Origin of the sequence: Photobacterium chitinilyticum, assembly GCF_004104355.1 — a bacterium.
Lineage (GTDB): Bacteria > Pseudomonadota > Gammaproteobacteria > Enterobacterales > Vibrionaceae > Photobacterium > Photobacterium chitinilyticum.
The window spans coordinates 57,672-148,290 of record NZ_RJLM01000014.1 but is presented as its reverse complement, the minus strand read 5'-3'; the positions used below and the strand labels follow the sequence as shown (position 1 = coordinate 148,290).

The 90,619-nt window shown below is 47.9% G+C and carries 74 protein-coding genes and 7 tRNA genes (1 of these 81 running past the window's edge); 40 read left to right on the top strand and 41 right to left on the bottom strand.

Annotation, left to right across the window (positions count from 1 at the left end):
- Nucleotides 1–70: 70 nt before the first annotated feature.
- From EDI28_RS21975 to lolB, 6 genes are all read right to left on the bottom strand, one after another.
- Nucleotides 71–147: transfer RNA gene (locus EDI28_RS21975), tRNA-Met, on the bottom strand.
- 303 nt (nucleotides 148–450) lie between these two features.
- On the bottom strand, nucleotides 451–1,542 hold the full coding sequence (gene ychF, locus EDI28_RS21970; protein WP_128786022.1) for a redox-regulated ATPase YchF: 1,092 nt from the start codon (nucleotides 1,540–1,542) through the stop codon (nucleotides 451–453).
- Nucleotides 1,543–1,644: 102 nt separating this feature from the next.
- Complete coding sequence (pth, locus tag EDI28_RS21965) at nucleotides 1,645–2,235, bottom strand: aminoacyl-tRNA hydrolase (protein WP_128786021.1); 591 nt, start codon at nucleotides 2,233–2,235, stop codon at nucleotides 1,645–1,647.
- A gap of 158 nt (nucleotides 2,236–2,393) precedes the next feature.
- Complete coding sequence (locus EDI28_RS21960; RefSeq protein ID WP_128786020.1) at nucleotides 2,394–3,341, bottom strand: ribose-phosphate pyrophosphokinase; 948 nt, start codon at nucleotides 3,339–3,341, stop codon at nucleotides 2,394–2,396.
- Between the two features lie 32 nt (nucleotides 3,342–3,373).
- A complete protein-coding gene (ispE, locus tag EDI28_RS21955) occupies nucleotides 3,374–4,237 on the bottom strand; it encodes a 4-(cytidine 5'-diphospho)-2-C-methyl-D-erythritol kinase (RefSeq protein WP_428431560.1) in 864 nt (287 codons plus the stop codon).
- Nucleotides 4,238–4,254: 17 nt separating this feature from the next.
- The gene (lolB, locus tag EDI28_RS21950) at nucleotides 4,255–4,893 is read right to left on the bottom strand and encodes a lipoprotein insertase outer membrane protein LolB (RefSeq protein ID WP_128786018.1); all 639 of its coding nucleotides are present in this window, start codon (nucleotides 4,891–4,893) and stop codon (nucleotides 4,255–4,257) included.
- A gap of 228 nt (nucleotides 4,894–5,121) precedes the next feature.
- Between lolB and hemA the strand changes: the two genes are divergently transcribed.
- From hemA to EDI28_RS21915, 7 genes are all read left to right on the top strand, one after another.
- Nucleotides 5,122–6,384, top strand: coding sequence for a glutamyl-tRNA reductase (gene hemA, locus EDI28_RS21945; RefSeq protein ID WP_128786017.1), 1,263 nt, complete (start codon nucleotides 5,122–5,124; stop codon nucleotides 6,382–6,384).
- Nucleotides 6,385–6,440: 56 nt separating this feature from the next.
- On the top strand, nucleotides 6,441–7,529 hold the full coding sequence (gene prfA / locus EDI28_RS21940) for a peptide chain release factor 1 (RefSeq protein ID WP_128786016.1): 1,089 nt from the start codon (nucleotides 6,441–6,443) through the stop codon (nucleotides 7,527–7,529).
- Nucleotides 7,529–8,377, top strand: a complete 849-nt coding sequence (prmC, locus tag EDI28_RS21935) for a peptide chain release factor N(5)-glutamine methyltransferase (RefSeq protein ID WP_128786015.1) — start codon at nucleotides 7,529–7,531, stop codon at nucleotides 8,375–8,377. Before prfA ends, prmC begins: the two co-directional genes overlap by 1 nt.
- Nucleotides 8,378–8,391: 14 nt before the next feature.
- Nucleotides 8,392–8,772, top strand: a complete 381-nt coding sequence (locus EDI28_RS21930; protein ID WP_128786014.1) for a SirB2 family protein — start codon at nucleotides 8,392–8,394, stop codon at nucleotides 8,770–8,772.
- Nucleotides 8,773–8,774: 2 nt separating this feature from the next.
- Nucleotides 8,775–9,584, top strand: coding sequence for a SirB1 family protein (locus tag EDI28_RS21925; protein ID WP_128786013.1), 810 nt, complete (start codon nucleotides 8,775–8,777; stop codon nucleotides 9,582–9,584).
- 85 nt (nucleotides 9,585–9,669) lie between these two features.
- Nucleotides 9,670–10,524, top strand: a complete 855-nt coding sequence (gene kdsA, locus EDI28_RS21920) for a 3-deoxy-8-phosphooctulonate synthase (RefSeq protein WP_199287477.1) — start codon at nucleotides 9,670–9,672, stop codon at nucleotides 10,522–10,524.
- Nucleotides 10,525–10,838: 314 nt separating this feature from the next.
- Nucleotides 10,839–12,071 carry an aromatic amino acid transport family protein gene (locus EDI28_RS21915; protein ID WP_128786012.1) on the top strand — a complete coding sequence of 411 codons (1,233 nt, stop codon included), beginning with the start codon at nucleotides 10,839–10,841 and terminating at the stop codon, nucleotides 12,069–12,071.
- Nucleotides 12,072–12,151: 80 nt separating this feature from the next.
- On the opposite strand, the gene EDI28_RS21910 is transcribed toward EDI28_RS21915, so the two are convergent.
- Both EDI28_RS21910 and EDI28_RS21905 read right to left on the bottom strand, forming a co-directional pair.
- On the bottom strand, nucleotides 12,152–14,035 hold the full coding sequence (locus EDI28_RS21910; protein ID WP_128786011.1) for a methyl-accepting chemotaxis protein: 1,884 nt from the start codon (nucleotides 14,033–14,035) through the stop codon (nucleotides 12,152–12,154).
- Between the two features lie 241 nt (nucleotides 14,036–14,276).
- Nucleotides 14,277–16,160: a methyl-accepting chemotaxis protein gene (locus tag EDI28_RS21905; RefSeq protein WP_128786010.1), complete on the bottom strand. Its 1,884-nt coding sequence runs from the start codon at nucleotides 16,158–16,160 to the stop codon at nucleotides 14,277–14,279.
- Nucleotides 16,161–16,387: 227 nt separating this feature from the next.
- Between EDI28_RS21905 and EDI28_RS21900 the strand changes: the two genes are divergently transcribed.
- The 5 genes from EDI28_RS21900 to EDI28_RS21880 all read left to right on the top strand — a co-directional run bounded on the left by EDI28_RS21900 (nucleotide 16,388) and on the right by EDI28_RS21880 (nucleotide 22,061).
- On the top strand, nucleotides 16,388–17,749 hold the full coding sequence (locus EDI28_RS21900) for a Na+/H+ antiporter NhaC family protein (RefSeq protein ID WP_128786009.1): 1,362 nt from the start codon (nucleotides 16,388–16,390) through the stop codon (nucleotides 17,747–17,749).
- A gap of 352 nt (nucleotides 17,750–18,101) precedes the next feature.
- Nucleotides 18,102–19,775: a bifunctional UDP-sugar hydrolase/5'-nucleotidase UshA gene (gene ushA, locus EDI28_RS21895; protein ID WP_128786008.1), complete on the top strand. Its 1,674-nt coding sequence runs from the start codon at nucleotides 18,102–18,104 to the stop codon at nucleotides 19,773–19,775.
- A 163-nt stretch (nucleotides 19,776–19,938) separates the two neighbouring features.
- Complete coding sequence (ybaK, locus tag EDI28_RS21890; protein ID WP_128786007.1) at nucleotides 19,939–20,424, top strand: Cys-tRNA(Pro) deacylase; 486 nt, start codon at nucleotides 19,939–19,941, stop codon at nucleotides 20,422–20,424.
- A 20-nt stretch (nucleotides 20,425–20,444) separates the two neighbouring features.
- Nucleotides 20,445–21,365: a LysR family transcriptional regulator gene (locus tag EDI28_RS21885; protein ID WP_438942812.1), complete on the top strand. Its 921-nt coding sequence runs from the start codon at nucleotides 20,445–20,447 to the stop codon at nucleotides 21,363–21,365.
- A gap of 81 nt (nucleotides 21,366–21,446) precedes the next feature.
- Nucleotides 21,447–22,061: a LysE family translocator gene (locus EDI28_RS21880; protein ID WP_128786006.1), complete on the top strand. Its 615-nt coding sequence runs from the start codon at nucleotides 21,447–21,449 to the stop codon at nucleotides 22,059–22,061.
- A gap of 66 nt (nucleotides 22,062–22,127) precedes the next feature.
- Here the strand turns inward: EDI28_RS21880 and smrA are convergent, their stop codons facing one another.
- Both smrA and EDI28_RS21870 read right to left on the bottom strand, forming a co-directional pair.
- Nucleotides 22,128–22,709, bottom strand: a complete 582-nt coding sequence (gene smrA / locus EDI28_RS21875; protein WP_128786005.1) for a DNA endonuclease SmrA — start codon at nucleotides 22,707–22,709, stop codon at nucleotides 22,128–22,130.
- A gap of 122 nt (nucleotides 22,710–22,831) precedes the next feature.
- Nucleotides 22,832–22,972, bottom strand: a complete 141-nt coding sequence (locus EDI28_RS21870) for a DUF3149 domain-containing protein (RefSeq protein WP_006232775.1) — start codon at nucleotides 22,970–22,972, stop codon at nucleotides 22,832–22,834.
- Nucleotides 22,973–23,329: 357 nt separating this feature from the next.
- Between EDI28_RS21870 and EDI28_RS21865 the strand changes: the two genes are divergently transcribed.
- From EDI28_RS21865 to EDI28_RS21855, 3 genes are all read left to right on the top strand, one after another.
- Nucleotides 23,330–23,406: transfer RNA gene (locus tag EDI28_RS21865), tRNA-Pro, on the top strand.
- Between the two features lie 62 nt (nucleotides 23,407–23,468).
- Nucleotides 23,469–23,545: transfer RNA gene (locus EDI28_RS21860), tRNA-Pro, on the top strand.
- 154 nt (nucleotides 23,546–23,699) lie between these two features.
- Nucleotides 23,700–23,776, top strand: a tRNA-Pro gene (locus EDI28_RS21855).
- Between the two features lie 493 nt (nucleotides 23,777–24,269).
- Here the strand turns inward: EDI28_RS21855 and EDI28_RS21850 are convergent.
- Nucleotides 24,270–25,133, bottom strand: a complete 864-nt coding sequence (locus EDI28_RS21850) for a TraB/GumN family protein (RefSeq protein WP_128786004.1) — start codon at nucleotides 25,131–25,133, stop codon at nucleotides 24,270–24,272.
- A gap of 190 nt (nucleotides 25,134–25,323) precedes the next feature.
- On the bottom strand, nucleotides 25,324–28,230 hold the full coding sequence (locus EDI28_RS21845) for a cation transporter (protein WP_128786003.1): 2,907 nt from the start codon (nucleotides 28,228–28,230) through the stop codon (nucleotides 25,324–25,326).
- A gap of 219 nt (nucleotides 28,231–28,449) precedes the next feature.
- On the opposite strand from EDI28_RS21845, the gene cueR reads away from it, so the two are divergent.
- Complete coding sequence (gene cueR / locus EDI28_RS21840) at nucleotides 28,450–28,845, top strand: Cu(I)-responsive transcriptional regulator (RefSeq protein WP_128786002.1); 396 nt, start codon at nucleotides 28,450–28,452, stop codon at nucleotides 28,843–28,845.
- A gap of 74 nt (nucleotides 28,846–28,919) precedes the next feature.
- On the opposite strand, the gene EDI28_RS21835 is transcribed toward cueR, so the two are convergent.
- From EDI28_RS21835 to tesA, 4 genes are all read right to left on the bottom strand, one after another.
- On the bottom strand, nucleotides 28,920–29,774 hold the full coding sequence (locus EDI28_RS21835; RefSeq protein ID WP_128786001.1) for a co-chaperone YbbN: 855 nt from the start codon (nucleotides 29,772–29,774) through the stop codon (nucleotides 28,920–28,922).
- A gap of 402 nt (nucleotides 29,775–30,176) precedes the next feature.
- Entirely contained in the window at nucleotides 30,177–31,004 is an 828-nt protein-coding gene (locus tag EDI28_RS21830) for an SDR family oxidoreductase (RefSeq protein ID WP_128786000.1), read from the bottom strand.
- A 143-nt stretch (nucleotides 31,005–31,147) separates the two neighbouring features.
- A complete protein-coding gene (locus EDI28_RS21825; protein ID WP_128785999.1) occupies nucleotides 31,148–31,426 on the bottom strand; it encodes a hypothetical protein in 279 nt (92 codons plus the stop codon).
- A gap of 52 nt (nucleotides 31,427–31,478) precedes the next feature.
- Complete coding sequence (gene tesA / locus EDI28_RS21820) at nucleotides 31,479–32,102, bottom strand: multifunctional acyl-CoA thioesterase I/protease I/lysophospholipase L1 (protein ID WP_128785998.1); 624 nt, start codon at nucleotides 32,100–32,102, stop codon at nucleotides 31,479–31,481.
- Between tesA and EDI28_RS21815 the strand changes: the two genes are divergently transcribed.
- Both EDI28_RS21815 and EDI28_RS21810 read left to right on the top strand, forming a co-directional pair.
- Nucleotides 32,101–32,775, top strand: coding sequence for an ABC transporter ATP-binding protein (locus EDI28_RS21815; protein ID WP_128785997.1), 675 nt, complete (start codon nucleotides 32,101–32,103; stop codon nucleotides 32,773–32,775). The two genes, tesA and EDI28_RS21815, sit on opposite strands and share 2 nt — an antisense overlap.
- On the top strand, nucleotides 32,772–35,222 hold the full coding sequence (locus tag EDI28_RS21810) for an ABC transporter permease (RefSeq protein ID WP_128785996.1): 2,451 nt from the start codon (nucleotides 32,772–32,774) through the stop codon (nucleotides 35,220–35,222). Before EDI28_RS21815 ends, EDI28_RS21810 begins: the two co-directional genes overlap by 4 nt.
- Before the next feature lie 59 nt (nucleotides 35,223–35,281).
- Here the strand turns inward: EDI28_RS21810 and EDI28_RS21805 are convergent, their stop codons facing one another.
- On the bottom strand, nucleotides 35,282–36,175 hold the full coding sequence (locus EDI28_RS21805) for a TIGR01777 family oxidoreductase (RefSeq protein WP_128785995.1): 894 nt from the start codon (nucleotides 36,173–36,175) through the stop codon (nucleotides 35,282–35,284).
- Nucleotides 36,176–36,471: 296 nt separating this feature from the next.
- Between EDI28_RS21805 and EDI28_RS21800 the strand changes: the two genes are divergently transcribed.
- The 6 genes from EDI28_RS21800 (at nucleotide 36,472) to EDI28_RS21775 (ending at nucleotide 40,313) form a co-directional block, all read left to right on the top strand.
- A complete protein-coding gene (locus EDI28_RS21800; RefSeq protein ID WP_128785994.1) occupies nucleotides 36,472–37,206 on the top strand; it encodes a DUF1538 domain-containing protein in 735 nt (244 codons plus the stop codon).
- Between the two features lie 11 nt (nucleotides 37,207–37,217).
- Nucleotides 37,218–38,003: a DUF1538 domain-containing protein gene (locus EDI28_RS21795; RefSeq protein ID WP_128785993.1), complete on the top strand. Its 786-nt coding sequence runs from the start codon at nucleotides 37,218–37,220 to the stop codon at nucleotides 38,001–38,003.
- Nucleotides 38,003–38,353 (top strand): P-II family nitrogen regulator, encoded by a 351-nt coding sequence (locus tag EDI28_RS21790; protein WP_128785992.1) that lies wholly within the window; start codon nucleotides 38,003–38,005, stop codon nucleotides 38,351–38,353. Before EDI28_RS21795 ends, EDI28_RS21790 begins: the two co-directional genes overlap by 1 nt.
- On the top strand, nucleotides 38,350–38,754 hold the full coding sequence (locus tag EDI28_RS21785) for a CBS domain-containing protein (protein ID WP_128785991.1): 405 nt from the start codon (nucleotides 38,350–38,352) through the stop codon (nucleotides 38,752–38,754). The genes EDI28_RS21790 and EDI28_RS21785 overlap by 4 nt, the downstream gene beginning before the upstream one ends.
- A gap of 111 nt (nucleotides 38,755–38,865) precedes the next feature.
- On the top strand, nucleotides 38,866–39,414 hold the full coding sequence (gene yfcE, locus EDI28_RS21780; RefSeq protein ID WP_128785990.1) for a phosphodiesterase: 549 nt from the start codon (nucleotides 38,866–38,868) through the stop codon (nucleotides 39,412–39,414).
- 176 nt (nucleotides 39,415–39,590) lie between these two features.
- Nucleotides 39,591–40,313, top strand: a complete 723-nt coding sequence (locus EDI28_RS21775; protein WP_128785989.1) for an SIMPL domain-containing protein — start codon at nucleotides 39,591–39,593, stop codon at nucleotides 40,311–40,313.
- 6 nt (nucleotides 40,314–40,319) lie between these two features.
- Here the strand turns inward: EDI28_RS21775 and EDI28_RS21770 are convergent, their stop codons facing one another.
- The gene (locus EDI28_RS21770) at nucleotides 40,320–41,081 is read right to left on the bottom strand and encodes a sulfite exporter TauE/SafE family protein (RefSeq protein WP_128785988.1); all 762 of its coding nucleotides are present in this window, start codon (nucleotides 41,079–41,081) and stop codon (nucleotides 40,320–40,322) included.
- Nucleotides 41,082–41,382: 301 nt separating this feature from the next.
- On the opposite strand from EDI28_RS21770, the gene focA (EDI28_RS21765) reads away from it, so the two are divergent.
- Nucleotides 41,383–42,228, top strand: a complete 846-nt coding sequence (gene focA / locus EDI28_RS21765) for a formate transporter FocA (protein WP_128785987.1) — start codon at nucleotides 41,383–41,385, stop codon at nucleotides 42,226–42,228.
- A gap of 739 nt (nucleotides 42,229–42,967) precedes the next feature.
- On the opposite strand, the gene pta is transcribed toward focA (EDI28_RS21765), so the two are convergent.
- Both pta and EDI28_RS21750 read right to left on the bottom strand, forming a co-directional pair.
- Complete coding sequence (gene pta / locus EDI28_RS21760) at nucleotides 42,968–45,106, bottom strand: phosphate acetyltransferase (RefSeq protein ID WP_164918609.1); 2,139 nt, start codon at nucleotides 45,104–45,106, stop codon at nucleotides 42,968–42,970.
- Between the two features lie 195 nt (nucleotides 45,107–45,301).
- Nucleotides 45,302–46,498 carry an acetate kinase gene (locus EDI28_RS21750; protein WP_128785984.1) on the bottom strand — a complete coding sequence of 399 codons (1,197 nt, stop codon included), beginning with the start codon at nucleotides 46,496–46,498 and terminating at the stop codon, nucleotides 45,302–45,304.
- Between the two features lie 338 nt (nucleotides 46,499–46,836).
- On the opposite strand from EDI28_RS21750, the gene yfbV reads away from it, so the two are divergent.
- The gene (gene yfbV, locus EDI28_RS21745; RefSeq protein WP_128785983.1) at nucleotides 46,837–47,289 is read left to right on the top strand and encodes a terminus macrodomain insulation protein YfbV; all 453 of its coding nucleotides are present in this window, start codon (nucleotides 46,837–46,839) and stop codon (nucleotides 47,287–47,289) included.
- A gap of 110 nt (nucleotides 47,290–47,399) precedes the next feature.
- Here yfbV and EDI28_RS21740 read toward each other — a convergent pair whose 3' ends face one another.
- From EDI28_RS21740 to EDI28_RS21700, 9 genes are all read right to left on the bottom strand, one after another.
- A complete protein-coding gene (locus tag EDI28_RS21740) occupies nucleotides 47,400–48,194 on the bottom strand; it encodes an ABC transporter ATP-binding protein (RefSeq protein ID WP_128785982.1) in 795 nt (264 codons plus the stop codon).
- Between the two features lie 24 nt (nucleotides 48,195–48,218).
- The gene (locus tag EDI28_RS21735; protein ID WP_128785981.1) at nucleotides 48,219–49,145 is read right to left on the bottom strand and encodes an ABC transporter permease; all 927 of its coding nucleotides are present in this window, start codon (nucleotides 49,143–49,145) and stop codon (nucleotides 48,219–48,221) included.
- 125 nt (nucleotides 49,146–49,270) lie between these two features.
- Nucleotides 49,271–50,239 (bottom strand): ABC transporter substrate-binding protein, encoded by a 969-nt coding sequence (locus EDI28_RS21730; RefSeq protein WP_128786026.1) that lies wholly within the window; start codon nucleotides 50,237–50,239, stop codon nucleotides 49,271–49,273.
- A 432-nt stretch (nucleotides 50,240–50,671) separates the two neighbouring features.
- Nucleotides 50,672–51,637: a ChaN family lipoprotein gene (locus EDI28_RS21725; protein WP_128785980.1), complete on the bottom strand. Its 966-nt coding sequence runs from the start codon at nucleotides 51,635–51,637 to the stop codon at nucleotides 50,672–50,674.
- 222 nt (nucleotides 51,638–51,859) lie between these two features.
- Nucleotides 51,860–52,675: a 23S rRNA (guanine(745)-N(1))-methyltransferase gene (rlmA, locus tag EDI28_RS21720; RefSeq protein WP_128785979.1), complete on the bottom strand. Its 816-nt coding sequence runs from the start codon at nucleotides 52,673–52,675 to the stop codon at nucleotides 51,860–51,862.
- 111 nt (nucleotides 52,676–52,786) lie between these two features.
- Entirely contained in the window at nucleotides 52,787–54,061 is a 1,275-nt protein-coding gene (locus EDI28_RS21715; RefSeq protein ID WP_128785978.1) for a sigma-54-dependent transcriptional regulator, read from the bottom strand.
- Nucleotides 54,048–56,411, bottom strand: coding sequence for an ATP-binding protein (locus EDI28_RS21710; RefSeq protein WP_128785977.1), 2,364 nt, complete (start codon nucleotides 56,409–56,411; stop codon nucleotides 54,048–54,050). Before EDI28_RS21710 ends, EDI28_RS21715 begins: the two co-directional genes overlap by 14 nt.
- On the bottom strand, nucleotides 56,411–57,667 hold the full coding sequence (locus EDI28_RS21705) for an ABC transporter substrate-binding protein (RefSeq protein ID WP_128785976.1): 1,257 nt from the start codon (nucleotides 57,665–57,667) through the stop codon (nucleotides 56,411–56,413). Before EDI28_RS21705 ends, EDI28_RS21710 begins: the two co-directional genes overlap by 1 nt.
- Nucleotides 57,668–58,041: 374 nt before the next feature.
- Nucleotides 58,042–58,542 carry a YfbU family protein gene (locus tag EDI28_RS21700; RefSeq protein ID WP_128785975.1) on the bottom strand — a complete coding sequence of 167 codons (501 nt, stop codon included), beginning with the start codon at nucleotides 58,540–58,542 and terminating at the stop codon, nucleotides 58,042–58,044.
- A gap of 242 nt (nucleotides 58,543–58,784) precedes the next feature.
- Here EDI28_RS21700 and EDI28_RS21695 point away from each other — a divergent pair, with 242 nt between their 5' ends.
- Nucleotides 58,785–59,444 carry an energy-coupling factor ABC transporter permease gene (locus EDI28_RS21695; RefSeq protein ID WP_128785974.1) on the top strand — a complete coding sequence of 220 codons (660 nt, stop codon included), beginning with the start codon at nucleotides 58,785–58,787 and terminating at the stop codon, nucleotides 59,442–59,444.
- Between the two features lie 65 nt (nucleotides 59,445–59,509).
- Here EDI28_RS21695 and EDI28_RS21690 read toward each other — a convergent pair whose 3' ends face one another.
- Entirely contained in the window at nucleotides 59,510–61,264 is a 1,755-nt protein-coding gene (locus EDI28_RS21690; protein WP_128785973.1) for a formate--tetrahydrofolate ligase, read from the bottom strand.
- 249 nt (nucleotides 61,265–61,513) lie between these two features.
- On the bottom strand, nucleotides 61,514–62,986 hold the full coding sequence (gene focA, locus EDI28_RS21685; RefSeq protein WP_128785972.1) for a formate transporter FocA: 1,473 nt from the start codon (nucleotides 62,984–62,986) through the stop codon (nucleotides 61,514–61,516).
- A 220-nt stretch (nucleotides 62,987–63,206) separates the two neighbouring features.
- Here focA (EDI28_RS21685) and EDI28_RS21680 point away from each other — a divergent pair, with 220 nt between their 5' ends.
- Nucleotides 63,207–64,112, top strand: coding sequence for a LysR substrate-binding domain-containing protein (locus EDI28_RS21680; RefSeq protein ID WP_128785971.1), 906 nt, complete (start codon nucleotides 63,207–63,209; stop codon nucleotides 64,110–64,112).
- 559 nt (nucleotides 64,113–64,671) lie between these two features.
- On the top strand, nucleotides 64,672–65,667 hold the full coding sequence (locus EDI28_RS21675) for a hypothetical protein (RefSeq protein ID WP_128785970.1): 996 nt from the start codon (nucleotides 64,672–64,674) through the stop codon (nucleotides 65,665–65,667).
- 90 nt (nucleotides 65,668–65,757) lie between these two features.
- Here the strand turns inward: EDI28_RS21675 and pflA are convergent, their stop codons facing one another.
- The 4 genes from pflA to EDI28_RS21655 form a co-directional block, all read right to left on the bottom strand.
- The gene (gene pflA, locus EDI28_RS21670) at nucleotides 65,758–66,498 is read right to left on the bottom strand and encodes a pyruvate formate lyase 1-activating protein (RefSeq protein WP_128785969.1); all 741 of its coding nucleotides are present in this window, start codon (nucleotides 66,496–66,498) and stop codon (nucleotides 65,758–65,760) included.
- A 311-nt stretch (nucleotides 66,499–66,809) separates the two neighbouring features.
- Nucleotides 66,810–69,086, bottom strand: a complete 2,277-nt coding sequence (gene pflB, locus EDI28_RS21665) for a formate C-acetyltransferase (protein ID WP_128785968.1) — start codon at nucleotides 69,084–69,086, stop codon at nucleotides 66,810–66,812.
- A gap of 211 nt (nucleotides 69,087–69,297) precedes the next feature.
- Nucleotides 69,298–70,812 (bottom strand): DUF3360 family protein, encoded by a 1,515-nt coding sequence (locus EDI28_RS21660; protein WP_128785967.1) that lies wholly within the window; start codon nucleotides 70,810–70,812, stop codon nucleotides 69,298–69,300.
- Between the two features lie 632 nt (nucleotides 70,813–71,444).
- A complete protein-coding gene (locus EDI28_RS21655; RefSeq protein WP_233353491.1) occupies nucleotides 71,445–73,196 on the bottom strand; it encodes a methyl-accepting chemotaxis protein in 1,752 nt (583 codons plus the stop codon).
- An 886-nt stretch (nucleotides 73,197–74,082) separates the two neighbouring features.
- Between EDI28_RS21655 and EDI28_RS21650 the strand changes: the two genes are divergently transcribed.
- The 3 genes from EDI28_RS21650 (at nucleotide 74,083) to EDI28_RS21640 (ending at nucleotide 77,415) form a co-directional block, all read left to right on the top strand.
- On the top strand, nucleotides 74,083–75,438 hold the full coding sequence (locus tag EDI28_RS21650; protein ID WP_128785965.1) for a M20 family metallopeptidase: 1,356 nt from the start codon (nucleotides 74,083–74,085) through the stop codon (nucleotides 75,436–75,438).
- Entirely contained in the window at nucleotides 75,435–76,916 is a 1,482-nt protein-coding gene (locus EDI28_RS21645) for a YfcC family protein (RefSeq protein WP_128785964.1), read from the top strand. Before EDI28_RS21650 ends, EDI28_RS21645 begins: the two co-directional genes overlap by 4 nt.
- Before the next feature lie 190 nt (nucleotides 76,917–77,106).
- Nucleotides 77,107–77,415, top strand: a complete 309-nt coding sequence (locus EDI28_RS21640; protein ID WP_128785963.1) for an ArsR/SmtB family transcription factor — start codon at nucleotides 77,107–77,109, stop codon at nucleotides 77,413–77,415.
- A 29-nt stretch (nucleotides 77,416–77,444) separates the two neighbouring features.
- Here EDI28_RS21640 and EDI28_RS21635 read toward each other — a convergent pair whose 3' ends face one another.
- Nucleotides 77,445–78,956 (bottom strand): ABC transporter substrate-binding protein, encoded by a 1,512-nt coding sequence (locus EDI28_RS21635; RefSeq protein WP_233353490.1) that lies wholly within the window; start codon nucleotides 78,954–78,956, stop codon nucleotides 77,445–77,447.
- A gap of 500 nt (nucleotides 78,957–79,456) precedes the next feature.
- Between EDI28_RS21635 and EDI28_RS21630 the strand changes: the two genes are divergently transcribed.
- The 4 genes from EDI28_RS21630 to EDI28_RS21615 all read left to right on the top strand — a co-directional run bounded on the left by EDI28_RS21630 (nucleotide 79,457) and on the right by EDI28_RS21615 (nucleotide 82,608).
- On the top strand, nucleotides 79,457–80,227 hold the full coding sequence (locus EDI28_RS21630; RefSeq protein WP_128785961.1) for an ABC transporter ATP-binding protein: 771 nt from the start codon (nucleotides 79,457–79,459) through the stop codon (nucleotides 80,225–80,227).
- Between the two features lie 83 nt (nucleotides 80,228–80,310).
- Nucleotides 80,311–81,087 (top strand): ABC transporter substrate-binding protein, encoded by a 777-nt coding sequence (locus EDI28_RS21625; RefSeq protein WP_128785960.1) that lies wholly within the window; start codon nucleotides 80,311–80,313, stop codon nucleotides 81,085–81,087.
- 99 nt (nucleotides 81,088–81,186) lie between these two features.
- On the top strand, nucleotides 81,187–81,927 hold the full coding sequence (locus EDI28_RS21620) for an ABC transporter permease (protein ID WP_128785959.1): 741 nt from the start codon (nucleotides 81,187–81,189) through the stop codon (nucleotides 81,925–81,927).
- 3 nt (nucleotides 81,928–81,930) lie between these two features.
- Nucleotides 81,931–82,608 carry an ABC transporter permease gene (locus EDI28_RS21615; protein WP_128785958.1) on the top strand — a complete coding sequence of 226 codons (678 nt, stop codon included), beginning with the start codon at nucleotides 81,931–81,933 and terminating at the stop codon, nucleotides 82,606–82,608.
- An 88-nt stretch (nucleotides 82,609–82,696) separates the two neighbouring features.
- Here the strand turns inward: EDI28_RS21615 and xthA are convergent, their stop codons facing one another.
- Nucleotides 82,697–83,503: an exodeoxyribonuclease III gene (gene xthA, locus EDI28_RS21610; RefSeq protein ID WP_128785957.1), complete on the bottom strand. Its 807-nt coding sequence runs from the start codon at nucleotides 83,501–83,503 to the stop codon at nucleotides 82,697–82,699.
- A gap of 217 nt (nucleotides 83,504–83,720) precedes the next feature.
- On the opposite strand from xthA, the gene EDI28_RS21605 reads away from it, so the two are divergent.
- The 3 genes from EDI28_RS21605 to EDI28_RS21595 all read left to right on the top strand — a co-directional run bounded on the left by EDI28_RS21605 (nucleotide 83,721) and on the right by EDI28_RS21595 (nucleotide 87,060).
- The gene (locus EDI28_RS21605; protein WP_128785956.1) at nucleotides 83,721–84,635 is read left to right on the top strand and encodes a LysR family transcriptional regulator; all 915 of its coding nucleotides are present in this window, start codon (nucleotides 83,721–83,723) and stop codon (nucleotides 84,633–84,635) included.
- Between the two features lie 232 nt (nucleotides 84,636–84,867).
- Nucleotides 84,868–85,947, top strand: a complete 1,080-nt coding sequence (locus tag EDI28_RS21600; protein ID WP_128785955.1) for an alanine racemase — start codon at nucleotides 84,868–84,870, stop codon at nucleotides 85,945–85,947.
- 150 nt (nucleotides 85,948–86,097) lie between these two features.
- Nucleotides 86,098–87,060 carry a glutathione S-transferase family protein gene (locus EDI28_RS21595; RefSeq protein WP_128785954.1) on the top strand — a complete coding sequence of 321 codons (963 nt, stop codon included), beginning with the start codon at nucleotides 86,098–86,100 and terminating at the stop codon, nucleotides 87,058–87,060.
- 20 nt (nucleotides 87,061–87,080) lie between these two features.
- Here EDI28_RS21595 and EDI28_RS21590 read toward each other — a convergent pair whose 3' ends face one another.
- From EDI28_RS21590 to EDI28_RS21575, 4 genes are all read right to left on the bottom strand, one after another.
- Nucleotides 87,081–88,805: a response regulator gene (locus EDI28_RS21590; RefSeq protein ID WP_128785953.1), complete on the bottom strand. Its 1,725-nt coding sequence runs from the start codon at nucleotides 88,803–88,805 to the stop codon at nucleotides 87,081–87,083.
- Between the two features lie 191 nt (nucleotides 88,806–88,996).
- Nucleotides 88,997–89,080 (bottom strand) — tRNA-Tyr (locus EDI28_RS21585).
- 79 nt (nucleotides 89,081–89,159) lie between these two features.
- A tRNA-Tyr gene (locus tag EDI28_RS21580) sits at nucleotides 89,160–89,244 on the bottom strand.
- A gap of 91 nt (nucleotides 89,245–89,335) precedes the next feature.
- Nucleotides 89,336–89,420 (bottom strand) — tRNA-Tyr (locus EDI28_RS21575).
- Nucleotides 89,421–89,656: 236 nt separating this feature from the next.
- Here EDI28_RS21575 and EDI28_RS21570 point away from each other — a divergent pair.
- Nucleotides 89,657–90,619 carry the 5' portion of an efflux RND transporter periplasmic adaptor subunit gene (locus EDI28_RS21570; RefSeq protein ID WP_128785952.1) on the top strand. Its footprint extends 123 nt past the window's final position, so 963 of the gene's 1,086 nt are visible here — the first part of the coding sequence; its start codon is at nucleotides 89,657–89,659; its stop codon lies off the right edge, out of view.

Sequence of the window (90,619 nt, the reverse complement as noted above, 5' to 3'; positions counted from 1 at the left end):
AAATCTGGTGCGTCTACCAATTCCGCCACTTCCGCATCAAGTGTTTTACATCATCCCGGTAGAGGGAGGATGGTGGCTACGACGGGATTCGAACCTGTGACCCCATCATTATGAGTGATGTGCTCTAACCAACTGAGCTACGTAGCCATTTTAGCTTCCTTCAGCAGGCCTGTTTGACTGGGCGCTGTCTCGGGAACGGGGCGCATTATGCTCATACCAGTTAGAAGCGTCAACAGTTTTTTTTAATATCTTCAGAAAACCCGTGTGTTCGATTGTTATTTGGACGAAATGGGCGAATGCCACACTCCATTGCTATTTTTGAACCGCAAATGACGATAATGAGAGGGTCGTTAGCATTTCTTAAAATTGTCGGGGAGATAAAAAATAAGCCAGCAACAATGCTGGCTTATTTCAAATTGACGCAAATGCTATGAGTGCATTGCGATGATGTTACACGTTGAAGCGGAAGTGAACGACATCACCATCTTTTACGATGTAGTCTTTACCTTCCAGACGCCATTTACCAGCTTCTTTTGCACCGCTTTCACCACGGAACTCGATGAAGTGGTCGTAGCCGACAACTTCGGCACGGATGAAGCCTTTTTCAAAGTCGGTGTGGATCTTACCGGCAGACTGCGGTGCAGTTGCACCAACAGGAATTGTCCATGCACGGACTTCTTTTACACCTGCGGTGAAGTAAGTCTGTAGCGTCAGTAGCTCATAGCCAGAACGGATCACGCGATTCAGACCCGGCTCTTCAATACCCATGTCAGCCAGGAACTCTTCACGGTCTGCGTCGTCAAGCTCTGCAATTTCAGATTCGATAGCGGCACATACTGCAACCACAACTGCATTTTCTTTTGCCGCATGCTCGCGAACCATATCGAGGTATTCGTTATCGTCGAAACCGTCTTCGCTTACATTCGCGATATACATTGTTGGTTTCACAGTAAGGAAGTGCAGGTAATCAATGGCTGCCAGTTCTTCTTTACTTAGATCGACTGAACGAACCATGCCGCCTTCAGTCAGAGTCGGAAGCAGCTTTTCAAGTACGGCTGTTTCGAATTTTGCATCGCTATCACCGCCTTTTGCTTTCTTTGCCTGGCGGAAAATTGCACGTTCACAGGTATCAAGATCGGCTAATGCCAGTTCAAGATTGATAACTTCAATATCTTCCAGCGGGTGGATTTTACCTGATACGTGAACAATGTTGTCATCTTCAAAGCAGCGAACAACGTGGCCGATTGCGTCTGTTTCACGGATATTCGCCAGGAATTTGTTACCCAGGCCTTCACCTTTCGAGGCACCGGCAACCAGGCCCGCGATATCAACGAATTCCATTGTCGTCGGTAGGATACGCTCTGGATTTACGATCTCCGCCAGTGCATCCAAACGAAGATCTGGCACAGGTACAACGCCGGTGTTTGGCTCGATAGTACAGAACGGGAAGTTTGCCGCTTCGATACCCGCTTTTGTTAAGGCGTTGAATAGTGTGGACTTACCTACGTTTGGCAGGCCGACGATTCCGCATTTAAAACCCATGGTTGGAAACCCTTTTGGTGATGATTCGGTGAAACAACTCTGCATATACAATGGCTGCCCACTGCAACGCGCAGAGTAATACTAAATTAGGAGTGACAACAATCATTCAGCCTTGAATGAATGGAGTCGATTTTGCGCCTTATTCAGGCCATCTTTCAGCAGGACATCCATACAGCGAACCGCTTCATCAACCGCTGCATCAATATTGCCCTGCTCTTTGGCCGGCGCCTTGCCCAGTACAAAACCGGACACTTTGTTTTTGTCGCCAGGGTGGCCGATACCGACACGCAGGCGATAGAAATCTTTGTTATTACCCATTTTGCTGATGATATCGCGCAGGCCGTTGTGACCGCCGTGACCACCGCCTTTTTTGAACTTTGCCACGCCCGGTGGTAAGTCCAGCTCATCATGCGCAACTAAGATCTCTTCTGGCTTGATCTGATAGAAATTAGCCAGTGCTGCCACGGATTTGCCGGATAGGTTCATAAACGTGGAAGGGATCAACAAGCGAAGATCATGGCCGTTGGCCTGAATCCGGCCAGTTTGGCCAAAGTATTTCGATTCTTCTCGTAGGCTAATGTTATGAACACGGGCCAGTTCTTCTACCACCCATGCACCCGCATTATGACGGGTATTAGCATACTCGGCACCAGGGTTTGCCAGGCCAACTAATAGACGAATATTGTTACTCACGCTAGTCTCTCAAGTCTTAGGGGCTTAAAACGCGCGCTATGTTATACCAAACCGAGCAAGATTGATATGTCCGGACGAAAAACGCCCCGCATGGTGCGGGGCGTTTGGATGATATCGCTATGCCGAACCGTTCGACAAACCGTTCGTATAGGGAGCTCTTAGTGCTCGAACATCGCAGAGATAGACTCTTCGTTGCTGATGCGACGGATCGCTTCAGCCAGCATGCCTGACAGGGTCAGTACAGATACGCGACCGGTATCGACTATTTCCTGAGTCAATGGGATAGAGTCAGTGACGATCACTTCGTCGATGACTGATTCACGGATGTTCTGAGGTGCGTTACCTGAGAATACTGGGTGAGTTGCGTAAGCAAATACACGCTTGGCGCCACGGTCTTTCAGTGCTTCGGCAGCTTTACACAGCGTACCACCGGTATCGATCATGTCGTCAACAATAATGCAGTCACGGCCTTCAACGTCACCAATCAGGTGCATCACCTGAGAAACGTTAGCGCGAGGACGACGCTTGTCGATGATCGCGATATCAGTGTCATCCAGCAGCTTGGCAATTGCACGTGCACGTACAACGCCGCCGATGTCTGGAGATACAACAACTGGATCTTCTAGTTTCTTCGCCAAAATATCTTCAAGCAGTACAGGGCTGCCGAAAACGTTGTCTACAGGGACATCGAAGAAGCCCTGGATTTGCTCTGCGTGCAGATCAACTGTCAGAACGCGGTCAACGCCAACGTTAGAAAGGAAATCAGCAACAACTTTTGCGGTAATTGGCACACGAGCAGAACGGACGCGGCGGTCTTGGCGAGCATAGCCGAAGTAAGGGATTACAGCGGTAATGCGGCCTGCGGAAGCACGGCGAAGTGCATCGATCATTACAACCAGTTCCATCAGGTTGTCATTGGTTGGCGCACAAGTAGATTGAATGATAAAAACGTCGCTACCACGAACGTTCTCATTAATCTGAACACAGACTTCACCGTCGGAAAAACGGTTAACTGTTGCGTCTCCTAAAGAGATGTAGAGACGGTCAGCAATGCGTTGGGCTAGTTCTGGTGTAGCGTTACCAGCAAACAGCTTCATATCAGGCACGGTGGAAACCTCAGGTTGCGTCCAAGTTGTAGTTACTGACAATCCGTAGAGTGTGCGTTCAAGGCTGTCAAAAGAGGAGATGTGTTGACACCTTTTGCGACGAATCCTTGGAGCCAGTTAGGTAATTTATTCAGTGTTGCAAGGGCATCTTGTTGAGTGCTAAATTCAGCAAACACACAAGCGCCAGTGCCAGTCAGTCTTGACGGCGCGTATTCTAACAGCCACGAAAGCGCCTTATCAACCTCGGGGTGCAGTCTTCTGACGATTTTTTCGCAATCGTTTTCGTAAACCCCCGCCAACAGGGCTCCCAATGTCCGCTTTTCCGTGTCACGAATTAATTCCGGATGGGTGAAAATATCAACAGTTGCAATGCTGACATCCGGTTTGGCAACTAAAAACCACTTCTCTTCTGGCTCTGCCGGCTGGAGTTTTTCCCCGACGCCCTCGGCAAATGCACTGATCCCCCGAACGAAAACCGGTACATCAGCGCCGAGCTTCAGGCCGATTTCGGCCAGTTCATCAACACTGAAATTGATTTGCCAGAGGTAGTTCAGCGCAACCAATGCGGTGGCTGCATCTGATGAACCGCCACCGAGGCCTCCCCCCATCGGCAGAATTTTATCAATATGGATCTCGGCGCCGGCATTTATCCCTGCGATACGGCGCAAGGCATCGGCTGCGCGGTAGATAAGGTTATCTTCGGTAGCTACGCCTTCAATGGCCGGGAACAGGCTGATAATACCGGAGTCGTTGGCAGTGATCGTCAGGGTATCGCTGTGATCCAGAAACTGAAACAGGGTCTGCAGCTCATGATAGCCATCGGGACGGCGGCCGGTGATGTAGAGAAACAAGTTTAGTTTTGCCGGTGCGGGCCAGCGAGTAGTGCGGGTTATCATAGTGTGGCTCATGGTCATTACGGTTGTTTAGCGGTGATTAGCCACTCATTGATAACGAGGGTAATACGTACATCCCCTTGTGACAGTATCATTCTTGTAGGCAGTGCCGGGGTCACCGAGTTGTCATATTCGTTGTAGTCCAGCTGCCAAAGCTGCTGGTCGATTTGCTTCGCCAGATAGGCAACACGGTTGTCGCCGTTTAGCTGATAGGTATCGGCGGCGGTTGGCAGGCCAATCAGCCAGTCACGCATTTGCTCTACCGGCAGATTAATATCGGTAAGTTGCTGAATAAGGCGTGAGGCATTGGTTCCCTGATAGGTTTTTCCATCATGGGAAATCAAGGTCGCACTCACTGGTGTCGCATCGAGTTTGAGCAGGGTTTTACCGAGGAAGTTGGTCAGTAGCAGGTGATCGGCCTGCGGAACGGTGCGCCACAGCAGGTTGGCACCGAAACGTTGTGTGCCTCTGTAACCAAGTCTGCCCTTGGCCTGGTACTGGCTCAATTGCTGGAGCGAAGCCTGATGGGATTCCCAGTCCAATGGAGGAGTGACAGGTGCCTGGCTGGCACAGCCGGAAAGAAGAAAAAGTAGTACAGAGAAACCAAGCAGGCGCTGTTTCGAGTGTAAATACAATCGAACAAATGAAATCGATGGCATAATTTATGATTAACTTGTGGGTTTAGGCAAACAATAGCGAGAATTGGACCATAATACCAACTGCAACAAGGAATTGCTGAGGGGACCTGAGCAATAAATGGTATTTAAATATCAACATTTGATCAGGAATGCCAGATTGATTGCGTTAGTTTTCTTTAATTACGCTGGGGCATCAAGTAAAATCCCGCCCTGGATCTTTTTCACCGGCGAAGTTGGTACACCGTCTCCATGACATTGCTTGCATTAGGAATAAATCATAAAACGGCTTCTGTGGATTTACGTGAGCGTGTTGCGTTTTCCCCGGAAAAGCTGACACAGGCATTGCAGCAGTTAGAAGCTCACCCGGAGGTGACAAGTGGCGTTATCGTCTCGACTTGCAACCGCACCGAGCTCTATTGTGACGTGACCCAGACCGGACCGGGCATCCTGATCGACTGGTTGACCAAGTTTCATCAACTCAGCGCTGAAGAGCTGATGCCGAGCTTGTATTTTCACGAGGAGCAGGCAGCAGTTCGACACTTAATGCGTGTGTCTTGCGGCCTTGATTCTTTAGTACTTGGTGAGCCACAGATCCTGGGGCAGGTAAAGCAATCTTATTCTGATGCCCGTGATTATGAGACCGTTCATGGCATGTTGGAAAAGTTGTTCCACAAGTCATTTACGGTAGCGAAGCGGGTGCGTACCGAGACAGACATTGGTGGCAATGCCGTATCGGTGGCGTTTGCTGCCTGCACTCTTGCCAAGCAAATCTTTGAATCGTTATCAGATGCCACGGTATTATTGGTCGGTGCGGGTGAAACCATCGAGTTGGTCGCTCGCCATTTGGTCGAACAAGGATGCAATAAGCTGATTGTGGCCAATCGGACTAAAGAGCGTGCCGACAATTTGGCCAAGGAATTTGGGGCCGAGGTGATTGGTCTGCCGGACATTCCTGACTATCTGCCCCGGGCAGATATTGTGATTAGTTCGACTGCAAGCCCGTTGCCGATCGTTGGCAAGGGAATGGTCGAGAAAGCGATTAAGGCACGTCGCCATCAGCCAATGCTGCTGGTGGATATAGCCGTTCCGCGAGATATCGAACCGGAAGTCGGCGAACTGAACGATGCTTATTTGTATACGGTCGATGACTTGCACAGCATCGTGGAAAAGAATCGCGAGCAACGCAAGGTTGCAGCGATTCAGGCCGAGGCCATTGTCAGTGAAGAAAGTGCAGCCTTCATGAGCTGGTTGCGTTCGTTGGAAGCTGTTGACAGCATTCGTCAGTATCGCTGCCATGCCGAAGATATCAAAACTGAACTACTAAGCCGTAGCCTTCAGGCTATAGCCAATGGCAGCGATCCAGAAAAAGTGTTGGCTGAATTGAGCAATAAGCTGACCAATAAATTGATTCACGCGCCAACTCGGGCAATGCAGCAGGCTGCTCATAATGGCGAGCCGGAGAAATTGGCCGTCATACGCGAGACTCTGGGATTAGAGTCGTTCAAAAATTAATATGAGGCAGGGCCGATGCGCACTGCCATGACCGGAACACAACAGTTAAGTCAATTATGAAATCTTCAATTTTAGTTAAATTAGAAACGCTGGTTGAGCGTTACGAAGAAGTCCAGCATCTGCTTAGTGATCCTGATGTGATCGGTGATCAGAATAAATTCCGAGCGCTTTCCCGTGAATACTCTCAGCTGGAAGAAGTAACCAAGTGTTTCCAGGCTTATCAGCAAGCGAAAGAGGATCTTGAAGCCGCTGAAGAGATGACGAAAGAAGATGATCCGGAAATGCGTGAAATGGCGCAGGAAGAAGTGAAGGAAACGAAAGCTGAAATCATCCGTCTTGAGGATGAGCTTCAGGTGCTTCTGATCCCGAAAGACCCGAACGATGAGCGCAACTGTTTTATCGAAATCCGAGCCGGAGCTGGTGGTGACGAAGCGGGTATTTTTGCCGGTGACCTGTTCCGCATGTACAGCAAGTATGCAGAGAGCCGTGGCTGGCGTATCGAAGTGATCAATGCGAACAACTCTGAGCAAGGTGGCTATAAAGAAATGGTCGCCAAAGTGAATGGCGAAGGCGTATACGGTGTGCTGAAATTTGAATCAGGCGGTCATCGTGTTCAGCGTGTACCGGCAACGGAATCTCAGGGCCGCGTTCACACTTCGGCTTGTACGGTTGCGGTTCTTCCTGAAGTACCGGAAGCCGAAATCCCAGAAATCAATGCAGGTGATCTGAAAATTGATACCTTCCGGGCCTCGGGCGCGGGCGGTCAGCACGTTAACACCACCGACTCTGCAATCCGTATTACCCACCTGCCAACTGGCATTGTGGTGGAGTGTCAGGACGAGCGTTCCCAGCACAAGAACAAGGCCAAGGCAATGTCAGTACTGGCGGCGCGTATTATTAAAGCTGAAGAGGAACGACGTCATGAAGCAGAAGCAAGTACTCGTCGTAACCTACTAGGGTCGGGTGACCGATCTGACCGAATCCGTACCTACAACTACCCGCAGGGCCGTGTATCTGATCACCGTATCAACCTAACTCTCTATCGTCTGAACGAGGTTATGGAGGGTGATATGGATACCCTGATCCAACCAGTGTTGCAGGAGCACCAGGCTGATCAGCTAGCAGCCATGGCTGAACAGAACTAATGCCATTGAGCATTGAAGTACTGCTGAAGCAGACTGTTCAGCAGCTTATTGATGCGGGCTCCGAAAGCCCGCAACTGGATGCTGCTGTATTGCTGTGTTTTGTGCTGGATAAGCCTCGCAGTTATTTGCTGACCTGGCCGGAAAAAACACTCGACAGTGAGCAAGCTGCTGCTTTCGATGCCGTTTTGTCTCGCCGTCTGGCGGGAGAACCCATTGCGTATATCGTCGGTGAGCGGGAGTTTTGGTCATTGTCACTGAAAGTTGCGCCACATACCCTGATCCCGCGTCCTGACACCGAACGTTTGGTGGAGCTGGCATTGGAAAAAGTGCCTACGGAGCCTTGTTCTGTACTCGATTTGGGCACAGGGACGGGAGCGATAGCCCTGGCGATCGCCTCGGAACGCCCTGAACTGAGTGTAACCGGTATCGACTTGCGTCCGGAAGCTGCTCAGCTGGCGTTGGAAAACAGTCAGAATCTACACATTACTAATACCCGCTTCCTGTCCGGAAGCTGGTACAGTCCGCTGACACCTGACGATCGTTTTGCCGTTGTTGTCAGCAACCCCCCCTACATTGATAAAACTGACCCTCACCTCGAACAGGGCGATGTGCGTTTTGAGCCTAAGAGCGCTTTGGTGGCAGAAGAGAACGGCCTGTCTGATATTCGTATCATCAGCGATCAGAGCCGCTTGTATTTGCAACCGGGCGGCTGGCTGCTGATGGAACATGGCTTTGAACAAGGTGAAGCGGTAAGGGCTATTTTACTGGAACTGGGATATAACCAGGTCTCAACAGCACAGGATTATGCCGGCCTAGATCGGGTAACCATGGGTTGTTGGCAAGGATAGAGAGAGAAAATTATATGTACGCTGCGTTTAAACATCTCCACATGGTGGCAATTGCTCTGAGTGTTTTGCTGTTTGTTGTTCGCTATTGTCTGATGATGGCGAATTCATCGCTGCTCGAGAAAAAATACTTAAAGATCACCCCCCATGTCGTTGATACCATTCTGTTACTAACCGGCATTGCGCTTATTTTCATCACCGGTGTTATTCCGTTTACGGAATCCGGAAACTGGCTGACCCAGAAGCTGAGCTGCGTACTGGCATATATCGCTTTGGGCTTTTTCACGCTGAAATACGGTAAAAACAAAGTATTCAAGACCTTTGCTTTTTTCGGTTCGCTAGGTTGGGTGATGGCGGCTGCAAACATTGCAACGACTAAGTCATCATTTCTGGGGTAATCATGTTACGTTTTACTGATGAAGAATTAGAGCAGATGGCGCTAGTGGAAGGTGCTCTGGAAATGACAGCGGAAATTGATCCAGCGTTTCCAGCCGGCTGGGTCCGGCTACAGCTCAAAAAGCTGGCCCAGGAGGCGGAACACGCCTTGATGGATGAGATGAATCCGCACCTGCGTCTGGAAGGTCTTATCCGTCTGTTTTACCGCGAGTGGGGTTTTCGTGGCGACCAGCAGCAGTATTTTTCTTCGGAAAATGTCTTTCTTGACAAAGTACTGGAACGTAAGAAAGGCATCCCTGTCAGCCTAGGGGCGATATTTCTCTACCTTGCACACCACCTTGAGCTGTCGGTCAGCAGTGTGGGTTTTCCGACCCAGTTTATTCTCAAGGTTAGCTGGTATGACGGCGAGCATCAGTACATCAACCCATTTGACGGTGAGTTCCTGAGCAAGCGGACAATGGGCGCTTGGCTGAAAGGTCATCGTGGCCCGTTTACCGAACTGCGCCAAGAGCATCTGGACGAAGCGGACAATACCGATATTTTGACTCGTTGGCTGACGGTCATGAAAAGTGCCCTGTTACGCGAAGAACACTTTGCCGATGCGCTGCGCTGCAGTGATATGGCGCTGGAGTTTAGCCCTGGCGACCCGCACGAAATTCGGGATCGAGGCTATATTTACCAGCAGCTGGAATGCAGCCATGTTGCGGCGATGGATTATGAGTATTTTATCGAGCAATGTCCGGAAGATCCTGCGGCGGAATTACTGAAGCTACAGGTACAGGCACTCAACGAAGAGCCTCTGACCCTGCATTGATAATGATAGTGGCAATAAATTCGGAGGTAATAGCCGAGTCTCGGCAGTGGTTATTACGTCAATATACAGAATGAGAAGAGAGAATATGATGGAACAGAAAGTTGTTCGAGTTGGTGATATAGATGTTGCCAATGACAAGCCGTTTGTCTTGTTTGGTGGTATGAACGTACTTGAATCTCGCGATATGGCTATGCAGATCTGTGAGAAGTACGTGGAAGTGACCGACAAACTCGGTATTCCTTACGTGTTTAAGGCGTCTTTTGACAAAGCCAACCGCTCTTCCGTTCACTCTTACCGTGGGCCGGGGATGGAAGAAGGCCTGAAGATCTTCCAGGAACTGAAAGATACGTTTGGCGTGAAGATCATTACAGACATTCATGAGCAGTATCAGGCACAGCCTGTTGCTGATGTTGTCGATGTTATTCAGCTTCCCGCTTTCCTTGCTCGCCAGACAGATCTGGTTGAGACAATGGCGAAAACCGGCGCGGTGATCAACGTGAAGAAGCCTCAGTTTATGAGCCCTGGTCAGGTTGGTAATATCGTTGAAAAATTTGCTGAGTGCGGCAACGAGAACATCATTCTTTGCGAACGTGGCGTATTACACGGCTATGATAATCTCGTTGTTGATATGCTGGGCTTCGATGTGATGAAGAAGGCGTCTAAAGGCAGCCCGATCATTTTTGATGTCACCCATGCCCTGCAGTGCCGTGATCCGCAGGGTGCGGCATCAGGTGGCCGTCGTGAACAAACCATTGACCTTGCTCGTTCAGGTATTGCGACAGGGATCGGCGGTCTGTTTATGGAAGCTCATCCGACACCGGATCAGGCGCGCTGCGATGGTCCTTCAGCCTTCCCGCTAGATAAACTTGAGCCGTTCCTGGCTCAGATCAAGCAGCTGGATGATCTGATCAAGAGCTTCGAGCCAATCGAAATCAAATAAGCGATATCACTCCTGATAATGCGCGGCCCAGTAGATATTCCTGCTGGGCCGTTGTTTTTTTGAGCGATTTTGGCGTAGATTAAAAAAATACAATTTGTAAAAATTTAGTGGTTCCATCTATCTATGGTTGTCTGTGTGGTGATATTGATTATCCATTGCGATAATGCTGGTTCATCTACCTGTCTTACGGCTAGAAACAGAGCGAGAAGTTTGCCGTTTGCTTTGTGAGACTTTAATTCTGCATCTGTATACTCCTCACCGAGTAAAATTTTGTAGAAGTAGGGTGTTACGTGTCATTATCTCAAGATATACCTATGAGTCATTCGGAGCCGACGGTTTCTAGCTGGAGCAAACACGATTCAAGCTGGATGCTGAGCTTGTTTGGTACCGCAGTGGGAGCCGGTATTTTGTTCCTGCCGATCAATATCGGTGTCGGGGGTTTCTGGTCATTGGTGATCATGGCCCTGTTGGCCGGGCCGATGACATTTCTTGCCCACCGCGGATTATCTCGCTTCGTACTGTCGTCATCCAAGCCGGATGCAGATTTTACCGATGTGGTAGAAGAACACTTTGGTGTCAGCTCAGGGCGCCTTATTTCCTTGCTGTATTTTCTCTCTATTTTTCCTATCCTGTTGATCTATGGTGTTGGCCTGACCAATACGGTCGATAGCTTTATTGTTAACCAGCTGGGGATGGCTTCTCCACCGCGGATAGTGCTTTCGGGTATTTTGGTATTCGGCATGATTGCTATCATGATGGCTGGCGAAAAAGTGATGCTGAGAGTGTTTGAGGTGATTGTCTACCCGCTCGCGGCCATTCTGGCTGGTTTATCGCTCTATTTGATACCAAACTGGCAGATGCCGGATCTGATGACTTTGCCTGAATGGGGAAGCTTTTCTATCACGCTGTGGCTTGCAGTGCCGGTGACAGTATTTGCTTTTAGCCACGCAGCTGCGATCTCCAGCTTTGCCAATGCTCAGCGCCGCCACTATGGTGGGGATGCCGGGCAAAAATCCGATCAGATCCTTAAACGCACTTCGGTGATGCTTATTTCCTTCGTATTGTTCTTTGTCTTTTCATGTGTACTGAGCCTGAGCCCGGCACAGCTACTGGAAGCCAAAGCGCAGAATGTCTCGGTTCTGTCTTACCTGGCCAATGTTCACAATAGCCCGTTTATCGTTGCGTTAGGCCCATTGATTGCCTTTATTGCGATCTCTTCTTCTTTCCTCGGCCATTTCATGGGGGCACGCGAAAGCCTGAACGGTATGCTGCAGAAGCAGACCAGCCTGGCACCGTCGAAACTGGACAAGCTTGGGATCGTGTTTATGTTCTTTGCTATCTGGTTCGCCGCAGTAATGAACCCGAGTATCCTGGGAATGATGGAAGCGTTGTCCGGTCCCGTAATTGCGATGATCCTGTTCATCATGCCAATGCTGGCGGTATACAAGGTCGATGCGTTGAAAGCGCACCGTGGCAAATTCAGTACAATCTTTATTTTAGTGATGGGACTGCTGGCGGTATCAGCGATTGTGTTTAACCTGATTTAATCAAGCGGTTCATCTATCACCATAAAAAAAGCGCCGATGTTGGTACCAACATCGGCGCTTTTTGTTCGTGCGTTATGCCATTACAGCTTAAAGCGGTTGATTTCCTGCTGCAGTTCATGTGACAGGTGCGATAGCTCGGCAGCTTGTTTTGCGGCCTCATCGGCTTCGACAGCCAGTTCGTTGGATACGTCGCGGATCCCTTCGGTGTTGCGAGTGATTTCAGACGTCACCGAAGACTGCTCCTCGGCCGCAGAAGCAATTTGAGTCGCCATATCACTGATATTGGTTACTGCGCTGTTGATCTGGGACAGGCTGGCAGACGCTGCACTCGCATCATCGACACTGGTTTCGGCCAAGCGACGGCTGTCTTCCATAATGCCCACAGCACGACCGGTAGTCTGCTGCAGGGTTTCGATCATCTGCTGGATTTCCTGTGTCGAGGCATGAGTACGCTGGCTAAGAACGCGTACCTCGTCGGCAACCACGGCAAAACCGCGACCTTGCTCACCGGCACGGGCAGCTTCAATGGCGGCATTCAGTGCCAGCAGGTTGGTCTGCTCGGCAATACCTTGAATCGTCGATAGGATAGTGTTGATGCTCTGGGCATGGGTATTGAGCTCGCCAATCACATCGGTAGCCGTGTCGACTTCGCTGGCAAGGCCTGTAATAGACTGCTGGCTCTGACTAACCTGAACAGAGCCGTGCTCTGATACTTCGACTGTTTCGCTTGAGGTGCGAGCGGTATTGTCCGCATTGCCGGCAATTTCCTGGGTAGCTGCTGCCATCTCGTTGATCGCTGTCGCCACCATGTTGATTTCGTCTTGTTGGTGCTGAATGCGGGTACTACGCTCTTCAGCCTGCGAGGCCGTAATGTGAGCCTGCTGGGTCAGCGAGCTGGATACTTCCTGCAGACGCGAGACCATGCCGTGCATATTACCGACAAAGCGGTTGAAGTTATGAGCCAGTTGGCCAACTTCGTCATCGCTGCGAGGATCAAGACGCTGGGTCAGATCGCCTTCGCCGGTCGCAATTTCTGCCAGAGCCTGGGAAACTCGGCCCAAGTCGCGGAAAAGAAAGCCGACTAACCATGCAACAGCACTTACCACAATCAGGGTAATAATAATTGATGTGATAATAAGTTGGCGCAGAAGGCTGCTATGGCTGGCTTCTTCGGTTGTGCGGTCCATCTCAAGGCCAAGGATCCAGTCAGTGCCCGGAACATTGGCAAAATGGAGTAATTTCTCTTGGCCGTTAATGGTAACCGTTTCAATGCGGTTGGCCTGAATCGCTGATTCAATACGAGCCATATTCAGTTCGCTGCTGTAGCGGTTGATTGGCTGAAGCAGCAGCGATTCGTCAGGGTGGGCAAGGAAGGTATTATCCTGCTTGTTAAGCAGCATGGCGTAGGCGTTTTTGCCGACATCAAGGTTGATAACATCATTGATCAGCTGGTCGATCAATACGTCGGCACCGACGACCCCTACCATTGCTCCGTTTTTCATCACCGGCTCGGCAATCGTTACAAGTAGTGCATTGGTAATTGCATCCTGGTAGGCCGTTGTAATGATTTGGGTACCGGCATTTTGGGCGTCGCGATACCAAGGGCGGGTGCGAGGATCATAGTCGGCACGGTTACGTTCTGGGTGTGAACGATACATCCCTCCCGCAGGTGTACCTAAAAAGATATCGTCAAAGTCGCCGGCCTTACGAGCCTGCTGAAGAAATGGGACGACATTGGCTTCGGTGCTGTAGTCATTGAAAGCACTGGCAATATCACTGCGGATTGATACCCACTCTGAAATGCCTTCGGTTGCTGCTGCGGAAAGGCTGTCGGCACGTGCGTTGATGCCGCTGCGGGTTTGCTCAAAAAGCTGATCGGCAGCTAGCCAGGTCAGGGCTGCCGCCATGACAACCACTGCAGATAAGCTGGCACCTATGAGTTTTTGTTTTAAGGATAATTTCATTTTTATTCAGTCTAAAGGGCAAAAGGTAGGGGATATTAGTTGGCTCGAATTTTATAGATATTTTGACCAACATGCACGAAAAAGTGACATGAGTCATGTTATGGGTAACAGGTTGAATATTAATGTGTTTTTTTTGACGCACAATGGTTGGCGGGGTCAAAAAAATGCCACCGCTGCGTATCGCAGTGATGGCATATTTTTGTTACTAAACTGACTATGAGTGCAATATGGTTAGTATGTTTTATAGCTTAAAGCGCGCTATCTCTTTTTGTAAACTTGCCGAGAGCTCGGAGAGCTGAATTGCCTGCTCGCTGGCGTCACTTGCTTCATGCGCTAGCTGATCAGAGACTTCCCTGACAGCCTCGGTGTTGCGGGTGATCTCAGACGTAACCAGCGACTGCTCTTCGGCCGCCGAGGCTATCTGAGTCGCCATATCACTAATCTGGTTGACCGACTGGGTGATGTGGCTGAGGCTTGTACTGGCAGAGGCTGCATCGGTGACGCTGGTTTCGGCCAACAGCTTGCTGTCATTCATGATCGAGACTGCTTCGGTCGTCGTTTGCTGCAGGGTTTCGATAGTCAGCTGGATTTCCTGAGTCGAGGAATGGGTTCGTTGGCTGAGAATGCGAACCTCGTCGGCAACAACGGCAAAGCCTCGTCCTTGTTCACCGGCACGGGCGGCCTCAATCGCTGCATTGAGCGCCAGTAGGTTGGTCTGCTCGGCGATATCCTGAATCGTGGAAAGAATACTATTAATATTCAGTGCATGTTGATTTAGCGCCTTGATCACATCTGTTGCAGTATCGACTTCATGGGCCAAATTGCTGATCGAGTGCTGGCTCTTGCCTACCTCCTCGGCACCGAGCTGGGCATGGGATACGGTTTGCTCTGATGTCTGGGCTGTACTTTCTGCATTGTTGGCTATTTCCTGGGTGGCGGTGGCCATTTCCGTAATTGCTGTCGCCACCATATTTATTTCGTCTTGCTGTTGCTGAATCCGCTGGCTGCGTTGCTGGGCCTGATCTGCCGTATCATGAGCCTGATCCGCGAGTGAACCGGACATGTGACTCAAGCGGCTGATCATCCCATGCATATTGTCCAAAAAGCGGTTGAAGTTGTTGGCGAGCTGGCCAATTTCGTCATTGCTGTGTGGCTGCAAGCGCTGGGTCAAGTCGCCTTCGCCATTGGCAATATCTGCCAGTGCAATGGAAACCTTGCCTAAATCCCGGAACAGGTAATTCACGAGCATTGATACCGCCACTAGCGCAATCAGAGTGCCTATGATGCCAGTGGCAATTAGGCTTTTCAGTAATTGGTTATGGCTGGCTTCTTCTGTCGCCCGATCCATCTCGACAGCGAAAATCCAGTTGCTGTTATCAATTCCACCGAAATAGATCAGCTTTTCCTGATTGTTTTGTTCAAAAATTTGAATGCTTTGCTCAGTCATTGCCGAGTTAACTTTGCTTGTTGTTAGCTCGGGGGCAAGGTTGGTTAGAGGCTGAAGCGTAAGCTGACTTTTGTGGTAAGCCAAAATATTACCTTGCTGGGTCAGTAGCATCGCGTTGGCATTCTGTCCGACATCATAGCCAGTGATGGTAGCCTGTAAGTAGTCTAGGGTGATATCTGCGCCAATGACCCCAATCTTTTGGCCATTGAGGAGCACTGGAACAGAAAAAGTTAGCATCGCCTTGCCATCAGCAGTGCCTTTATAGGGCGCTGACGTGCTGACTGTTGAAGCGGTTAGCGCTTGTTGGTACCAACCGCGAGTTCTCGCATCAAAGTTGCTTAATGGAGTGGTAAGGTTGCCATCCATAAACAGTTTGCCGTCCAAATCAGCAAAGAACACATCATTGAATTGACCAATTTCTTTGGCTTGTTTCATTACGGTGTGTAGTTGTTCCCGGTTGGATATACGCCCGGTAGACCCTACGATTGTTTTGTGTTCTTCAAGCCAGTAGCCAACGGCGTCGGTAGCAATATTGGTGAGGCTGGTGGCGCGGGAATAAATACCGCTCCGGCTTTGGGAAAAAAGCTCATAGGAGGCTAACCATATTAGCCCCCCGGCAATAATGATAATGGCAGAGAAAACACATCCGAGTAATTTATGTTTTAGTGTTAGTTTCATTGAGGCTGTCTATTTATAGTATAGGGTTCTGTATATAATATCGTTATAGGGTGAAAGTTCCATCAAATTTATTGTGAGTGCATAGTAATTATTTTGCATATAGTTTGCGCTGGGGGATAGTTATGGTATTCAAGCTGATTGTAGATGTTTAGACGTCTAGATGTTGACACCTCCAGGGGGACGTTCTAGTCTAGGGCAAATTCTAAAATAGATGTCCTATAGTCATCATGTCGAACACAACACAACCACTTAATTCAATCAATACTCCGTCAGCACTGGCGTTGCTGCCGCTGGGTATTTTTCTTGCACTATTTATTGGCGTCGGTAGCTACCTGACAATGCAAGGGGTAGATTTTGCTTTCTATCAGTTACCAGCACCTGTTGCGGCCCTACCTGCTGTTATTGTGGCCTTGCTGCTGAGCAAAGAGAAACTCAACAAGGCAATTGAACAATTCCTGCGAGGTGTCGGCCATAGCGATATTATCGCTATGTGTATGATTTACCTGCTAGCTGGCGCATTTGCATCAGTTGCCAAAGCGACCGGTGGTGTTGATGCGACGGTTAACTTTGGTTTGTCGATGTTGCCTGCGAGCATGATTTTGCCGGGGATCTTTGTGATTTCGGCATTCATTGCTACGGCGATGGGTACCTCGATGGGCACTATTGCCGCGGTTGCCCCTGTTGCTCTGGGGATAGCCCAAGCTGCCGGAATGGATGTTGCACTTACTGCGGGGGTTGTACTGAGTGGTGCGATGTTCGGTGACAACCTGTCGATTATTTCGGATACGACGATTGCTTCGACCCGCTCTCAGGGTTGCCAGATGAAAGACAAGTTCCGCGAGAACATCCGTATTGCCCTTCCGGCAGCGATCATTGCCGTCGTATTGTTTATGTTCAGCAGTACACCGACAGAGGTGCCGGCGGCAACAGATGTCGAATGGCTGAAGGTGCTGCCGTATATTACTATCTTGGTACTGGCAGTGTCGGGGCTTAATGTCTTCGTGGTGCTGAGCATTGGTATTCTACTGGCAGGTGGCGTCGGGCTGTTTGCTGCTCCAGAATATAGCCTGTCTTCTTATAGCCAGGATATTTATGCCGGTTTTGGCAATATGCAGGAAATCTTCCTGCTCTCAATGCTTATTGGCGGCATTAGTGAATTGATGCGCCAGCAGGGCGGACTCGCTTATCTGACCCAGTTAATTAGCCGTATTATTCGCGTCTTTAGTAAAGACCATACCCAGGGACAGAATTTACGAGCCAGTGAATTGGGTATTGCCGGCTTGGTGAGCCTGACGAACTGCTGTACGGCGAACAACACCGTGGCGATTATTGTTTCAGGCGGCGTGGCAAAAGAGCTGGCAGTAGAGAATGGCGTTACACCGCGCCGCTCGGCCAGTTTGCTGGATATTTTTTCCTGTGTTGTGCAGGGCGTGTTGCCTTACGGTGCGCAGGCGCTATTGCTAGGTTCGGTGTTTGGCTTGTCGCCACTCGAAGTGGTTAGCCATTCTTACTACTGTTTCTTCCTAGCGATTGCGGCCGTTGTAGCGGTGTTTGTTAAGCATCCCGCTCGCCAACTGGCCAGTGCCTGAGTAACTGGTCACTGAACTTGATAGAGTTGTAAAAAAAGCCCGAAAGTGTATCAAATGCCTCGCAACTGCGAGGCATTTTTTTGCGCGTAATCAGGTGTTAGTGAAAATTCCTTGGCAGTATGGTGATCTGGCCAACAGATTTATGAAATCAACAGAAAACTGATCATTGTTTAATTTAAACTTGCGCTTATTGTAACAATATAAACAGCTACTTATACCTTACCAAGGATGAGTGGTAGCAAGTGGTAATGCCAAGCGAAAGAGTAAAATAGAGTCTTTTGAAATAGTCGCGAAAGGCCGGCTCCCGCATTGCTTGGCATCATAATAATATTTAATGGTTAAGGGGATCCCCATGAAGCAACGCTTATTTGCCAAAACAGCTTTAACAGCTGCAGTACTGGCTACTCTATCTGGTTGTGCGAACCAGGCAGATACTACGGCACCGTCTTGGCAGGCTGACGAAACATATAAACTGACAATTCTTCATACCAATGACCATCACGGTCGTTTCTGGCAGAACAAATACGGTGAGTACGGCATGGCCGCTCGCAAGACACTGCTTGACCAGATCCGTACCGAAGTGGCTGCTCAAGGTGGTACAACGTTGCTTCTGTCAGGTGGTGATATCAATACCGGTGTTCCTGAGTCTGATCTACAAGACGCAGAACCAGATTTCAAAGGCATGAACATGCTAGGTTACGATGCAATGGCATTGGGTAACCATGAATTTGACAACCCGCTAGAAGTATTACGCAAGCAGGAAGAGTGGGCTGAGTTCCCTATGCTATCGGCGAACATCTACGATAAAGAAACGGGCGAGCGCTTGTTCCAGCCGTACCAGATCTTTGAGCAGCAGGGTATCAAGATTGCTGTTATCGGTCTGACAACCGAAGATACGGCTAAGATTGGTAACCCTGAATATATTGGCGGCGTAGATTTCCGTGATCCGAAAGCCGAAGCTAAGAAGCTGATCGCTGAACTAGAAGAGACTGAGAAGCCAGATGTGATCATCGCTGCGACTCACATGGGTCACTATGAAAATGGTAACCGTGGTGTGAACGCGCCGGGTGATGTGGCGCTGGCTCGTTATGTCGACGAAGGCGATCTGGACATGATTGTAGGCGGTCACTCGCAAGAGCCTGTCTGCATGGAAGGTCCGAATATGTACAACAAGAACTTCAAGCCGGGCGATGAGTGTCAGCCCGATCAGCAGAACGGCACCTGGATTGTACAGGCTCACGAGTGGGGCAAGTATGTTGGCCGTGCTGATTTTGAATTTAAAAATGGTGAACTGCAGATGGTCAGCTATGACCTGATCCCGGTAAACCTGAAGAAAAAAGTGAAGCTGGCGGACGGTAGCAAGAAGCGTGTCTTCATTGAAGATGAGATTTCTCAGAACGATGAAGTGAAAACATTCCTTCAGCCTTTCCAGGAGCGCGGCCAGGAACAGTTGAATGTCAAGATTGCTCAGTCAAACGGCAAGCTTGAAGGTGACCGTAATGTCGTGCGTTTCCAGCAGACTAACCTGGGTCGCCTGATTGCAGCTTCTCATATGCAGCGTGCAAAAGCTGACTTTGCAGTGATGAACTCTGGTGGTGTTCGTGATTCTATTGCTGCCGGTGATATCACTTACAAAGACGTTCTGACCGTACAGCCATTTGGCAATATCGTGACTTATACGGATATGAGCGGTGCGGAAGTGATGGATTACCTGAATGTGGTAGCAACCAAGCCTATTGATTCAGGTGCCTTCGCTCAGTTCTACGGTATTTCCATGACTGTTCAGAACGGTAAAGTGAGTAATGTCAAAGTAGGTGGCAAGCCTCTGAGCCTGACTGAAACTTACCGTTTCACCATTCCTAGCTTCAATGCTGCCGGTGGTGACGGCTATCCGAAAGTTGCAGGTCACCCAGGCCATGTAAACACCGGCTTTGTTGATGCTGAAGTGCTTAAAGAGTACCTACAGGCAAACAGCCCGATTGATGTGAACAAGTTTGCGCCTAAGGGTGAGATGGTTTACAAATAACCCTGTCGACAGAAATGCATGTAATTGCATTTCTGTATGACTCTGAGCCTCGGCACTATGCCGGGGCTTTTTTTATGCAGATAGTTTTTTATTGTCGATGGTTTTTTATTGCAGCTCGGTTGGATATATTGATCCTCTATGAGCTAACTTTTCAGAGATAACAATGACGCCAGCAATTAACTTAGCGAAAAAACAGAAAGTCGATTATACCGTTCACCAGTATGACCATGATCCTGCCAATACCAATTTTGGCCTGGAGGCGGCACAGGTCTTGGTGCAGGATCCAAGCCGAGTTTTCAAGACGCTGTTATTTGCATTGAACGGCGATCCCAAGAAGTTGGCTGTCGCGATTGTCCCGGTTGCCGGTATGCTGGATCTCAAGGCAGCAGCCAAAGCTGCGGGGGGCAAAAAGGCTGATATGGCCGATCCTCAAATTGCAGAAAAGACAACTGGATACATTGTAGGGGGCATCAGCCCTTTGGCGCAGAAGAAGCGTTTGCCTACCTACCTTGATGCGTCAGCTGAACAGTTCGACACTATCTGCGTAAGTGCAGGACGACGTGGTCTGGAAATTGAACTGGCGCCGAATGACTTGTTATCGTTGACGCGAGGAAGCTTCGCGCCGATCGCCAAAAATGCCAACGGCTAACCAAATGCAGCTAGGCCTTTATGATCAAGCATATTAATTTAAACCTGCTTCGTACGCTTCAAGTCTTGCTTGATGAGTGCCATGTCAGCAGGACGGCAGCCCGACTTTATATCACCCAGTCGGCGGTTAGCCGCCAGCTTAACCAGTTAAGGGAGTTGTTCAATGATCCCTTGTTGGTAAGGGACGGAAATCGCCTGTTTCCGACCCCAAAGGCTGAGCAGCTTAAGCTAAAATTGGATGGGGTATTGACCGAGTGCCAAGAGCTGTTTGCCTGCGATGAGTTTGAGCCGACAGCCTGGCAGGGAAAAGTTGTTATGTCGTCATCTGATTATGTGGCGCAGTATATTCTGCCTGACATCGTGGAACTGCTTCAGCAGCAGGCTCCCCTGCTCCGCCTTTCTTTCCAGCTATGGTCTCCCGATCGGTTAGCTCAACTGGCAGAGCTGGATATCCAGCTTGTCTCTACGATGCTGCCTCAGATCCCGCCGGGGCTGTGTGGCTGTTCTATCGGAGCGGATTATCCGGTGTGTGTGATGCGTAATGAGCATCCGCTGGCAAACAAAGAGTCTTTGACTCTCGATGAGTTCGTAAATTATAACCATCTGAAAGTCTCGGGCGGAGGAGATAAAGACAGCTTTGTCGATCAACACCTCACAGAGCTCGGACTGACACGGAATATCCAGTTTTCGGTTCCTTTTTTCGGCTCTGCCTTTCACACTGTTTGCCGTACAGACATGCTTATGGTGCTCCCAGAGCATATTGCATTCAATATGAAGCTTATGTTTCCAGTTACTTACATGTCGTTGCCGATACCCGCTCCCGAGCACAAATATTGGCTGCTATGGCACCCAAGGTTTGATAATGATCCCGCCCATTGCTGGTTAAGAGAGCAGGTGCTGGCAGTCATGCGCGGATCTATGTATTCCATCACTATGACTTAAAATCATAGCGGTGATGATTTCTTTTGATTTCAGCTAATAGCTTCTGGCTGTTACCTTGAGTGTCAGTTTAAGGAGTAGATGATGACATTCAGTATTTGGCTTTCGCTATTAATGATCTGTATGCTCGGCGCGATGTCGCCGGGCCCAAGCTTGGCGGTTGTCGCCAAGCATAGTCTGGCCGGGGGAAGGCTGCATGGTGTAGTGACTTCCTGGGCCCATGCCTTCGGTGTCGGAATTTATGCATTGCTGACATTGCTTGGTCTTGCTGTCGTGCTCAGGCAGTCTCCGATGCTGTTTTCGGTGATCACCTACGCAGGGGCTGCTTATCTTGCTTATCTTGGTATGAATGCTCTGCGATCTAAAGGTGGTGTTGCCGCTAAGCTGGCGGCAGGCAAGCAGGTCAACTTAAGAACCGCTGCACGTGACGGCTTGATGATTTCACTGTTAAACCCAAAACTGGCTTTGTTTTTTCTGGCTTTGTTTAGTCAGTTTGTGGCCGTTGGGACAGAGATCACCAGTCGAGCGGTAATAGTGGCAACGCCACTATTAGTTGACGGGCTCTGGTATACGCTGATTGCTTTTGTGCTTTCTAATCCGAAGGTATTGGATAAGTTACGACTCAAGGCTCAGTTGATTGACCGACTATCAGGTATTGTTTTGATTTTGCTGGCATTGCGGGTTGTCATAATGGCGTAGCAAATACAGATAATAAGAAGAGGAGCCTAGGCTCCTCTTTTTTTGTTGCGTGATATGTTCTATCGGTTAGCTTTGTCGCTTCTGGTGCCGTTCACGGTTTTCCAGCTTGCGCTCGGGACTTTTCTTGATCATGACATACAAGGCTCCATTCCCTCCGTGTTGGCGTAAGGCGGAATGAAAACACATGACATCGGCAATTTGTTCCAGCCAGGTGGCAACATAGCTTTTCATGAGAGCGGGAGGATTTGATCGCTCGCCCTTGCCATGAACAATAATCACTGTACGTATATCCATACGCTGGCACTGCTTGAGAAAGTGCAGTACTTCGTCGCGGGCTTGTTTTAGTGTCTTGCGGTGTAAATCAAGCCGAGCCTGAATTTCATATTTACCAAGGCGGAGCTTACGGAAAACACCTTCCTGAACGCCATCACGTTTAAATTCAATCATGTCGTCAGGCTTGAGCATGGTTGCGTGATCGAGTGATAGGTATTCTGGATCGCTGTCCGATAGAGTTTGCGCAGCAAGTCGACGGGCGAGATGAGCGTCAGTAACCTGATGCTTGTGAGCGGTTTCTATTTGGTCTTGCTTGATTGGCGAAACATCGGCCATCATCTCACGAAAGAGATCGAGTTCATCGGAATCTGACATGGTGGTACGGAATTTGATTACGGTGAGATCATTATACTCTTTTCACTTAATGACCAAAAGAAATCCAGGGTCAAGACCGACACTTTGACCCTGGTGCAAGCAAATTACTTTGCTAATTGGCTCTAGTGAGGAGAAGGTGCCGACAGCACTTTGTAGACAAAGTAGCCACCGAAAAATAACATTAATCCCAAGGTTATGAAGATCACGATCATTGAAGACAGTCCGACGGCATTGCCAAATAGAAGATCTAGCCAAAAATCCATGTTAACTCCTTTAAGTCGTGGGATAATGGCTTAAAGATAACTAATGAAACGAAAATGTTATGATGATCTGGATCAATGGTAGGCGCATTGTTTAACAACTGTTCTAAAGGTGAGTCTGAGATCACTTAACTGTTAGTTTTTTCTTAGTTTTGATGCTTAGATGAGCAAACGAATTCAGAACAGAAAAAAATGCGGCTTAATACTTGCGTAAATTTAACTGGCGAGTATTATAAGCGGCCTCAGCAGTGATACTGCTGGTGATTCGTCAGTGAATGGCGCAGCTTGGTAAGCATCCTAATTTTAGGAATAGCGGACCAGAGGGCGACCCTACACAGGGTATACTGAGAATCAGAATGTCGGTGAATAGCGCAGCTTGGTAGCGCATCTGGTTTGGGACCAGAGGGTCGGGGGTTCGAATCCCTCTTCACCGACCACTYTTCAATCTGTTGGGCATTGCCGGGCAGAATCATCGGATACGATGTYAAACATATAAAGTCGGTGAATAGCGCAGCTTGGTAGCGCATCTGGTTTGGGACCAGAGGGTCGGGGGTTCGAATCCCTCTTCACCGACCACTTTTCAATCTGTTGGGCATTGCCGGGCAGAATCATCGGATACGATGTTAAACATATAAAGTCGGTGAATAGCGCAGCTTGGTAGAGCATCCTGATTTTAGGAATAGCGGACCAGAGGGCGACCCTTGGCAGGGTTCACCAAAAGCCAATATGTCGGTGAATAGCGCAGCTTGGTAGCGCATCTGGTTTGGGACCAGAGGGTCGGGGGTTCGAATCCCTCTTCACCGACCACTATTTAAAAGCCTCGTCTTCGGACGAGGCTTTTTTCGTTTCAGACTTTCAAAAGTCTAGGTGTGCAGGTGCGAGAATAGCGCAGCTTGGTAGTGCATCGCATGCTCTTGTTAAAGGTGGACCWGAGGGTCGGGGGTTCCCTGATACCTTGAACTGGCTCTTCACCGACCACTATTTAAAAGCCTCAACTGCGCGTCCCGGTCCGGACGAGGCTTTTTTCGTTTCAGACTTTCAAAAGTCTAGGTGTGCAGGTGCGAGAATAGCGCAGCTTGGTAGTGCATCGCATGCTCTTGTTAAAGGTGGACCAGAGGGTCGGGGGTTCCCTGATACCTTGAACTGGCTCTTCACCGACCACTATTTAAAAGCCTCAACTGCGCGTCCCGGTCCGGACGAGGCTTTTTTCGTTTCAGACTTTCAAAAGTCTAGATGCGTAGGTGCGAGAATAGCGCAGCTAGGTAGCGCATCGCATGCTCTTGGTAAAGGCGTTCGATACCTACTCACATTGGGCTTTATTGCCCTCTGTCAGGCGTTTCATCGTAAACCCCTGTGTTTCTAACAGGGCGGGTAACCCTTTTTCGCCAAGCAGGTGCATCGCTCCTACGACAATAAGATAGGTGCCCTGCTGGAAACTTGCCTTATTCGTCAGCTGACTTGCCCAGTCACGGTTGCGCTCAAAAATCAGTTTCTCTTCGGTAGCATCCGAATATTGACTATCTTCCAATAGCGAAAGAAGGTGCTGTAGATCGCCCGCCTTCCATGCTGAAACTAGACAGTTCAGCTCTGACTGCATTTCGCTCCAGTCGTGAATCGTGCTGAGCAGAATATCTTCGCCATGGTCTGGCAGGTTTTCCATTAGTGCCAGTTGCTGGCTGACACTTTCAAACTCCAGAATAGGCAGCTGTTGCTCCTGAGCCCTTCGAAGAAGAACGATATCAATACCGTGTACAGGGTTTAAGCCTGCTTGTGTTGCCATGGCCATTTGTAAGTTCATGGCTGCCAGCCACGGCGGACTATGGATGAGTGACTGGTAGGGGAGCTTTGCCTGTTTGGCTATATCCACGAGCGCCGCTTTGTCATTGTTGCTGAGCAGGGCATCACTGGTCGGAATGTCTCGGTTTATTGTTACATCATCTGGTTGGAGAATATTCGCCTCGACAACCAGTCCGTCGGCCTCGGGCCAATAGTCCAGAAAAGCCTGAGGTAGCGGATAGAAGCCTTGATCACCGGCGTGGATTGATCCCAATAGCACAAACTGGCGTTGGGAGTCCTTGGCCAGCCAGACCAAAGGTTCGGCAACAGCCCCGGCTGTAACGAAGGGCAGTAATAGCAGCGCTTTAGATAACAAAGATTTAAACATATTCACCGTGGTTAAATGAGACAGATAACTGATTGGGTTATATCAGTTATCTGTAATTATGGCTAACAGTGAAGAATAGCGGCGCGTGTTATGCCGATAAAATGATGATAGCTATCCTTTGGTGGCAGGGTGCAACCAGAACCACCAGATAATAAAAGCGATGGCTGCCAAGCCGATAAGTGCAATCATGTTATTTCTCCTGATGTTCGGGTTTGAACAACCGTAGTCGGTTAGCATTGCTGACCACTGTGATTGAGGATAGCGCCATTGCGGCACCGGCAATTACCGGGCTGAGCAGGGTACCAGTCAGCGGAAACAGAATCCCCGCAGCAATCGGGATCCCCAAGGTGTTGTATACGAACGCCCCGAATAGGTTTTGCTTCATATTCTTTAAGGTGGCGGCAGAGAGCTGCAACGCATCGGCTATGCCATGCAGAGAGTGGCGGATCAGTGTCATCTGGGCACTTTCAATGGCTACATCGCTACCACTTCCCATTGCAATACCCACTTCGGCCTGAGCCAGTGCCGGTGCATCATTGATCCCGTCACCGACCATGGCAACGCGTTTTCCTTGTTGCTGGAGCTCGGCAATTTTTGCCGCCTTACCGTCAGGTAGGACCCCGGCTATCACTGTATCAATACCCGCCAGTCGAGCAATTGCCTTCGCTGTTGTTTCTGTATCACCGGTCAACATGACGATATCGAGCTTCATCTTTTTCAGGCGGTTGATTGCCGCAACAGAATCGGTTCGCAGCGGATCGCTGATACCCAATATACCAGCCAGTTGATTGTCGATTGCCACATAGATGGGTGTCGCACCTTGGCTGGCAATTGCTTCGGCATCGCTTTCTGCCTGAGCAATATCGATTTTTCCTAGTGCCATCAGCTTTTGATTGCCAAGTACTAGCTGGTGCCCATCGACAGTGCCTGTTACACCATAGCCGGGCATTGCTTTGAACTCGGACTGGGTAGACAGGATCAGCTCGCGTGTTTTGGCTGCATTGACGATCGCTTTGGCCAGAGGGTGCTCGGAACCTTGCTCTAGGCTGGCAGATAGGGTGAGCAGGTGATTATCGGTAGTATTGTTGTAGCTGCGACAGTCAATAACCTGAGGCTTACCTTCTGTCAGCGTACCGGTTTTATCGAGTACAACTGTATCGATACTGGCTGCAATTTGCATGGCTTCGGCATTGCGGATCAGAACGCCATATTCTGCAGCCCGACCTACGCCGACTGTCACGGACATTGGCGTCGCCAGCCCCAAGGCACACGGGCAGGCTATGATGAGGACTGTAGTCGCTGTTACTAACATGTAGACAGAGGACGGATCGGGACCGAAGTAATACCAAACCATGGCAGTTATGATTGCAATGATCATGACAGCAGGAACAAAAATGGCCGAAATGGTATCTGCCAGACGGGCGAGTGCTGGTTTACTGCTTTGTGCCTGACGTACCAGGCTAATAATCCGCGCCAGCATGGTGTCGTTTCCGATCTGCTCGGCACGAAACAGCAGGCTGCCATCTTGGTTAATGGTACCGGCGTGAAGTTTGTCTCCCTGTTGTTTATTGGCCGGGAGTGGTTCACCGGTTAGCATTGATTCGTCAAGGTAGCTCTGGCCGTTTTCAATGGTGCCGTCTACTGGTACTTTGGCACCGGGATAAAGCCTTAGCAACATTCCGGCTTTTACGTCGGTTAGGGGAACTTCCTGTTCACTATCAGGGGTGACGATTACAGCTGTTTGAGGTTGCAGATCAATTAACTGTTCGAGTGCTTTTGACGTGCGGCTTCGGGCTCTGGCTTCAAGAGCGTGGCCGAGAGTAATTAGGCCGAGGATCATTGCCGATGCTTCAAAATACACATGGCGGGCCTGCATTGGGAAGATATCCGGAATGATGACGACCAGCATCGAGTAGAGCCAGGCTGATCCTGTTCCTAGGGCTACGAGGGTATCCATGGTGGCGCGATGGTGTTTAAAGGCTTTCCAGCCATTGATATAGAAATGGCGCCCAGTGGTATAAAGCAGGATGAATGTCAGAAGTCCGACAACGCCCCAGCTGAGTTGGCTGGTGGTCGAGTTTATCATCATGCTACCGCCGAAAATCCCCCATGCCATCATCGGGATCCCTGCACCGAGAGCGATAACAGCATTGCGCAGGTGGCGGCGGAATGTCTGTTCGTTTTGTTGCTGCTGCCGCTGGCGGCGGCTTTGTTCATCTTCACTCTGTTCGGCGTTGTAACCGGCATCATTTATCGCTGAAATTACATCTTCTATCGGCGCTTGTCCTGAAATGAGCGCGGTTCTTTCCGCAAGGTTAACATTGGCACCGGTAACACCGGGTACGGTGAGAATGGCCTTTTCGACGGAGGAGACACAGCTGGCGCAGGTCATGCCGGAAAGCAGCAGTTGGGTCGTTTGGGTTGTATCTGTGTCTCTGTTTCTGCTGGCCTCTGTACGAGAGGGCTTCTCGACTGGATCGCTTATTTCGCTTGTAGTTTGTATCGTATGCTTATCGCTATCCTGTGCCCGTTGGGCAGAGAAGCCAAGCTCCTGAATCACGGCAATCAGCGTTTCGGCATCGGTATATGTTGTGATTTCTGCCTGCGTCTTGCTGGTTTTATATCCGGTGACTTGTGGGTGCTCGTCCAGAGCCTTATCAACTTTGGCAACGCACTTTCCGCAGCTCAGGCCCGACAGTGCAAGCTTGACGGTTTGTTCTACCGGTACACGGTAGCCTGTTTCTTCGATGATGGTGATTACCGCTTCCTTTGATAGCGTGCTTGATATTTCGGCCTGCGTTTTGCTGACTGAGAAGCGGTATATCTCGGCATTGCCAGAAAATGCAGCTTCAAGTTTGGCGACACACTTGCCACATGACAGGCCGGCTATAGGCAGCGAATGCTTGTAACCCGCCTCGTAACCAAGAGCGGTAATCGTTTCGATCAGGGGAAGAAGCTCGGTATCACCGCGAACAACGGCCTGCCGGGTATCAACATCGGCAAATTCAATGCCGGGCAATGCGGTTAGCGACGCCTTGATTTTTCCCGCGCAGTTCATACAGCGGACCTTGCCTAGCGGGAGGGTAAATTCAGCCATGTGTCTTTCCTTAGCTATGATCAGTCAGTAACAAAGGACTGCGTTCCCAGTCACTAATTCAATGATGCCCTGAGAATAAACCTTCCATCAAGTGGAATGTCAAAGGTTATCTGAATTCTGCTCGGACTTCTTCTTTTTGTGAAGAATCGATGCTTGCTTTTTGCTGAATTATTACTGAATAATATACGCATAACCTTCCAGAAGCTGTAAGGGTAAAACGTGAATATCAGTGATGTTGCCAAGCAAACCGGCTTGACCGCAAAAACAATCCGGTTCTATGAAGACAAGGGGATCATTACTGCCCCTTCTCGGGCCAGTAATGGCTATCGTCGTTATAGCCAGAACAATATCAATGAACTGCAGTTGATCCGCCGCTCTAGGCTGGTCGGTTTTACCTTGGACGAATGCAGGGACTTGCTGGATTTTTCACGAGATCCTCAGCGGCGAAGTGCTGACGTGAAAGCCAAGGCGGAGCAAAAGCTTACCGAGATTGATGATAAAATCGCAGAGCTGATAGAGATGAAGGCTACCCTTGAGGCGCTGACCAAGCAGTGTCCGGGAAATGAGAGTGCCCTATGTCCGATCATCGAGGGGTTGTGCAAACATTCAGAGTGATGGGGGGAAGCAATCCGTGAAAAGCCGCAATTGTTATTGCGGCTTTGGTAACAGGTAGAATGATTATTGGGTGATCAGTACAGCAGTGAATACAACTGACGGCGATACTGACTGGCAATAGCGTTGCCTTGGCCGAGTGCAGACAGCATATCCATCATGGTTTTTTTCGCATTACCATCGGCAAAGTTCATGTCTTTGCGCAGGATTTTAATTAGCAGCTCAAGTGCTTCTTGTGCCCGGTCGACCTGGCTGTATTGCACCGCTAGTTCATAAGCAATCTGGGTATTATCTGGTGTGTTTGCCAGTTGTTCTTCCAGATGGCGAATTTCCGGAGAGTCACTGGCTTGCTTGTGCAGCTCAAGCTTGGCGATCAGGCCTTTATATTTGGCATCCTGATCCTGCATCGGGATGGTATCAAGTAAGGTTTCTGCTTCATCGTGCTGTGAGGTTTCTACCAGACACTCGGCGATAGCTAGCGAAATAATGCTGTTTTGGCCAAAGTGGGCAGACAGCTCGCGCAGGATTGGCAGTGCCTGGCTGTATTGTTGGCTATCAACTAGTACCAGTGCTTGTTTGAGCTGAAGCTCTTCCTGGCTTGGCAAGTGTTTGCTCAGCATGGTACGCAGACTTTCTTCAGATTGAGGCCCGGTGGCACCATCTGCTGGCTGACCATTTTTAAATAACGCAACAGTTGGCAAACCGCGAACACCGAATTGAGCCGCAACCATCTGTTGGCTTTCGCAGTCAAGAGTAGCAAGTACTAGCTGCCCCTGATATTGCGTTGCGATTTTTTCTAAGATGTTGTTAACTTCTGCTGTTTCAGGCATCGACGGTGCCCAGAAACTGATCACTACCGGAGTCTGCATTGACGTTTCGATAACCTGTTGCAGATTCTGCTCGTTAAGTTCGATCGCTAGTTTTTCATACATGTTGCTGCTCTTTAATTTAGTGGCCTCTGTAGTTATTTATGGGGTTAATGGCTGAAAAATCAAGAGCTATTTAGGATTGGCTAATAAAAAAGGAGAGCCCGGCTCTCCTTTTTATGGTTGAAATGTTAGCAATAGGGCTAGTGTCACACAGACACAGAGAATATTAATTTGGCGCAACGTCATGACGAAACCTGATTATCAATTTTTGTACTTAAACGATGACGGAATGGCTCTAATAGGGCCTTTGTTCAATCTACCAGGTCAAGTTAACGTTTTAATATGACAATAATATTACGTTTCTTATGTTTTTCGGCTAAATCTCAATATCTGGTTCGCTAAGCGATATTTTTGATATTTGGTAAGTCTGATTCGGTGCTTTTTTGATCAGGAAGAGTGTTTTCATTAATTACTCTTGTTTAGCAACTGATCCAGCCAGCGGACGGGCAAGACTCGACGCAGGAAGCCGAAGATATGAGTTGGCTGGGTCACATAATAGCGGGGACTGGGCTGCTCACTGCGAATGATGGACAGCAGTGGCTTTAGTACCGCATCAGGAGCCAAGGTGAACTTGTTTGAGGGGGATGTCTTTCCCAGCCGATCCAAGGTCTTTTGGTAGTTGGGATGATGGCGTGATCCTGCCATGTCAATATGCTGTTCAAACTTCAGCTTGGCATTTTCCCGGAAATGACTCTCGATGGGGCCGGGTTCAATCAGGCTAACATGAAGTGGGGTATCTCTTAGCTCGAGGCGCAAGGTATCGGTATAGCCTTCCAGTGCGAACTTGCTGGCATTGTAGGCTCCGCGGTACTTCATTGCCACTAATCCGAGAACCGAGCTGTTCTGAACAATTTTTCCGCTGCCTTGTTTAAGCATTATCGGAATCACTGCCTGGGTGAGTTCATGCCAGCCAAATAAGTTGGTTTCAAACTGTTGCCGCAAGGCTTGGGTAGGTAAGTCTTCGAGGGCACCAGGCTGGCCATAGGCAGCGTTGTTGAACAATACATCGATACGTCCGCCAGTGATAGCCTGGCAAGCTTCAATGCCTTGGTGAATTGAGTCTGTATCGTCTAAATCAAGCTGGATGCAATTTAAACCCTGTTGCTGAAGCGTCGCGACATCTTCAGGTTTCCGGCAGCTGGCTACCACGGTATAGCCTGCTTCATGCAGTTTTTCGGCACAGAGCCGTCCAATTCCGCTACTGCAACCGGTGATCAGGATCGTCTCTTTCATTCTTGTTCCTTAAGTGTTTTCCCGAATAACGTTGAGAATTATACATAAAAAAAGAACAGCTATTGTTTGGAATCTAGCTGTCCTTCCTTAATTTGAGCGTGTAATTATAATTTAGCGCTATTCAGCCCTGGTGTTGAATGGCGTCAGTAATTGACTGAGGAGCCGTTGATATCAACAATATTGCAATTTTCGCCGCCCAGTTTGATACAGGTTTCAATTGCTAGATCCTGGGCTTCTTGTGCATTACTTGCTCCCCAGGCTGCTCCGGCAATCTTATTGGTGCCAATGGCGTAGGCTTTGTTGTCTGATTGCAAACGATAGTTTTTATATAGCCCGTAGGTACCCGGATCGGCGTTTTGGCAACCACTGATACCGAGAACGATTGCGATTGTAGCTAGAATTAAAATGTTTCCCTTCAACATATTCACCCACTTACTTTCTGTTAGTTAACAGATAGAAGCTTAGTCAATAAAATCATTTAGCAATAAGGCTATTTGATTGAAGGTATGGGGTTAGCTCTGACACCATAAATTGGGCTATCCAAGGCTGGGCATCAGGCTTGGGATGCAGGCCGTCTTCCATCATCCACTCCTGCTTGAGAATGATCTCTTCCAGGAAAAAGGGTAGCAACGGTGCATTGTATTGTTTGCTTAGCTGGGGATAAATGTTACTGAAGATCTCGCTATAGCGCTTACCGTAGTTGGGCGGTACGTGGATTTGCATCAGCAGCGCTTTTGCCCCCTCGTTATGGATCCGGGTGATCATTTGGCTGAGGTTCTTACGTATAGTGGAGGGAGAGAAACCGCGCAGGCCATCATTCGCACCGAGCTCGATAATGACGTAGTCTGGACTATGTTGTTGTAATAACTTGGGTAGCCGCGCTAAGCCATTGCCTGTGGTATCACCAGAAATACTGGCATTCACAACAGTTATTGAATGCCCTTGCTGGGCCAGTACCGGTCCCATCAGTACCGGCCAGCTTTGTTCCGCAGACATTTGGTAACCGGCGCTCAGGCTATCGCCGACAACCAGCAGTGTGTTGCTGTAGGCTTTTAGCGAGAAAAAAACGAACAATAAAACTGAAAGGAATCGCATCATGTCAACTTCCGTGATTAAGGCTGTATCAGTATCCAAACAGGTAACGACGGCATCATCGTCACTCTCCATTTTGCAGGATGTTTCTCTCGAGGTCGAGCGGGGTGAGGCAATTGCGTTAGTTGGTGTCTCCGGGGCCGGAAAGTCCACACTGATGACACTATTGGCGGGATTGGATATTCCTACTGCGGGGGAAATAGAACTTCTCGGCAAACCCTTGTCCCGGCTTGATGATGAAGCCAGAGCGGCGCTGCGTAGTGATGCGATAGGGTTCGTATTTCAGAGTTTTTTGTTAATACCATCGCTTAGTGCACTGGAGAATGTGATGCTCCCTGCCATTATCAAGGGGCAAGACGGTGATGAACTTCGCGCTGCGCAGTTATTATGTCAGGTCGGGCTGGAAGGGCGGGAAAGTCATTTGCCTTCACAGCTATCAGGGGGAGAGCAGCAACGGGTCGCCTTGGCGAGGGCGTTTATGACCCGCCCTCAGGTATTGTTTGCCGATGAGCCGACCGGTAACCTCGATCAGCATACTGCTGCTACTGTGATTGATTTGTTGTTTGCCCTCAATCACGATCACGGAACGACCTTGGTATTGGTGACCCATGATCCGCAGCTGGCGCAACGCTGCGACCGTACGCTACGGATCCAGGGCGGAAGTGTGGAGGCTGCATGAGTGAAATAAGTGAGGCTAATCAGGTGGCAAAGCCGCGCAAACCGTCATTGTTGCTGAAGTGGAGCTGGCGTGAACTGTGGCATGGTCAGCTATGGCCGGTTGCGGTGGCGTTAACCTTGATCATTGCCTGTGTTTTTGCGTTATCAGCGCTGGTCGTGCGGGTCGAAAAAATCATGGTTGATCAGGGGCGGACAATGATCGCTGCTGATCTGGTATTTCGTTCGGCCAACCCGCTGGAGCCGTCTTTGCTCGATCAGGCTAGAGAGCTGGGATTGACGGTCACCCGGCAAACTCGCTTCGGTACCATGGCTTTTAGCGAGCAGGAAATGCAGTTGGTCAGCGTGAAAGCTGTCGGAAGCGATTTTCCCCTGCGTGGTGAGCTGGTATTGCAGGGCGCGGAAATGCAGAGCCGGGTTCGACCGGGAGAATTATGGCTGGCCGAGCGTCTGTTTTCGCTGCTGGCGGTGCAGCGGGGAGATAAAATTGCAATTGGTGATGCAGAGCTGACGGTCGCCGGAAAAATTGCTCAGGAGCCTGAGCTTTCTTTCAACCCATTCAGCCAGATGCCCGCCGTATTGATTCATAATCGCGATTTGGCTCAAACCGGTGCGGTGCAGCCGGGGAGCCGGGTACAGTTTCGGGCGTATTTCAGCGGGCCGGATGACAAGCTGGAGCAGTTGCAGCAGGCAATTGAACTACAGCCCGGTCAACGCTGGATCAGTGAAACAACACAGGGACGAACCGGTGATTTGATTGAGCGAGCCAGGCAGTACCTGTCGCTGACGCTTATCTTGGTGATCCTGATGGCAACGGCGACCTTGGTCCTGACATGTTGGCATTACACCTCGACCCGGATCGAGTCGGTTGCGATGATGAAAAGCCTCGGTGCGAGTAAACGCTGGTTGTGGCAGTGGCTGGCCAGGCAGTTAAGTCTGCTGTTTGTGATTGCTGCAGTGGCAGGGCTAACCATAGGTTGGCTGCTTGAGTTTTTATTGCGGCTCCCCCTGTCGGATGTACTGCCCGAACCGTTACCGGAAATTGGTATGACTCCCTTGTTTGTCAGCTTGACGGTAGCCCTGCTGGTGGCGATTCCCGGTGTCGGTATTTCTCTCTTGCGTTTAGTCGATGCGCCTGCCATATCGGTGATCCAGCAGCAGGCTGACTGGCCAGCCAAGAAACAGGGCTATGCCTTGGTTCTTTTGCCTGTCATGGCTGCCCTGATTTGGTTTGGCAGCAATAAATTCATGTGGCTGACCCTTGCCGGATTGGCAGCCTTGCTGGGTATACTTGCGCTGTTGGGGTTGCTGGTTGTCGCTTTGCTTAGACGGGGAAAGTGGGGAGCCGCTATCAAGTTGGCACTGAGCCGGATCGGCCGCAGTCCGTTGGCAACTGGGGCGCAATTGGCAGCATTAACCAGTTCGTTGATGCTACTGGCGGTGATCTGGCTATTGCGAAGCGATCTGCTGGCAGACTGGCAGCAGACCTTGCCTGCCGATGCCCCGAATGTTTTCGCATTAAATATTGCCCCCGAGCAGCAGCTGGGTTATCTGGCTGAGCTGGATCGGAATCAGGTTGTGCGCTCAGAGAGTTATCCGGTGATCCGAGGGCGCCTGACGGCAATCAATCAGCAGGATTTACTGGCGAAAAAGAATAAGGGCGAGGATCGCGACGAATCGCTGCGGCGCGAGCTCAACTTTACCTGGCGTGACACGTTACCGGTGCACAATACCCTTCTTGAGGGGGAGTGGTCTCCATCGTCCGGTGTGTCTGTGGAATCTGGTATTGCCGAACGGCTAGGGATCACTCTGGGGGATGAGCTGACATTTAGTGTTAGCAGCCAGCCGTTTAGTACTATCGTCACCAGTATCCGCCAAGTGGAATGGCGTAATATGCGGCCGAACTTCTACTTTATCTTTACGCCGGATGTTGTGGCTGATCTGCCTGCGACCTGGCTGGTGAGCTACAGGATCGAATCTGACCAAAATACATTGATTAACCAGCTTGGTCGTGACTACCCGACGGTAACCTTATTGGATCTTCGAACTATGGCAACCCGGATCCAGGCGATACTGCAACAGGTCTCTTTGTCCCTATCCGTATTGGCCGTGTTAGGGGTCAGTAGCGGTTTGCTGTTGGTACTGACCTTGCTAAGACTCAGCCTGTCGCAGCGTGAGCAGGAAATTAAGCTCTATCGTACACTGGGTGCGAGCCGGCAGCGGATCTCCGCCACGGTATGGGGTGAGTATGGGATCATGGCATTGATTGCCGGGGTGATGGCGGCAGCTGGGGCTGAAACTGTGGTGGCCGCATTGCTGAAATGGGGATTTGAACTTCCGGTGCAAGGACACCCGTGGCTTTGGGTTGTTCTGCCCGTTCTATCGCTAGCACTGGTAGTGGTAATTATCCGCTCGATGATCAAGCGGCTGCTCATGCCGTTGAAAGGATAAAGAAGGAAGGAGAGCCAAGGTTGATAATCTAGGTTCTCCCTTTTTTTATCGCCGTTTTTTTAACCTAGAGTCTCTTCCAATGCATGCTCTAGCTTGGGAAAGCTAAAATGGAATCCTTGTTGTTGCAGCCGGGAAGGGAGTGCACGCTGGCTGTCGAGCAGAAGAGTCGAGGATTCTCCCAATCCCACCTTAATCAGCCATGCCGGAGTTTTAATAATATGAGGGCGGTGTAGCACGCGGGCTAGCGTCTGGCTAAATTCTTTATTGGTAACCGGATTGGGCGCGGTGAAGTTATAGGCACCGCTGGCTTCGGGGTGCTTGAGCAAGAACAGGATCCCCTTGACCATATCTTGGATATGGATCCAGGGAAAATATTGCTCACCATTGCCGATAGGTCCGCCGAGTCCTAGCTGATACGCAGGCAGCATGCGTGCCAACGCACCACCTTGCTTGCCCAATACAATTCCTGTTCTGAGCAGGCAGACACGAGTACGCTCCGACTGGGCGGCAAGTGCTTCCTCTTCCCATTTCCGGCAAACGAGATGAGCAAAATCGGCTTTTTTTACTTCCAGGCTTTCATCAAAGCTAGCTGATTTTTGATCCCCGTAGATGCCGACGGCCGAACCACTGATGAATGTGTGGGGCGGGTTCGTACTGGTTTTAATTTTCTCCACCAGCTTACGAGTGATTTCCCAGCGACTCTGGCAGATCACTTCTTTTTGCTTGTCACTCCAGCGCTTGTTGACGATTGGCTCGCCCGCCAAGTTAATAATAATATCAATGTTATTAAAGTCAGGTAGTTCATCCAGACAGGTGATGACTTTGATATGGTGTCCTAGCTGCTGGTAGGCGCGACTGGGGTTTCGACTGAGTACGATTAAATGTTCATGATTAAAATGCGGAAGGAGTGCTTTCCCGATAAACCCAGTGCCACCAGTAACTAATATATTCATTCCATCCATTGTCCTATACCGATAAATCAGAGCAAAACACGACCTTGCTGAAAAGCATCAACGTAATAATAGTATAAACGATCAGGAGAATAGTACTTCAATCAAATAGTTGAGGTTTGTTGGCATAAAAGGCTACCTGAGTTTACACAACTATTCGTACCCACGGTAATTGCAAGGTTTTTTATCGGTAATACTCAATAATGTGCCTAGCTTCTCGACTTACAGAATAAAGTATGTTTCTAAATGTAAATGACTATTAATGTAATAGTAACAAGGAAAGTGGCGCAGGAGGCGACATGACATCGATACTGGCAATGTTCAAGGCTATGCTGTCCAGTCTGCGTGATTTGCTGCCGATCATTATCGTCATTAGTTTTTTTCAGTTGGTGGTACTGCAACAGCCTTTACCTGACTGGGGGGCAATTTTACTTGGCCTGTTACTGGTGGTCATAGGGCTGACTTTTTTTATTTTCGGGTTGGAAATGGGCTTGTTTCCAATCGGGGAATCAATGGCACGGTCGTTTGCCAGTAAGGGCAGTGTTGTATGGCTGCTGATCTTTGCTTTTTGTCTGGGGTTCGGCACGACCATTGCCGAGCCGGCTTTGACCGCAGTAGCGGCTGAGGCCGCTGAGGTTGCTGCAGAAGGGGGATTAATCTCACCCGATGAAGAAATGCTAGAGCAGTATGCCAACGGATTGCGCTTAACCGTCGCACTTTCTGTCGGGATCGCCATTATGCTGGGGGTGATCCGAATTCTGAAAGGATGGCCTATTCACTGGATGATTATCAGTGGTTATTTACTGGTGATGATTATGACCTGGTTTGCGCCCCCGAGCATTGTGGGTATTGCCTATGACTCCGGCGGAGTGACGACGTCAACGATCACCGTTCCTTTGGTAACCGCTCTCGGTGTCGGGCTGGCTTCATCAATTAAAGGGCGAAACCCGATGGTTGACGGCTTTGGTCTGATCGCCTTTGCTTCTTTGACGCCGATGATTTTTGTTATGGGCTACGGCATGCTGGTGCATTAAGTGAAGGTTGTATGATCGATCTATCATCAGTTTTATCTCATTTCTTAGATACTCTGGGCTCGACAGTACGTGATGTGCTGCCGATTGTGATCATTATATTTGGTTTTCAACTGGCGGTGCTTAGGCGCCCGGTTGCAAACTGGGACAAGGTTGTACTGGGTTTTGTCTATGTGGTGCTTGGTTTATCACTTTTTCTGATGGGGCTGGAACTGGCCCTTTTTCCTTTGGGTGAGTCGATGGCTGCCCAGCTTACCGCGTTAGACTTCTTGTTTGAGAGTGATGAAGCCATACCAGCCCAAGTTCCATGGGAGGAATATTATTGGGTGTATTTATTTTCTGCTGCTATAGGGTTTAGTACCACGGTGGCAGAGCCATCTCTAATTGCGGTGGCCATTAAGGCCAATCAGGTTTCGGGTGGTACGATTAAGGTTAACGGGTTGCGGATCTCTGTTGCTCTGGGGGTTTCGTTCGGCATCGCACTTGGCAGTTACCGAATTGTTGCCGGTGATCCGCTGCACTATTATATTCTGGCGGGCTATATCGTGGTGGTTGTCCAAACCTATTTTGCCCCCAAGACAATCGTCCCGCTAGCTTATGATTCGGGAGGGGTGACAACGTCAACGGTGACGGTACCGATTGTAACAGCACTTGGATTGGGGCTGGCATCTACTGTCCCCGGTCGCAACCCGATGTTGGATGGATTTGGTTTGATAGCATTTGCCAGCTTGTTTCCGATGATCACCGTAATGGGCTATGCCCAATTGTCGGTATGGAAAGGCCGTAAGGAGTTAGACTAATGCGATTTAAGTTGTTAGTTGCTTTTGTAGAAGATACGAAAACGGATGCGGTACTGGATGCGGCCCGTGAGGCCGGGGCTACCGGTGCAACCGTTATCAACAATGCTCGCGGAGAAGGGTTACACAAAAAGAAAACGTTTTTTGGGCTGAGCCTGGAAGTACAGCGTGATGTGTTGTTATTCGTTGTGGAAGAGCATCTGGCGCGATCGATTCTCGAGACCATAGAGAAAGTCGGTGAGTTTGACTCCGGTCCCGGGCAGGGTATCGCTGTTCAGCTCGATATTGAGGATGCAATTGGAGTCGCTCACCAGGTAGAGACGTTGACTAAGGTTGTGGAGGACAAGCTATGAGCGCTGAAAAAGTGGTCAAAGTGAGAGACGTGATGATGAATAACTACGCTATCGTTGAGGGCTTAATCACTGTCGCAGAGGCAATAGAGATCGCGAAACAGCGGCAGGTAAAAGCACTTATTGTCAACAAGCGCAATGTCGATGATGAATATGGCATTGTGTTGATGAATGATATTGCCAAAAAAGTACTGGCGATTGATCGCTCGCCGCAGCGGACGAATGTGTACGAGATCATGACAAAACCCGCGTTGTCAGTCAGTGCCACCATGGACGTTCGTTACTGTGCCCGTTTGTTTGAGCGTTTTGGTATTAGCCGGGCACCGGTGATCGAAAACGGGGAAGTACTCGGTATGGTGAGCTATAACAATATTGTGTTAAACGGTATGTTGCGGGATGGCTAGCAGACAGTCGGAGGTAGATTGTCCGGTGGCCAACTGCAATTAGAAAAGTTGAATCGTTCGGTGTAGTATCTCGGCATTCTGTTCTCGTTAGTTCTGGTTTGTAATTATCTTATGAAACTGTTTTTTGCATCTGATATTCATGGTTGTGCCAAGAGTACCGAAATTATGCTGGCTGCGTTTGAGCAAAGCGGTGCAGAGCATTTGATCCTGCTTGGTGATGTGCTCAACCATGGCCCGAGAAATGCCTTGCCTGCAGGATATGCGCCGGTTGAGGTTGCCGAGCAACTAAATCAATATGCTGATTGTATTACTGCTGTTCGTGGTAACTGTGATAGTGATGTTGATCAGATGCTGCTCGAGTTTCCGATGATGGCCGACTATAACCTGGTACTCCTTGCCAATGGCCGTCGCCTGTTCCTGACCCATGGCCACTTGTATAACGGAGACAAGCATCCGCGCCTGCGCGCTGGTGATGTGATTGTTTCCGGTCATACCCACCTGCCCGTTGCCGAGCAGAAAGGTGAGTTGTACTCGTTTAATCCTGGGTCTATTACGATACCTCGCGGTGATCATCTGGCGAGTTATGGCTTGCTTGAAGACAATACACTGAAAGTGATCAGCTTTGATGGCGACGTCATTTGTTCTGTCAGTCTGGTTTAACAACTGGATGGCACATTGATGCTAAATAGAGCGTGCAATTTGCACGCTTTTTTATATCTGTTTGATGTAGCTCAAATAATTGCATAGCCTGACACAAAGCTCACATTCTATACCTAGAACATCTCCTCCCTGCCTGTAACACTGGAGGTGTATATTTTGGGAACTGGGAGTTAAGAATGAAGAATAATTTACTGAGTATTTTACTTGGTGGGGTACTGGTTGCATTTGGGCTGGGAAGTTGCGGCTATTTTATTGGCCAGACGATGTTTAATGCCAAAGTTGCGATGAATATTGCCGAGGTGAAAGGTCTTGCCGAGCAGCGGGTTGAATCAGATATTGCCAATTGGCAGCTGAGCTTCTCCAATCGCTCTAAACGCAAGCAAGATATTCCGGCGCTCTATCAACGGGCAGAGCAACAACAGCAAGAGATCATCGCTATTCTTAACGCCAATGGCTTTACCGATGATGAAATTGAAATCGGGTTGATTGAGTATAAATATTACGAGTATCGAGACGAAAACCAGGCGGTGGTCGATCAGGATCATGAGCTCGAGGGGACGATTAGCCTTGAAACAACAAAAGTGCGTGATGTCGCCAAGGTACGAGGCGAAGTGAATAAGCTGGTGGCCAAGGGATACGATATTAACAATTATTCGCCGACCTATCGCTTTACCAAGCTAAACGAGATCAAGCCTGAGATGCTTAAGGCGGCGACAACGAATGCGCGCATTGCTGCTAATGAGTTTGCTGCAAACGCGGGAGTGGCAGTGGGCGGGATTCGCTCTGCTCGGCAGGGTAACTTCTCTATTACGGATGTCGGCGAAGAGTATGGCGACAGGTACAAAATAGAAAAAGATGTACGAGTCGTCACCCGTATTGAGTTTTACCTGACTGAATAATGCCCCCTAAAACCCAATGAGTAGTTTGAAGCCAATAACAAAGGTTAATACTTCAAAGCAGCGTTTGATCAGGGTATTGCTTTTTTGGGTTGCGAGGTGGGCCCCCAGGTAGCCACCAAGTAAGGAGCCGAGTAACAGCACCGGGATCCAGGGCCAGTAAATCTCGGCTCCGGCCAAATACATGGTCGTTGCCCCAATCCCATTCCAGAATAGACCGACACTCACTAAGGTAAGGGCAACTGCTTGTTTGTAGTCAAAGCCGAACCAGCGGATCAGAAATAAAGTCACGAACAATCCCGTACCAGCGGTGAGCGAGCCGTTTAATATTCCTATCAGAGCCAGCCCCACGCCGCCGACAATCATACCCTGCCAGTGACGATTACAAGGCTGATTGAGCTGGCCAAGTTCTGTCTTGGTGAGCGAATAGAGTCCGAGTCCCAATATCAGCAAGCCGAGCAGCGCTTCAGCGGTTCTTCCCGGAACAAATAAAATAACGTTTGCTCCCAGAATGACACCTAACATACCTGCCACTATGACATACAGGGTCAGTGTCCAGTTCAGGCTTCCAGCCCGAATATGCTTGATAGCCGCGCCTACCCCGAGGGCTACGCTAGCCACTTTGTGGGTTGCTAGTGCAATGCCAAACGGCAGGCCCAGAAAGATTAGCAGCGGAAACTGGATCAGGCCGGCACCGCCTCCCGAGAGGGAAGCCAGCGTATTGGAAAATAAAGAGCCGAGAAACAGCCCGAAGGTATTCAATATGTCCATGTGTTGTAGGTGATTCCGTTTACCTGCAGTGCCTTGCATCTTATCAACTACTTATTCAGATTGGTATTAGGCGTTGAAGTGTGTTGTTTCGGTGCTGTTGTGAGGGCTTGTTTGACGGAATTGGGCAATTGGATTACTGAAATGTTGAGTGATGTTTACCAAATATGTTAATTCGGAATATTCGAGCTATACGCTCGTTTTTATCGAGCATTTATTGGTGTCGAGTCTTGTATTTCACCTTAATTAGGTTCACTATCCGGCATCGTTTTTTATGTGTTTCAGTATGTACAGGTGCAAGATTATGAGTCAGGGTCATTTTGATTCTCTTTTACCGCCGCAGATGGCCGAGAAGGCTGCAGAGGTTGGTGTTGGCAAGGCTACAAAAGATCCAGTGAAGTCGCTTTTGCTGGCCATTACAGCTGGTATGCATATTGGAATTGCCTTTGTCTTTTATACGACGGTGACTACCGGCACGGGTGACATGGCATGGGGCATGGCCCGTTTTGTCGGTGGCCTGGCATTCAGCCTGGGCTTGATTCTGGTTGTGATCACCGGTGGCGAGTTATTTACCAGCTCTGTGCTAACCCTGGTTGCCCGAGCCAGCGGTAAGATTAGCTGGAAAAGTTTGTGCATGAACTGGGGCGTGGTGTATATCGGTAACCTCATCGGTGCCTTGCTGTTGGTGGGGATTATGTTGGTCAGCAAGCAGTACCTGTCAGCCGATGGTGCGTTGGGGATCAATACGATGCAAATTGCCCAGCACAAGCTTCACCATGGTTTCTTCCAGGCAGTGGCACTGGGAGTCATGTGTAATGTCTTGGTGTGTGTTGCAGTATGGATGACCTTCAGTGGTCGTACCCTGACGGATAAAATTATCGTGATGATATTGCCTGTCGCAATGTTTGTGTCGGCTGGTTTCGAGCACTGTATCGCCAATATGTTTCAGGTCCCGATGGCGATTGGTATCAAAAACCTGGCGTCACCTGAATTCTGGCAGATGAGCGGGATGAACCCGGCTGATTTTGCTGATTTGACGATGAGTAACTTCATTATCAATAACCTGATCCCGGTGACTATCGGCAATATTATCGGCGGTGGTGTATTCGTCGGGATGGGATACTGGATTATTTATCTGCGCGGTAAGTAACTTAGTCGTATGTAAGAGTTAACCGTTCTACGTTTGCTAACTTATTTTGTTAGTTATATTTCTTGTTAGATATTCGAGTCTGATGTTGGCCATAGCGAATTGCTATGGCCTTTTTTTGTCATCTATATTGGATATATATCACTTCAGATCAGCGCCTTGCCTACGTGGCCCGATCTACCCAACTAGTCATTCTCACTGAAACGAGCATCTTGAGGTCATTTGGGTATTAATGTATGCCTACGGAGTGTTTGTGTTTAACGATAAATACTGGTTAAACGAGGAGGTAGTTTTTGGGACATCTGCTCCTTTTCAAAACACATAACAATAGATGTATTTACTTTATTTGTGGTTGTATATTCAGAGACATAAATCATTTTCCAACCATCATACGTTTCTAAATCTTCGTTCATATTACCGTCGGTTATGGACTCAAATTGAGTGCACCGAGTCATCATATTATGTTCACCGTTGGACTCACGGATGTGTGAGCTTATATTTGCTCCCGTGCAACCACTTAAAACAACCGCAACAATAAGACATAGGAACTTGTTCATACACAAATGCTCGAAAAGTATAGAGTAATAAAAAATCAATAATCTAAATATGCGACCATTTGCTGGGGAAACTTAAATTTTGATTTGGGAAGAATTCAGTTCGGATAAGCGAAAGCTGAGGATTTTATCCATAAAAAAACGCCCCCGCAGTGCGGAGGCGTTAGATGTTTTAAGCTAAGTAAAGATTAAGCTTTAGCTTCTTCAGCTTGTTTCGCCTGAATCGCAGTTAGTGCAACTGTGTATACGATATCGTCTACCAGTGCGCCACGAGAAAGGTCGTTAACCGGCTTACGCATGCCCTGAAGCATTGGACCGATAGATACAAGATCTGCTGAACGCTGTACCGCTTTGTACGTCGTGTTACCCGTGTTTAGATCTGGGAATACGAATACAGTTGCCTTACCCGCTACAGGCGAGTCAGGTGCTTTAGAAGCAGCAACATTTTCCATGATTGCAGCATCGTACTGAAGAGGGCCGTCGATCACGAGATCAGGACGCTTCTCTTGAGCAATGCGAGTTGCTTCACGTACTTTGTCTACGTCTGCACCCTTACCAGATGTTCCGGTAGAGTAAGAGATCATAGCAACACGCGGTTCGATACCGAATGCTTTAGCAGAATCAGCTGACTGGATAGCGATTTCCGCTAGCTGCTCAGCGTTTGGATCTGGGTTGATTGCACAGTCACCGTATACCAGTACTTGATCAGGCAATAGCATGAAGAATACTGAAGATACGATAGATGCATCAGGTGCTGTTTTGATGATTTGGAACGGAGGAACGATAGTGTTCGCCGTTGTGTGAACAGCACCAGAAACCAGGCCGTCAACTTCATCGTTTTCTAGCATCATTGTGCCAAGGAAAACAGAATCTTGAAGTTTTTCACGAGCAACAACATCAGTCATGCCCTTCGCGCCACGTAGCTCAACGAGACGAGCAACGTAGTTTTCACGTACAGCTGCAGAATCGATGATAGTTACGCCAGAACCAAGAACAACGCCTTGCTGCTCAGCAACACGCTTGATTTCTTCTGGGTTACCAAGAAGCACACATTCAGCGATGCCGCGCTCTGCACAGATAGCCGCAGCTTTAACTGTACGAGGCTCGTCACCTTCAGGAAGAACTACGCGCTTAGCTGCCTTACGTGCAAGTTCAGTTAGCTCGTAACGGAATGCTGGTGGGCTTAGGCGACGCTCTTTGGTTGAACCTTCAGTTAGAGACTCAATCCACTGGCCGTCAACGTGGCTAGCCATGTATTCGTTAACCAGCTCAACACGCTCTTTATCATCAGCAGGAACTTCCAGGCTGAAGCTCTGTAGGTTCAGAGAAGTCTGCCATGTGTTGCCCTGTGCAGTCATAACAGGCAGGCCTGTTTCGAATGCACGCTGGCAAAGATCCATTACTGGTTTAGGTAGCTCGTAGCCACCTGTTAGCAGTAGGGCACCGATTTCAACACCGTTCATTGCAGCAAGACATGCTGCAACAATAACGTCTGGACGGTCTGCTGATGTTACTAGCAGAGAGCCTGGACGGAAGTGTTCAACCATGTGCGGGATAGAACGCGCGCAGAACGTAATGCTCTTGATACGACGAGTATCAATATCACCTTCGTTGATGATTTCTGCGTTCAGGTGTTTTGCGATATCCGTTGAACGAGTTGCGATTAGCTCAGAGCTCCAAGGTGCACAGCCTAGTACACGGATTGGGCTTGAGTTGAATACCTGCATTACTTCCACGTGAGAAGGAACAGTCGCTTCAGCATCATCGAAGATTTCAGATAGATCCGGACGAGTACGGCCTTCAGCATCAACTGGTGCGTTCAGTTTGTTAACGATAACGCCAGAGATTTGCTTGTTTTTGATACCGCCGAAGTTAGAGCATGCTACTTCGATACGTTCTTTAAGCAGAGCCGGGTTGTCTGTACCTGGTGCAACAACGAATACGATTTCCGCATCCAGTGTTTTTGCGATCTCATAGTTGATCTGGTTTGCAAACGGGTGCTTGCGAGTTGGTACTAGACCTTCGATTAGCGCCACTTCTGCGTTAGCTGTTGCTTCTTTGAAACGTGCAACGATATCTTCTAGCAGTACATCGCTCTTATCATTACGGATAAGTTCTTCTGCACGAGCCATTGAGAAAGGTGCTGCAACTTTCATGTCACTGTTAGCAGTGATGATGTTGGTTGTCAGATCTGGCTGATCGCCGCCGTGACGTGGCTGAGCGATCGGCTTGAAGAAAGAAACGCGAACACCTTTGCGTTCCATTGCGCGTAGCACACCAAGGCTAACGCTCGTAAGACCAACTCCGGCACCAACCGGAATAAGCATAATAGTACGGGACACTATGGATTCCTCAACTATTGAACAATACGTGCTGTTCAATAATGATTTGTTAATCGTTATTGAGCAGCACCACAAAAAAAAGGTCATAGCTACCGTGATATTCGATAAAGCCATGAAAAAATGGCCGGCCAAAGCCAGCCATTATTTGCTGAGCTCAAGGGCGCAGCAGAGTATCGTAGATTAGATTTCAGCCAGACGAGCTGTATCTTCTGCGATTACTAGTTCTTCGTTAGTTGAAACAACCATTGCAGGAACACGGCTGTTTTCAGAGGTGATCACACCTTCTTTGCCGAAGCGAGCCTTAAGGTTAGCTTCACCGTCAACTTCAACACCTAGGATTGCAAGGCGGTTAAGAACCATCTCACGGATTGGTGCAGAGTTTTCACCGATACCGCCAGTGAATACGATAGCATCCAGACGACCTTCCAGCGTTGCAGTGTAGCCAGCTACATACTTAGCAAGGCGGTGGCAGAACACGTCCATTGCACGTGTTGCTTCTTCTTTCTCGCCGTAGTTTTCTTCAACGAAACGGCAGTCAGAAGTTACACCTGTCAGACCTAGCAGGCCAGACTCTTTAGTGAACATAGTGTTGATTTCATCAACGCTCATGCCTAGCTTGTCGTGTAGGTGGAACATAACAGCAGGGTCAAGATCACCACAACGCGTACCCATTACAAGGCCTTCAAGAGGAGTCAGACCCATAGATGTGTCTACAGATTTACCGTTCTTGATTGCACAAACAGAAGCACCGTTACCCAGGTGGCAGTTGATGATGTTTAGTTCATCTTCAGATTTGCCTAGACGCTCAGCTGTTTCACGAGTGATGAACAGGTGAGAAGTACCGTGTGCGCCGTAACGACGGATACCGTGATCTTTGTATAGGTTGTACGGAAGCGCGTATAGGTACGCTTCTTCAGGAATTGTTGTGTGGAACGCAGTATCGAACACGGCAACGTTTTTCAGAGCCGGAAAAGATTGCTGAGCTGCTTTGATACCGATGATGTGAGCTGGGTTGTGAAGAGGTGCGAAAGTCGCAGCGTCTTCGATACCTTGAAGAACAACATCGTCAATTAGTGCAGATTTAGTGAACTGCTCACCACCGTGAACAACACGGTGACCGATTGCTGCAAGGTTTTCAGCTAGTTCTGGCTTAGAAGCAAGAATGGTGTCAACCATGAACGCTAGCGCTTCTTCGTGAGCTGCGCCGTTACCTAGTTGTGCTTCGTGCTTACCGTCAAGTTTCCACTTGATACGTGCTTCTGGAAGGTGCAGACATTCTGCAAGACCTGTCAGGTGCTCTTCACCTGATACCGCGTCAACAACAGCGAACTTAAGAGAAGAACTACCGCAGTTAAGAACTAAAACCAGCTTAGACATGAGAGTGACTACCTATAATCTGTCTGAAAGTTGATATTCAACTGATGAAAAATTACCCATAGGATAGACGACTTTTGAATATGCCGATCCAACCTGGGTCAAATTCGTGTTATGTCCGTATATAATAGAGAATTGAGAAACCCACAATCCTGGGGCCATCCCTGGAGGCTGCCTTAGGTTGCCAGAACGATGATTACAGGCAACAATTACTTTAGGCGCGTCTAGGATAGCGATTGTTACGCAATATAACAAAAAGATTTTTAGAAAAATTTAATTTGAATCAAGTTTATTATTGCTGAATTTGATTTTTTACTGTTTTTTTTGAAGTTTGGTGTTTTATGAGTCAAAAAAAATCGATCTGGCAGTCTTTTCAAAATGGTCAGCAGTACATGGCTACCTGGCCGATGAGAAAAGAGCTGGCAATGATGTTCCCGGAGCCTCGTTACATTAAGGCGACGAAATTTGCGACCCGAGTTATGCCCGCTGTAGCAGTGATGAGTGTACTGAGCCAGATGGCGTTTAATAATTATGATGCCTTGCCTCAGGCAATTGCTGTTGCCTTCTTTTCACTGAGCATGCCGTTGCAGGGACTATGGTGGTTGGGAAAACGCAGTCGTACGGATCTGCCGCCTTCCCTGGCGAGTTGGTATCGCGAAATCCATGACAAGATCACCAGCGAAGGCTATGCATTGCAACCGATCAAACCTCGGCCGCGTTACCTTGAACTGGCGCAGGTGCTGAACCGGGCATTCAAGCAACTGGACAAGACATCACTGGAGCGATGGTTTTAGCTAACCCCCTCCCAGCCTAACTCTTGAAAGGGGGGAGAGGGACTTATGTAAAAAAGCGCTGCAGATATAACCTGCGGCGCTTTTTCTCGTAACTCGTTCCCAGAAATTTACTAGCTTAATAACAGGCTATCATCCGCCAGTTCTTCACCGCGCACCTTGCTGAACATCTCGAGCAGTTGTTTGACATCCATTTGCTTTCTTTCCTGCCCCTGGACATCAAGGACAATTTCGCCTTGGTGCAGCATTACGGTACGGTCACCGTGGGCAAGGGCATCTTTCATCGAGTGGGTGACCATCATGACGGTGAGATCAAACTCTTCGACGACCTTTTTGGTCAGAGCCAATACAAAGGCGGCCATGCGTGGGTCAAGGGCAGCTGTGTGTTCGTCGAGCAACAATAGCTTACTGTCGGCCAGCGAGGCCATGACCAGGCTGACCGCCTGGCGCTGGCCCCCGGAGAGCAGGCCGATGTTATCACTGAGACGGTCTTCCAGGCCGAGGCCAAGAATACTGATACGTTCCTGAAATAGTTTGCGTCGTTGCGACGACAGAGCCATTTTCCAGCTTCGCCTGCTACCGCGTTTGTAAGCGAGTGCCATGTTCTCTTCGATAGTCAGCGAGGCACAGGTACCGGCAAGCGGATCCTGAAATACTCGGGCTGCATATTGCGCGCGTTCATGTACCGATTTATGGGTTACATCGATATCATCAATCAGCACCTGACCGTCCACCATCGGTGTTTCACCGCTGACGGCACCCAGCAAGGTAGACTTGCCCGCGCCGTTGGATCCGATCACCGTGACAAACTGTTTTTCCGGTACCGCAAGCGAAACGCCGCGAAGGGCCTGGTTTTCCAAAATTGTGCCTTCATTGAAGGTAACGCGGATGTCATTTAATTCAATCATCTTTTATCTTACCCTCTGAACGGCTCAGGCTAGCTTCTTTGCTGCGATAGCTTGTTTTTTCTTGCGCTGAATGGTGGTTTTCATCTTAGGGGCAATCAGTGCGGCGGCAACCAATAGCGCGGTGATCAAGTTAAGATCCGAGGCCTGCATGCCGAACATACCGCTGCTTAGCGCAAAGGCAACAGCCAGGCGGTACAGCACCGAACCGAGGATAACAGCAACTACAGCGACCCAGATTTTTCGTCCCGGGATCAGGGTCTGGCCCAGGATCACGGCTGCCAGACCAACCACAATGGTACCAACCCCCGAGGTGACATCGGCAAAACTATTGGTTTGGGCAAACAGTGCACCGGAAAAACCGACCAGTCCGTTTGAGAGTGCCAGCCCGAAATAAGTATATAGCGCGGTATTTCCGCCCTGGGCGCTTACCATCCTGCTATTTACGCCGGTTGCCCGTAGCCCGAGTCCGAAGTCACTGGCGAGCAGGCGAGTAATGAACCAGCCACTGAAAATAACAAGCAGCAGTACGATGCCTAGACGGACGATCCCCGAATCAATGCCGATATCCATTGCCAGCAATTCAAACGGCGTCAGGATGGTATCTTCACCCAGCAAGGCTAGATTTGGTCGCCCCATAATACGAATATTGATAGAGAAGGCGGCGATCATTGTCAGGATGCTGGCGAGCAGGTGGAGAATGCCGCAGCGGATCGCCAAAAATGCGGTCACTAGGCCACAGAGGCTACCGGCAAAGATCGCCAGCAGGGTAGCTATCCAAGGGTTAATACCTGCAACAATGGCCGTGGCGGCAACGGCTGCCCCCATCGGAAAACTACCATCGACGGTGAGGTCCGGGAAATCCAGTACCCGAAAAGTAAGGTATACCCCAAGTGCAACCAGTCCATAAACCAGACCAATTTCCAGTGTTCCCAGAAAGGCAAAGAAAGACATCCAATAACACTCCTTGTCTTTGATAATAAATCAGACACACGATTTAAGAGACGAGCTCCTAGAAAGCCCTAGATACACGAGTCGAGAAGACTCATCATTCTTAACTCGAATCTTAAACCAATGCCTTATTTAACGACTGATGTTGCGCGATCAAGCACTGACGATGGGAAGGTGATCCCCAGTTTGTTGGCCGCTTTCTGGTTCAGGGCCAGATCGGAACCTTTTGCCACTTTTACCGGAAGATCGGCTACCTTTTTACCTTTTAGCAGAGCATCGACATAGTCAGCCGTCTGAACTCCGACCTGGTAGTAATCAAAGCCCAATGCCGCCAGTGCGCCATTTTCGATATACGTTGTTGAAGCACCGACAATTGGTTTGTTTGCCTGATTGGCAGCGTTGACCAGGCCGTCAATTGCACTGGCTACCGTGTTGTCAGTAGGGGCATAGATCACATCGGCTTTAGAGGCCACAATCTGTGCCGCAGCCTGTACGTCAGCACTTTTCAGAGCTGTTCCTTCGATAACGTTCAGCCCTTTGGCGTTTGCCGCTTCTCGCAGCAGCTCAACCAGTGCCACCGCATTTGCTTCGCCTGGATTAAAGACAACACCGATATTTTTCATATTCGGTAGAAGCTCTTGCATCAATTCGACATGCTGGGCAACAGGAGACAGGTCGGAAAGGCCAGTGACGTTACGTGCCGGCTTATCCATATTCTTTACCAGTTTTGCACCGACCGGATCAGTTACCGCGGTAAATACGACTGGAATTGAACGTGTAGAAGCAGCAAGCGCCTGAGCAGTAGGTGTTGCGATGCCGACGAGTACATCCGGACGCTCGCCCACAAACTGTTTGGCAATCTGAACGGCAATTGCGGGATTGCCCTGTGCCGTCTGGTAAGTGAATTCTAGGTTTTCACCTTCGATATAGCCTTTTTCTTTCAGGCCATCTAGCAGACCCTGACGGGCTGCATCGAGCGCAGGGTGCTCAACAATTTGTGAGACCGCAACTTTTGCGACATCGGCCAATACAGAAGGGGAAGATAGAGCCAGAGAGGCTGCTATACAGGCTGCGGTAAGCAGTTTATTGTTTTTGATTTTCTTGAATTCCATATCACAAGCTCCTTGCCAGAAATAATGTTCAGTGAGAGGGCAGCAAGGTGGGTGCTGTTTTCCTCTGGAATAATGTTTTATCGCAATGAGGAAAGAAAGAACATCTATATTTTAACAGTAGCGAAACAACTGGCAGGCTATCTATGCTGACTTGGGCTTGTATTGTGGTCGTATTATCTGCTTGTGAGGATTTGTTCGGGTTAATTTTCGAGCGGTTAACGAGTTGATAGCTTTATATTCTTAATTGGCATTTGATGGTAATTCACTCATAACCTTATCTGGGCAAAGGGCTCATAGAAGATGTGTTCAGCAGGCAGACAGCTATTGATTCATATTATGTTCCTTAAGAGATATTCGCTGTATCTCTCCCTCAGAACCCCACAAGCTTGGCCGCCGGTGGGGTTCTGTCCAAGTGGCCTACGGGTGACACTTCAACGTATTGTTCCTACCATGAATTTTGCTCATTGCAGCCATCATTTTGTCATTGTCGATATAGCTTTTCGGTAAGGCCATAACCTCGACACGAAAATCCGGTGCTGACTCGCTAAGATCGGACTCACTGGTTACCGGTGTAACCATCATTACATTCAAGTCTGGGTTACGAGCCGCAATACGTGAGGCTGTTCCTAATCCTTCTGCGACATGAAATCGGCCTGCTACGTGGATGATCTGCTTGGTTGGGTGCAAGGCGAGATAATTCACCATACTCTCCGCCATTGTATCGTCCCAGGCGGTTTGGGCAGCAAACTGGCGCTGGTTTTTTGCCTCATTGCCGTGGTGCATCGATGAGATGAACTTGTCTCGATAGGCATCGCTGCCTAGAGATAGTGATTCGGCTACCCACTTGCGCTCGATATCTGGCAGGCGGTCGAGGTATTCCGCTCCGTGTTTGCCGATGCAGCGGACAATGATTCTGGGCGCATTGGCGGCAATAATGTCGAGCTGTTTTTGTTTGGCAAACTCGACAAGCGGACGGTAGTCACTGCTGTAATTGGGCCAGGCACGGCCTTCCTTAATCAGGGTTTGTTCGCCAATTTTCCCTGCGAGATACTGGTTAACTACATTCTGCTTCTCACGGGTAAACTGCTCCATAGACAGGGCCATATTGGGGTTCTGGCGATAGAGCTGGGCAAACAGTTGTGCTTGCATCAAATGGGTGCCGGGATGGCCATGCCATTCGCCGACCAGCACGATATCTGCATCCTGCAATGCCAAGGCTAGCTCGCTTAGGCTCAGGGGCGTTGTCCCTTGGGGCGATGTAATCGAGTAGTCATAAAACGTTTTAGAGAGCGGGGCCGGATCTGGGACGGATTGCGTTGTGGTTGGCTGGGTAGCGCACCCTATTAGCAGGCTGACCAATCCGAGGGAGAGCCAATTTTTCATCTCTTTCACCACTATGCTTAGGCAAGTACCAAGTTAAAAAAATACCAAGTTCGCTGCGTTAGCCAAAGATAACTTGTGCTCATAGGCGTTTGATATAAGAACCGTTTGATATAACTGTAGACGGTGCGAAATGATAAGAGAGATGAAATTATGCGGAAATGAAATTAAGAACCGCGGTCTCAGACAAGAGCTGAGACCGATTGACGGCTGCTGGTCCGGAAGTTAAAGCCTGCGGTACACCCGGACCGAAAAATCGGCTTCGCAGCCAAATTCGCTGGCGGTACGGAGTTGTTGCCAGACATCTTCAGAGGTTTTCCAGGCAAAAGGGGTCATTTGCATCAATGCCGTGGCTTCTTCGCCGGATAGGTTCATTTCGTAATGCCGCTGTTCATCCGAAACAAGCTCAAAGCCTTCAATGGTTTCTGCTGTCATATCATGCAAGCGTACGCCGTCGTATATCAGTTCTTTCAGTTGGTATAGGTGACGGGCGGCAGGCGTTACTGTGAGCAAAATACCACCGGTCTTTATTGCACGGTAAAGCTCCTCGTCCTTGCAAGGTGCATAGATGCGAACCACACCATCAAGCAGAGCGTCTCCAAACGGCAGTCGATGACTGGAGGCAACACAGAACTGACAGTCAGGATAGCGCTTCGCAGCATAGCGGACAGCGACTTTTGAGATATCCAGCCCGTGTACGCAAAGGTCTGAATGCGTTTTAGTTAGGCTGGCAAACTCGGAGGTGTAATAGCCCTCACCACAGCCGATATCAAGCAGGTGCTGCGAGTGTTCCGGCAGGTGCCGTTCTAGCTGGTCGACGACCTGCTTTCGCAAAGGCTGGTAATGATCTGTATTGAGAAACAGGCGGCGTGCCTGCATCATTTCTTTATTATCACCCGGTTTTTTTGACCCTTTGTGCTGGGCCGGCATCAGGTTGACATAACCTTCTTTGGCCTGATCAAACTGATGGTTGTTTTCACAGCGCCAGGTATTCGCCTGAAGGCTAAGCGCTGAATGACAAAGTGGACATTGGTAGGACATGGGTAAACCGGATGATGTAAGAGACTGCGGCTATTGTAAACATCCCCCTATATTGCTGCAAGAATAGGGTTTGACTTAGGGAGGCAGTAGCCTCCCGTACGGCGATACGACCTAGTTAGGCCGAACCTTGTATTCCGCCTTATCAAGGCTATGCTTCTTCATTCTCAGGTATAGTTTTTTGCGCGGGATCTGCAAATAGTTCGACACTTCGTTGATCCGCCCGGCAAACAGATAAAGGGCATCTTCGATAACCTGTTTTTCATAGCTGTCGACAAGATCATCGAGAGGGCTGCTCATCTGATCAAGGGGTTTCGTCCGCTCTTGGCCGGTGAGTTTTACTATGCCAATCGCGTAGAGCTCGGCGACATTTTTCAGCTCCAGAACATTTCCCGGCCACTCGTGGCGGTTGAGGGTGTTAATGTACGCCTTATCGACGGCTGGCAAGGCTTTATTGAGTTTTTGGCAGCTTTTTTTCAAGAAGTGGCGGAACAGTGGCGTGATATCACAGTTGCGCTGTTTCAGAGGAGGAAGGCTGAAGCGTACCTGGCTGAGGAAGTAGAATAACTCCGGCAGTAGCTTGTCTTGTTCAACCTTGGCTTCTGGTGTTCCCTCGAGAATAGCCAGCACGCGAACTTCTTTTTTCCCCTGGCGCTCTTGCTCCAGTAGAAAGCGGCATAGCCATTGCTGGGCTTCTATCGGCATGTCTTGGGGATTGCTCAGGCATAGGCTGCCGCCACGCGCAGAGATCATACTGCGTTGTAGATCAGCCGTACAGCTAATGGATTGACCGAGTGCATTGGCGTAGGGGGCATCGCGCAGCTCGCTCTCCTGGTGCAATAGCTTGGCAATCGTATGGCGACCCGTTCCGTTTTCGCCTTCAATGAGAACGTCCTTGGTGGTAAGGGCCGTCTGGGCAATTTGTTCCCGGATTTTAATGATCAGCGGACTTTCGCCCAGCAAGACCTCTGACGCTGAGTTGGTCAGGTTGGCTCGCTGTTCAATTTTCTCCTTCCGTACCGGCAGGTGTTTTTCCAGCAGGGTAACAAGTTCTGCTGGCTGGAGGGGTTTTTGCAGGAAATCTAGCGCACCTTTTTTGACCGCGTCAACGGCCATCGGAATATCTCCGTGACCGGTGATCATGATGACAGGCAGTTCTGGATCCAAGGCTTTGACTTTATCTAGCAGCTCCATGCCGCTTAAGCCTGGCATGTACATATCGGTAACCACAACTCCTGGCCAGTTCTTATGCAGCATGGAGACAGCGGCGGTAGGATCGGTTAGGGCGCAAGCCTTATAGCCTGATACTTCAAGCAGATGCTGATAGGCATCGAGTACATCCTGGTCATCATCGATGATGACAACTTCGATATCATTATTCATTATCATAATGGTTCAGCTCCAATACGACCATAGCACCACCTTGAAGGTTTGAGGCAAGAAAGATATCACCATCAAAGCGGGTCATAATTGAACGGCAGATACTTAGCCCGAGGCCAAGTCCGACATCCTTCGTTGTGGTAAATGGGGTAAATAGTTTTTCGATAATATCAGCAGAAAATCCGTGTCCGCTGTCACTGACGGCGAGACGGACACAACTCTCTTCACTATCAAGAGCATTAATGGTGATTTCGCGCAGTTCGCTTCCTGCAACAGCATCACAGCTATTTACCAGTAGATTGACAAACACCTGCTCTAGCTGCACCTGATCGGCTAGGGCATTGAGCGGGACATGGATCTGGCTGGATATGGTGGTCTTTTGAACCTTGGCCCGGTTTTCAACAATCAGCATTGCTTGGTGGAAGGAGGCTTGAATATCAACGGAACCAAGTGAGCTGTTAGCAGACTGTTTCTTTGAAAAACTGCGCAGAGTGGCAATAATACGGCCCATGCGAGAAGTCAAATGGTCTATTTTATCCAGGCTGGTAGGCAGCTGGGTATAGTTCTCCTTGTCTATGGCCATTTTTGTGGCGAAGACATGGGTCGAAATTGCCGACAGAGGCTGATTCAGTTCATGGGCCAGAGAAGTCATCGTCTGGCCGACGACCGCCATTTTGGCTGCCTGGATCAGATCATCCTGGGTTGCGCGCAAATCCGCTTCGACGCGTTTCCGGTCGTCGACCTCGGCTTTGAGTTGGCGGTTCCGATTGGTGAGAGACTGGGTCTTTTCTCTCACCATGTTTTCCAACCAACGAGCAGCGTTTTCTTGCTCGGTGATATCCGTCATCGTGATGATGACTTTGTCATTATTTCCTTGTTTGAACAAACGGAAGTCCAAGCGTAGATAAAGCTTGTTACCTTCACTGTGGCTGTGCATCAGTGTTAGGTTACAGGCCCCGTTATTCAATAGCGGGCTGGTACTCAAGAACAGTGCCTGCAGTCGCTGCTGCATATTATTGCTAAACAAGGTCCATATTGTCTGTTGAACCAGCGATGCATCGTAACTGAACAGGGCTTGTGCGCTGGGGTTGACCGATTCTACCACGCCGCTCAAATCGCAGGTGATGATGCTGGCTTGGGTATTATTGATCAGATTCAGGGCGTTGCTTTGCTGCATTTCCTGCATCTGGCTGCAAAAATAGCGTAAATTATCGCCCAGCATACCAATTTCATCATTTCCGGAGACTTGGATGTTTGCGTTGAGCCGATTATTGGCAACGGCATACAAATCTTGCGAGAGTAAATTGAGTCGTTTGACGATACCGCGCCCAACGAGGTGAATCGATAGGGTAACCGTAAGGAAAACAGACAGAAGTACTACGCCGAACAGAAGGATATTACTGATCCTAATCGATTGATTTGTTTCTTCATTGAGTTGCTTGAGGGAGGCATTCTCCTGCTCTACCATTGTTTGGATGAGCTGTTCCTGGTACTCCAGCCGAGTCTGTATTTGACCTTCATATAGCCTGATAGCATTGTGTAACTCGACATCCAAGCGCAACTGCTCCTCCAGAACCCCTTTGGGTTCGACAAGGGTGATCAGCTCTTGTAACAGTTGTCTGTAAGAGATCGTTGATGGGTAATGGCTGAGATTTTGGCTCATTTTGCTGATGTCTTCAGTCTTGTAGCCAATAAAATAAAAGGCATTGCCGAGATCCCGGTTTTGTCGTTGTTGGATAATTTCCTGAACGAGCTGATGCAATTCATTTTCTTTGATGGTGATTGACTGGATAAAAGAAAATTCTGCCATGACATCCGTAATCGCTTCAGTATTAATCGCATTGGGCAGCATTCGGGTGACCTGCCACTCGACCTCCTGGCGCAGTGGTGTGAGTTCATCGACCAAATCCTGGTGTAGCCACTTGATGGTATTTTCTGTTTGGGCTAACGAGAACAGGTGGGTATTGCGCTGGTATAGCAAACCGACATAGGCAGAGATATCTGTTAGCAGCGTCTCATGTTCGGCCTTGATTGCCGGGTAAAATTTCAAATTGACCGTTTCTTTAATGGCGGCTGATATTTGCTCTAGCTTTGTCGTAATGTTTTGCTTGAGCTCGGCATGTAAAATCGGATCGGTATTATTGCTGAGCATATTAAGGGCAGCCTGCAACCCCGCCGTATTCCTTTCCAGCTGATAACTCACCCGCAAGGTCGGCATATTCTTCTCGATGATCGTGTTGACTTGGGTATTGAGGTTTTCCCAGTTAACAACGGCTATCAGACTCACGCTGATGGTGAGCAAGGCCATGAAGCCGATAGAGGCTACCAGACGGTTACCAATGGTATTTCTGAGCAACATCACTTTGCCCCTTTGGTTTTGGCAAGGAGTTGCTCAGAAATGAGAATAGATTCTTCTAGCTGTTTGCTCATCATATGGCGCCAGCGTTTAATGCACTTGGCGGTATGAACATCACTCCGAGAGTGGAGCAGAGCCTGGTTGTAGCTGATGCTGCTGGCTTGGACGTCACTGACCGGTGGCGTCGAAGCCAGTTGGATTGCCCGCTGATATTGCTGATGCTGGGTATCGGTCAGGGACTCTTGTTTCTCGATTTGATGAATAAGCCGCCAAGCCTGATTGAGCAAATCCAGCTGGTGGTTAATGACTTGGTCAAATAGTTGCTTAATTAAGATTGCACGGTGTTGCATCAGCTCGTGGTTGATTGGAGATACCGAATAGGGCTGGTTGGGCTTCTGGTGCAAGCCGTATTTGTTCAGTGAGCTGGTAGACAGGTTTTGCTGTACTTTGTCAGAGAGCAAATAGTCAACAAAATTCTGGCTATGGGCCGCCTGGTTAATATTCTTGACCGCGGCAATATAGCTAGGTAGCTGTGGGCTTTGGTTTTGGTAATGGAACCCAATAAAAGGAAATTGTTTCTGGTCTTCATAGGCAAAGCTGTCAATGACAGGGCCTACACCGACGAGTCCGCGAGAAATTGCATCGCTGACACCAAAGCTACGGGCCGAGACTGAAGCAAGGTTACCGCCAATTTGGAGCAGTAGTTTCCAGCCTTCTTTCCAGCCATACTGCTGCAAGATGTCCTCAACCATGAGGTGAGTAGTGCCAGAGCGGCTTGGGCTACTCATAATGATATGCCTGAAGTACTGTGGCTGAATCAGGCTTTTCCATGTCTTGGGGATATCGAGCTGGTGCTTTGCCAGATAATCTTTATTCCACATCAGGCCATACCCTGAATATCCGAAAACGGCGATAGAGGAGGTCGTATCTGGCTGAAAGGTCTGCCACTGAGCATCAAAGTCATGATCTAGTCCGCTCAAGGGCTGTAGCCTATTATTCTCAATCAGAGACAAAAATAAAGCCGGTGACGAGGAGATCACAATATCGATATCATGGTCATTTTTGTTCAGCAGGCGAAGCCCGGACTCTTCTCTCCGGTGAAGTACCTTAATAGTTACATTTGGATATTGCTGTTGGAATTGTTGGGTAACCGGTGTGATTGATGATTCGGTAAAGGTTGTCAGAATAATCAGTTGATTCGTGGGCGCAGCAATACAAGCTGATGAAAAAAATAGCATTAATATAATAAATCGAATCATGATCGTTACTGTTTACCTTGTATTGACAGCTCTTATATACAAGGTTACTCCGCAGGATTGTAGTTAATTAAACGAGACTATTGATGAATTTCTAAGATGTTATCGATTTTATAGTTATATATAACAATTATCGGTCAATAGTGACTCGCTTTGGTGTTGGGCTTTGTTTAATGTCACATTTTTCATGTTTTGAAGCAATAGGCCTAGCAGTCTTGATGTACTCATGAAATATGACAGATCGCTTGGGTACAAAGGCAAATAGAAGAAAAGCAGAAGTTAAAGGTATATGAGGCAGAGACTGGCATGCGGAGTGTACTTTTTCAAACTAAAAACCGGAGCCATAGCTCCGGTTTAATATTCTCAATCTTTACTTGCTAGGCATTTTGAATTTGTTGAATTTCAGTTGCAGACAAGTGGTATTGGCGTGGGCAGTTACGCCATGTTTGCAGCATACGCTGGTATTTTTCCAGCATTGGGATCTGGCTGTTGAACATGTGCTCAGATTTATCAAACTGCGGATAGAGGCCTTCTTCTTCAGTTAGGAAACGAACGTAATGCACTAACTGTGATTCTGTCGCGGCATCAAAGCCCAAGAACTGAAGACGACGCGAGTCAACTTGACGCTGGTTGTCTTCGTTTAGCATTTTGAACGACTCCTGCATCGCGTGATACATTTCCATAAAGTCAATCACGTTGCGGCAGTCTTCTTCATTCAGGCAGCCAAAGTCTTTGTCCAGTTCACGCATCTGCAGGCCATAACCGCGTTCTACAATCGTTTGCAGGCGACGATATTTTGCTGAATTTTCCGGATTCATTTTAGACATCAGGTAGTACTGGTTTGAAAGAATAAGACGTTGTGCGTTGGTCATTTCCATAATGGTAGGCCTTTAATATTGTATTGAGCTGGCATTGAGATTATCAGGTTGAATACAAAAAAAATTGATCTGACGCCGTCTTGCCGATGATTTATTGTTAAATAAAATTGACTGGCTAAAGCTTGTGCAATCAGGTGTCCGGTGTTGATTTAACAAAATTCACCCTTGTTTTTTACATGGTTATTAATGCGCTATCCTCTTGATATAACCTTAGCTTATTTGGCATAGAAGGTGCTGCACGGATGACAACATTACAGTGGGCGGGGGCTCTGATTTGGCTGGCAATTGTGGTGATTGGCTTTCCTCGGGAATTTTGGCCCAAGTTTAGATCGGAGAAAGATTACCAGCACTTAGTATTGGCCAGTATTGTGATGCTGTGTCTGCTCTGGGGCCTGAGGGCCGGGATTGCCGAGGGGCTGCAAGTCCACTTTTTGGCGTTAACGGTTCTGGTTTTATCCCATGGTTGGCAGATTGCAGGGCTGATTGGCTCAATTCCTATTGTGATATTCGCTGTTCTTGGCGTAATTAATTGGCCTGATGCAGGGTTATATGCGTTAACCGGAGTGATTGTTCCTGCGATATTTAGTTTTGGGGTATTTTTATTTAGCTACCGGTTTATGGCAAGGCATCTATTTATCTATATATTTATTGCCGCATTTCTCAACGGTGCACTAACCATGGTTATTCACCTGCTGTTAACCAGTGGCTGGATGTATATCGGTTTTGATTATTCATGGGCCTATATTGTCGATAATTATTTGGTACTGCTTCCTTTGTTAGTTTTCCCAGAAGCGCTGATAAACGGAATGGCAATTACCCTGTTGGTGGTTTATAAACCGGAGTGGGTGAGAACCTTTGCTGACCGAGACTATATTTATCCTGCCAATAATAAAGATAAATAGTGTGGGTATTGATTATAAAAAAAGCGCCAGCCGACTTGCTGGCGCTTTTTTGTGGTTGCCTCGTACTAGCTTAGTCCGATGATATTCCCGTCGTCATCAATATCCAGTGCCATGTAAGCGGGTTTTTCCGGTAGCCCCGGCATCGTCATCACATTGCCGCACAGCGCATAGACGAAACCGGCTCCGGCGCATAGCCGCAGCTCACGTATAGGGACGATGAAGTCTGTCGGTGCCCCTTTCTGGCTCGGATCATGGGTGATCGAGAGCGGCGTTTTTGCCATACAGACGGCGAGATTATCGTGACCTTGCTGCTTTAATTCTGCCAGCTGTTGTTTTGCCTGTGGCGACAGTTCGACGCCACGGCCGCCGTATCCAACCTCGGCGACGGTCATTAGTTTTTCTTCCAGGCTTTGATCAAGTGAATACAGCGGCTTGAACTGTGCCGGAGTCTGGCAGGCACTGACTACGGCTTGCGCCAGTTCCGCTGCCCCTTCGCCACCATTGCCGAAGGCCTCGCTGATCGCGACATCGACGTAGCAACCGAAATCTTCTTCGCTAACCCACGCCTTGAGAAGGTTCAGTTCGGTATCCGTATCTTGCGGGAAGCGGTTTATCGCCACAACAACCGGAATGCCGTATTTTGCCGCATTACGGATATGCCATTTCAGGTTGGCAAAGCCACCCAGCAATGCTTTTTCGTCCGGCGAGAAGATCGCGTCAGGCAAAGCTTGCCCCGGCCTTAAGTCATAACAGCCAGAATTGGCTTTCAGGCCGCGAAGGGTTGCGACGACAACGGCACAATCAGGGCCGCGTTCAGCTTGCTGAGCTTTAATATTACAGGCTTTCTCAAACCCCATGTCAGAACCGAAGCCGCCTTCGGTGATCGTGTAGTCGCTGAGCTTCAGCGCAATTCGGTCTGCAATAATTGAAGAGTTGCCGTGGGCAATATTGGCAAACGGCCCAGCGTGGATAAGTGTGGGAACCCCTTCTAACGTTTGCATCAGCGTCGGCTCGATAGCCTCGCACATTGTCACGGCCATTGCTCCGGCAACCTGAAGATCTTCGGCAGTAACAGGCTGGCCATCTAGGTTATAGGCAAGGACTATGCGGCCAAGGCGCTGGCGCATATCGGCCAGATCTTTAGACAGGGCCAAAATCGCCATCAGCTCGGAGGCGGCAGAAATGTCGAAGCCATCATCACGGGCGATACCGTTAATGGTTTTGCCCGGTTCGTTGTTGCCAACGGTGATCATTCGCAGAGCGCGATCATTATGATCCATGACCCGTTTCCAGCAAATACGGTTGATATCAATCCGTAGCGGCGTGAGGCCAGTTTTGTCGGCAAACGCGTCGTATCCATGGCGTTCTTCATGATACAAGCGGGCATCCAGAGCCGCTGCCGCCAAATTATGGGCTGCGGTGACAGCATGAATGTCACCGGTAAGATGCAGGTTGAGCTTTTCCATTGGTGCAACCTGGCTGTAGCCTCCGCCTGCTGCACCGCCTTTTACTCCAAACACCGGCCCCATGGAAGGCTGGCGGATACAGGCCATCACACTTTGGTTGATTTTGGCCAGTCCTTGAGCAAGTCCGATAGTGGTGACGGTTTTGCCTTCACCCAGCGGTGTTGGCGTAATAGCAGTAACCAGTACCAGCTTTCCTTCCTGTCTATCATTAAGGCGCTTGAGTATTGAGGGCTTAACTTTTGCTTTTAGCGTACCCTGGGGAGTTAAATCATCCGGCAGAATGCCAGCTTGTCGAGCGATTTGATCAATTGGGGTGAGATTAGTATCACGGCAAATTTGAATATCACTTTTCATCGGGGCCATAACCTCGCATCGGTAGCAATAAGGAAATATTGCATAGAACTGCATTTGCAGGTCGCGCAATCGTTTGCGTTTGGTTTATACCACAATTTTATCATGTATAAGTAGAAAAAATCCGATATAAGTCCGGTTATTTTATTTTTAGTCAGGAATAGGGCGAAAGCGGGAAGGTAGTTAAATGGTGATTAATACTGCCGAATCATTAATAAACCTGCCGAACGAGCCGGCAGGTTATTGATAAATTTATGCTATTTCAGCTTCCTGCTGGCTATTGTCGATACTTGTTACGGATACGAGGCTGCCGTAAACAGGGCGAAGTGCTTTGATGATTTCATTGCGGCTGATCATGCCAACAAGCTGATCATCTTTGACAACTGGGAAGCTGTGAGGACGGTTGACGACCATGGTACGGGCACGCTCATTCAGAGAAAGTGTCGTTAGTTGGGTCGCAATACCACCGCTGCTGACAGGGTATAGGATATTTTTGTCGATACACATGTACTCGGCAATTTCTAGAATTGAATTTTCAGGGCCCACGGTTTGAATCTCATGTCGCATCAAGTCTTGTACCTTGCACTCGGCTTCTGGCATGTAGTCACTGCACCAGAGATCAACCAGTGTGTCGTGGATTGAAAAGAAGCCGACCAGACGTTGGTCACTTGATAGAACAGGTGCTCCAGAAAGGCCTTCCTTTATAAGAATATCAAGTGCTTCAGCAACAGGCATACCTGGCAGAAGGGTGGTTGTTGCCGGGCGCATATAGTCGTTCACAAGTAGATTTTCCTGGAGCATAGCGTTGTCCTTAGTTAAAACAGTTGAATTTGAGAAGTCGGGTGTAATGATGGTTGCTGTTGAATGGTGTTCCTTCGGCGAGCTGAAGATTGCCCAGTAGCTCAGGCCAACTAATACCCCGCCGCCAACGATATTGCCGAGGGTTACGGGAATAAGATTGGAAAAGATAAAGTTGTGAATATTGAGGTCGGCATATTGTTCTGGCGATACGCCAAGACCTAGCCAGAATGATTCCGGTGCGACATTCTGGATGGTGATACCCAGTGGCACCATAAACATATTGGCGACGCTGTGTTCAAAGCCGGTGCTGACGAACATGGCGACAGGAAGCACCATTATTGCCATTTTGGTCATCATGTTTTCTGAACAGAATGTCATCCAAATGGCTAGGCAAACCAGCAGGTTACATAAGATACCTAATGCAAAGGCTTCCATCGGCTGGTGGTGCAGCTTGTGCTGGGCGATGTTGAGGGCATTGAGTCCCCACTGGCCGCCGTCAAGCTGGTACAGGTTAGCCATTGACACTAGCGTCAGCAGCAGCATCGCACCGATGAAGTTGCCGAAATAGACTTTCATCCAAGTCGTTAGCATCTTGCCTGTGGTGATGTGTTTATTGGCTCGTGCGACTGAAGACAGTACCGTACTGGTGAAGAGTTCACCGCCGCAAATCACTACCAGAATCAGGCCAAGGCTAAATGCCAATCCACCAAATAAGCGGTTGATCCCCCAGCTCATGTTGCCGCCGCCGGTTGTGACGGTAATGTAAAAGACAAACGCGAGGCCGATGAAAACGCCAGCCGTGATTGCCAGAGCGATGGTCGTACGGGTTGGCTTTGATGCCTTGCCGACCGCGTATTTTTCCGCTTGCTTCATCATCTCTTTGGGAGTGAAGTTATTGTTGTTGGATGCCATTGCCGTGGCCATTTAAGAGTCTCCTGTTTTGTTTCCGGCTTGTCGGCCGGGGATAGTGAACACATAAAGGATTGATAACGTCACATTTCCTCCTCGTTGTGATTGGTAACTGGTATTCAGCATACGGGTGACAAAAGAGTTGAGTAAAATTGATAATTTTTTTAGCCATAATCATTAAAGTTGATATTCTTGGGGCTTAGAAAATGAATTGCATTTATCGGGGAGTGTATTAATGCGTTATTCACTGAAGCAGCTTGCTGTATTTGAAGAGGTTGCAAGCACGCGTAGTGTCAGTAAAGCCGCGGAAAACCTGGCTCTAACCCAGTCAGCAGCCAGTATGGCGTTATCTCAGCTTGAGAAGCTGCTTGGGCGAGCTTTGTTCGAGCGCCAAGGGAAGCAAATGGCATTGACCTACTGGGGAGCATGGCTTAGACCTAGAGCCAAACAGCTATTGTTTGACGCTCAGCAGATAGAGCAGGGGTTTTATGATCAGCACTTGGTTAGTGGGGAAATCAACCTTGCTGCTAGCCAGACGGTGGCAGAGCACCTTTTACCCGAGCTTATCAGTATTATTGATAAAGATTTTCCCGAGTTGCGTATTCAACTTAATGTGAAAAATGCGCAGAAAGTCATTGATAGAGTTAGAAATTATGAGTGCGAACTAGGGATTATCGAAGGGCGCTGTGATGACAGCAGGTTAGATCAGGAGGTCTGGTGCCACGACCACCTGGTGATTATTGCGTCTAAGCACCATCCTTACGCCAAGTTGGATACGGTTAGTTTTGCCCAGTTAGAGCAAGCTAAGTGGGTACTTCGTGAGCAGGGGGCGGGAACTCGACAAAGTTTTGAAAGTGCCTTGCATGGGGTTATCGAGGATCTGGATGTATGGCGTGAGTATGAGCAGATACCTGTCCTCCGCGCCCTGGTTACCAACGGGCCTTACCTGAGCTGTCTGCCATATTTGGATGTGGTGAAATATATTGATCGGGGAGAGTTGGTCGCACTGAATGTTCCCGAGCTGAATATGAAGCGAACTCTGTCGTTTATCTGGCGGGCTGATGCGATTGAGAATCCACTTCGTGATTGTATTCGGCGCGAGGCTATACGGATGATAAAAGATCGGAAAATGGACATGTAACGTCCCATAAGAATATTTGATGACAAATAACGATTTAATTTATAGGAAACAAAGTGCTTATTGATGGGTGGAGTACAAAGAAGAGCTGTTATCTGCCTATTTTCTGATTGTAAAATAATCGAGATGGTTGTTTTTTCGGCTTATTACTACATGTATTGACAGATCTGCATAAGAGAATGCTTTGTGCTCGTTTTATCTTGTTATTTTTCTTATCAATATTTCTGATTGGTTGCGGCAATAACCCTTATATGCGCCAGGGTGCTTATTTTGTTCAATTGAATTACCGACTATCAGATCGTGAATACATGGTCCCTTAATGGCTCTACATTCCGGATGTGCGGATTTTTATGCACGGGTGTCTTGAACCAATATGTGGTTCCATGACTATTGATCCTGGCGGGAAAGAGGTTGCTCCCAAAGCTTGAAAAAAAATGAAATACATCTATTTGATTTTATTTATCACGTCAATAACCGATTAAATTTTGAGCTGCTGATCTATGGACAAGGGGGTAATTATCTTTAAAATCCGGCCTTAGTTGATATTGCTAGGGACGATAACATGATCATCAAAGGAAAGCCGGTAAGGGATATATCCCTCAAGCTTAATACATTGTTTCGCGGGTTAGCGTGTCTGTTGTTGTTACTGTTTTTAATTAATTTACAGTCACTTACAGCCACTCTTTCTAGCTCGGCACTTTCGCTTCAGCAATTAACCGTTACAACCGGTTCTGATGACAAATCATTACCAGTAGCGGAAACATCGGTACAAAAGCCTGTACCTGATGCTATACAATCTGAGGCGCCTGTCGAGGAAGAGATTGTCGAACTGAGGCAGGCGGCGTTGGTGCGTTTTTCTAATAAGTTTAATTATCCGAATTCGGTTGAGTTTTACAGTCTGGCCAGTAGTGAAAACTGGATGTTCAGTCCTGCGACGGTGAGGGAAAAAGATAATGTACTTAACCTCACGACTTGTGGCTATTATGCAGCGAAAAATGCAATGGGTCTTGCTCGAGAAAGGGAGCCGTTCATCGTTGACCTGGTTTATGATTTTTTAAACCAGAGGTATAGCGTGCACGGTTACTTTAAAGATGACAGAGCCAACTATCATCAATTTGACGGTAGTAAAAAACCCGTTGAATTAAGTCGTAACCGTTTTAAGAACAAATGGGATGTTGCCTGTAAGCCGCTAAATGTCGAAAAATTTGACGATATCCTTTCGGTTGCAAGCATAGGACGTTTTGAGCCAAGCGAAGAGATGGCCTTCAAGCGACAGTTAAATGCGTTTGATAACACTGTTCAGAATAAAATTGCCAGCTGTATCAAGGATAAGGCGCTTATCTCGTCAGTACCTAGCTTGGTTGAACGAAAAAATCTTTGTCTGATTAATGCCCAGTGCAGTATCCAGAATGACGGGGCTGGTAATAAATGTGACTTAGTGAATAAAGCGTGTTCTGGTGATACAAAGTCGCAGCTTTGTAAAACAAATACCAATGAAGCGACCATCAATGAAGCCATCACCAAAAAAATGACGACCAACACTCAGGTTGCGAGTTAATCATAGCGGGAAATTTTAATGCAGGAGCAAGGGACGGTCTGCTCCTGCATGTTATGGTCATCATGCAGCGGTAAAAAAGGTATTATTGCATTAATACATCACGTTATGGCCATAGCTGGCGATGATGCTCTTGATTTTTTCCATGGTCTCTTTTGATGGCGGCTTTACACCGGCCAGCTGATATTCAAAACCAAGCGCTTCCCACTTATGTTCACCTAGTTGGTGGTACGGCAGCAGCTCGATTTTTTCAATATTATCCATATCTTGAATAAACTCACCCAGAAGGTGGGCTGAGCGTTCATCATCAGTGAAGCCCGGGACGATGACATAGCGTATCCATGTCTTCTGACCGCGTTTATGGAGATAGCGAGCAAAATCAAGAACACGCTTATTAGGCACACCGACGAGATCTTGGTGAATAGAGTCATCAAGCTGCTTTAGATCCAACATCACCAAATCAGAAGCATCAAGGACTTCGTCAACCACATCAGTATGTTTACGAATATAGCCGTTAGTATCAAGACAAGTGTGAATCCCTTCAGCTTGAACAGCACGGAAGAAATCACGAACAAACTCTGGCTGCAACATGGCTTCGCCACCAGAGGCTGTTACACCGCCTCCTGAAGCATTCATGAAGTGTCGATAAGCGGTGGCTTCTTTAACGAGTTCTTCGACAGTGATTTCCTTTCCATCATGAAGATCCCAGGTATCGCGGTTGTGGCAATACTGACAGCGCATTAAGCAGCCTTGCATAAATACGATAAAACGGATGCCGGGTCCATCCACGGTACCGCAGGATTCAAAAGAGTGAATACGGCCTTTTACTGACATTGCTTAACTTCTCCGCGTGGTGCGTGTTTACTTGTTATTTTATTACAAAATGGCAGGCTAAAATAGCGGAAAAATGGCTGTTGCCTCAGTTGATGTTATGCTTGAAGTTGAAGTGCCGCCATCGAGGGCGCAATAAAATATCAAATGCTCTGCATTTGCATACTGGTGTTATAAAGGTTTACTGCGGGAAAACCACGTATTTGTAATACGGCCTTGGTTGTTTTTATGGGGATATAAAAAAACCGACCCAGAGGTCGGTTTTTATCACTTATCAGCTAGCGGGCTAGCTGATAAGTATTACTGTATCTCAATTATAGAGATTCAGTGAAAGTACGCGCGATAACGTCTTTCTGCTGTTCAGCAGTTAGAGAGTTGAAACGCACAGCGTAGCCCGATACACGGATAGTTAGCTGTGGGTATTTCTCTGGGTGCTTAACTGCGTCTTGAAGCGTTTCGCGGTTAAGAACGTTAACGTTCAGGTGCTGACCGCCTTCGATGCCAGTCTCATGGTGGAAGTAACCATCCATTAGACCTGCAAGGTTAGCTTTCTGGGTCTCAACTTCTTTACCTAGCGCATTAGGAACGATAGAGAATGTGTAAGAGATACCATCTTTCGCATCAGCAAACGGCAGTTTACCAACAGAAGTCAGAGATGCTACCGCACCTTTTTCATCGCGACCGTGCATTGGGTTAGCACCAGGAGCGAAAGGAGCACCAGCTTTACGACCGTCAGGTGTAGTACCAGTCTTCTTACCGTATACCACGTTAGATGTGATAGTAAGGATTGACTGAGTAGGTACTGCATTACGGTAAGTATTAAGCTTACGGATCTTGTTCATGAACGTTGTAACAAGTTCACAAGCGATGTCATCAACACGTGCGTCGTTGTTACCGAACTTAGGATAGTCGCCTTCGATTTCGAAATCGATAGCGATGCCGTCTTCGTCACGTACTGGTTTAACTGTTGCGTATTTGATAGCAGACAGTGAGTCAGCAGCAACAGACAGACCAGCAATACCACAAGCCATAGTACGCTTAACATCACGGTCATGAAGAGCCATTAGTGATGCTTCGTAGCTGTACTTGTCATGCATGAAGTGGATGCTGTTCAGTGCAGTCACGTATTGTGTTGCCAACCAATCCATGAAGTGATCCATGCGATCCATAAGATCTGCATAGTCAAGAACTTCATCAGTGATCTTGTCCATCTTAGGACCGACTTGGATTTTCAGCTTCTCATCCACACCACCGTTGATGGTGTAAAGCATTGTTTTCGCCAAGTTAGCACGTGCGCCGAAGAACTGCATTTGCTTACCAACAACCATTGGCGATACACAACAAGCGATCGCGTAGTCATCAGAGTTCATGTCAGGACGCATCAGGTCATCGTTTTCGTACTGGATAGATGAAGTATCGATAGATACTTTTGCACAGAAACGCTTGAAGCCGTCAGGTAGCTGCTCAGACCAAAGAACAGTGATGTTCGGCTCTGGAGAAGGACCCATAGTGTATAGGCTGTTTAGGAAACGGAAGTTAGAACGCGTTACTAGCGTACGTCCGTCAAGGCTCATACCACCCATAGATTCTGTTGCCCAGATTGGGTCACCAGAGAATAGCTCATCGTATTCAGGCGTACGTAGGAAACGAACCATACGAAGCTTCATTACGAAGTGGTCAATCATTTCCTGAGCTTGAACTTCTGTGATTAGGCCAGCAGCGATATCACGTTCGATGAAGATATCTAGGAACGTAGAAGTACGGCCCAGAGACATTGCAGCACCATTCTGAGATTTAACTGCAGCTAGGTAGCCGAAGTAAGTCCACTGAATTGCTTCTTGTGCGTTAGTTGCAGGACCAGAGATATCACAGCCGTATTTAGCTGCCATAGTTTTGATCTGGCCTAGAGCACGGTGCTGTTCTGCAATTTCTTCACGAAGTTGCATAGTCGCTTGAAGATCTTCGCCTTTCTCGAAACGCTCTTGTAGAGACGTGAACTGAGCGAACTTGTCTTTCATTAGACGATCGATACCGTATAGTGCTACGCGACGGTAATCACCGATGATACGACCACGGCCGTATGCATCTGGAAGACCAGTCAGAACACCAGACTTACGACATTTCATGATATCAGGTGTGTAGATATCGAAAACGCCTTGGTTGTGCGTCTTACGGTACTCAGAGTAAATCTTAGATACCGTTGGATCTAGTTCACGACCGTATACTTTGCATGAACCTTCAACCATACGGATACCACCGTTAGGGATGATTGCACGCTTAAGCGGAGCATCAGTCTGTAGACCAACGATAGTCTCAAGATCTTTGTTGATGTAACCTGCGTCATGCGCAGTGATGGTAGAGATAACAGAAGTATCGAAATCAACAGGAGCGTGAGTGCTGTTTTCCTGCTTGATACCTTCCATTACCTGATTCCAAAGCTTGTTAGTCGCTTCAGTACCTTCAGATACTAGGAAAGACTCATCACCCTCATATGGAGTGTAGTTTTTCTGGATGAAGTCGCGAACGTTTACATCGTTCTGCCATTCGCCAGCGGCGAAACCTTCCCAAGCTTTAGCAAATTGCTCTGCCATGACATACCTACCTTTTTAGTAGAAAAAACACGTACTGATTTAATCGCTGTTGAGCTCATCACCATCAGGTGACGGTGAACAGTACACTTTCATTAACAATAATACGGATAATCAAACCAACTGTTGCAGTTAGAAAATGATTTCATTATTCGTATTAGTACTAACTACGTCTGTTAAGAGAGGGCAGTGTCAAGACACTGCCCTTTCATAATTATAGTAGCGCCGGAATACCGTATTGGCCTTCAAGCATACCTACTGCCAGCATCGCTACAAAGCAGATGATAAGCACAGAGGCAGGGATAATAATACGATCCATGAACGATAGCTTTTTCGCTCGCTCTTTGTCACCAATCAGACCGTTGTTATCTAGCAACATCGTCAGTGCCCATGCCAATACAGGGTTTGCAACCGCTGAAGCAAAGATACAGATACCAGCCGCCTGTGAATCTTTAGTGTCTTTAACCATCTGCATACCAGCTTCAAGCAGTGGCAAGAATACACCCACAAGAAGTGCGATACGCATTACTGGTGGCCATACCGCTACATCCATTGGGAAACCAAGGATTGCGATAAGCATAACCAAACAGCCAAGAACAATCGCACCGCCAGGGATAGGGCGCTTCGCGATTGCCGCAGGGATCATATAAGTACCCCAAGATGATGTAATGTTACCACCACCAACAGCTGTACCCACCATTTGACGGATTGAACACATTGTCATCGTGTCATCCACATCCATAAGAACCTTGTCAGTACCACGAGGGTAGTTCAGCTCTTGGAAGATACGGTGGCCTAGGAAGTCAGGTGACCACATTGCAACAGCCAGAATGGCAAATGGTAGTGATGCAATGAAATGCTGTAGATTTGGAAGACCAAGCATCCAACCTTCAGTCGTAGAACCCCACCAGTAAACAGGGTTCAGGTTTGGCAGACCCATTTCGGTTTCGAAGGTTAGATCAAAGCCTGCACCAAATGCAAGTGCAACGAGAAGTCCCGTTACTGCACAGGCAGGGATCGCCAACCAGCGTTTGTTGATTTTTGCTAGGAATGCATAAAGCACAATGTTAACCGCCAGCACAACCAGGCCGACATAGCCCAGGCTGCCTTTGGCTATTTCAGCGCTTTCCAGTCCGGTAGCCCAATTTTGGATTTGGCCAATCTGGCTCATCGCCCCGGTAAATCCGAGGAATACCAGCAAACCACCGGCAACCCCTTCCCCGGTCAGGTTGACCAGTTTGGAACCGCCCTTAAAGTAGCTAAGTAACAGACCGAATACACCAAGAAGGATAGCAAGAGCAAGAGGGTGTGCACCGGCAAGGGCAATGGTACCGATCAATGGGATCATTGGACCGTGGTTACCTGCCAGGTTGGCGCGAGGGTTGATGAATCCGGAGGCTAGAACGCAGAACAGAAGAGCAGGGATGAGCATTTCAACTCGTGCTACTTCAATGGCGAATTCTTTGCCGAGGTTGATATGGTCCCAAGCTTCGGTCAGGCCATCGGCCCAAGACATCATTACCGCAGAGTACATCGCGATAATACCGATAGTACCGGCTAGGGCTGGGACTAAATCTTCAAGCTCAAAACGGAAGTCACGGCCTGGCAGGTTAAGACCAAAGCGGCGTGGCTTCATGATTTTCAGCTCATGATCAAGATAGTCAGAGCGACTTGAGAAGTCAGAGGCAGGGCGGTGTAGCTCCTGATAACTTCTTTCTTCAGATGACATAAGTGCCTCGTTCTACGTTTAAATAATTATTGTATTTAGTGCTTGTAACTCTAATGCGCTTACCTGGAAATTCAACCCTCCCAGGTGCGAGCTATTCTAGGTGTAATTATATTTCACCAAATTTTACCGAAGTGTACCGCTTGGTCCGTTTCAGGGAATTGATCTTGATCACTACGCTTAAAAAAATGTAGGAAAAAAACCAAAAAAAATTGAGTGAGAAGAGGTTTTGTTATGAGAAATGAAAGAAGTTATATAACAAAAGTAAAACTGTGAACGTGCTCGCAAATGGTGCTTTTGGTGGTAAATTGCTGTTTTTAAGGGCTTTTTGCTCCTGAGTCCCGTGAATTACGGTTTACAGGGTTAACTACACCAAAAGTGGCAGTCTTCGTCACTATTTTTGAATCGAGTAATTGGCTTGTAGAAATAGTCATAAAAAAAGCCAGCAATCCCATTTCTGGCTTTTCTGGCGATTAAGCTGCAGCTCTGTAATAAAATTACTGCCTTTGCATGTTATCCGTTGAAGCATGTGGAATGGCACTGGTTTACTGCTGCATTAACAGCGTAGCAGAGAGATAGGCGAAATGTGATGTTGTGAATGGTAGGAGGAAGTGGCGTCCTTGCCACTTGCGGTATTATCGCTCTGCGACTTGAAATTCACCGAGCTGGTTTTTCTGGTTTTCTGCCAGCTGTGACAAGTGGCTGCTCGCTTCGGCTGTCTGGCTGATACCGGCTACGTTCTGACTGATAATGTCATTAATAGTGTTGATATTAAGGGTAATATCATCAATAGCCCGGCTTTGTTCGTCGACCGAAGCGGTGACATCACCGTTGACATGGCTGATATGCTCTAGAGCCTGGGTAATGGATTCAATTTGGTTGCTGGTCTGTTCTGCTATCTCGCTGTTGGCTTTGACTTTGCTCAAGCTGTTGTTGACGGCATCGACCACGGCAGAGGATTTATGCTGAAGCTGTTCGATAATCGTTTGGATCTGTTGGGTGGAATCCTGGGTCTTGGCGGCAAGAACCCTGACTTCATCAGCGACCACGGCAAATCCGCGACCGCTTTCTCCGGCGCGTGCTGCTTCAATCGCGGCGTTGAGCGCCAGAAGGTTAGTTTGTTCGGAAATGCTGTCAATGACCGTGATGACCTCACTGATTTTAATGCTTTGTTCGTTGAGATCAGTAACCTGCGTTGACGTTTCGTCAAGCTGCAAGGCTAATTCTTGAGTCAGCTGACGGGAATGCTGGGCAATCTCGGTACTTTCTGCACCCATAGTAAGTGCCTGTTGGGCACTCTCATCTGCTGTTTTAGCATAACCGTCTACTTGCGATGCGGCAGCAGACAACTCTGTCACGGCGGCCGCAATTTGTTCTACCTGCTGTTGCTGCTCGCGGCCGTTGACTTCGCTTTGGGTCATCACAGCGGCTAGTTCTGTCGAAGAGGTCGCCACTTCGTCACTGACACCACGAAGTGAGCGGATTGTTTGTGCTAGTTGGGAGATCGCATCATCAAGACTGTCGCCTAGTAGACCAATTTCATTTTTTCCCTTGATGTTTGTTCGGGCATTAAGGTTACCGTCGGCGAGCTCTTTAACTGCCTGATAAAGAGAACTCATTACTCCACTAATTGCATTTGATAGAAAAATGCTAATCGTTAAGGCTAATACGGTTGCAATTGCTGTCGCAGTTAACTGGCTTGTTGTAACTGATTGCAATAGCTCAGAACTTTTATCAGATAAATCTTCTGTTTTATGAATTGAGGCTTCCGCCAAAGAGGTAATGATCTTGGTGTTATTATTACCCAGTTCAATCATACGATTGGCTGTTGCTTTCTTGTCTTTCTGTAGCTGGATAATTTCCTTTAGCTGTAGTTCCCAAAGCTTGGCATTATTAATTACAGTTTCTGCTTCCGGCCAGTGGTTGAAGTTTTTGAAATAAGCATTTAATTCTCGAGCGTATTCCAATGTCTTTTTTGTATCTTGTTGGCTTTGGCCTTTGACTCCGACGGCAAGGTGATAAAGCATTAATCCAGCAGTATCTGATATATCAGACAATTTTTGGGTCCAAAGGTCGATATCATCAGTGTTTCTATTCTTCGCTATTAATGAATCGGTGGCGGTGATATCGGTAGTGATCCAACTGGTTGCATCATAAATCTTGATGATTTTCTGGCGTTGTTCTCTGAGTTGTTCTGAAGCCTGGACATACAACTTGTAGTTATTGACGAAGGTATCTAACGACTGTTTGGCCTGTGGAGTCAGGGCACGGTTATCTGTTTGCATCAAGGCACTATAACTACGCTTTACTTTGGTTAGGTTTTCACCGTTGACACTAACCATTTCATCCATACGCTCATAAAAGCCAAGCGCATAAATCGATTTCATTCGACTTACATCCTGTAAGTCCTGAAATTCTTTCATGGTACTGTTAAAAGCGATGAAGTCATTGACCTTATTCGTGTTGGTTTCAACTTCAGATAATAGATTCTGGCTGATTATTATTGTAATAATAAAGCATAGAACAGCAAATGCTGATGATAACGAAAGGAGTATTCGTAAAGGAAGGTTTTTAATTGTATTTAGCATAATTACTCAACGTAAAAATAAAGAGCGTCACTTGGTAGCGACACTGATTATGGTAATTGGTATTATTGTTGCATATTGATATAACATCGGCGCAAGCAATGGAATTGTCCGTTATTATATAGCCAGCAAGTTTAACTTAATAGAGTTATTATATTTATCTATTGTTAGTACGTATCTAAAAATAAAATAGATTAACTTTTTATTTTAAATAATATGAAATAAAATTATATATATTGCCTTATATCTACATTGTCATCTAAGGTATTATTGTCATGAATAATAAATATAATAATGACATCAATACTTTATTGATGGACCGTAAGATTGTCATAGCTTATCTATTGTTCAATAAAGCATGGTGAATTTTCATACTATATTGTCTTGTACTTTATATGGACGTGTTCCGACTTGGCATATTAGTATGCTGTGTAAGTAATATTTTGCTCTCCAGAGGGATAAGTTATCTGTGCCTAAAAAAGTAAATGCTGACTTTTTGACCGTCGTCCCATATTGAAATCACACCAAGTGAAAGTAATCACAGTTAAATTTCCCATGCTATAGCAGAATGAATTGGTCAGATGAGTATAGTTCAATGCTTTATTCTGATTACTGATAATTATTCATTACTTTAGCCCGCTATTTTTGATTAATGCAGACTAAACAAGATGAGAATAAGAGGGATACGATGAAAGCAACGATAGCATCAAATATAAACGCAATGCGTGATGACTATATTGCCGCAGTGAAGCGTTTAGTTGCCATACCCAGTGTTTACCAGGATGACGACAGTGATACACCATTTGGGCAACCTATAGATGATTGCTTAACGGAAACCCTGCAGTTCTGCCATGAACTGGGGTTTGCGATCTATAAAGATCATAAAGGCTATTACGGTTACGCTGAGATTGGCGACGGTGAGCAGATGATTGGTGTGCTGGGTCACTTGGATGTTGTGCCTACCGGCGAGCTTTCGGCCTGGGACTCAGCACCATTTGAACCGGAAATCCGAGATGGCAAGCTTTATGGCCGGGGCACTCAGGATGACAAAGGCCCAACGTTGGCTGCCATCTTTGCCGTCAAGGCACTGATTGATAGCGGAATAAAGCTGAACAAACGGATTCGGTTTATTTTCGGTACCGATGAAGAAACATTATGGCGTTGTATTGACCGTTACCTAGAAAAAGAAGAAGTCCCGCAGTGCGGCTTTACGCCGGATTCTGCATTCCCATTGATCCATGCGGAAAAAATGCTGATCCAGTCCTGGCTTCATGGCCCGGGTGATGAGTTGCTGCAACTGGATTGTGGTGGTGCATTGAATGCGGTGCCTGATTTGGCGAAATATGAAGGGCCGCTTTGGGAAGAGCTTGCCACCAAGCTGGATGAGCTTGGTTTTGATTTTACCGCCGAGGATGCCGAAGTGACGGTATTTGGTAAAGCGGCTCATTCCGCGGCAGCCGACATCAAAGGTGTCAATGCTATTGCCCGCCTGTGTATTGCTCTGAACGAACTAGGCATTACTCACCCGGCAATACGCTTTGTGGCCGAGCAGATTGGCCAGGATGCCAATGCCAAAGAGATTTTTGGTCCTGTTGAGGATGTTAGCGGCAGACTAACCTTTAATGTCGCCCAGCTCTGCATTGATTCTCAGCACAGCAAGCTAGGAATTGATATTCGGGTGCCGGTGACTTTCAGCAAAGACAATTTTGACAGCGATATAGAGGCTGTCACCGAGCAGTATGATCTTCAATATGAAGAATTTGATGTTTTGCCATCACTGTATATGCCGGCAGAAAGCCCGGTTATTCAGACGTTGATGGCTGCTTATCAGGAAATAAGCGGTGATCTGGAAAGCCAGCCTATGACCTCTGGGGGCGCAACTTATGCTCGCGCAATCCCCAACTGTGTTGCCTATGGGGCTATTTTTCCCGGTCGTGACAAAGTTGAGCATATGCCCAACGAGTACCTCATCATTGATGACATGCTTAAGGCGATGAACGTGTATGCAAATGCGATCTATCAATTGCAGGGAGTAGAGCTATGACCACAGCAACTGAGGCCGGCAAAGTGAAAAAATCATTCAAAATGCCAACGGTTTACACCATTCTCTTTATTATCATTGCCCTCGTGGCATTGCTAACCTGGATTATGCCTGCCGGTAAATACGATTATATCGTTAACGGTACCGATCAGATTATTCCGGCTGCGGAAGTGCTTGATTATGATGGCGGGGAACGCTTGTTGCCGGTCCCGGGCTCTTATCAGGAGCTGGAATCGTCGCCGCAAGGATTCATTGATGTGCTGATGGCACCGATCAAAGGCTTCCATAAGGCGGTAGATGTTGCGCTGTTCGTCTTGGTGATCGGCGGGTTCCTGGCCGTGACCATGCGCACCGGTGCAATGGACTCCGGTGTGGCAGCAATTGTGCGTAAATTCCACGGTCGTGAGCAGATGATGATCCCGGTATTGATCAGTTTGTTCGCACTGGGGGGCTCAACCTACGGGATGGCGGAAGAAACGGTGGCTTTCTGGGCCGTGATATTGCCTGTAATGGCAGCCGCCGGTTACGACCGTATGGTAGCTGCAGGTATCATTCTGCTCGGTTCGGGTGTCGGGGTATTGGCATCAACCGTTAACCCGTTTGCTACAGGTATTGCATCCGGCTTTGCCGACTTGCCAATTGGCGAAGGGATTGGATTACGTGTGGTTCAGCTGGTGATTTTGATTGCACTGGCTTCCTGGTTTGTGATGCGCTATGCCTCGAAGGTCAAAGCTGACAAGTCGCAGTCAGTGCTTGCTGACATTGAGTTCAACGATGAGTTTTCTCATGTAAGTGAAGACACCGGTGAGTTCACGACCAAGCAAAAACTGACGATGAGCGTGTTCTTCGGTGCTTTCCTGGTGATGATCTACGGTGTGATCCCATGGGAAGACATGGGGATTACTGCTATCCCGACTCTGTGGTGGTGGTTTGATGAACTATCGACTCTCTTCTTGGCTTCTGCCATCTTGATTGCGCTGATCAACCGGATGTCCGAAGGCGATTTTATCAAGACCTTCCTTGAAGGGGCCAAAGATCTGATCGGCGTTGCATTGGTGGTTGCGGTTGCCCGTGGTATCTATGTTGTGATGGATAACGGTGTGATCATCGACACAATTCTTAACTGGGCTGAAGGTGCCGTTACTGGCTTGTCGTCTGGTGTGTTTGTTGTGGTGACGTACTTTGTCCACATTGTATTGAGCTTCTTTATTCCATCAACATCGGGTTTAGCAACGGTCTCTATGCCTTTGATGGCACCATTGGCTGACTTCTCTGGCATTGGCCGTGATTTGATCATTACTGCTTACCAGTCTGCAAGTGGCTGGATCAATCTCTTTGCGCCGACGGCGGGTCACCTTGTTGCCGGTTTGGCCTTGGCGAAAATCCCTTATGAGCGTTTCCTGAAATGGGTGATGCCGTTTGTGATCATAGTGCTAGTGGTGACGGTTATCGTTCTATTTGCCGGTGCCGCGATGGTGTAATCGCAGGATGCCGAAGCTTGGAACCGAGTTTCTAGGTTCTAGGTTATAGGATTTAGGCGAGAGTCAAGAAAGGTGAGTTCGACGTTCAGTCGGGCTTGCCTTTTTCTTTTCTTGGAATACAAGATTGAGCGCTAGGGCTGTTAATTTATTTCTGGTATTATCGAAATATAAACGTATGACGGAATTGATTATGGAACTGGAAATTGTTGCTAAGGCATTGAAAGAGCTTGGGCACCCAACGCGACTGCGAGTGTATAAACATTTAGTGAAATCGGGGCATAACGGGTTGCCTGTCGGTAAGCTGCAGGAAGAGCTTGGCATACCAGGTTCGACATTGTCACACCATATCTCTGGACTTGTCTCTGCCGGTCTGGTTCAACAACAGCGAGAGGGGAGAACACTGTATTGCATCCCGCAATATGACATGTTGGAAGGGGTCGTCGGCTTTTTGCAGGATGAGTGTTGTAGTAGTCAACCGTCGAATGACGAGAAAGTGTAGGTCACACTTCCCCCGAGTATATAATCCAGTTACTCTTTCGGTCGCAAGGCAAGCACGTGCAATAACCTTTCCGGTGCCTGTGGCCAAATGAGTGGGCTAGCGACAGGGTTATTTTCATTGAACCAGCCGGTAAAACGCTGAGTGTTATACTGATAAAACTGCACGGTATTGTAGAGCGGAACCGTAACTTGCTGACCGGCGACAATCTCGTTGAGTTCGCGAATAATAGCCAGTCGCTGATGAGCGGTTGAGACTGTCGGAAATTGTGCGAGCAGTTCATCGACCCGAGAGCTTTGGTAGAAGTGCATTGCATAGCGCGGATACTGCGGGGCTTGATAGCGGCTATTGAAGGCGGAATCGAAGTACTTAAACGGCGTAGGGCCCTGTGGATAGTTAGTAAGGGCCAAGGTATAGTCGCCTGCAGTCAAGCGATCCACGAAGTGATTAAAACCCACCTCTACCGGATGAACTTTAATGCCAATGTACTCCATCATGTCCGCCAGTAGCAGGGCAGTGATATTAAAATCTGACCAGCCTTTTGGTGTCAGGATCGTCAGCTCAAACTTGTTACCTGATGGAAGTTCTCGCCAGCCGTCACCATTTTTATCTGTGATACCCAGGGATGACAGCTGATCTTTTGCCAACTCCGGATTGTGTGTCATATAAGGTAGGTATTTTTCAGTCGCGATCGGATCGGCCCAATGGGCAAAGCGTTGGCTCATTCCTGAGGCAAGAGTTGACGGCACACCTTGGCCAAAGGCGGCGAGATCAATCAGCTGTTGTCGTTGTACCGACATTGACACTGCCCGACGAAATTCCACCTTATCAAAGATCGCTCTGATTTCCGGATCGGCAGTCTTGAAGTTAAACAGCAGGCTGATTGGGCTGGAAGGTGGCAGCCAGTATTTAAAATCCGGTGAATAGGATGCATATTGGCGTTCTATATCCGGAATAAACGAGCCTGCCCAGTCAAACTCCCCTTTTTCTATTCGCGCAATAAAATCGTCATTGTTGGTCACTTTCGGATAGCGAAGGCAATCGATGTGGCGCTTATCTGCTTGCCAGTAGAACGGATTGTTGCACTGCAAATAGCCATTTTCATTTAAGGCTTCTATCTGGGTGTAAGGCCCGGTACCAATTGGTTCGACATTTGTGAATGAGGCTGGGTTTGCAATACTTTCCCATTGATGCTTGGGAACAATCGGCAGTAACACCAAGGTATATGCCACCAGCGCATTGGGTTTGGTGAGCTTGAAATAGACCTCTGTGGCTCCACGGCGATGAACACTTTCTACCCATTGACTTATGCCGTGTGAATCAAGCTTTGGGTATTTTTGTGCTAGTGAAAACGAAAAAACAACATCATCAGCGGTGAATGGTTTTCCATCTGACCAAGTGACATTATTCCTTAGAGTAAAAGTGATCCCTTTGAGATTTTGATCCAGCTGGTAACCCGTAGCAAGTCGGTATTCAGGCTTGTTGTTTTGCAGGGTATTGAAAATGATTAGTGGTTCAAAAATGAACTCATGCGTCGTTGGCATGCTAGCTTTTGAATATGGATTAAAATTGGCAGTAACCCTATTCGTATACGAGGGGACAACAGTCAGAATACTACGACTTTTCTGCTCAGATATTGATGCGTATAAATGACTGGAAAACAAAGTCAAACCAATTAGTAACAGCCGAATGATAAGGTGAGTAACTTGATTGAAAGAGGCTTTAAACATATACCAATCCGGTAAGACTTGCGCTATGACGATTTTATCGCAACAACCTACCTTAAGTCGGAGCTATTATCAAATAGCCAAATTTGCTCGATAACTGACTAATTATGCACGCTATTTAACTGTTGATTCCGGGTGGTTTTAGGTTAACAAAATGTTGCCAATTGTGGTTTGTGGTGATACCTTCGATGAAGTGCTCGGAAAACAGACTAAATCTCTTTAACTGGTTTTATGTGCCAGTTGGCCGAATCAATGGTCACCGAGAGTCGTTAAAGAGCTTAATTTCCCAATTCACGGAGCAACAGGAGTTAGCGCGCATGGCAGATGTAGTGGCGCTTGATGTAAAGGAACTGCATAAGTCTTTTGGTCAGAATGAAGTCCTAAAAGGTATTTCACTGACGGCTCATCGTGGCGATGTCATTTCAATTATAGGTTCTTCCGGTTCAGGAAAGAGTACATTCCTTCGCTGCATCAATTTATTGGAAACGCCGACTCAGGGTGAAATCTGGGTGAATGGTGAATTGATAAAAATGAAGAATAATCGCCGGGGTGAGTTTTTACCGGTAGATGAAAAACAGGTGCAGCGAATCCGTTCTCGGTTAGCGATGGTTTTTCAGGGCTTCAACCTTTGGTCTCATATGACAGTACTGGGTAATGTCATTGAGGCGCCAATTCATGTGTTGGGTGTACCTAAAGCGGAAGCGATTGAAAAAGCCGAGGAAATACTGAAGAAAGTGGGCCTGTACGAGCGACGCAATTATTACCCCGGTCACCTTTCGGGAGGCCAACAGCAGCGGGCAGCAATAGCAAGAGCCTTGGCGGTCGACCCAGAGGTGATGTTATTTGACGAGCCTACATCAGCACTGGATCCCGAGCTGGTGGGCGAGGTACTGGGCGTAATGCAAGATTTGGCACAGGAAGGCCGAACAATGCTGGTGGTGACGCACGAAATGGCGTTTGCCCGTGATGTTTCAAATCAAGTGATGTTTTTACACCACGGGTTGGTTGAGGAGCAGGGGCATCCTGACAAGTTGTTCACCAACCCTGAATCAGAAAGGCTACAGCAATTTATCTCTTCAATTTACTAGACTGAAAGTTCGGTATTTTAATCACTGTGCTGGTTATGTTTGGGGACAGGCCGGTACAGATGCAAACACAACAGGAGTAGAAGATGAAAAAATGGATTTTGGCAGCTGCCGTGGTATCAGCACTAGGAGTGACATCAGTGCAGGCAAAAGACTGGAAAGTGGTACGTTTCGGTATCGAAGGTGCCTATCCTCCATTTAGCTGGACTGAGCCGAATGGCGAATTGAAAGGCTTCGACGTTGATATGGCCAATGCCCTGTGTAAAGAGTTGCAGGTGAAATGCAAGATTGTAGCCCAGGACTGGGATGGCATCATTCCTTCATTGTTGGCGCGTAAATATGACGCCATTATCGCGGCAATGTCCATCACTGAAGAACGCAAGAAGAAAGTTGACTTCACTGGCAAATACGCCCTTATTCCAAACAAGTTTGTTGCCAGGAAGGGTACTGATATTGAGTTTACCAAAGCCGGTCTGGAAGGTGTGAAGGTGGGCGTCCAGCGTGCGACAACCCATGATAAGTACCTGACTGACAACTTTGGTGGTTCGGTATCTATTGTTCGCTATGGTTCCTTTGATGATGCTTACCTGGATCTGAAAGCTGGCCGTATTGCAACTATCCTGGGCGATGCTTCTGCCCTGGAAGAAGGTTTACTGAATAAGAGCGGTGGCGATGGTTATGAGTTTATTGGTCCGGCGTTGACGGATCCGCAATGGTTTGGTGATGGTTTCGGCATTGCCGTGCGTAAGCAAGACAAAGACCTTACCAAGCAGCTGGATCAGGCTATTAAGTCTCTGCGTGAAAAAGGCGTTTACCAGGAAATCGCGGCGAAATACTTCGCCTATGATGTCTATGGGCAGTAAAGCGTTGTAGGTATAAGTGTCTAGAGGTGAGTTTCGAGCCGAGGTGCTCGTTACTCGTCTCTGGTTACTTTTCCCTTTGCAGTATAAAGGAGCAACCTTTTGTTAGATTTAAAAGGATATGAATGGTCACTGGTTGAAGGGGCATGGATTACCCTGCAGGTAGCTTTGCTATCGCTAGTGCTGGCCATGATCTTAGGTATGCTGGGTGCTTTGGCGAAGCTTTCTCCGTATCGCTGGGCGAGGGCGATAGCCACACTCTATACCACTGTGATCCGCGGGATCCCAGATTTGGTACTCATGATGCTGATCTTCTTCGGCGGGCAGATGTTGTTGAATGACAGCCTGTATAATATCAACGAGTGGCTTAATAACTACTTCACCTCATCGGATCCTAACCATGAGTGGACGGAGTATTTACCGGATTATATTGAAATTAGCCCGTTTGTGGCTGGTATCTTAACGATTGGTTTTATCTTTGGTGCCTATATGGCAGAAACGTTCCGCGGTGCGATTTTATCGGTTGATAAGGGGGAACTTGAAGCCGGAAAAGCCTATGGAATGAGCAGCTTTCTTTCCTTCTACCGTATTTTGTTGCCGCAGATGATCCGCCATGCATTACCCGGATTTGGCAACAACTGGTTGGTGTTGCTGAAAACGACCGCACTGGTATCGATCATTGGGCTCGATGATATGGTCCGTAAAGGCGCGTTGGCTGCGGGAACCACACAGATGCCATTTACCTTTTATATGACGGTTGCTGTTATTTTCCTTATCTTTACCTCTTTTTCCACATCGGCACTTAAGTGGGTAGAGCGTAAATTCAGTATTCACACGAGGTAAGTGATGGACTTTAGTATTCTTATCGAAAGCTGGCCACTGTACCTCGAAGGTTTCTATACCACGGTCTGGATGGTGTTTGTCGCCTTGGTTTTCGGCTTGCTGATTGCGGTTCCAATTGGCATTGCCAGAAACAGTAAACTGCCGGTGGTATTCGGACCTGCATGGGCTTTCATCTACTTTTTTCGAGGTACGCCGCTGCTAATCCAGCTGTACCTAATTTACTATGGGCTAAGCCAGCTGATTGTTGTTCAGGGAACTTTGTGGCAGGAAGCCTGGTTCTGTGCACTGTTTGCTTTTGTTCTAAATACCGCAGCCTACACAGCTGAGATTATACGCGGTGCAATCAACAGCATGCCAAAGGGCGAAATTGAAGCGGCAAAGGCTTATGGTATGAGTACACCTCAGGCATTTCGCCGAGTGATCCTGCCTAGCTCTCTCCGGAGAGCACTGCCGGCATACAGTAACGAAGTGATCTTTATGGTTCATGGTTCGGCTGTGGCGGGTATCGTCACCATCGTTGATCTGACGGGGGCGGCCCGAATTGTCAATTCACGTTACTATGCGCCATTTGAGTCATTTCTGTTTGCAGGCATTTGTTACATGATGCTTACTTTTGTCATCATCTGGGGTTTCAGAAAGCTGGAAGGGCACTGGATGAAGCATTTACGACCGTTGAGCTAGCATGAGCTCCTAGAATTTAGTTTCCGGGAAAAATAACAAGCATAAAAAAGCCCAGAAAATCTGGGCTTTTTGCTTTCTCTCGGTACGGTTATTTGAACGTAGACCAAATTGGCGCATGATCAGACGGCTTCTCGATGCCACGAAGCTCGTAATCGATCCCAGCTTCGACACAGCGCTCAGCCAGTGAAGGGGTCGCCAGTACGACATCAATGCGAAGGCCGCGGTTATCAACAAAGCCTTTGGATCGGTAATCAAACCACGAGAACTTGTCGTCAACATCAGGGTGAAGTTGGCGGAAGGTATCAACGAAACCCCAGTCCACCAGTTTTTTCAGCCACTCGCGCTCAATAGGCTGAAAGGAACATTTTCCCGTTTTTAGCCAGCGCTTGGCATTGGCCGGTCCGATGCCGATATCCAGATCGATTGGACTGATATTGATATCGCCCATCACAATCACTTCTTCTTCGTTGTTATGGTGGTCATTTAAGTAGCCCATTAGATCAGCATAGAATTTTTCTTTTGCCGGAAATTTCGTTTCATGGCTAATATTATCGCCTTGTGGGAAGTAGCCATTGAGGACGGTGATTTTTTTGCCGTTATCCTGCTCGAAGGTTGCCATGATCATACGGCGCTGGGCATCCTCTTCATCGTTCGGAAAGCCTTTTTTGACCTCGATAGGCTCGTGCTTGCAAAGCATTGCTACCCCGTAGTGCGCTTTTTGACCATGGTGGTAAACCTTGTAGCCCATAGCTTCGACATCTTCGAGAGGAAAGGCTTCATCGTGCACTTTGATTTCCTGAAGACCGATGACATCAGGCTGATGTTTGTCGATCAGTGCCTGAAGCTGGTGAAGACGAGCTCGGAGGCCGTTAATGTTGAAGGAGATGACTTTCATTTTATTTATTCCTAAATATTATCAGGCTGTTAACTGGCTGTGACCGGATTTTACCATACAACTGCAGAGGCGGTGAAAGAACTCCGTTGGTGACTGGGTTTATTTCTGGGAGAAAGGTAATTATAAATATTCGACGGTAATTAAAATCATGCTTTAAATGTATTATTAGGTGTGATAATTTTCGGTCCTTCTATTCAGCAAACCATAATAAATAAAAATGAAGTCAATAGATGATCTCGATATTCGGCTGTTAAAGCTATTTTTGGTAATTGTCGATAGTGGCGGGTTTTCTGCTGCCCAATATCAATTAAATATGCATCAATCAAGCATAAGTAAAAAAATGAGTGATCTGGAAACCCGTTTAGGTATGACATTATGTCAACGAGGAAGAGGAGGGTTTAATTTAACCAATGATGGCTTAAAGGTCTATGAAGCAAGTAAGAAACTATTTGAGCATATGAATGATTTTCAAGATGAAATCAATGATATTCGCAATGTGTCGAGTGGTAATATTCATATTGGCCTAACGGATAATCTAGCTACGAATAAAAACTGTCATATTCAGGCTGCAATCAGCAATTTTTGTGGGAAGTATTCAAAAGTAAATATTAATACTCATATTTTTGATACAAGTTTAATTGAAAAAAAGTTATTGGAAAATAAGTTTGATGTGGGAATCACATCTCCTGAAGTGTTCAAGAGTGGCCTTAAATACACCTATATTTTTAATGAGCAACAGCACTTATATTGCACCCCATCACACTCTATATTGGGTTTAGGGCGTACCGTTACAGCTGAAGATGTAGTAGCTCATCCTGTTGTTGACCGTGGCTTGGCCCATCCCGTCACACCGTTGAATCATGTCAAAGAGCTGTCATATAAATCAAAAACGACAAACATGGAAGCTACTGCACATATGATCCTTTCCGGGTATTTTATTGGGTATCTTCCGGAGCATTATGCACAGATATGGATTGATCGTCAGCAGCTGGTCAAAATACCCACAACAACAGAGTTGGAATATAAACCTGATTTTTATTTGACTTTTAATGATAAGCAGGATCAATCTTGTGCCGCTAAGGCTTTAGTCTCCGCTATAATAGATGCACATAATCTGAAGACGGACTGTTAATTGGAAATCCTTTATTAACAGCTGTTATAAATCACCTCTCTAGCTACGCAAGTAATATAAAACTGGTTGTATTGGGCTCGGGAATATTACGGGCAATATCTCTATTGCATCGTGATTCATAGGTTACTTTATTAATACGCCAAGTAGATATAATAAAATTGCTATTTAAGTTTGGAGATAAATAGATATAACTACGCATCGTTTAATTGTGGTTATTTTGAGGCTCCATCCTATGCGACACCCTTCTTTATCGTTTGATCTTGGTGTTATTGAAGACAATACCCGCATGTTGGCTCGTCTTTGTTGCGATAAAGGAGTTATTCCAGTTGGAATTTCCAAACTAGTAGAAGGCGTAGAATCCATTGCGCGTGCAATGATGTTTGGTGGTATCCAAACTATTGGCGACACACAAATTCAGAATCTGATCAAGCTTGCCGATCTGCCGTTACGAAAAATGTTGCTGCGACGGGTATTATTGTCGGAGGTTGACAATGTGATAGCACACACAGATATCTCTCTTCATACTGAGCGTTCGGTATTAGAGGCACTATCGAGGGCGGCCGTGGCCGCTAACAAGAGTCATGAGGTGATTCTCATGCATGATCTAGATAGCCTGTTCGATACCAGTGTCGTGGGTTCTGATACCGAAATGCTGGTGGAGCTGGTGTTGACGCTCCCCGGCCTGACGTTTGGTGGTATTAGCAGCTATTTAGCTTGCTTCGGTGAGAAGGAGTCCGCGACAGAAAATGGTTACTCGTTAGGTTATCAGGGTACTCTAACAACCTGGGCAAGTTGCCGTAACGTAGAAAACCTATCGGGTGAAAACCTATCGGGTGCAGGTATTGCGGGAGTTGTGCTGAGGATGCCGAGAAATGGAGCGCCTCGTTTGACTCAACTCCGTTTGGGGAGCTCTCTAATCATGGGGATTGGACTAAATGCGTCTTTAACCCCGGAGATGCCGCAATCTGCGATAAGCCTTCAGGCTGAAATTGTTGAAATAAAAGAAAAGTCTTCTGTTTATATGTATTCGATTCATGCCGAGCGAGCGAATGATGAACTTCAGTTCAGTGAGCGCGGAGTCAGGTTAAGAGCATTGTGCGCGATAGGCAAGCAAGATGTCGATATCGACCTACTTACACCTGTGGATGACGGCATTGTGATCGTCGGGGCGACTGATAACGTTTTAATTCTCGACATTACTGATGCGAATCGTCGTTATCAAATTGGTGAGCCGCTGAGCTTTCACCTTTCATACCATGGTGTAATGCAATGCATGGCATCGGAATCAGTAACAAAACACTACCGAAAATAATCGTGGTCGTTTCTCCCCTTGTTGCTGAACCTGCTTATTCAGAAACTTCGAACAATACCATCAAATAGTCGTTACCGACCTTCCGGAGCGAACCGCTTATACTCTTAGCTTGTTGGGGATAAGACAATTAATCGATGCGAGGTGAGTGTGATGGGTAAGTTGGTAAATGGCGTGTGGCGGGATGTTTGGTATGACACTGAATCCAGTGACGGTGAATTTGTCCGCGAAGATGCGGGATTCCGCCGTTGGTTAACAGTTGATGGCAGCAACGGGCCCGAGGGGCAACATGGCTTCAAGGCAGAGTCGGGGCGCTATCACCTTTATGTCTCGCTTGCTTGTCCTTGGGCACACAGAACATTAATTTTTCGCCAGCTTAAAGGGCTGGTCCCTCATATTGATATCACTGTTGTTAGCCCGGATATGGGCGAGCAAGGGTGGACGTTTGGTGAGCCAGAGCCGGTAAACGGTTTTCAGTTCATGCATCAGCTCTATACCAAAGCCAAGTCAGATTACACCGGTCGGGTAACGGTTCCTGTACTGTGGGACAAACAGACTCAGACAATTGTCAGTAATGAGTCATCTGAAATTATCCGGATGTTTAACACGGCGTTCAACGATATTACCGGCAATCAAGACGACTACTATCCGCAGGCACTGCGCGCTGATATAGAGAAGTGGAATGACTATATCTATCCAGCTATCAATAACGGTGTATACCGGTGTGGATTTGCGACTACACAGGAAGCCTATGACGCTGCTTTCGAACAACTGTTTACAGCGCTAGACAAGATTGAAAGTCATCTGGCTGGTAGCCGCTATCTGACTGGGGACTCATTGACTGAAGCAGATTGGCGTCTCTTCACGACCTTAGTTCGGTTTGATGCGGTCTATGTCGGTCACTTTAAATGCAACCTGAAGCGAATTGCCGATTACCCTAATATTCAAGACTACCTGAAAGAGCTTTACCAATATCCAGGGGTGGCAGAAACGGTTGATTTCCACCATACCAAACGTCATTACTACTTCAGCCATACAGTGATCAACCCAACACAAATTGTTCCGCTAGGACCTGAGCTGGACTTACTGTCAGCACATGGTCGCGACAGACTTTGAACTGTTCCTAAGCCGATTGGCTAGCTGGCAAGTGCTGTTGGAGTCTTGGCAAGCAGATAACGGTTAGCTCTGTTTTTATAAGTCAGTGCAATATGTTTTTGGCGAGGAGAGCTGTGTGGCTCACTCATCTGGCTGAGCAGTCGATCTCGCCACTGCGTTAAGTCATCGGGCAGAGGCATGGAAGATACGGCTTGGAGGCTTTGCCGTACTTTAGCTTCGTCAAAATCTTTTAATTGATAAAGGCAGTGCAACCGACCTATATGTGCTTCGCTGCAATAGGGGTAATCTATAAGAATTTGTTCATAGAGAACCAGCGCCTGATCGGCTTGCTGGTCACTGGCAAGTTGATAGCAATGAGCCAGGGCTTTTTCCAGATTTTTGACTGATTGCATCAAGGCCTCATTGCTTCTTAGCGCGTTAAGACGATTCTGACTGTGGCCGTCAAGCTGATCCCTTAGCTTCAAGGCTCGGTATATTTCACCAATAACCTTTGTTTCACCAAAATGCACCAAGGCAGGTAATACATCGGCAAGAATGACCGAGGGCAGCTTGGTAATGGTGTCGAAGTAGGTCGATAACCCAAGCATCAGTCGCCGCTTGGCCTTGAGGGGTTGCTCTTGAGCCAGGTAGAGTCTGGCAAGCGTAATATGGCCAAAGCAATCCAGGAAGGGTTGCTGAACAGGCAGCAGCCTTGAATGGGCACGGTGATGGATGGTTTTTAGTTCCAGCCTTAGCTGCCTGCGATTTTTACTAGAGTGCTGAGAAAAGTAAAGTTGCTCAAATATGGCCGTAAACTCCGCAAAACGGATAATCCAGCCTACATCGATAATGGGAAGTCTTGCAGCAAGTGTTTTTCCTGCGGCAACAAGGCTGTCATCTTTGTTGAGATCGGCTGCCAACTGGGCAACGTTCAATGCCCGGTGACTGATACTTGGCGTGAGGCGCAAGGCTGTTTCGGCTGTAGTCAACGCATCGTAATAGTGTTTGCTCTCTGCCTGGTAGTTAGATAGGCAGTCGTAGGCATCGATGATAAGCGGAGAGCGCTTGATGAGTTGCTCAAGTACGGCGATAGCTTCTGCTAATTTACCCTTGTGATGCAACAGGCGTGCTTCAACCAGGTTTATTTTATGGGTGGAATTTTCTTTCTTTAGAATATCGGTAATCTGTTCGACTTGCTCCCATTGCTCTGATTCAATGAGCAGATCCAGCAGCAGTGCCTCGATTCGATGGTTATGCCCCAATTCCCTGAGTTTCTTTTTACATAGCTCTATTGCCTCAGCAATCCCGAGGGTCTCTAGTGCTTCGTAGATAGGTTTGCGTTCAATACAGGCGGTACGTACTTCAGTCAGCTTTTTTTTGATAACCGACAATGTAACCGGCTTGGTCATGAAGCTATCAGGTTCTACCGCCATCGAGGTTAGGATCACCTCGGTAGAATTATCGCCGGAGATCATGATGATGCCGCAGTCTGCCGATATGTATTTCCGCCTTCTCAGCAGGCAGAGCAGCTCGAAACCATTGAGGGTAGCATCGAGGTGGTAGTCGGTTAGCAACAGGTCATAATGATTTTTTTTGCAGCTTTCGATTGCGTTCTGATGGGTCTGCGAGATGTCGATATTGCTAACGCCTAGGCTGTTCAGCAGGCTTTTTAACATCAACGCAGCAGAACGCTGATCATCAATAATCAGTACTTTTAACTTGCTGAAATCAATATTAATTAGCTGAATGTTGTTGCTCTGGGCCATAACACATCCTTGCGTTAGCATCAAATATGCACTTGGTTTTACTTTAGCGCAATTTGTTGAATCTGTTTTGTTTCAAAAGAGAGATTCTTGTTATATATGGTAGTCTTTTTTTGAGCCGCTATAACAAAAAAGATTGCACAGAAAGACAGAAGCAAAAAAGCCAGTTGCTTGCGCAACTGGCTTATAAATGATGGTGGAGGGAGTGGATTCGAACCATCGAAGGCGGAGCCGTCAGATTTACAGTCTGATCCCTTTGGCCACTCGGGAACCCCTCCACGGGGTGTTGCTAGTTGTTGGCTTTCAAAGCCAGAAAACTGTCGGCCACTCTRCTGAGYTAAACAATTTTCAAAATGATGGTGGAGGGAGATGGATTCGAACCATCGAAGGCGGAGCCGTCAGATTTACAGTCTGATCCCTTTGGCCACTCGGGAACCCCTCCACGGGGTGTTGCTTTGCTAACAAACTATCGAAAGCTTGTTTAGCATGAAAGACGTACCTTACAACAAATAAGGAACAGCTTTCAAGAAGAATGGTGGAGGGGGAAGGATTCGAACCTTCGAAGGCGGAGCCGTCAGATTTACAGTCTGATCCCTTTGGCCACTCGGGAACCCCTCCACAAGTGCGGTGCGGATAATATCAAACAATACGTTGCTGTAAACCCTTTTCCTGCGAAATTCTGTCTGCATGCTGTTATTTTCATCATATTGTTGCTTGTCAGGACATTACAGCCGGTTTGTTCGCACCAGATTCCGGACAGATGAAGGTATTATTGCGTAACTTTACATTTCTTTACCCCGTTTATGCTCTGGTTTCGATATTATTCAACCAGTTTTCTTTAGGCGTTTTTTATCATGAAAAAAATCCTTGTAGCAGCATTGGTCACTGCTGCTCTGTCAGGCGGTGGTTTTTTGTATTTTCAGGGCGAGTCTCACGCTGCTGAGAATGAAGCAAGGCCGGGTGCCGGCAGGCTTATTCCAGTTACGACCGGAGAGGTCTCTTCTCATCCGGTTGCCCAGTCGCTGGCGCTGATCGGTAAATTGGAAGCACAACGCTCGGTGAATGTTGCCACTCAGGTTGCCGCCAAGGTCGATAGTATTGTTGTTGGTGTAAATAATCAGGTAACAAAAGGAGATTTGCTGGTTCAGCTTGATGATGCGAAAGCACGGGCGACTTACGAAGAAGCATTGGCATATTTAAATAATGAAAAGCGAAAATACAGAGAATTCAAAAGTCTGGTTAAGCGTGGTGCAATCACCCAAACAGAAATCGATGCCCAACTGGCCAGTGTAAGCATTGCCGATGCCAGGTTGAAGGCGGCGAAGGCTGAGCTCGATGATCACGCCATTCATGCCCCGTTTTCCGGTACCGTCGGACTAATTGATATCAGCCCTGGTCACATGCTAACTATTGGCAGTGAGTTATTTTCTCTCGATGATCTTTCTTCAATGCGTCTGGATATTCAGGTGCCTGAGCAGTACCTCTCCTTTATGACCGAGGGAATGTCGGTATCAGCAACCAGCCAGGCATGGCCGGGGCGTGAATTTATGGGCGAAATTCAGGCTATAGATTCCCGGGTGCAGGCTGACTCGCTCAACATAAAAGTGCGGGTGAATATCGATAATACCGACAAAAAGCTAAAGCCTGGCATGCTAATGGCAGCAACGATTGGTTTTACTCCGCAGGACGCAGCCATTATTCCCGTGCAGGCATTGGAGTATTCCGGCACCAAGCGATTTGTCTATTTGGTTGACGGGCAGAGTGTTGCCCGCCGGACAGAAGTCACGCTCGGGGCCCGTGTCGAGAACGAGGTGGTG

Coding starts and splice junctions, on each gene's coding strand:
- ychF (WP_128786022.1), bottom strand. CDS start 1,542: ATGGGTTTTAAATGCGGAATCGTCGGCCTGCCAAACGTAGGTAAGTCC.
- ispE (WP_428431560.1), bottom strand. CDS start 4,237: ATGATAACCCGCACTACTCGCTGGCCCGCACCGGCAAAACTAAACTTG.
- lolB (WP_128786018.1), bottom strand. CDS start 4,893: ATGCCATCGATTTCATTTGTTCGATTGTATTTACACTCGAAACAGCGC.
- hemA (WP_128786017.1), top strand. CDS start 5,122: ATGACATTGCTTGCATTAGGAATAAATCATAAAACGGCTTCTGTGGAT.
- prfA (WP_128786016.1), top strand. CDS start 6,441: ATGAAATCTTCAATTTTAGTTAAATTAGAAACGCTGGTTGAGCGTTAC.
- prmC (WP_128786015.1), top strand. CDS start 7,529: ATGCCATTGAGCATTGAAGTACTGCTGAAGCAGACTGTTCAGCAGCTT.
- EDI28_RS21930 (WP_128786014.1), top strand. CDS start 8,392: ATGTACGCTGCGTTTAAACATCTCCACATGGTGGCAATTGCTCTGAGT.
- EDI28_RS21925 (WP_128786013.1), top strand. CDS start 8,775: ATGTTACGTTTTACTGATGAAGAATTAGAGCAGATGGCGCTAGTGGAA.
- kdsA (WP_199287477.1), top strand. CDS start 9,670: ATGATGGAACAGAAAGTTGTTCGAGTTGGTGATATAGATGTTGCCAAT.
- EDI28_RS21915 (WP_128786012.1), top strand. CDS start 10,839: ATGAGTCATTCGGAGCCGACGGTTTCTAGCTGGAGCAAACACGATTCA.
- EDI28_RS21910 (WP_128786011.1), bottom strand. CDS start 14,035: ATGAAATTATCCTTAAAACAAAAACTCATAGGTGCCAGCTTATCTGCA.
- EDI28_RS21905 (WP_128786010.1), bottom strand. CDS start 16,160: ATGAAACTAACACTAAAACATAAATTACTCGGATGTGTTTTCTCTGCC.
- EDI28_RS21900 (WP_128786009.1), top strand. CDS start 16,388: ATGTCGAACACAACACAACCACTTAATTCAATCAATACTCCGTCAGCA.
- ushA (WP_128786008.1), top strand. CDS start 18,102: ATGAAGCAACGCTTATTTGCCAAAACAGCTTTAACAGCTGCAGTACTG.
- ybaK (WP_128786007.1), top strand. CDS start 19,939: ATGACGCCAGCAATTAACTTAGCGAAAAAACAGAAAGTCGATTATACC.
- EDI28_RS21885 (WP_438942812.1), top strand. CDS start 20,445: ATGATCAAGCATATTAATTTAAACCTGCTTCGTACGCTTCAAGTCTTG.
- EDI28_RS21880 (WP_128786006.1), top strand. CDS start 21,447: ATGACATTCAGTATTTGGCTTTCGCTATTAATGATCTGTATGCTCGGC.
- smrA (WP_128786005.1), bottom strand. CDS start 22,709: ATGTCAGATTCCGATGAACTCGATCTCTTTCGTGAGATGATGGCCGAT.
- EDI28_RS21870 (WP_006232775.1), bottom strand. CDS start 22,972: ATGGATTTTTGGCTAGATCTTCTATTTGGCAATGCCGTCGGACTGTCT.
- EDI28_RS21850 (WP_128786004.1), bottom strand. CDS start 25,133: ATGTTTAAATCTTTGTTATCTAAAGCGCTGCTATTACTGCCCTTCGTT.
- EDI28_RS21845 (WP_128786003.1), bottom strand. CDS start 28,230: ATGGCTGAATTTACCCTCCCGCTAGGCAAGGTCCGCTGTATGAACTGC.
- EDI28_RS21835 (WP_128786001.1), bottom strand. CDS start 29,774: ATGTATGAAAAACTAGCGATCGAACTTAACGAGCAGAATCTGCAACAG.
- EDI28_RS21830 (WP_128786000.1), bottom strand. CDS start 31,004: ATGAAAGAGACGATCCTGATCACCGGTTGCAGTAGCGGAATTGGACGG.
- EDI28_RS21825 (WP_128785999.1), bottom strand. CDS start 31,426: ATGTTGAAGGGAAACATTTTAATTCTAGCTACAATCGCAATCGTTCTC.
- EDI28_RS21815 (WP_128785997.1), top strand. CDS start 32,101: ATGTCAACTTCCGTGATTAAGGCTGTATCAGTATCCAAACAGGTAACG.
- tesA (WP_128785998.1), bottom strand. CDS start 32,102: ATGATGCGATTCCTTTCAGTTTTATTGTTCGTTTTTTTCTCGCTAAAA.
- EDI28_RS21810 (WP_128785996.1), top strand. CDS start 32,772: ATGAGTGAAATAAGTGAGGCTAATCAGGTGGCAAAGCCGCGCAAACCG.
- EDI28_RS21805 (WP_128785995.1), bottom strand. CDS start 36,175: ATGAATATATTAGTTACTGGTGGCACTGGGTTTATCGGGAAAGCACTC.
- EDI28_RS21800 (WP_128785994.1), top strand. CDS start 36,472: ATGACATCGATACTGGCAATGTTCAAGGCTATGCTGTCCAGTCTGCGT.
- EDI28_RS21795 (WP_128785993.1), top strand. CDS start 37,218: ATGATCGATCTATCATCAGTTTTATCTCATTTCTTAGATACTCTGGGC.
- EDI28_RS21790 (WP_128785992.1), top strand. CDS start 38,003: ATGCGATTTAAGTTGTTAGTTGCTTTTGTAGAAGATACGAAAACGGAT.
- EDI28_RS21785 (WP_128785991.1), top strand. CDS start 38,350: ATGAGCGCTGAAAAAGTGGTCAAAGTGAGAGACGTGATGATGAATAAC.
- yfcE (WP_128785990.1), top strand. CDS start 38,866: ATGAAACTGTTTTTTGCATCTGATATTCATGGTTGTGCCAAGAGTACC.
- EDI28_RS21775 (WP_128785989.1), top strand. CDS start 39,591: ATGAAGAATAATTTACTGAGTATTTTACTTGGTGGGGTACTGGTTGCA.
- EDI28_RS21770 (WP_128785988.1), bottom strand. CDS start 41,081: ATGGACATATTGAATACCTTCGGGCTGTTTCTCGGCTCTTTATTTTCC.
- focA (WP_128785987.1), top strand. CDS start 41,383: ATGAGTCAGGGTCATTTTGATTCTCTTTTACCGCCGCAGATGGCCGAG.
- pta (WP_164918609.1), bottom strand. CDS start 45,106: ATGCTTATTCCGGTTGGTGCCGGAGTTGGTCTTACGAGCGTTAGCCTT.
- EDI28_RS21750 (WP_128785984.1), bottom strand. CDS start 46,498: ATGTCTAAGCTGGTTTTAGTTCTTAACTGCGGTAGTTCTTCTCTTAAG.
- yfbV (WP_128785983.1), top strand. CDS start 46,837: ATGAGTCAAAAAAAATCGATCTGGCAGTCTTTTCAAAATGGTCAGCAG.
- EDI28_RS21740 (WP_128785982.1), bottom strand. CDS start 48,194: ATGATTGAATTAAATGACATCCGCGTTACCTTCAATGAAGGCACAATT.
- EDI28_RS21735 (WP_128785981.1), bottom strand. CDS start 49,145: ATGTCTTTCTTTGCCTTTCTGGGAACACTGGAAATTGGTCTGGTTTAT.
- EDI28_RS21725 (WP_128785980.1), bottom strand. CDS start 51,637: ATGAAAAATTGGCTCTCCCTCGGATTGGTCAGCCTGCTAATAGGGTGC.
- rlmA (WP_128785979.1), bottom strand. CDS start 52,675: ATGTCCTACCAATGTCCACTTTGTCATTCAGCGCTTAGCCTTCAGGCG.
- EDI28_RS21715 (WP_128785978.1), bottom strand. CDS start 54,061: ATGATAATGAATAATGATATCGAAGTTGTCATCATCGATGATGACCAG.
- EDI28_RS21710 (WP_128785977.1), bottom strand. CDS start 56,411: ATGTTGCTCAGAAATACCATTGGTAACCGTCTGGTAGCCTCTATCGGC.
- EDI28_RS21705 (WP_128785976.1), bottom strand. CDS start 57,667: ATGATTCGATTTATTATATTAATGCTATTTTTTTCATCAGCTTGTATT.
- EDI28_RS21700 (WP_128785975.1), bottom strand. CDS start 58,542: ATGGAAATGACCAACGCACAACGTCTTATTCTTTCAAACCAGTACTAC.
- EDI28_RS21695 (WP_128785974.1), top strand. CDS start 58,785: ATGACAACATTACAGTGGGCGGGGGCTCTGATTTGGCTGGCAATTGTG.
- EDI28_RS21690 (WP_128785973.1), bottom strand. CDS start 61,264: ATGAAAAGTGATATTCAAATTTGCCGTGATACTAATCTCACCCCAATT.
- focA (WP_128785972.1), bottom strand. CDS start 62,986: ATGGCCACGGCAATGGCATCCAACAACAATAACTTCACTCCCAAAGAG.
- EDI28_RS21680 (WP_128785971.1), top strand. CDS start 63,207: ATGCGTTATTCACTGAAGCAGCTTGCTGTATTTGAAGAGGTTGCAAGC.
- EDI28_RS21675 (WP_128785970.1), top strand. CDS start 64,672: ATGATCATCAAAGGAAAGCCGGTAAGGGATATATCCCTCAAGCTTAAT.
- pflA (WP_128785969.1), bottom strand. CDS start 66,498: ATGTCAGTAAAAGGCCGTATTCACTCTTTTGAATCCTGCGGTACCGTG.
- pflB (WP_128785968.1), bottom strand. CDS start 69,086: ATGGCAGAGCAATTTGCTAAAGCTTGGGAAGGTTTCGCCGCTGGCGAA.
- EDI28_RS21660 (WP_128785967.1), bottom strand. CDS start 70,812: ATGTCATCTGAAGAAAGAAGTTATCAGGAGCTACACCGCCCTGCCTCT.
- EDI28_RS21655 (WP_233353491.1), bottom strand. CDS start 73,196: ATGAAATCGATTTATGCGCTTGGCTTTTATGAGCGTATGGATGAAATG.
- EDI28_RS21650 (WP_128785965.1), top strand. CDS start 74,083: ATGAAAGCAACGATAGCATCAAATATAAACGCAATGCGTGATGACTAT.
- EDI28_RS21645 (WP_128785964.1), top strand. CDS start 75,435: ATGACCACAGCAACTGAGGCCGGCAAAGTGAAAAAATCATTCAAAATG.
- EDI28_RS21640 (WP_128785963.1), top strand. CDS start 77,107: ATGGAACTGGAAATTGTTGCTAAGGCATTGAAAGAGCTTGGGCACCCA.
- EDI28_RS21635 (WP_233353490.1), bottom strand. CDS start 78,956: ATGCCAACGACGCATGAGTTCATTTTTGAACCACTAATCATTTTCAAT.
- EDI28_RS21630 (WP_128785961.1), top strand. CDS start 79,457: ATGGCAGATGTAGTGGCGCTTGATGTAAAGGAACTGCATAAGTCTTTT.
- EDI28_RS21625 (WP_128785960.1), top strand. CDS start 80,311: ATGAAAAAATGGATTTTGGCAGCTGCCGTGGTATCAGCACTAGGAGTG.
- EDI28_RS21615 (WP_128785958.1), top strand. CDS start 81,931: ATGGACTTTAGTATTCTTATCGAAAGCTGGCCACTGTACCTCGAAGGT.
- xthA (WP_128785957.1), bottom strand. CDS start 83,503: ATGAAAGTCATCTCCTTCAACATTAACGGCCTCCGAGCTCGTCTTCAC.
- EDI28_RS21605 (WP_128785956.1), top strand. CDS start 83,721: ATGAAGTCAATAGATGATCTCGATATTCGGCTGTTAAAGCTATTTTTG.
- EDI28_RS21600 (WP_128785955.1), top strand. CDS start 84,868: ATGCGACACCCTTCTTTATCGTTTGATCTTGGTGTTATTGAAGACAAT.
- EDI28_RS21595 (WP_128785954.1), top strand. CDS start 86,098: ATGGGTAAGTTGGTAAATGGCGTGTGGCGGGATGTTTGGTATGACACT.
- EDI28_RS21590 (WP_128785953.1), bottom strand. CDS start 88,805: ATGGCCCAGAGCAACAACATTCAGCTAATTAATATTGATTTCAGCAAG.